Source organism: Cryobacterium sp. BB307 (assembly GCF_012274275.1).
Classification (GTDB): Bacteria; Actinomycetota; Actinomycetes; order Actinomycetales; family Microbacteriaceae; genus Terrimesophilobacter.
Genome location: NZ_JAANZA010000002.1, coordinates 743092 through 855057 on the forward strand (window position 1 = coordinate 743092; position 111966 = coordinate 855057).

At 67.0% G+C, this 111966-nt stretch carries 110 protein-coding genes, 1 tRNA gene, 3 rRNA genes and 1 pseudogene (1 of these 115 only partly in view); 25 read left to right on the forward strand and 90 right to left on the reverse strand.

Annotated features, from left to right (window positions below):
• The first annotated feature begins 66 nt into the window (after nt 1-66).
• Nucleotides 67-648, forward strand: coding sequence for a DUF4386 family protein (locus HGK58_RS10875; RefSeq protein WP_168627586.1), 582 nt, complete (start codon nt 67-69; stop codon nt 646-648).
• A 6-nt stretch (nt 649-654) separates the two neighbouring features.
• Here the strand turns inward: HGK58_RS10875 and HGK58_RS10880 are convergent, their stop codons facing one another.
• The 3 genes from HGK58_RS10880 to HGK58_RS10890 all read right to left on the reverse strand — a co-directional run bounded on the left by HGK58_RS10880 (nt 655) and on the right by HGK58_RS10890 (nt 3510).
• The gene (locus HGK58_RS10880; protein ID WP_168627587.1) at nt 655-1038 is read right to left on the reverse strand and encodes a hypothetical protein; all 384 of its coding nucleotides are present in this window, start codon (nt 1036-1038) and stop codon (nt 655-657) included.
• A gap of 229 nt (nt 1039-1267) precedes the next feature.
• Nucleotides 1268-1924 (reverse strand): response regulator transcription factor, encoded by a 657-nt coding sequence (locus tag HGK58_RS10885; RefSeq protein WP_168627588.1) that lies wholly within the window; start codon nt 1922-1924, stop codon nt 1268-1270.
• The gene (locus HGK58_RS10890) at nt 1921-3510 is read right to left on the reverse strand and encodes a histidine kinase (protein WP_168627589.1); all 1590 of its coding nucleotides are present in this window, start codon (nt 3508-3510) and stop codon (nt 1921-1923) included. The genes HGK58_RS10885 and HGK58_RS10890 overlap by 4 nt, the downstream gene beginning before the upstream one ends.
• Before the next feature lie 168 nt (nt 3511-3678).
• On the opposite strand from HGK58_RS10890, the gene HGK58_RS10895 reads away from it, so the two are divergent.
• Both HGK58_RS10895 and HGK58_RS10900 read left to right on the forward strand, forming a co-directional pair.
• On the forward strand, nt 3679-4329 hold the full coding sequence (locus HGK58_RS10895; protein ID WP_168627590.1) for a hypothetical protein: 651 nt from the start codon (nt 3679-3681) through the stop codon (nt 4327-4329).
• Between the two features lie 144 nt (nt 4330-4473).
• The gene (locus HGK58_RS10900) at nt 4474-4674 is read left to right on the forward strand and encodes a DUF1801 domain-containing protein (protein WP_168627591.1); all 201 of its coding nucleotides are present in this window, start codon (nt 4474-4476) and stop codon (nt 4672-4674) included.
• 354 nt (nt 4675-5028) lie between these two features.
• Here HGK58_RS10900 and HGK58_RS13830 read toward each other — a convergent pair whose 3' ends face one another.
• The 13 genes from HGK58_RS13830 to HGK58_RS10965 form a co-directional block, all read right to left on the reverse strand.
• Complete coding sequence (locus HGK58_RS13830; protein WP_246865500.1) at nt 5029-5472, reverse strand: hypothetical protein; 444 nt, start codon at nt 5470-5472, stop codon at nt 5029-5031.
• A 707-nt stretch (nt 5473-6179) separates the two neighbouring features.
• Nucleotides 6180-6253 (reverse strand) — tRNA-Pro (locus HGK58_RS10910).
• A 215-nt stretch (nt 6254-6468) separates the two neighbouring features.
• Nucleotides 6469-7980: a ribosome biogenesis GTPase Der gene (gene der, locus HGK58_RS10915; RefSeq protein ID WP_168627593.1), complete on the reverse strand. Its 1512-nt coding sequence runs from the start codon at nt 7978-7980 to the stop codon at nt 6469-6471.
• Nucleotides 7981-8172: 192 nt separating this feature from the next.
• Complete coding sequence (gene cmk, locus HGK58_RS10920; RefSeq protein ID WP_246865501.1) at nt 8173-8847, reverse strand: (d)CMP kinase; 675 nt, start codon at nt 8845-8847, stop codon at nt 8173-8175.
• Entirely contained in the window at nt 8838-9929 is a 1092-nt protein-coding gene (locus HGK58_RS10925; RefSeq protein ID WP_168627594.1) for a prephenate dehydrogenase, read from the reverse strand. Before HGK58_RS10925 ends, cmk begins: the two co-directional genes overlap by 10 nt.
• Nucleotides 9926-10693 carry a pseudouridine synthase gene (locus HGK58_RS10930; RefSeq protein ID WP_168627595.1) on the reverse strand — a complete coding sequence of 256 codons (768 nt, stop codon included), beginning with the start codon at nt 10691-10693 and terminating at the stop codon, nt 9926-9928. Before HGK58_RS10930 ends, HGK58_RS10925 begins: the two co-directional genes overlap by 4 nt.
• Entirely contained in the window at nt 10680-11330 is a 651-nt protein-coding gene (gene scpB, locus HGK58_RS10935; protein WP_168627596.1) for an SMC-Scp complex subunit ScpB, read from the reverse strand. The genes HGK58_RS10930 and scpB overlap by 14 nt, the downstream gene beginning before the upstream one ends.
• Complete coding sequence (locus tag HGK58_RS10940) at nt 11320-12144, reverse strand: ScpA family protein (protein WP_349236202.1); 825 nt, start codon at nt 12142-12144, stop codon at nt 11320-11322. Before HGK58_RS10940 ends, scpB begins: the two co-directional genes overlap by 11 nt.
• Nucleotides 12128-13006, reverse strand: coding sequence for a ParA family protein (locus HGK58_RS10945; protein ID WP_168627598.1), 879 nt, complete (start codon nt 13004-13006; stop codon nt 12128-12130). Before HGK58_RS10945 ends, HGK58_RS10940 begins: the two co-directional genes overlap by 17 nt.
• Before the next feature lie 178 nt (nt 13007-13184).
• Nucleotides 13185-14135: a site-specific tyrosine recombinase XerD gene (xerD, locus tag HGK58_RS10950; RefSeq protein WP_168627599.1), complete on the reverse strand. Its 951-nt coding sequence runs from the start codon at nt 14133-14135 to the stop codon at nt 13185-13187.
• A complete protein-coding gene (locus tag HGK58_RS10955) occupies nt 14122-14694 on the reverse strand; it encodes an NUDIX hydrolase (protein ID WP_168627600.1) in 573 nt (190 codons plus the stop codon). Before HGK58_RS10955 ends, xerD begins: the two co-directional genes overlap by 14 nt.
• Nucleotides 14684-16378 carry a CTP synthase gene (locus HGK58_RS10960; protein ID WP_349236203.1) on the reverse strand — a complete coding sequence of 565 codons (1695 nt, stop codon included), beginning with the start codon at nt 16376-16378 and terminating at the stop codon, nt 14684-14686. The genes HGK58_RS10955 and HGK58_RS10960 overlap by 11 nt, the downstream gene beginning before the upstream one ends.
• A gap of 138 nt (nt 16379-16516) precedes the next feature.
• Nucleotides 16517-17485, reverse strand: coding sequence for a MetQ/NlpA family ABC transporter substrate-binding protein (locus HGK58_RS10965; protein ID WP_168627602.1), 969 nt, complete (start codon nt 17483-17485; stop codon nt 16517-16519).
• A gap of 179 nt (nt 17486-17664) precedes the next feature.
• Between HGK58_RS10965 and HGK58_RS10970 the strand changes: the two genes are divergently transcribed.
• The 3 genes from HGK58_RS10970 to HGK58_RS10980 all read left to right on the forward strand — a co-directional run bounded on the left by HGK58_RS10970 (nt 17665) and on the right by HGK58_RS10980 (nt 20561).
• Nucleotides 17665-18750 carry an FUSC family protein gene (locus HGK58_RS10970; RefSeq protein ID WP_168627603.1) on the forward strand — a complete coding sequence of 362 codons (1086 nt, stop codon included), beginning with the start codon at nt 17665-17667 and terminating at the stop codon, nt 18748-18750.
• A 129-nt stretch (nt 18751-18879) separates the two neighbouring features.
• A complete protein-coding gene (locus tag HGK58_RS10975; protein WP_168627604.1) occupies nt 18880-19902 on the forward strand; it encodes an ATP-binding cassette domain-containing protein in 1023 nt (340 codons plus the stop codon).
• A gap of 59 nt (nt 19903-19961) precedes the next feature.
• The gene (locus HGK58_RS10980) at nt 19962-20561 is read left to right on the forward strand and encodes a methionine ABC transporter permease (RefSeq protein ID WP_210422915.1); all 600 of its coding nucleotides are present in this window, start codon (nt 19962-19964) and stop codon (nt 20559-20561) included.
• Nucleotides 20562-20739: 178 nt separating this feature from the next.
• On the opposite strand, the gene recN is transcribed toward HGK58_RS10980, so the two are convergent.
• From recN to tyrS, 11 genes are all read right to left on the reverse strand, one after another.
• Nucleotides 20740-22446, reverse strand: a complete 1707-nt coding sequence (recN, locus tag HGK58_RS10985) for a DNA repair protein RecN (protein ID WP_168627606.1) — start codon at nt 22444-22446, stop codon at nt 20740-20742.
• Nucleotides 22443-23369 (reverse strand): NAD kinase, encoded by a 927-nt coding sequence (locus tag HGK58_RS10990; protein ID WP_168627607.1) that lies wholly within the window; start codon nt 23367-23369, stop codon nt 22443-22445. Before HGK58_RS10990 ends, recN begins: the two co-directional genes overlap by 4 nt.
• Nucleotides 23370-23379: 10 nt before the next feature.
• A complete protein-coding gene (locus HGK58_RS10995; RefSeq protein ID WP_168627608.1) occupies nt 23380-24171 on the reverse strand; it encodes a TlyA family RNA methyltransferase in 792 nt (263 codons plus the stop codon).
• Between the two features lie 39 nt (nt 24172-24210).
• Nucleotides 24211-25389, reverse strand: coding sequence for a hypothetical protein (locus tag HGK58_RS11000; RefSeq protein ID WP_168627609.1), 1179 nt, complete (start codon nt 25387-25389; stop codon nt 24211-24213).
• A 150-nt stretch (nt 25390-25539) separates the two neighbouring features.
• Nucleotides 25540-25695 (reverse strand): hypothetical protein, encoded by a 156-nt coding sequence (locus HGK58_RS11005; protein ID WP_168627610.1) that lies wholly within the window; start codon nt 25693-25695, stop codon nt 25540-25542.
• Nucleotides 25696-25715: 20 nt separating this feature from the next.
• On the reverse strand, nt 25716-26765 hold the full coding sequence (locus HGK58_RS11010) for an HAD-IIA family hydrolase (protein ID WP_168627611.1): 1050 nt from the start codon (nt 26763-26765) through the stop codon (nt 25716-25718).
• On the reverse strand, nt 26716-27927 hold the full coding sequence (locus tag HGK58_RS13615; RefSeq protein ID WP_210422828.1) for a primosomal protein: 1212 nt from the start codon (nt 27925-27927) through the stop codon (nt 26716-26718). The genes HGK58_RS11010 and HGK58_RS13615 overlap by 50 nt, the downstream gene beginning before the upstream one ends.
• A gap of 111 nt (nt 27928-28038) precedes the next feature.
• Nucleotides 28039-28155, reverse strand: a 5S ribosomal RNA gene (gene rrf, locus HGK58_RS11020).
• Nucleotides 28156-28281: 126 nt separating this feature from the next.
• Nucleotides 28282-31406, reverse strand: a 23S ribosomal RNA gene (locus HGK58_RS11025).
• Between the two features lie 427 nt (nt 31407-31833).
• Nucleotides 31834-33356 (reverse strand): 16S ribosomal RNA (locus HGK58_RS11030).
• The 16S, 23S and 5S rRNA genes sit together here, the layout of an rRNA operon.
• An 874-nt stretch (nt 33357-34230) precedes the next feature.
• A complete protein-coding gene (tyrS, locus tag HGK58_RS11035; RefSeq protein ID WP_168627766.1) occupies nt 34231-35544 on the reverse strand; it encodes a tyrosine--tRNA ligase in 1314 nt (437 codons plus the stop codon).
• Nucleotides 35545-35651: 107 nt separating this feature from the next.
• Between tyrS and HGK58_RS11040 the strand changes: the two genes are divergently transcribed.
• Both HGK58_RS11040 and HGK58_RS11045 read left to right on the forward strand, forming a co-directional pair.
• Nucleotides 35652-36254, forward strand: a complete 603-nt coding sequence (locus tag HGK58_RS11040; protein ID WP_168627612.1) for a DNA-binding protein — start codon at nt 35652-35654, stop codon at nt 36252-36254.
• A gap of 46 nt (nt 36255-36300) precedes the next feature.
• Entirely contained in the window at nt 36301-36885 is a 585-nt protein-coding gene (locus HGK58_RS11045; RefSeq protein WP_246865502.1) for a hypothetical protein, read from the forward strand.
• A 12-nt stretch (nt 36886-36897) separates the two neighbouring features.
• Here the strand turns inward: HGK58_RS11045 and HGK58_RS11050 are convergent, their stop codons facing one another.
• The 20 genes and pseudogenes from HGK58_RS11050 to infC form a co-directional block, all read right to left on the reverse strand.
• The gene (locus HGK58_RS11050) at nt 36898-37242 is read right to left on the reverse strand and encodes a VOC family protein (protein WP_168627613.1); all 345 of its coding nucleotides are present in this window, start codon (nt 37240-37242) and stop codon (nt 36898-36900) included.
• Between the two features lie 62 nt (nt 37243-37304).
• The gene (locus tag HGK58_RS11055) at nt 37305-37898 is read right to left on the reverse strand and encodes a DNA-3-methyladenine glycosylase (RefSeq protein ID WP_168627614.1); all 594 of its coding nucleotides are present in this window, start codon (nt 37896-37898) and stop codon (nt 37305-37307) included.
• A gap of 916 nt (nt 37899-38814) precedes the next feature.
• A pseudogene (locus HGK58_RS11060) lies at nt 38815-39045 on the reverse strand (DNA-3-methyladenine glycosylase); the annotation flags it as partial.
• Between the two features lie 4 nt (nt 39046-39049).
• Complete coding sequence (gene argH / locus HGK58_RS11065) at nt 39050-40459, reverse strand: argininosuccinate lyase (protein WP_168627616.1); 1410 nt, start codon at nt 40457-40459, stop codon at nt 39050-39052.
• A gap of 2 nt (nt 40460-40461) precedes the next feature.
• On the reverse strand, nt 40462-41664 hold the full coding sequence (locus tag HGK58_RS11070) for an argininosuccinate synthase (RefSeq protein WP_168627617.1): 1203 nt from the start codon (nt 41662-41664) through the stop codon (nt 40462-40464).
• 157 nt (nt 41665-41821) lie between these two features.
• Nucleotides 41822-42745, reverse strand: coding sequence for an ornithine carbamoyltransferase (gene argF, locus HGK58_RS11075; RefSeq protein ID WP_168627618.1), 924 nt, complete (start codon nt 42743-42745; stop codon nt 41822-41824).
• Nucleotides 42742-43923, reverse strand: a complete 1182-nt coding sequence (locus tag HGK58_RS11080; RefSeq protein ID WP_168627619.1) for an acetylornithine transaminase — start codon at nt 43921-43923, stop codon at nt 42742-42744. The genes argF and HGK58_RS11080 overlap by 4 nt, the downstream gene beginning before the upstream one ends.
• Nucleotides 43920-44762 (reverse strand): acetylglutamate kinase, encoded by an 843-nt coding sequence (gene argB, locus HGK58_RS11085; protein ID WP_168627620.1) that lies wholly within the window; start codon nt 44760-44762, stop codon nt 43920-43922. The genes HGK58_RS11080 and argB overlap by 4 nt, the downstream gene beginning before the upstream one ends.
• Entirely contained in the window at nt 44762-45913 is a 1152-nt protein-coding gene (gene argJ, locus HGK58_RS11090; protein WP_168627621.1) for a bifunctional glutamate N-acetyltransferase/amino-acid acetyltransferase ArgJ, read from the reverse strand. Before argJ ends, argB begins: the two co-directional genes overlap by 1 nt.
• Nucleotides 45910-46956, reverse strand: coding sequence for an N-acetyl-gamma-glutamyl-phosphate reductase (gene argC, locus HGK58_RS11095; protein WP_168627622.1), 1047 nt, complete (start codon nt 46954-46956; stop codon nt 45910-45912). The genes argJ and argC overlap by 4 nt, the downstream gene beginning before the upstream one ends.
• Before the next feature lie 30 nt (nt 46957-46986).
• Nucleotides 46987-49497: a phenylalanine--tRNA ligase subunit beta gene (gene pheT, locus HGK58_RS11100; protein ID WP_168627623.1), complete on the reverse strand. Its 2511-nt coding sequence runs from the start codon at nt 49495-49497 to the stop codon at nt 46987-46989.
• Entirely contained in the window at nt 49497-50534 is a 1038-nt protein-coding gene (gene pheS / locus HGK58_RS11105; RefSeq protein WP_168627624.1) for a phenylalanine--tRNA ligase subunit alpha, read from the reverse strand. Before pheS ends, pheT begins: the two co-directional genes overlap by 1 nt.
• Before the next feature lie 11 nt (nt 50535-50545).
• A complete protein-coding gene (locus HGK58_RS11110; RefSeq protein ID WP_168627625.1) occupies nt 50546-51472 on the reverse strand; it encodes an amino acid ABC transporter permease in 927 nt (308 codons plus the stop codon).
• Nucleotides 51469-52116 carry an amino acid ABC transporter permease gene (locus HGK58_RS11115; protein WP_168627626.1) on the reverse strand — a complete coding sequence of 216 codons (648 nt, stop codon included), beginning with the start codon at nt 52114-52116 and terminating at the stop codon, nt 51469-51471. Before HGK58_RS11115 ends, HGK58_RS11110 begins: the two co-directional genes overlap by 4 nt.
• Nucleotides 52117-52188: 72 nt before the next feature.
• Nucleotides 52189-53025, reverse strand: a complete 837-nt coding sequence (locus HGK58_RS11120) for a glutamate ABC transporter substrate-binding protein (protein ID WP_227412057.1) — start codon at nt 53023-53025, stop codon at nt 52189-52191.
• A gap of 69 nt (nt 53026-53094) precedes the next feature.
• Complete coding sequence (locus HGK58_RS11125; RefSeq protein WP_168627628.1) at nt 53095-53847, reverse strand: amino acid ABC transporter ATP-binding protein; 753 nt, start codon at nt 53845-53847, stop codon at nt 53095-53097.
• Between the two features lie 70 nt (nt 53848-53917).
• On the reverse strand, nt 53918-54724 hold the full coding sequence (locus HGK58_RS11130; protein WP_168627768.1) for an RNA methyltransferase: 807 nt from the start codon (nt 54722-54724) through the stop codon (nt 53918-53920).
• Between the two features lie 16 nt (nt 54725-54740).
• Nucleotides 54741-55133, reverse strand: a complete 393-nt coding sequence (rplT, locus tag HGK58_RS11135; protein ID WP_168627629.1) for a 50S ribosomal protein L20 — start codon at nt 55131-55133, stop codon at nt 54741-54743.
• A gap of 34 nt (nt 55134-55167) precedes the next feature.
• Nucleotides 55168-55362, reverse strand: coding sequence for a 50S ribosomal protein L35 (rpmI, locus tag HGK58_RS11140; RefSeq protein ID WP_168627630.1), 195 nt, complete (start codon nt 55360-55362; stop codon nt 55168-55170).
• A complete protein-coding gene (gene infC / locus HGK58_RS11145) occupies nt 55355-55978 on the reverse strand; it encodes a translation initiation factor IF-3 (RefSeq protein WP_168627769.1) in 624 nt (207 codons plus the stop codon). The genes rpmI and infC overlap by 8 nt, the downstream gene beginning before the upstream one ends.
• A gap of 269 nt (nt 55979-56247) precedes the next feature.
• On the opposite strand from infC, the gene HGK58_RS11150 reads away from it, so the two are divergent.
• Nucleotides 56248-56598: a DUF1844 domain-containing protein gene (locus tag HGK58_RS11150; RefSeq protein ID WP_168627631.1), complete on the forward strand. Its 351-nt coding sequence runs from the start codon at nt 56248-56250 to the stop codon at nt 56596-56598.
• On the opposite strand, the gene HGK58_RS11155 is transcribed toward HGK58_RS11150, so the two are convergent.
• The 6 genes from HGK58_RS11155 to HGK58_RS11180 form a co-directional block, all read right to left on the reverse strand.
• Nucleotides 56595-57350: an SseB family protein gene (locus HGK58_RS11155; RefSeq protein ID WP_168627632.1), complete on the reverse strand. Its 756-nt coding sequence runs from the start codon at nt 57348-57350 to the stop codon at nt 56595-56597. The two genes, HGK58_RS11150 and HGK58_RS11155, sit on opposite strands and share 4 nt — an antisense overlap.
• A complete protein-coding gene (gene priA / locus HGK58_RS11160) occupies nt 57347-58093 on the reverse strand; it encodes a bifunctional 1-(5-phosphoribosyl)-5-((5-phosphoribosylamino)methylideneamino)imidazole-4-carboxamide isomerase/phosphoribosylanthranilate isomerase PriA (protein ID WP_168627633.1) in 747 nt (248 codons plus the stop codon). Before priA ends, HGK58_RS11155 begins: the two co-directional genes overlap by 4 nt.
• Nucleotides 58094-58165: 72 nt before the next feature.
• Nucleotides 58166-58804, reverse strand: a complete 639-nt coding sequence (gene hisH, locus HGK58_RS11165) for an imidazole glycerol phosphate synthase subunit HisH (RefSeq protein ID WP_168627634.1) — start codon at nt 58802-58804, stop codon at nt 58166-58168.
• Between the two features lie 2 nt (nt 58805-58806).
• Nucleotides 58807-59412, reverse strand: coding sequence for an imidazoleglycerol-phosphate dehydratase HisB (gene hisB / locus HGK58_RS11170; protein ID WP_168627635.1), 606 nt, complete (start codon nt 59410-59412; stop codon nt 58807-58809).
• 16 nt (nt 59413-59428) lie between these two features.
• Nucleotides 59429-60505 carry a histidinol-phosphate transaminase gene (locus tag HGK58_RS11175; protein ID WP_168627636.1) on the reverse strand — a complete coding sequence of 359 codons (1077 nt, stop codon included), beginning with the start codon at nt 60503-60505 and terminating at the stop codon, nt 59429-59431.
• Nucleotides 60506-60756: 251 nt separating this feature from the next.
• Nucleotides 60757-61101: a LysM peptidoglycan-binding domain-containing protein gene (locus HGK58_RS11180; RefSeq protein WP_168627637.1), complete on the reverse strand. Its 345-nt coding sequence runs from the start codon at nt 61099-61101 to the stop codon at nt 60757-60759.
• A gap of 264 nt (nt 61102-61365) precedes the next feature.
• Between HGK58_RS11180 and lexA the strand changes: the two genes are divergently transcribed.
• The gene (gene lexA / locus HGK58_RS11185; RefSeq protein ID WP_168627638.1) at nt 61366-62049 is read left to right on the forward strand and encodes a transcriptional repressor LexA; all 684 of its coding nucleotides are present in this window, start codon (nt 61366-61368) and stop codon (nt 62047-62049) included.
• A gap of 153 nt (nt 62050-62202) precedes the next feature.
• Here the strand turns inward: lexA and hflX are convergent, their stop codons facing one another.
• Nucleotides 62203-63705, reverse strand: coding sequence for a GTPase HflX (gene hflX, locus HGK58_RS11190; RefSeq protein WP_168627639.1), 1503 nt, complete (start codon nt 63703-63705; stop codon nt 62203-62205).
• 42 nt (nt 63706-63747) lie between these two features.
• Here hflX and HGK58_RS11195 point away from each other — a divergent pair, with 42 nt between their 5' ends.
• Nucleotides 63748-64356 (forward strand): methyltransferase, encoded by a 609-nt coding sequence (locus HGK58_RS11195; RefSeq protein WP_168627640.1) that lies wholly within the window; start codon nt 63748-63750, stop codon nt 64354-64356.
• A 1-nt stretch (nt 64357) separates the two neighbouring features.
• Here the strand turns inward: HGK58_RS11195 and dapF are convergent, their stop codons facing one another.
• The 13 genes from dapF to HGK58_RS11260 form a co-directional block, all read right to left on the reverse strand.
• A complete protein-coding gene (gene dapF, locus HGK58_RS11200; protein ID WP_168627641.1) occupies nt 64358-65239 on the reverse strand; it encodes a diaminopimelate epimerase in 882 nt (293 codons plus the stop codon).
• Nucleotides 65232-66164, reverse strand: coding sequence for a tRNA (adenosine(37)-N6)-dimethylallyltransferase MiaA (gene miaA / locus HGK58_RS11205; RefSeq protein WP_168627642.1), 933 nt, complete (start codon nt 66162-66164; stop codon nt 65232-65234). Before miaA ends, dapF begins: the two co-directional genes overlap by 8 nt.
• Nucleotides 66151-67686 carry a tRNA (N6-isopentenyl adenosine(37)-C2)-methylthiotransferase MiaB gene (miaB, locus tag HGK58_RS11210; protein ID WP_168627643.1) on the reverse strand — a complete coding sequence of 512 codons (1536 nt, stop codon included), beginning with the start codon at nt 67684-67686 and terminating at the stop codon, nt 66151-66153. Before miaB ends, miaA begins: the two co-directional genes overlap by 14 nt.
• Nucleotides 67687-67841: 155 nt before the next feature.
• Nucleotides 67842-68447, reverse strand: coding sequence for a regulatory protein RecX (locus HGK58_RS11215; protein ID WP_168627644.1), 606 nt, complete (start codon nt 68445-68447; stop codon nt 67842-67844).
• Nucleotides 68448-68477: 30 nt separating this feature from the next.
• Nucleotides 68478-69566 carry a recombinase RecA gene (gene recA, locus HGK58_RS11220; protein WP_168627645.1) on the reverse strand — a complete coding sequence of 363 codons (1089 nt, stop codon included), beginning with the start codon at nt 69564-69566 and terminating at the stop codon, nt 68478-68480.
• Between the two features lie 290 nt (nt 69567-69856).
• Nucleotides 69857-70081 (reverse strand): DUF3046 domain-containing protein, encoded by a 225-nt coding sequence (locus HGK58_RS11225; RefSeq protein WP_168627646.1) that lies wholly within the window; start codon nt 70079-70081, stop codon nt 69857-69859.
• A gap of 67 nt (nt 70082-70148) precedes the next feature.
• The gene (locus HGK58_RS11230; protein ID WP_168627647.1) at nt 70149-70457 is read right to left on the reverse strand and encodes a helix-turn-helix transcriptional regulator; all 309 of its coding nucleotides are present in this window, start codon (nt 70455-70457) and stop codon (nt 70149-70151) included.
• A gap of 140 nt (nt 70458-70597) precedes the next feature.
• Nucleotides 70598-71131: a nicotinamide-nucleotide amidohydrolase family protein gene (locus HGK58_RS11235; RefSeq protein ID WP_168627648.1), complete on the reverse strand. Its 534-nt coding sequence runs from the start codon at nt 71129-71131 to the stop codon at nt 70598-70600.
• Nucleotides 71115-71720 (reverse strand): CDP-diacylglycerol--glycerol-3-phosphate 3-phosphatidyltransferase, encoded by a 606-nt coding sequence (gene pgsA, locus HGK58_RS11240; RefSeq protein ID WP_168627770.1) that lies wholly within the window; start codon nt 71718-71720, stop codon nt 71115-71117. Before pgsA ends, HGK58_RS11235 begins: the two co-directional genes overlap by 17 nt.
• A gap of 55 nt (nt 71721-71775) precedes the next feature.
• Nucleotides 71776-74445, reverse strand: coding sequence for a DNA translocase FtsK (locus HGK58_RS11245; RefSeq protein WP_168627649.1), 2670 nt, complete (start codon nt 74443-74445; stop codon nt 71776-71778).
• A 49-nt stretch (nt 74446-74494) separates the two neighbouring features.
• Nucleotides 74495-75721, reverse strand: a complete 1227-nt coding sequence (locus HGK58_RS11250) for an ABC transporter permease (protein ID WP_168627650.1) — start codon at nt 75719-75721, stop codon at nt 74495-74497.
• Nucleotides 75718-76443: an ABC transporter ATP-binding protein gene (locus HGK58_RS11255; protein WP_168627651.1), complete on the reverse strand. Its 726-nt coding sequence runs from the start codon at nt 76441-76443 to the stop codon at nt 75718-75720. The genes HGK58_RS11250 and HGK58_RS11255 overlap by 4 nt, the downstream gene beginning before the upstream one ends.
• On the reverse strand, nt 76440-77447 hold the full coding sequence (locus tag HGK58_RS11260) for an HlyD family efflux transporter periplasmic adaptor subunit (protein WP_193510222.1): 1008 nt from the start codon (nt 77445-77447) through the stop codon (nt 76440-76442). Before HGK58_RS11260 ends, HGK58_RS11255 begins: the two co-directional genes overlap by 4 nt.
• A gap of 166 nt (nt 77448-77613) precedes the next feature.
• Here HGK58_RS11260 and HGK58_RS11265 point away from each other — a divergent pair, with 166 nt between their 5' ends.
• Together HGK58_RS11265 and HGK58_RS11270 are read left to right on the forward strand one after the other, a co-directional pair.
• The gene (locus HGK58_RS11265; RefSeq protein ID WP_168627652.1) at nt 77614-78201 is read left to right on the forward strand and encodes a TetR/AcrR family transcriptional regulator; all 588 of its coding nucleotides are present in this window, start codon (nt 77614-77616) and stop codon (nt 78199-78201) included.
• Nucleotides 78198-79034, forward strand: a complete 837-nt coding sequence (locus tag HGK58_RS11270) for an SDR family oxidoreductase (RefSeq protein WP_168627653.1) — start codon at nt 78198-78200, stop codon at nt 79032-79034. The genes HGK58_RS11265 and HGK58_RS11270 overlap by 4 nt, the downstream gene beginning before the upstream one ends.
• 54 nt (nt 79035-79088) lie before the next feature.
• Here HGK58_RS11270 and HGK58_RS11275 read toward each other — a convergent pair whose 3' ends face one another.
• The 3 genes from HGK58_RS11275 to HGK58_RS13935 form a co-directional block, all read right to left on the reverse strand.
• Entirely contained in the window at nt 79089-80765 is a 1677-nt protein-coding gene (locus HGK58_RS11275; RefSeq protein WP_168627654.1) for a ribonuclease J, read from the reverse strand.
• Nucleotides 80762-81739 carry a 4-hydroxy-tetrahydrodipicolinate synthase gene (gene dapA / locus HGK58_RS11280; RefSeq protein ID WP_168627655.1) on the reverse strand — a complete coding sequence of 326 codons (978 nt, stop codon included), beginning with the start codon at nt 81737-81739 and terminating at the stop codon, nt 80762-80764. Before dapA ends, HGK58_RS11275 begins: the two co-directional genes overlap by 4 nt.
• Before the next feature lie 220 nt (nt 81740-81959).
• Nucleotides 81960-82202, reverse strand: coding sequence for a DUF559 domain-containing protein (locus HGK58_RS13935; protein ID WP_227412128.1), 243 nt, complete (start codon nt 82200-82202; stop codon nt 81960-81962).
• Between HGK58_RS13935 and HGK58_RS11290 the strand changes: the two genes are divergently transcribed.
• Complete coding sequence (locus HGK58_RS11290) at nt 82189-82446, forward strand: hypothetical protein (RefSeq protein ID WP_168627657.1); 258 nt, start codon at nt 82189-82191, stop codon at nt 82444-82446. The genes HGK58_RS13935 and HGK58_RS11290 overlap by 14 nt on opposite strands.
• Nucleotides 82447-82986: 540 nt before the next feature.
• The gene (locus HGK58_RS11295) at nt 82987-83538 is read left to right on the forward strand and encodes a GNAT family protein (protein WP_168627658.1); all 552 of its coding nucleotides are present in this window, start codon (nt 82987-82989) and stop codon (nt 83536-83538) included.
• Here the strand turns inward: HGK58_RS11295 and thyX are convergent.
• Nucleotides 83535-84284 carry an FAD-dependent thymidylate synthase gene (thyX, locus tag HGK58_RS11300; RefSeq protein ID WP_168627659.1) on the reverse strand — a complete coding sequence of 250 codons (750 nt, stop codon included), beginning with the start codon at nt 84282-84284 and terminating at the stop codon, nt 83535-83537. The genes HGK58_RS11295 and thyX overlap by 4 nt on opposite strands.
• 153 nt (nt 84285-84437) lie before the next feature.
• Here thyX and HGK58_RS11305 point away from each other — a divergent pair, with 153 nt between their 5' ends.
• Entirely contained in the window at nt 84438-84869 is a 432-nt protein-coding gene (locus HGK58_RS11305) for an OsmC family peroxiredoxin (RefSeq protein ID WP_168627660.1), read from the forward strand.
• On the forward strand, nt 84869-85828 hold the full coding sequence (locus HGK58_RS11310) for a TIGR01777 family oxidoreductase (RefSeq protein WP_168627661.1): 960 nt from the start codon (nt 84869-84871) through the stop codon (nt 85826-85828). Before HGK58_RS11305 ends, HGK58_RS11310 begins: the two co-directional genes overlap by 1 nt.
• On the opposite strand, the gene HGK58_RS11315 is transcribed toward HGK58_RS11310, so the two are convergent.
• Nucleotides 85788-86237 carry a hypothetical protein gene (locus tag HGK58_RS11315; protein WP_168627662.1) on the reverse strand — a complete coding sequence of 150 codons (450 nt, stop codon included), beginning with the start codon at nt 86235-86237 and terminating at the stop codon, nt 85788-85790. The genes HGK58_RS11310 and HGK58_RS11315 overlap by 41 nt on opposite strands.
• Nucleotides 86234-86974, reverse strand: coding sequence for a 4-hydroxy-tetrahydrodipicolinate reductase (gene dapB / locus HGK58_RS11320; protein ID WP_168627663.1), 741 nt, complete (start codon nt 86972-86974; stop codon nt 86234-86236). The genes HGK58_RS11315 and dapB overlap by 4 nt, the downstream gene beginning before the upstream one ends.
• Nucleotides 86975-87012: 38 nt before the next feature.
• Between dapB and HGK58_RS11325 the strand changes: the two genes are divergently transcribed.
• Nucleotides 87013-87486 (forward strand): GNAT family N-acetyltransferase, encoded by a 474-nt coding sequence (locus HGK58_RS11325; RefSeq protein WP_168627664.1) that lies wholly within the window; start codon nt 87013-87015, stop codon nt 87484-87486.
• Between the two features lie 241 nt (nt 87487-87727).
• A complete protein-coding gene (locus tag HGK58_RS11330; RefSeq protein ID WP_168627665.1) occupies nt 87728-88075 on the forward strand; it encodes a hypothetical protein in 348 nt (115 codons plus the stop codon).
• Between the two features lie 27 nt (nt 88076-88102).
• Here the strand turns inward: HGK58_RS11330 and HGK58_RS11335 are convergent, their stop codons facing one another.
• Both HGK58_RS11335 and HGK58_RS11340 read right to left on the reverse strand, forming a co-directional pair.
• Nucleotides 88103-88705: a histidine phosphatase family protein gene (locus HGK58_RS11335; protein ID WP_168627666.1), complete on the reverse strand. Its 603-nt coding sequence runs from the start codon at nt 88703-88705 to the stop codon at nt 88103-88105.
• 30 nt (nt 88706-88735) lie between these two features.
• Nucleotides 88736-90094, reverse strand: a complete 1359-nt coding sequence (locus tag HGK58_RS11340) for a pitrilysin family protein (RefSeq protein WP_168627667.1) — start codon at nt 90092-90094, stop codon at nt 88736-88738.
• A gap of 334 nt (nt 90095-90428) precedes the next feature.
• Between HGK58_RS11340 and HGK58_RS13835 the strand changes: the two genes are divergently transcribed.
• A complete protein-coding gene (locus HGK58_RS13835; RefSeq protein WP_349236204.1) occupies nt 90429-91019 on the forward strand; it encodes a helix-turn-helix domain-containing protein in 591 nt (196 codons plus the stop codon).
• A 13-nt stretch (nt 91020-91032) separates the two neighbouring features.
• Here the strand turns inward: HGK58_RS13835 and HGK58_RS11350 are convergent, their stop codons facing one another.
• Nucleotides 91033-91998, reverse strand: coding sequence for an aldo/keto reductase (locus tag HGK58_RS11350; RefSeq protein ID WP_168627669.1), 966 nt, complete (start codon nt 91996-91998; stop codon nt 91033-91035).
• A 162-nt stretch (nt 91999-92160) separates the two neighbouring features.
• Between HGK58_RS11350 and HGK58_RS11355 the strand changes: the two genes are divergently transcribed.
• Nucleotides 92161-92688 (forward strand): YbhB/YbcL family Raf kinase inhibitor-like protein, encoded by a 528-nt coding sequence (locus tag HGK58_RS11355; RefSeq protein ID WP_168627670.1) that lies wholly within the window; start codon nt 92161-92163, stop codon nt 92686-92688.
• Here the strand turns inward: HGK58_RS11355 and HGK58_RS11360 are convergent.
• From HGK58_RS11360 to HGK58_RS11395, 8 genes are all read right to left on the reverse strand, one after another.
• Nucleotides 92663-94330, reverse strand: coding sequence for a SulP family inorganic anion transporter (locus tag HGK58_RS11360; protein ID WP_246865503.1), 1668 nt, complete (start codon nt 94328-94330; stop codon nt 92663-92665). The genes HGK58_RS11355 and HGK58_RS11360 overlap by 26 nt on opposite strands.
• An 8-nt stretch (nt 94331-94338) precedes the next feature.
• Nucleotides 94339-94707, reverse strand: coding sequence for a metalloregulator ArsR/SmtB family transcription factor (locus HGK58_RS11365; RefSeq protein WP_168627672.1), 369 nt, complete (start codon nt 94705-94707; stop codon nt 94339-94341).
• Between the two features lie 144 nt (nt 94708-94851).
• The gene (locus HGK58_RS11370) at nt 94852-95073 is read right to left on the reverse strand and encodes a hypothetical protein (protein WP_168627673.1); all 222 of its coding nucleotides are present in this window, start codon (nt 95071-95073) and stop codon (nt 94852-94854) included.
• A gap of 52 nt (nt 95074-95125) precedes the next feature.
• A complete protein-coding gene (locus HGK58_RS11375; RefSeq protein WP_168627674.1) occupies nt 95126-95932 on the reverse strand; it encodes a CoA ester lyase in 807 nt (268 codons plus the stop codon).
• On the reverse strand, nt 95929-96414 hold the full coding sequence (locus HGK58_RS11380) for a MaoC family dehydratase (protein ID WP_168627675.1): 486 nt from the start codon (nt 96412-96414) through the stop codon (nt 95929-95931). The genes HGK58_RS11375 and HGK58_RS11380 overlap by 4 nt, the downstream gene beginning before the upstream one ends.
• A 9-nt stretch (nt 96415-96423) precedes the next feature.
• Nucleotides 96424-97590, reverse strand: a complete 1167-nt coding sequence (locus tag HGK58_RS11385) for an acyl-CoA dehydrogenase family protein (protein ID WP_168627676.1) — start codon at nt 97588-97590, stop codon at nt 96424-96426.
• A complete protein-coding gene (locus HGK58_RS11390; protein WP_349236205.1) occupies nt 97587-99656 on the reverse strand; it encodes an acetyl/propionyl/methylcrotonyl-CoA carboxylase subunit alpha in 2070 nt (689 codons plus the stop codon). Before HGK58_RS11390 ends, HGK58_RS11385 begins: the two co-directional genes overlap by 4 nt.
• 3 nt (nt 99657-99659) lie before the next feature.
• The gene (locus HGK58_RS11395) at nt 99660-101267 is read right to left on the reverse strand and encodes a carboxyl transferase domain-containing protein (protein WP_168627677.1); all 1608 of its coding nucleotides are present in this window, start codon (nt 101265-101267) and stop codon (nt 99660-99662) included.
• A 90-nt stretch (nt 101268-101357) separates the two neighbouring features.
• On the opposite strand from HGK58_RS11395, the gene HGK58_RS11400 reads away from it, so the two are divergent.
• On the forward strand, nt 101358-101942 hold the full coding sequence (locus tag HGK58_RS11400) for a TetR/AcrR family transcriptional regulator (RefSeq protein WP_168627772.1): 585 nt from the start codon (nt 101358-101360) through the stop codon (nt 101940-101942).
• 12 nt (nt 101943-101954) lie between these two features.
• Here the strand turns inward: HGK58_RS11400 and HGK58_RS11405 are convergent, their stop codons facing one another.
• From HGK58_RS11405 to HGK58_RS11430, 6 genes are all read right to left on the reverse strand, one after another.
• Nucleotides 101955-102347: a nuclear transport factor 2 family protein gene (locus HGK58_RS11405; protein ID WP_168627678.1), complete on the reverse strand. Its 393-nt coding sequence runs from the start codon at nt 102345-102347 to the stop codon at nt 101955-101957.
• A 182-nt stretch (nt 102348-102529) separates the two neighbouring features.
• Entirely contained in the window at nt 102530-103180 is a 651-nt protein-coding gene (locus HGK58_RS11410; protein ID WP_193510238.1) for a VOC family protein, read from the reverse strand.
• 8 nt (nt 103181-103188) lie between these two features.
• Nucleotides 103189-104520, reverse strand: coding sequence for a dihydrolipoamide acetyltransferase family protein (locus HGK58_RS11415; protein WP_168627679.1), 1332 nt, complete (start codon nt 104518-104520; stop codon nt 103189-103191).
• Nucleotides 104520-105539, reverse strand: a complete 1020-nt coding sequence (locus tag HGK58_RS11420; protein ID WP_168627680.1) for an alpha-ketoacid dehydrogenase subunit beta — start codon at nt 105537-105539, stop codon at nt 104520-104522. Before HGK58_RS11420 ends, HGK58_RS11415 begins: the two co-directional genes overlap by 1 nt.
• Nucleotides 105536-106654 (reverse strand): pyruvate dehydrogenase (acetyl-transferring) E1 component subunit alpha, encoded by a 1119-nt coding sequence (pdhA, locus tag HGK58_RS11425; RefSeq protein WP_168627681.1) that lies wholly within the window; start codon nt 106652-106654, stop codon nt 105536-105538. The genes HGK58_RS11420 and pdhA overlap by 4 nt, the downstream gene beginning before the upstream one ends.
• A 306-nt stretch (nt 106655-106960) precedes the next feature.
• On the reverse strand, nt 106961-109225 hold the full coding sequence (locus HGK58_RS11430) for a polyribonucleotide nucleotidyltransferase (RefSeq protein WP_168627682.1): 2265 nt from the start codon (nt 109223-109225) through the stop codon (nt 106961-106963).
• Nucleotides 109226-109619: 394 nt separating this feature from the next.
• Between HGK58_RS11430 and HGK58_RS11435 the strand changes: the two genes are divergently transcribed.
• The 3 genes in view from HGK58_RS11435 to HGK58_RS11445 are tightly spaced (each overlapping or abutting the next) and all read left to right on the forward strand, a layout consistent with a single transcriptional unit that may run on beyond the window.
• Nucleotides 109620-110768: a Re/Si-specific NAD(P)(+) transhydrogenase subunit alpha gene (locus HGK58_RS11435; RefSeq protein WP_168627683.1), complete on the forward strand. Its 1149-nt coding sequence runs from the start codon at nt 109620-109622 to the stop codon at nt 110766-110768.
• Nucleotides 110768-111070, forward strand: coding sequence for an NAD(P) transhydrogenase subunit alpha (locus HGK58_RS11440; protein WP_168627684.1), 303 nt, complete (start codon nt 110768-110770; stop codon nt 111068-111070). The genes HGK58_RS11435 and HGK58_RS11440 overlap by 1 nt, the downstream gene beginning before the upstream one ends.
• On the forward strand, nt 111067-111966 hold the 5' portion of the coding sequence (locus HGK58_RS11445; protein ID WP_168627685.1) for an NAD(P)(+) transhydrogenase (Re/Si-specific) subunit beta. It continues 474 nt past the right edge of the window; the window shows 900 of its 1374 coding nt (coding positions 1-900); the start codon lies at nt 111067-111069; its stop codon lies beyond the right edge, outside the window. Before HGK58_RS11440 ends, HGK58_RS11445 begins: the two co-directional genes overlap by 4 nt.

Here is a 111966-nt window from a genome sequence, read left to right on the forward strand (position 1 = left end):
TTCTTGACATGGAGTACAGTTTTCATGACACCCGACCGCGCCACACACCGGATGAAGGAGAAGTGAATGACCACCACTCGCACCCCCGCTAGCAAGGGCGTGTCATCGATGCGTTCCTCGGCGATTGTCGCCGGGACGAGCCTTGCGGTGATGGCCGTGATCGCCCCCATCGCCGTGTTCGCGGCACTTCCTGCTGGACAGACCGCTCTGGCAGGGATGATTCTCCTCGTCGTCGCCATGCTCGACGTGATCGTGGCGTACACCGTGGTCGCGGCGCTCGACCCAACTGACAGCGTCCTGGCGCGGATCACCGCGGGCCTGCGCCTTGCGTATGCCGCAGCATTCGCCGTGGCGGCATCCAGGCTTCTCACCGCCGATGACGTCAGCGGTTTCCAGCAGATTTGGGATGCAAGCCTGCTCCTGTTTGCCGCCCACCTCATCGCCCTCGCGCTGCTCGGGTGGCGTACGGGCTTACTGCCCCGCTGGATTGGCGTTCTCGTGATGCTTGCTGGGGCCGGCTATCTCATCGATGCTGTGGGCCCGGCGTTCGGTGTCGACCTCGCCGTCTCCACCATCTCCTTCGTGGGCGAGGTGGTGCTTCTCATCTGGTTGCTCATCCGTGGATTGCGCAAGGAAAGCCGGGCCTAGAGCCAGCTACTCTTCCTGCTGCGGACTCCAGCGCACGCCGTGGTCAGTACAGAAAGTTGTTGTGACCGCTCTCCCCTGCAAGCACGCGGCATCGACGAGCTCTCTTTGCCCAACTGGTTCTGAAAGCTCGACCGTGAGTGGCACCGTGTCATTGCCCAGGCAGGTGTATGCGCCCTCCTGCAGGGGTTCCACGTCGGTCCGGATCACGATGCGGTCCTTCTCATTGGTCACCTCGGGATCGAGGACGGTGCCGGTCTTGCCGCCAGAACACTCCAGTCGTACGACGCCGAGGTGCAGGGTCGTGGACTCCGCGCTGATCTCATCGACATTTGACAACTCCCACACACCGACCGCCGGCGGCTGAGGTGACGAAGCGCACCCGGTCAGCATTGCCGCACCAATCAACACACAGCCCCACCAAGACGCTGAGCGTCTCGAAGCAGAGTGGACTGTAGTCACTGCTGTCGACCGCGTTCGTCACTCATCGGCACCCCCAGGACCCTCAACGCAAGGATAGGCAGCCCGAGGCTTGTGCCGCTAGGAATCGGCACTTCCCCACCCAGAACGCCTTTTCCTCCCTCCTGGACGCGCGGTTGTACAGGAGATGTTGCCGTCACTGTCACCCCATGGGGCCGACAAGACCCGCGCGATGAGCGAGCACCGCGGCCTGCACACGATCGCGCACTCCGAGCTTGAGGAGCACCTGAGCGACGTGGGTCTTCACGGTCGTCTCTGCGAGGTGAAGGTGCGCAGCGATCTCGGCATTCGAGCGACCGTCTGCCAGCGAGCGGAAAACGTCGCGCTCACGCTCGGTTAGCGCGTCGTACCCGCGGGGTGGAGCGGGCGCTTCGGGTCGTGCGACGAAGCTGTCGATCAGCTGCTCGAGCACGCGAGGGCTGAGAGTCGTCTCGCCGAGAGCACAGTCCTTCACCGCACGCAGGAGAGCGTGCGGCTCAGTGGTCTTCAGCAGGAACCCCGCCGCGCCCGCACGCAACGCCTCGGCCACATAATCGTCGACGTCGAACATCGTGAGGATCAGCACACGGATGCCGGGATGGCGCGCCCGCAGCTCTCGCGTCGCGCTGATTCCCCCGCCGGCGGGCATCTCGACATCCATCAGCACGATGTCGGGCTGGAGTTCATCGCAGCGGTGAACACCCTCGGGGCCACTGGCCGCTTCGCCTACGACTTGGATGCCCGGGTCGCTGGCGAGCACAGTCCTCAGGCCGGCACGCAGGAGGGCGTTGTCGTCCACTATGAGCACGCGAACGCTCACGCCGGCATCCTCTCCAGCGGGAGGGCCGCTTCAACCCGGAATCCGCCGGTGACGCCCGGCTGGGCGGAGAAGCTTCCGCCTGCGAGCTCGACGCGTTCTCGCAACCCAACAAGTCCGTATCCGGGTACGTGAGCGGCCGCGAGTGGGCGTCCGGAATCGGCGATGATGACACGCAGCGACTCACCTGCCCTGATGATCTCAACGGATGCCGAACTCGCCTCCGAGTGACGCAGAACGTTGGTGAGCCCCTCCTGCACGACACGCACGACAAGCGGTTGAAGGGGTGTCGGCACCTCGTCCGCATCGAAAGACACCGCAAGTCCGGCCAGTCTGAATCGCTCTATCAGGGCCGTGGCGGACGGTTCCGGCGACGGCCCCGCAGCGGCATCCGATCCGGTGGCGACCTGTGTCGTCGCTTCGTTGCGGCCGAGCTCGACCAGGGCATCGACGGCCGTATGGTGCGCGATGGCGAGTGCTGAGCGTGCACGTTCGGGGTAGGTGGGCCAAGATACTTCAGCGGCGGCGGCCTGCACGGCGATCACCCCGACAGCGTGCGACACGGTGTCATGCAGCTCACGGGCGAAGTCGCCACGTTCCGCTGCGAGCGCTGCATCGATTGCGGGACGCACGGCCTCGATGCGTTCTGCCTCGGCGCGCCGCGCCGACGCCATCCCCATGCGCGCGAGACGGACAACGAGGCCGGTCAGAGCCGCCACCGCGACGGTCAGCAGGTTGGCCCACACGTTGAGGGGTTCGACGATCATGGTCGCCACACCGACCAAAGCGCCGAGCGCCGCTATGGTCGCGATCGCGGTCAGTGCGCCGGCCCGCGTCGCCACTCCGTACGCGAGGAGTCCGAAGCCTGCGAACACCCAAATGCCTCCGAATACCGGCATCCCGACGAGCGCTGACGCCAGCCACACGGCGCCCACGGTGAGTGCCCCGGCAACCGGAGCGAGACGCCACCACACGACGGTCGATGCCGCCAGCGCGGTGGTGAGCGCCGAAGCCCACCCCGCGTAAGGCTCAAGGTGTCCGATGTAAGCGAGACCTTCGCCCACCGCGAGGGCGATCGTGGCCGCCGCGATCACGAGGTCGGACCCTGCCATACCTCCACGGCGAGCGCGCGAACCGTCCGCCGTGTCAGATGGGTGCACCACGTCGCGGAGCAGACCCAGCTGACGGCGCAGTTCCGCCGTCGCCTCGCGGCTTGCCCGGTGCACCGCACGTGCCGCAGCACCGAGGTCGGCGTGCGGGTCGTTCTCAGAACCCGCGGCCAGACTCTCGATCTGGGCGAGCGATACCCGCAACTGCCGGTCGATGTCGCTCGACAGGCGCGTGCGCTCTTCGGCGACCGCGCGGGCGATGATCTCGTCGTCGTCCAGTTGGAGCGAAGTCTGCGCTGACCGTCGGGCCACGCGCGCCTGCGACATCGAGCGCGCGATGACCACACCCACGAGCCACAGCAGCGCGGCAACGATGCCCAGGAAGACGGCATCCAGAACACCACCGTGCCAGCCCACCGCGACACCGGTCGCCACGAGCGCAATGAGCACGGCAACGGCGACGATGCGGCGGACGAGCATGCGCTCAGCATGCCATGACGCGCTACCGGGCGTCCTCGTTCGAAAGGATGACCCGCGCTCCTTCTGTGGGCGGGATAGATCGGTGCCGTGTGGGCGAGGCGGCGCACCGTCGACCGTTCATACCGTGGCCTCACTCAGCCCCGCAGGGGCACCTAATCGGAGGTCATCATGCGTCTTTCCTGGTATCACGTCGTAGCTCTCATCTCGAATCTCGCGCTCGGGGCGATCGCCATGGCCGACACCGTGGTCAAGGGGACCACAGGCGGGTCGATTATCCCGCTGGAGGATCCAGCTACAGGGAGTGCCGTCCTCATGCTGCTGGTGATCAACCTGGTCCACGGCGTCGCCTATGCGGCGCTGGTCTTCGTGCTGCTGAAGGAGCGCGCACGGTTCGCCGCAGCGAATCGTTTCGCGCGGGTGATGCGTGTTGGGCTCATCGTCGTATGCGCGGCACTCGCCTTACCATTCCTCGTGCTGCAGCCGATCGCCCTGCTTGGGGGCATTCCCGTCGGGTCCGGGTTCATGCTCGAGGTCTCGACGTGGGTCGGCAGCCCGGCGTTCATCGGCACATTCCTCTTCTCGGCCGCTCTGGGCCTCTCCCTCATTCGCAGAAACCCGCTCGGCATCGGCGGCCGCGTGCTGTTGGGTGTCCTGCCAGCGTTCCTGCTTGTGATCGCGCTCGCGTTCATCAGCCCCGACTGGGCACACCCCGGCATCGCCGAGGTCGTCGCCGGTGTCGGCCTCGCGCTGCTCGGAGCGGGTTCCGCTCGCGCCCGAGTGGTCGCTCCCTCGCTAGTCGAGTCGAAGGCCACAGCCTGACATCGACCGAGGGAGGGATGCTCCGGCATCCCTCCCTCGACCTCCGCAGCGCTGCCGGTCAAACGCGTCGGCAATCGCCGGGCGGAGCACTACCCGGCGTCGTACCGAGCGAAGCGGGACGGTGGCCAGCATTAAACTCGTGTGATGGGCGAGAAAGCGAAGAGCGTCGAAGAGTATCTCAACGCGCTCGAGCCCGCGTACCGAGCAGAACTCGAACGGATCCGCGCGCTCGTAACACAACTCATGCCGGAGACCGAAGAGACCATGGGTTACGGGATGCCGACCCTCAAGTACAAGAACCGGGCGCTGGTACCTCCCCCGGAGTTTGAAGGCGGTCAGCCCTAGAGGTCGTCCAGAACAGTCGCTTCAGGGGACGCGGAGGATCCGCACCAGATCGAGCCGAGCCGAGCGTATCGACGGCGGCACCGAGCTAGTCCCAGCCGGACCGTTATCCCGAACAACCGCGGTGATCGAATAAACGGTAACGCCCCTAACTAGGGGCTATCGAGCCATGCCCTCACCCAATAAGGTGCTGCCATAATCCGAAATTCACTTTTGGCTCAAAAGTGCGTTGTTTGCTCACGCACAGCCCGAAAGAGTGACCGAACGAGAGCACAAGCATCGGGGTAGCCGTCTGCTTCAGCCATCACACATTTTTTTACTGCGTTGAGCGCACCACCATTTCACATCGAAGTCTCACTATCCCAAGGAATTACTGATGCGCTGCTTTCCTGCCATATCTGCCGCCATTGCGGCCACATTGCTATTCGCAGGATGTTCCGGTGAGGCTCCTGTCGTCACGATGCCCGATGTGGTCGGAAAGCAGCTCGACGTTGCAATCAGCGATGTGAAGCGTGCCGGTTTCGGCGACGACGTCGAGGTCCTCGGCGGCGGCATTTTTGGCGTCATTGACGAATCAAACTGGATGGTTTGCACCCAGGAGCCTGAGCCAGGTGCGGTGGTCTCTTCCACTCCTCGCTTCACTGTTGACCGGTCTTGCGATGAGTCCGACGCGCCCTCGATCCGGTAGAGCCAGCGCCAGCTGTTCCGGGTGAGATCACCCCGTTCACCGATGCTGAGGTCATTGCCTACTTCCAGGCCTTCTTCGATGAGCGCGCCGCGGCTGGGGTGCTCTTCGCCCAAGCCATCACTGATGTCTCAATTAGTAACCGCATCCTTCACGTCACATTCGACCCAGCATCAATCGGATATGACCAGGAGTCCTTCGACTACCTCACTCCATTTGCGGAGAACTACGCGGAATTCGTGATCAACCCTATGGCCTTCAATCTTGAACCTGCCATCCGAGCTCGGGCAACTATAGATTCCGTCGAGACGACGCTGGCCGATGGCACACCGCGGGGAACTCTGACGACCGAATGGGTTGTCGAAATGAATGATCTCGGCTAGGGAAGCGAATCGGCCACGTTAGCTGGCGTTTCACCGGTCAATGACCTCACTCTTCATTCCCTGGCCAACAAGGATCAATCATGGCTCGCAAGCGCTACCGTTTAGTCAACTTTGTACTTGACGTCCTCCTTTGCCTTGTCACGGGAGGGTTTTGGTTGATCTGGATCTTCGTACGAGAGATGCGTAATCGCTAAGTCGCACCATTTCGGACGGCCCGCGGCGCTCTACACCCACAGCGAAATGGACGCGCGGCTCATGGGGACAGGTCAACTTCCTACATCCGTTGAACCACGAACCTTCAGGTCACGAGAGCCGCGTTGCAGATTGCATCGACTGGGTGGGCGCCTACGGACGTGCGCTCTTCGCTGCGTCACGGGCACTTCGCACCGCCGTAATGAATTGTTTTGTGTTGTTTGTGTTTGTTGTGTTGTTGTTTTTTGTCGGGCTGACAGGATTTGAACCTGCGACCCCTTGACCCCCAGTCAAGTGCGCTACCAAGCTGCGCCACAGCCCGTGGCATGCCGCCGGCTCTTGCGATCCAGCAACCGGAATAGCTTATCGCGTTGCGGGTGGGTTGGTTGGCCACCGCCAGCGGGTCTCGACAGGCTCGACCACCGAAGCGGCCCGAGCACCGCAGCGGTTTCGAGACGATCGCCCTAGAGGGCGATCCCTCAACCAGCGGTCATGAAAGGGCAGGGTCTCGACGAGCTCGACCACCGAAGCCGGCTGCTAGCGCTGGCGCTTCTCTCGCACGCGCATGTTCACGATCACCGGGCTGCCCTCGAAGCCGTACAGCTCGCGCAGGCGGCGCTGGATGAACCGGCGGTACTGCGGGTCCAGGAATCCGGTCGTGAACAACACGAACGTCGGCGGACGCGTCGACGCCTGCGTCCCGAACAGGATCCGCGGCTGCTTCCCCCCACGCACCGGATGTGGGTGCTCCGCCGTGATCTCCGCCAGCAGCGCATTGAACTTCCCGGTCGGAATGCGCGTGTCCCACGACTGCAGCGCCAGCTCGAGCGCCGGCACCAGCTTCTCCAGGTGCCGCCCGGTCTTCGCCGAGATGTTCACCCGCGGCGCCCACGACACGTGCGCGAGATCCTTCTCGATCTCCCGCTCCAGGTAGCGGCGGCGGTCATCGTCCAGCAGGTCCCACTTGTTGAACGCGAGCACCAGCGCGCGGCCCGACTCGAGCACCAACTCGACGATCCGCACATCCTGTTCGCTGATCGGCTCCGACACATCGAGCACGACGACCGCGACCTCGGCCTTCTCCAGCGCCGCGCTCGTACGCAGCGACGCGTAGAAGTCGGCGCCCTGCGCCAGGTTCATCCGGCGACGGATGCCCGCGGTGTCCACGAACCGCCACACCTTGCCAGCCAATTCGACCTGCTCGTCCACCGGGTCGCGCGTGGTGCCGGCCTGGTCGTCCACGACGACCCGCTCCTCACCAGCGGTCTTGTTCAGCAGCGACGACTTGCCGACGTTCGGCCGGCCGAGGATCGCCACCCGGCGTGGGCCGCTGACCTCATCCTTTGCCACCGCGGAAATCTCCGGCAGCACCGTGAGCACCTTGTCGAGCAGGTCGGCCACTCCCCTGCCGTGCAACGCCGAGACCGGCCACGGCTCGCCGAGGCCCAGGCTCCACAGGGTCGCAGCCTCCGGCTCCTGCCGCGCGTCGTCGACCTTGTTGGCGACCAGGATCACCGGCTTCTTCGACGAGCGCAGCATCCGCACGACGTGCTCGTCGGTCGCCGTCGGCCCGACGTTCGAGTCGACCACGAACAGCACCGCGTCGGCCAAGTCGACCGCGATCTCCGCCTGGGCGGCGACGGATGCGTGGATGCCCTTCGCATCCGGCTCCCATCCGCCCGTGTCGACGATCGTGAAGCGGCGGTCGTTCCACTCCGCCTTGTAGCTGACCCGGTCGCGAGTGACGCCGGGAGTGTCCTGCACGACCGCCTCGCGGCGACCGAGGATGCGGTTCACCAGCGCCGACTTGCCGACGTTCGGGCGGCCGACGATGGCCAGCACCGGCAGTGCGGGCAGGTAGGTGATCTGGTCGACGTCGTCGGTCGCGGCGTCGAGGAGGGCGCGGTCCTCCTCGTCGAGCTCGTACTCCTCAAGGCCGCCGCGGAGCGCGTTGGCGCGCTGGGCCGCGGATTCTTCATCGAGGGTTGCGAGTCGGTCGGCGACGTCAGGGCGCAGCTCAGGGAAATCGTCCTGGTCGTCGATAGGCATGGGGTTAATCCTAGGTGGCGGCGGCTGGGCAGTTTGTCGAGTCCGTCGGTGGTCGAGCTTGTCGAGGCCACCCCTGGCATGGGGCGGGTTTCGAGACGATCGCTTCGCGATCCCTCAACCAGCGGAAAGAGGGGTCTCGACAAGCTCGACCACCGTGAGCTCGACCACCGGTGGCTCGACCACAGAGGAGGGTCAGTCGCCTTGGGTGGCGCGGATCAGGGCGATCAGGGCGTCGACGGTCTCGTCGAAGGTCAGGTCGGTCGAGTCCAGCGTGTGCACGCCGTCGGCGGCGGTCATGAAGTCGACCACCTTGCGGTCCTGTGCATCCCGCGCGCTCAGCTGGGCACCGACCGACTCCAGCGTCGGGCCGTCCAGCTCCGCCGCGCGCCGCGCCATCCGCGCCTCCTCCGACGCCGTCAGCAGCACCCGCACATCAGCATCCGGCGCCACCACCGTCGTGATGTCGCGGCCCTCCGTGATGATGCCCGGCCGGCTCTCGTTCGCGATCGTGTCGCGGAAGATCGCCGTGACATGCTCGCGCACTTCCGGCACGCGAGCCACGCTGCTGACGATCGCCGACACCTGCGGGTCCCGGATGGCGCCGGTCACGTCGGCCTCGCCGACGCGCACGAAATAGTGCTCCGGGTTGATACCGATCGCGTACTCGAACCGGTCGAGCGCGCCGATCACCGCCGCGGAATCATCCGGGTCGATGCCCTCGCGCTGCACCAGCCAGGCCAGCGCCCGGTAGGCGGCGCCGGTGTCCTGATAGTCGAACCCGAGCTTGCGAGCCGCGGTGCGCGAAACGCTCGACTTGCCGCTGCCGGCCGGGCCGTCGACGGCGACCACGATGTGCTTCATGTCCATGCTTCCGCGATCCTCCATCCGCGGCGCTCCAACTCCTCGAGCAGCCGCTGCTCTGCCTCCGGCACGACCGACACCTCGGCGAGGCCGATCTGCGCGCCCGGCGAGTGCTCGAGCCGCAGGTCCTCCATGTTCACGCCCGCGTCGCCGATGTCGGTCAGCAGCCGGGCGAGTTCGCCCGGCCTGTCGTCAACCATGATGACCAGCTGACTGAACCGGGCATCCTGCCCGTGCTTGCCCGGCAGCCTGGCAACGCCGGTGTTGCCGGCGGCGATCGCCTCGGCGATACGGCGACGGGAACCGGATGCGTCGGGCTCGTCGAGCGCGTCGATCACCGTGTCGAGATCGTCGCGCAGCGCCTTCAGGATACGGGCGACCGGCCCGGCGTTCGCGCCGAGGATCTGCACCCACAGGCTCGGCTCGCTCGCCGCGATCCGCGTAACATCGCGCACTCCCCCGCCGGCGAGCCCGAGCGCGGCGTGCGAGCCGTCGGTGAGCCGCGCCGCGAGCAGTGACGACACCACCTGCGGTACGTGCGACACCAGCGCGACACTGCGATCGTGGTCCTCGACACCCATCTCGATCGGCACCGCGCCGAGGTCGAGGATCATGTCCTCGATCGCCGCCGCGCGCCGGTAGCTGATCGCGTCGTGCCCTGCGAGTACCCACGGGCGGCCGATGAACAGGTCGGCGCGCGCCGCGATCGGGCCGCCGCGCTCCCGCCCGGCCATCGGATGCGTGCCGAGGTAGCGGCTGAGGTCCGCGCCGACGTCGCGCAGCTGCCGCAGCGGACCCAGCTTGACGCTCGCGACATCCGTCACCAGCGCATCCGGGAACGCAGCCAACTCGCGGGCCACAACTGAAGCCGTCACATCCGGCGGCACCGCGACGACGATCAGGCCTGGGTTGTCGCCCGCGGCCGGCGCCCGTCCGGCGCCGTAGTCGATTGCCAGCTGCTTGGACGACGGCGACACGTCGTCGAGGATCACATCGACACCCTTGGCGCTCAGCCCGAGCCCGATGCTGGTGCCGAGTAGTCCGCTGCCGACGATGCGCACCTGCTCCGCCAGACGGCGATCGGTCACTTCGGTTCCTTGTCCTGCTTCTCTGCTCTGGCGAGGGTGAGCAGTTGGCCGAGTTCAACTTTAGTCAGATCGCGCACCCGGCCCGGCGGCAGGCTGCCCAGGTGCAGCGGGCCGAATTGGCGGCGCACCAGCTCGAGCACAGGATGCCCGACCGCGTCCAACATCCGGCGCACGATCCGGTTGCGGCCGGAGTGCAGGGTCAGCTCGACGATGCTCGTGTTCCCGGAGGTCCCGGTGAGCTTGGCGGAGTCGGCCGCGATCGGGCCGTCCTCCAGTTCGATGCCGGAGCGCAGCTTGGCGATCGTCGCCGGGGTCACCCGACCGTCGACCTTGGCGACGTAGGTCTTGGTCACCCCGAACGACGGATGCGCCAGCACGTGCGCGAGTTCGCCGTCGTTGGTGAGGATCAGCAGGCCGCTGGTCTGGGCATCCAGCCGGCCGACGTTGAACAGCCGCTCCTCGTAGCCGTCGACGAACTGGCGCAGGTCGGGGCGGCCGCGCTCGTCGAGCAGCGAGGAGACAACGCCGACCGGCTTGTTCAGCATCAGGTAGCGGCGGGTGGTGTCAGTCTGCACCGCGGTGTCGTCGACCTCGATGCGGTCGGTGGGCAGCACCCGGCGGCCGAGCTCGGTGACGACCTCGCCGTTGACCTTGACCCGCCCTGCGGAGATCAGGTTCTCCGAGACGCGGCGGCTGGCAACGCCGGAGGCGGCCATCACCTTCTGCAGCCGCTCCCCCTCGGACGAGACGTCAGCGGAGGTCATCGAACCCCTCGGAGCCATCGTCGAGCAGCGGGGAGATGTGCGGCAGCTCATCGAGCGAGTTGATGCCGAGCTGCTGCAGCAGCAGGTCGGTGGTCTCGTAGTGGATGGCGCCGGTCTCCGGGTCGGTGAACGCCTCGGTGATCAGCCCGCGGCCGAGCAGGGTGCGCACCACCGAGTCGACGTTGACCGCGCGGATCGAGGCGACCTGGCCGCGACTGATCGGCTGCTTGTAGGCGATCACCGCAAGGGTCTCCAGCGCGGCCTGCGACAGGCGGCTCGGGTTCTGGGTGGAGACGAAGTCACGCACCACGGAGTCGTGCTCTGGACGCACGTAGATGCGCCAGCCGCCACCGACCTCACGCAGTTCGAAGCCGCGCCGGATGCCGCCGTCCTCGCCGTCGTAGTCCGCCACCAGCTGCTCGATCGTGTGGCGCACCGCGGCAACCGGGGCGCCAAGCCCGGTGGCGAGGCCGACGATGCTCTGCGGCTCGTCGGCGACCATGAGGATGGCCTCGAGGGCGCGGGCAAGGTCGGCGGGCGCGGTGGGTGTCTCGACAGGCTCGACCACCGAGGCAGGCTCGACCACCGCATCCGGGGTCTCGACGGGCCCGACCACCGGGTTCGGCTCAGCTGTCATAGTCGGCTCCCAGGTTGGCAAGGCTCTCCTCCGACCAGTGGTCCGCGGTCCAGCGGATGGTCAACTCACCGAGCGGCTCAAGCTGCTCGAACGACACGTTCGCGCCACGGTACAGCTCCAGGATGGCAATGAACCGGGCCACGATGACCCCGCGCTGCGCGACGCCGGCGATCAGCTGCCGGAACGACAGCGGTTCTCCCCCGCGCAGCATCGCGACCACGTGCGCGGCCTGCTCCCGGATACTCACCAGCGGCGCGTGCAGGTGGTCCAGGCCGACCGTGGGCAGCTCCTTCGGAGCGAACGCCAACGCGGCGAGCGCGGCGAAGTCGTCGACGCTGAGGGTCCAGACCAGCTCCGGTTCCTGCTTGCGGTACTTCTCCTCCAGCCGCACCTGACGCCAGTGCCGAGTCGCCTCGGTCTCCAGCTTGTCGGCGAACCAGGCGGAGGCCTCCTTGAACGCGCGGTACTGCAGCAGCCGCGCGAACAGCAGGTCGCGTGCCTCGAGCAGCGCGACGTCCTCGGCATCCACCAGCTCGCCCTGCGGCAGCAGCCCGGCGACCTTCAGGTCCAGCAGGGTGGCCGCCACGACCAGGAACTCGCTGGCCTGATCGAGCTCCTCCTCGGTGTCGAGGCCGCGCAGGTAGGAGATGAACTCGTCGGTGACCCTGCTCAGCGACACCTCGGTGATGTCGAGTTCGTGCTTGGCGATCAGGCTTAGGAGCAGATCGAACGGCCCGCTGAAGTTGCTGAGGCTGACCGAAAACCCGGGTGTCTGCGTCTCGTCCAGCGTCGTCGCGCTATGCGGCTGCGCCACGGTAGACCAACTCTCTCGCGAGCTGTCGGTACGATTCGGCGGCCTGGTGCTCGGGCGCGAAGGCGGTGATCGGAGCGGCGGCGACCGACGCATCCGGGAACTTCACGGTACGACCGATCACGGTCTCGAAGACCCGGTCGGTGAACGTCTCGACGACCCGCTCGAGCACCTCGCGCGAGTGCAGCGTGCGGGAGTCGAACATGGTGGCGAGGATGCCGTCGAGCTCGAGCGCCGGGTTGAGGCGGTCGCGCACCTTGTCGATGGTCTCCACCAGCAGGGCGACGCCGCGGAGGGCGAAGAACTCGCACTCGAGCGGAATCAGCACGCCGTGGCTGGCTGTGAGCGCGTTGACCGTGAGGATGCCCAGCGAGGGCTGGCAGTCGATCAGGATGACGTCGTAGTCGTTGGCGACACGGCGCAACACGCGGGCGAGGATCTGCTCGCGGGCGACCTCGTTGACCAGGTGCACCTCGGCTGCGGACAGGTCGATGTTCGCCGGGATGACGTCGAGGTTCGGCACACCGGTTTTCTGGATGGCCTCGTGCGGGTCCTGGTTGCTCAGCAGCAGGTCGTAGACCGTCGGCACGTCGTGCGTCTGCACGGCGAGACCGGCGGACAGGGCGCCCTGAGGATCAAAATCGACAGCGAGGACCTTGCGGCCATACTCTGCGAGCGACGCACCGAGGTTGATGGTGGTCGTGGTCTTGCCGACCCCGCCCTTCTGGTTGCACAGCGCGATGATGCGCGCCGGGCCGTGACCGTTCAGGATTTTCGGGGTCGGGAACTCCCGCAGCGGGCGACCGGTGGGCCCAAGCACGGGAACCTGGGTTCCCTCCAGCTCGACCACGTCATTCCGCTTCATGCTCGAAAGTCTAAAGGCGGGTCTTCGCGGGCCCCGACCGGCACGCCCGGCCGCGCGAGGCTCGCCTCTACCACTGGTTGAAGGTTGGCGCCAGCATTGAACCGCGTTGAGTCGGGAGTAGTTGCCCAATTGGAGGCGGATATTTGGGCAACTACCCCCGACTCGATGCGGTTGGGGGTCAACGGGCGCGCGGGTGCGCGGTCGTGTACATGTCGCGGAGGGTGTCCGCGGTCACGAGCGTATAGAGCTGGGTTGTGGCGACGGATGCGTGGCCGAGCAGCTCCTGCACGACCCGGACGTCCGCGCCGCCCTCCAGCAGGTGCGTCGCGAACGAGTGCCGAAACGTGTGCGGCGACACCTCGTGTGCGAGCTTCGCCTGCTCGGCGCGCTGCTGCACGATCAGCCACACGTTCTGCCGGCTCAACCGCGCGCCTCGCTGCCCGAGGAACAGCGCCGGGGTGCCGGTCCCCCGCGCCACCAGCAGCGGCCGCACCCGCACCAGGTAGGCGTCGATCGCGGCGCGCGCGAAACTGCCCAGCGGCACGATCCGCTGCTTGCCGCCCTTGCCGAACAATCGCACGACATCCCCGGTGCCGAACTCCGCGCCCGCACCGTCCTCGGTGGTCAGCACGTCGTCGACGTTCAGGTCGACCGCCTCCGACACCCGCGCGCCGGTTGCATACAGGAACTCCAGCAGCGCCTTATCGCGGAGGTCGCGCTCGTCATCGCCATCCGTCGTCGCGAGCAGCGCCCCCATCTCCTGCACCGTGATCGCCTTCGGCAGCCGGCTCGGCAGCTTGGGTGGGCGGGCATCGGCCGCGACATCCGCCTCGACGACCCCCTCCTCAAGGAGGAACCGGTGGAAGCCGCGCACAGACGACAGCATGCGCGCGGTCGAGGTCGCCGCCAGCGCACCGTCGCCCTCGCGCAGCGACCGGGCGAACCCGACCACCTCGGCGGCCGTCACCTCCCCCGGGCGGGTCAGCCCGGCAGCGCCCAGGAATTCCAGGTACGCGCCGAGGTCGCGCCGGTACGCAGCCACGGTGTTGGTGGACAGGCCGCGTTCGATCGCGACATGCCGCAGGTAGCGCTCAAGCGCCTTGTCGAGCGTGAGGTCAGCGCCGCCCACGCAGCACCGCTTCGGTGAGCACGGCGTGCGCGAGGATCGAGTTGCGCAGCCGCCCGTCGAGCACCGCCTCGAGCACCTCGTCGAGCGGCGCCCAGCGCAGTTCGAGCTCGGCCTCCTCGCCGGTGCGCTCGAACGCATCCGCGGTCGCCGTCAGCCCGGTCGCCCGGTAGACGATGATCTCCTCGGAGCTGCCGCCGGGTGAGCTGAAGAACCGGCACAGCGGCGCCCAGTCGGCCGCCACGAGATCGGCCTCCTCCGCCAGCTCGCGCACCGCGGCATCCTGCGCTCCCTCGCCGTCGACATCGAGCAGGCCGGCCGGCAGCTCCCAGTCGCGGTGGCCGATCGGATGCCGGTACTGCTTGATCAGCAGCACCCGGTCCGCCTCGTCCACCGCGAGCACCGCGACGGCACCCGGATGCTCCTGGTACTCCCGGGTCAGCTCGCCGTCGCCGAAGGTGAAGGTGTCGGCGCGAACGTCCCAGACCCTGCCGTCGAAGACGCGCTCGCTGAAGAGCACCGGCGCCCGGTACTCCTCGTCGCGCAGCGGCTCAGGCGTCAACCGGCTCAGCGACCTCGAACAGGCGGCTCGCGCGCTGCCGCTCGAGCGCGGCGGTCACCAGCCCGCGGAACAGCGGATGCGCGCGGTTCGGCCGGGACCGGAGCTCCGGATGCGCCTGCGTCCCGACGTAGTACGGGTGCACCTCGCGCGGGAGCTCGACGTACTCGACCAGGTTCCGGTCCGGCGACATGCCGGAGAACTGCAGGCCAGCATCCGAGATCTGCTCGCGGTACTGGTTGTTGACCTCGTAGCGGTGGCGGTGACGCTCCGACACGCGCGGCTCGCCGTACACTTCACGCACGATCGACCCCTCGGTGAGGTCGGCCGGGTAGAGGCCGAGCCGCATGGTGCCGCCGAGGTCGCCCGCAGCGATGATGTCGACCTGCTCGGCCATGGTCGCGATGACCGGGAAGTCGGTGTCGGGGTCGAACTCGGTGGAGGATGCGCCGGGCAGCCCGGCGACGTCGCGCGCGTACTCGATGACCATGCACTGCAATCCGAGGCATAGGCCGAGGGTCGGGATGCCGTTCTCCCGCGCGAACTTCAGCGCGCCGAGCTTGCCCTCGATGCCGCGGACCCCGAACCCGCCGGGCACGCAGATGCCGTCCAGGTCGGCCAGGTGCTTGGCGGCGCCCTCCGGTGTCTCGCACTCGTCGGACGGGATCCAGCGGATGTGGACCTTGGTCTGTTGGGCGAACCCGCCGGCGCGCAGCGCCTCGGTGACTGAGAGGTAGGCATCCGGCAGGTCGATGTACTTGCCGACCAGTCCGATGGTGACGTCGTCCTTGGGGTCGCGCACCGCATCGAGCAGCGGCTCCCAGCGGCTGCCGTCGACGTCGTCCGCCTCGATGTCGAAGTGCTCGATGATGTAGGCGTCCAGACCCTGCTCGTGCAGGATCGTCGGGATGTCGTAGATGCTGGGGGCGTCGGGGCAGTTGACGACCGCCTCGGGGTCGACGTCGCACATGAGGGCGATCTTGCGGTTCATCGAGTCGGGCACCGGACGGTCGCTGCGGAGCACGATCGCATCCGGCTGGATACCGATCGAGCGCAGCGCCGCGACCGAGTGCTGGGTCGGCTTGGTCTTCTGCTCGCCTGCTGCGTTCAGGTACGGGACGAGCGAGACGTGCACGAAGAAGCAGTTGGCGCGGCCGATCTCGTGGCGCACCTGACGGGCGGCCTCCAGGAAGGGCTGCGACTCGATGTCACCGACGGTGCCGCCGATCTCGGTGATGATGACATCCGGCGCCTGCTCCCCGTCCGGCGCCGTGGCCTGCAGGCGCATCCGGCGCTTGATCTCGTCGGTGATGTGCGGGATGACCTGCACGGTGTCGCCGAGGTACTCGCCGCGGCGCTCCTTGGCGATGACGTGGGAGTAGATCTGGCCGGTGGTGACGTTCGCCGCCTGGCTCAGGTTGATGTCGAGGAAGCGCTCGTAGTGGCCGATGTCCAGGTCCGTCTCGGCGCCGTCGTCGGTGACGAAGACCTCGCCGTGCTGGAACGGGTTCATCGTGCCGGGATCCACGTTCAGATAGGGATCCAGCTTCTGCATCACGACGCGTAAGCCGCGCGCGGTGAGGAGATTGCCAAGGCTGGCAGCCGTCAGGCCCTTGCCAAGGCTGGAGACGACACCCCCCGTGACGAAGATGTGCTTTGTTGTCTCGGGGAAATGTTTGACCACCACGGAGTTACAGCCTATCAGCGGGTCGGACCGGTTCTCTGAGAGCGATGCCGTGTTTCGCACCCCAAAACGCATCGAGTCGGGAGCTTTCCCGTTATCTGGAGCGGATAAGGGGAAAAGCTCCCGACTCAATAGCGATGGTTAGCGGAACAGCTCGGTCTGCTTCTCCAGTTCGTCCGCGAGCTGCTCGGGCGTCACGTCGTCCTTGAAGATGCCGTCGAAGCCGTCCTCAGCCTGGATCGCGTCGCGCACCGCGTCCGAGTGGTACAGCTCGACGATCGTCTTGTACGCCTCGTTGTCGGCGTCATCCGCCCGCACCGCGAAGATGTTGACGTACTGGCGCAGGTCGTCGCGGTTGGCGTCCTCGACGTAGATCTGCAGGTCCTCGGTGACGCCTGCGGCGACTGCGAAGGCCGGGTCGACGAAGGCGATGTCGACGCTGTCGAGGGATGCGGCGGTCAGGCTCGGGTCGATCGGGGTGATCTTGCCGATGGTGGAGTTGGCGTAGTCGACGTCATCGAGCGTCGCGCTCCAGCCCGGGTTGCCGAAGAACTCGATGAGGCCGGCGGCCTCGAGCGCGAGCAGCGGTCGAACCTGGTTGGCGGGGTTGTTGCTCAGCGTGACCTCTGCACCCTGCGGCACGTCCTCGACTGACTCCCACTTCTTCGAGTAGAACCCGATCGGGTAGATCTCGCTCGCGCCGATAGCAACGAGAGCGTCACCCTCCGGCTGCGACGCGTTGTACTGCGCGAGGTGCCGGATGTGCTGGAACTTGTTGATGTCGATGTCGCCGCTGGCGAGGGCCGGGTTGGGCGTGTTGTAGTCGGTGAACGAGACGATCTCGAGGTCGATGCCCTTCGCTTCGGCCTCCTCGACGAGGACGTTCCAGAACGACTTGCCCGCGTCGGCGACACCGAGGCGGACGGACACCGGCTCGGCTGCGTCTCCGGATGCGGCGTCGGCGTTCTCGGATGAGCCGCCAAGCCATCCGGGCACCAACAGCACGGCACCGACGATGAGCGCGACGACGACTACGGCGATGCCGGCGAAGAGCCCGGTGCGGTTGTTCTTGGGCTTCTCGGGGAGGGACGGTTTGGTGCGCTCTGACATGGTTCGCTCTCTCTTGGTAAGTTTCGCGACGGCCCCTGACGCCTTCGCAGCCTCCATCGTTCGCTCGACGAGCACGGTTCGCCAATCGTGTGACGAACCGTTTCATTTCGCACCCGGTACCCGAGCAAGTCTTCGGCGAGCGCCGCCGCTGTCCAGAGCGTTGGGGTAGCTTGTCCGGCATGCAGGACGCCCCCGATCCGGCACAGACGTCGCGCATGCCGCGGAACCTCGGCGCCCGCATCCGTGCCTGGTTCCGGCTCTCCAGCACGCAGACTCGGCTGTTGCTCGCCGCGAAGGCCGCCATCGCCGCAGGCGTGGCGTGGGCGGTAGCGGGGTTGGTGCCGGGCGTCGCCGCCGAGTACCCGTATTACGCCCCGCTCGGTGCCGTGGTTGCGATGACCCCCACGATCGCGCAGTCGTTCCGCAACGGCCTTCAAACGCTTGCAGGGCTGGCACTCGGTGCGGTCATCGCCGGGGCGGTGATCGCGCTTGGACGCCCGACACCGCTCACCGTCGCCCTGGCAGTGGGACTCGCCATGCTGCTGTCCAGTGCCCGACTCTTCGGCGCGCAGCGCAGCTGGGTGGTCACCGGGGCGCTGTTCGTGTTGCTGCTCGGCTACTCGCAGGCGGACGAGTACTCGTTTGCATACATCATCCAAATGCTCATCGGTGTGGCCATCGGGCTCATCGTGCACTTCCTGTTTCCGCCGCTCTACTACTCCGAGGGCAGGCAGGCGCTGGACGCCGCGCGCGTCGCCGCCCGGGACCGCCTGCGCACGCTGGCCGACGGCCTGGATGCCGGCGCCGACCCCGGCGTGGACCATGGCCGGCTGCCCCGCGTGGTGGATGAGGCGCGCGAAGCGGTCGAGCAGGCTGGCGAGAGTCGACGAGGCAATCCGCGCGCGCGGCGGCACCGCGGAACGTTCGAAGAGGAGCAGCAACAACTCGCCGCGATCCAACGGGTCAGTCGCTGTGTCGACGAGATTGCCGCAGTCGTCGACGACCCGGGCAACCTGCCCGCCGAGGTGACCGCGTCACTTGCTTCCAGCATCCGGGATGCGGCCGACGCTGTGGACGCGTGGAACCGTGGGGAGCTCACCGCAGCACAGTTGGATGCGGCGGAGGAGGTTCTCGACCAGTTGGACGAGCGCATCGACGCCCTCCCCGAGCGCGGGGCTGCGCTGCGGATGGGTATGACCGCCTCCGCGATGATCCACCGCATCGTGGCGCTGCTGCAGCCATTCACAGCAGAGCGCACCGACTGACGGCAACGGCTGGACTGTTCAGAACTGTTACGCCTCGATGTGATTCGGCGCCACTTCTTGCCTAACGTTGCAGGTCGGTCGGTTCCCTTCTCGCACCGCACGCAGTCCAGAAAGCAGCAAGCGCCACACATGTCAGCGATCATCGAGTTCAGCCAGGTGACCAAATCCTTCCAATCGAAGGGCGCCCCGATCACCGCACTGGACGGGATCGACTTGAGCATCGAGGCCGGCGAGATCTTCGGCATCATCGGCTACTCGGGGGCGGGCAAGAGCACCCTCGTGCGGTTGATCAACGGGCTCGAGACTGCAACCAGCGGACGCATTGTCGTCGACGGGGTCGAGATCACCGCTCTGAAGGAACGCGACCTGCCGCCGGTGCGCAGCCGCATCGGGATGATCTTCCAGCAGTTCAATCTGCTCCGCTCGCGCACCATCGCGGGCAACGTCGAGTTCCCGCTCAAGGTCGCCGGATGGCCGAAGGCCAAGCGCCGGGAGCGCGTCGCCGAGCTGCTCGATTTCGTCGGCCTGCTCAGTCGTGCGTACGACCATCCGGAGCAGCTATCCGGCGGCCAGAAGCAGCGTGTCGGCATCGCCCGCGCCCTCGCCGTGTCACCGTCGGTGCTCCTCGCCGATGAGGCGACCAGCGCGCTCGACCCCGAGACCACGCAGGATGTGCTTGAGCTTCTCAAGCGCACCAACCGCGAGTTCGGCGTGACGATCGTGGTGATCACGCACGAGATGGACGTCATCCGCTCGATCGCTGACCGCGTCGCGGTGCTCGACCACGGTCGGCTGGTCGAGACCGGCACCACCTTCGACGTGTTCGCCGAGCCGAAGGCGGATGCGACCAAGAAGTTCCTGAAGACGGTCATGCGCAACCGCCCGGACGCCGCCACGCTTGCCCAGCTTCAGCGGGAGCATCCGGGTCGACTCGTCACCGCCCAGGTGCGCGACGTCGCGGCGTTCGGTGACGCGCTCGAGGCGGCCAATGAGCGCGGGGCACGGGGACGCATCGTCTTCGGTGGCTTCGAGCGGTTGCAGGGGCAGGAACTCGGCAGTGTGACGCTGTCGTTCTCCGGGGAGGACGCCGCGGTGCAGGATGCGATCGACCGCCTGGGCGCCGCAGCGCGCCTTGAGGAGGTGCACGCGTGAACACGACGTGGGAGGTGCTCTTCCCGAAGCTGGTCGAGAACCTGTGGATCACCCTCTACATGGTCTCGCTCACCCTGCTGATCGCGGGTGTGCTCGGGCTGCTGCTCGGGCTGGCGCTGTACACCACCCGCCCGAACGGGATCCTGCAGAACCGGGCGGTGTTCGCGATCCTCAACGTGGTCGTCAACATCGTGCGGCCGATCCCGTTCATCATCCTGATCTCGGCGCTGCTGCCGGTGACGCGGGCCGTTGTCGGAACGCACATCGGCACCAATGCGGCGATCTTCGTGATGATCGTCGCGGCGACCTTCTACATCGGACGCATCGTCGAGCAGAACCTGGTGGCGATCGACCCGGGCGTGATCGAGGCGGTGCGGGCGGCAGGCGCCCGGCCGGGGCGGATCATCCTGTCGGTGCTGATCCCCGAGGCGCTCGGCCCGCTGATCCTTGGCTACACGTTCGTGGTCATCGGCATCGTGGACATGTCGGCTCTCGCGGGCATCATCGGTGGACGCGGCATCGGCGACTTCGCCCTGGTCAACGGCTACAACGTGTTCCGCTGGGATGTGACCCTCGTGGCCACCGCGGTGATCATCATCCTGGTGCAGGGCGTGCAGTTCCTCGGGAACTGGCTGGCCCGCAAGGCGCTGCGCTACTAGCCCTCCCCTTTTGGTGGTCGGGCCCTCCGGTCATCGAGCCCTCCGGTGGTCGAGCTTGTCGAGACCCGCACGCGCGGGTGTTTCTTTCACGCGCGGGTCAAACAACACCCGCGCGAGAAAGTTCGACCCGCGCAAGGGTCGCGCGCGCGGCCGGTGGTCGCCGCCCTCGAGAAAGAAATCAGCCCGCGAGAGCGCGCGCGGTGTCCAGCAGCTCGCGCGCGTGCGCCAGCCCGCTCTCCGAGTCCGCCAGCCCCGACAGCATGCGGGCCAGCTCGGCCGCGCGCTCGTCGCCATCGAGCTGACGCACGCTGCTTGCGGTCACCTCGCCGTCGGTGCCCTTCACCACGCTCAGATGATTCGTAGCGAACGCCGCCACCTGTGGCAGGTGCGTGACCACGATCACCTGTGCCGACTGCGCCAGCCTCGCGAGCCGCTTGCCGATCTCGATTGCGCTCGCACCGCCGACGCCGGCGTCGACCTCGTCGAAGATGAACGTGGGGACCGGGTCGCTGCCGGCGATGACCACCTCGATGGCGAGCATGACGCGCGACAGCTCACCGCCGGATGCGCCACGGCCGAGCGGCCTCGGCTCTGCACCCGGATGCGGCTGCAACAGAATGGAAACCTGGTCCCGCCCGCTCAACCCGTGCTCGTCGCCGCTCGAGACGGTGACGCTCACGCGCGCATCCGCCATTGCCAGCGCGGTCAGCTCTGCCGTGACCTGCTCAGACAGCTGCGTCGCGTACGCGCTCCGGATGCCGGTCAACCGGTCCGCGAGCTCGACCACCAGAGCATGATCCGCCGCGACCTCGTCGCCCAGTTGCTCGATGCGGTCGGCGTCGTTGTCGAGCTCCAGCAGGCGCGAGCTGCCGACGTCGAGGAAGTCGATGGTCTCATCCAGCGACCCGTGCTTGCGCGCGAGCGCCGCGAGCACGGCACGTCGCTCCTGAATGACCTCGAGTTCGCCCGCGCCGTCGGCGTCCAGCGACGCCAGATATCCGGAGAGCTCGGCAGAAGCCTCCGACACCGCGAACGTGGCGCCGGCGATCGACTCCGCGATCGGGCCGAGCGTCGCGTCGTGCCCAACGACGCGCTCGAGCGCGCGGCGCGCAGTATCGAGCAGTCCGAGCACGTCCCGACCGTCGCCCTCCTCGGATGACAGCAGTTCGTGCGCCTGCGCGGCCGCCAGCCTCAGCTCCTCGAGGTTGCCGAGCCGCTCGGCGCGCTCCGCCAGCTGGGCATCCTCACCGCGTCGCGGCGCTACCTGCTCGATCTCCTCGATCGCGGTGCGCAGGTCCTCGGCCTCTCGGGCGCGACGGTCACGCTCGGCGACGAGCACTTCGAGTTCGCTCTGCTTCGCCTGCCAGCTCCGATACACCCGCTGGTACTCGTCCATGACGGCTGCCAGTTCTGCACCGGCGAACCGGTCGAGCGCCTGTCGTTGCGCTGTGGCCGACCGCAGCCGCACCTGGTCGGACTGGCCGTGCACGACAACCAGCTCGCGGCCGAGCTCACCGAGCACGCCGACCGGCGTCGAACGCCCGCCGACGACGGCGCGACTGCGCCCTTCCGCGCTGATCGAGCGGCTCAGGATGAGCGCCGAGCGCCCGTCGCCGGCCGGGTCCAGCTCTCCCCCACCGTCCCTGACCCGCTCGGCGATGCCGTTGTCGTCTTCGATCAGCCAGGTGCCCTCGACCACCGCCGACGCGCTGCCGGCGCGAAGCACTCCGCTGTCGGCGCGTTCCCCGAGCAGCAGCCCGAGTGCGGTCACGACCATGGTCTTGCCCGCGCCGGTCTCGCCGGTGAGGGCCGTGAATCCTGGGCCGAGCGGCAGAGTCGCCTCGCCGATGACACCGAGGTTCCGGATGCTGAGTTCCTCGATCACGCTGCGCCGCCGTCGTCGGCGGGCCCGCGCCATCCGGTGACCGGCAGCGCGAACTTGCGCACCAGGCGGTCCGTGAACGGAGCGGGTTCCAGGCGAGCCAGGCGCACCGGGATCGGCGAGCGGTGCACCACGACGCGCGCGCCGGGCGGCAGGTCCCGCGTGCGGCGGCCGTCGCACCACAACACGCCGAGGCCTTGCGTACGCTCGTGCACCTCCACGGCGAGCTGCGAATCTGGCCCGACAACGATCGGCCGGGCAAACAGTGCGTGCGCGCTGAGCGGCACGAGCAGCATGGCGTCGACACCGGGCCAGACGATCGGCCCGCCCGCGGAGAACGAGTACGCGGTCGAACCGGTCGGCGTGGACATGACGACCCCGTCGCATCCGAAGCTGGACAGCGGCCGCTCATCGACTTCGATGACGACCTCGAGCATCCGCTCCCGGCTTGCCTTCTCGACTGTCGCCTCGTTCAGCGCCCAGCTCTCGTAGACAACTTCGGCGTCGACCATGACCTGCACGTCGAGCGTCATCCGTTCCTCCACCACGTAATCGCGGTCGAGTGCGCGCTGCACGCAGTCGTTGATCCCCTCGCGCTCGATTTCGGCGAGGAAGCCGACGTGCCCGAGGTTGATGCCGAGCAGCGGGGTGCTCGAGCCGCGAAGCAGTTCGGCGGTGCGCAGGATGGTGCCGTCGCCGCCGAGGACGATCGCGAGCTCGAAGTCGTCGACCGGGTCGCCGCTGTGCAGGGCCTGCACCCGATGCAGCGTGCTGTCGCGTTCGATCAGGAACTCGAGTTCGTCGTCCGGCATCGCGGGTGCAATGTCCGCGGCGAGCAGCTGGCGGCAGACGGTGGCTGCGGCTTCGATCGATTCGGCGCGACCGGTGTGCGCGATCACCAGCATGCGCCGTTCAGCCAATGCCACTCCTCCCGCTTCAACCGATCTCAGAGATCGTCTTCGTCCATTCTGTCGGATTGCGTCCTGCGCGTGCGCTCAGCCAGGCGAGAAACTCGTGGTTGCCAGCCGTTCCTGCAATCGGCGACGGTATGAGACCGGCGGTTCCGAGGCCCAGATCCCACGCCGCCCAGAGCACCCCCGACACCGAGTCGGCCCACAGCGCCGGGTCCCGGACGACGCCCTCACGGATGCCGCCCCGACCCACCTCGAACTGCGGCTTGATCAGCACGACGTAGTCGGCATCCGCTCCCACCGACTCCACCAGCGCCGGCAGCACGGTGGTCATCGAAATGAAGGAGAGGTCGGCGACGACGAGGTCCGGATGTGCGGCGTCGGCGAAGCCGTCGAGTTCCTCGCGCGTCATGTAGCGGGCGTTGACCCCCTCGACGACGGTGACCCGCTCGTCGGCGCGCAGAATCGGCGCCAGCTGGGCGTGGCCGACGTCGAGCGCAATGACCCGCGCGGCACCGCGTTCGAGCAACACTTGCGTGAAGCCGCCTGTGGATGCGCCGACATCGAGCGCGGTGCGCCCGGCCGGGTCGATGCCGAACGCGTCGAGCGCGGCGATGAGCTTGTGCGCCGCGCGGCTGACCCAGTGGTCGGTGGCCGCGACGACAATCTCCTGGTCGTCGCGCACCTTGGCGGAGGACTTCACAACGGGCTGCCCGTCGACCGTGACGAGCCCGTCGGCGATCAGCCGGGCCGCTTGGTTGCGTGATGGGGCAAGCCCCCGCGCGGTGAGTGCCGCATCCAGCCGTTGCCCGGTCACTCGGGCATCCGATAAATCATGATGCCCGAGCGTACCGGGTCAGGCGGGGACGGACCCCCGCCTGCGAGTTGCTGCCAGGCCGAGGCCAAGCGCGAGCGCACCGAGCACGACCAGCGGCAGCGGCGACGTGCCGGTCGCCGCGAGCTGTGGCGCTGCCGGAGCCGTCGGCGGGGTGGCCGCTGGCATCGTGGTCGTTGCGAGGCCGTCCAGCACGCGGAAGATGTAACGGCCCGGAACGGTCGAATTCAGGCTGTTCGTGATGAGCGACTGTGCGCCACCGTCGACGAGGTTGTCGCGCGGTGTTGAGTCATCGCCCCCCATGCACTCTGCGCCAAAGGGATCGAACATGGTGGTGCTCCCATCGGTGCCGTTGATGCCGCCCATACCGATGCCGAGGTACTCCGCCGTGTCGCCTGCCGCATACGCATCCTCACACGCGTTTGCGTATCCGATCCACCAGTCGAGGGTGAAACCGTCGCTGGTCACTGCATCGTAGTTGTAGACCACTGTGACATTCCCAGCCCCGTCGTCGACGAGAATGATCTGGTACGTGTTGAATTCGGTGTCGTCGTCCCAGGAGTACGTGGGGTTGTGGTACCAGGTGGCAGCGAATGCAGCCCTGCCGTCATAAGTGGTGTGCCCCCACGAGATCGAACTGCAATATTCGCCGCCCTGGTCAGCGAAGTAGAACGCTCCGAACTCACACGCGTCATTGATCGAGTCGGCGTCTGTGTCGATCGGCTCGTCCGAGTCCCGCGGGTCTTGGTCGTTGTTAAGCACCGCGAACGCGGCATACGACGTGCCCGTGCCGACCCAATCTGGGTCGGTGAACAGTATCGGCATCACGTCGTAGTCATCGCACCAGGCGCCTACTGTGGCATCCGTCGACGAGTAGAGGCAGAGACTCCCGTTTGAGCCGACGAACACCTCGTCGTAGTTGACTCCGGCAACGTTCACGACAAAGCCGAGCGGGATGCCGCTGCTCATCACACCGAAATCTCCGTCGATGTTTGCCGGGTTTCCGGCGCTGTCGAGGCCCCAGTAGTCGTCGTCACCGGTCACGGATGTGTACACATACAGCGGGTCTGCTGTGGGGGTGTATTCCGAACCGATCGGCGTGCCGTCAGGGTTGAACAGCACCGCTCCGTCGCCGTCCGCGGCGGACGCCGGAACTGCCGCTCCGAGCACGAGTAGCGCGCCCAATCCAACAGTCGTCACGATCTTTACGGCAGGGTGAGCAGACATCATCGTCCTCGGGTAATTTCGGGTAGTCGGCCCGCAGGGCGAGGGCCGACTAAAAGCTATCAGTGACGAAAGCCCGCGTTATACAACAGACGCCCCCAGTTCGGGGGTCGCGAACAACTGCCCTCAGTCGAGCGCTTGCTGCAGTTCGTCGTGCAGTTGTGTGTAGGCGGCAGCTCGTTGCTCGAGCGGCTGATCCTCGATGAGGCGCAAGCGCGACAGCAGTGCGTCGGTCTCGTCCGGGCGTGATTGCTCCGCGTCAGGCACCTGTGGCTCATCCATCACGCTGCTCCTCTCTTCGCTCAAGCGTAAAGCTCCTCGGGGACTTCGAGGCCGTAAATCGCCAGGCCGCTCCCCCAGATCGCCGCGGCGCCCGCGCGCAGCAGGTCGGTCGGGTTGTCGCCGCGCTTCTCGATCGTGAGCACGTTGGCCGACATCCGAATCTGCGCGCCACGCACGGTCACCAGCCGGTCGCCGCGCCGATCGGTGGTCTCGACCGGGTGCGGGTACGGTTCGAACAGTTCGCGGAGGTCGTCGATCAGGTAGGTCGGGCGCGAGTTCTTGTCGGCGGCGAGCACCTGCTTCGCGCGGTCGATCCCGGTGAGCACGAGCGCAGAAGGGATGCCCGCCCGGTTCGCGCCCAGGATGTCGGTGTCGAGCCGGTCGCCCAGGAAGAGCGGCGATGCGCCACCGAAGCGCGCTACGGCTTCCTCGAAGATCGCCACCTCGGGTTTGCCCGCGACCACCGGGAGCCGGGCGATGGCGGTGTGCACCGCGGAGACGAGCGTGCCGTTGCCGGGAGCCGTGCCGCGAGCGGTCGGCAGCGTCCAGTCGGTGTTGGTGGCGACCCACGGGCGCTCGGCACCCTCGCCCTGCAGCGCGTACGCGGCCTCGGCGAGTTCGACCCAGCCGACCTCCGGGGCGTAGCCCTGGATGACGGCGGCCGGGGTGTCCTCCGCCGAGGTTGTGACGCGGAACCCGGCGCGATCGAGTTCGCTGTGCAGGCCATCGCCGCCGACGGCGAGCACTGTCGAACCCGCAGGCACCAGCTCGGCCAGCAGGCGCACCGCCGCTTGCGGCGAGGTGACCACGTCATCCGGTGCGACGGTGAGACCGAGCGCAGTCAGCTGGTCGGCGACGGATGCCGGGGTGCGCGACGCGTTGTTCGTCACGTAGCCGACCGCGATCGACTCGTGCGCGCGGTTTATGCTCTCGACGGCATATGGGATCGCCTGGTGCTCCTTGTAGACGACCCCGTCGAGGTCGGCGAGCAGGAGGTCAACCCCGTCGAGCGGGGTCACCTCACTCGTCTTCGGGGAGTTCCTCTTCAACAATCTCAATGGGTTCCTCATCGTCTTCATCGGCCGCCTGGGCCATGAGCGCCGCGGTGGCGCGGGTGGAGCGGGCGTACCACTGCTCCGCCTCGGTGGTGTGCCCGAGGTCCTCGAGCACAGTTGCGTAGGCGTCGAACAGGGCCGGGCTCCACGGGAACGCGCGCTCCGGGTCGAGTTGCGGGATCTGCAGTTCGACCAGGGCGGCATCGGTCTGTCCGAGGTCGAGGCGGGCACCGGACATCGCGATGGCGAGCTCGACCTGCACCTCCGTCGACAGCGTGGCGCGTGGCACCGTTCTGCCCAGCTCGAGCGCGCGCTCCGGGCGGCCGAGACCGCGTTCGCTGTCGACCATCATCGGCAGCTGGTCGTCGCGACCGGAGATGCGTCGGTAGGTGCGCAGCTCGCGCAGCGCGAGGGCGTAGTCGCCGGTCGCGTACGCGGTGATCGCGAGCGTCTCCCGCACGACCGCGATGCGGCCGGCACGGCGCGCGGCGGAGACCGCATGCTCGTGGGCGAGCTTCGGGTCGGTGTCGATGAGGCGGGCTGTCATTACCAGGTGACGGGCGACCCAGTCGGCGTTGTCTGCGCTCAGCGTCTTCAGCTGGGCGCGGGCGACCCGGTCGAGGTCCTTGGCCTGCACGTCATCCGGGATCTCCGGGGCGTCGTGGCGCGTGCGCACCGAGCGGAGGCCGAGCGGATCCTTGTCCTCCCGGATCTCGTCGCGCGCGTCACGGTCGCCGCGGGCCGGCTTGCCGTCGCGGGTCCACAGCCGCTTCTCGCCGTCGCGCTTCGGGCCGGCGTCACGCCGCGGTCGACCGGACCCCGCGCCTTCTGGCTTTCCGCGATAGGGACGGTCGCCATCGCGCTTCGGACGGTCGGACCCTGCTCCATCCGGTTTCCCGCGGTACGGACGGTCACCATCGCGCTTCGGACGGTCGGACCCTGCGCCATCCGGTTTCCCGCGGTACGGACGGTCGCCATCGCGCTTCGGACGGCCGGCGCCCGCCTCGTCGCTGCGAGGCCGTCGGTCGTTGTCCCGAGCGGGCCGACCCTGGGCATCCGCGTCCCGGCGAGGACGCCCCGAACCCTGTGGCTTGCCTTTCGCCGGTCGCGCCGATCCGGGACGGCCGTTCTTCGGCGGTCCACCTGGACGCTTCGGGCGATCGGGGGTCTCAGCCACGGGTGGTGCTCCTTCGAGTTCATTCGGTGCTTCGACGCGCGATTCTTACGCCACGACGAAAGACCTTAACGCAAAATGGCCACCCTTATCGGGTGGCCATTTCACAAAGAAGTCCGGCGGTGTCCTACTCTCCCACAAGGTCCCCCTTGCAGTACCATCGGCGCAGAGAGTCTTAGCTTCCGGGTTCGGAATGTGACCGGGCGTTTCCCTCTCGCTATGGCCGCCGAAACACTATTGATTTATGTATCAGTTCATAGCCAAAGCCTTTCGGCTTCGGGTTGGTTCCCGACCGTAAATCGAGAACCACAAAGTGGACGCAAGCAACTACTCATTACTTCTCAAAAGGAAGTGAGTGTTATCAAGTTGTCGGCTTATTAGTACAGGTCAGCTGCACGAGTCGTTAGTCCTCGCTTCCACGTCCTGCCTATCAACCCAGTAGTCTACTGGGAGCCTCTCCCCCTAAGGGATGGAAATCTCATCTTGAAGCTGGCTTCCCGCTTAGATGCTTTCAGCGGTTATCCGTTCCGAACGTAGCTAATCAGCGGTGCTCTTGGCAGAACAACTGACACACCAGAGGTTCGTCCATCCCGGTCCTCTCGTACTAGGGATAGATCTTCTCAAATTTCCTACGCGCGCAGCGGATAGGGACCGAACTGTCTCACGACGTTCTAAACCCAGCTCGCGTACCGCTTTAATGGGCGAACAGCCCAACCCTTGGGACCTACTCCAGCCCCAGGATGCGACGAGCCGACATCGAGGTGCCAAACCATGCCGTCGATATGGACTCTTGGGCAAGATCAGCCTGTTATCCCCGAGGTACCTTTTATCCGTTGAGCGACAGCGCTTCCACAAGCCACTGCCGGATCACTAGTCCCGACTTTCGTCCCTGCTCGACCTGTCAGTCTCACAGTCAAGCTCCCTTGTGCACTTACACTCGACACCTGATTGCCAACCAGGTTGAGGGAACCTTTGGGCGCCTCCGTTACTTTTTAGGAGGCAACCGCCCCAGTTAAACTACCCACCAGGCACTGTCCCTGAACCGGATCACGGTTCGAAGTTAGATATCCAGAGTGACCAGAGTGGTATTTCAACAATGACTCCACGAACACTGGCGTGCCCGCTTCAAAGTCTCCCACCTATCCTACACAAGCCACACCGAACACCAATACCAAGCTGTAGTAAAGGTCACGGGGTCTTTCCGTCCTGCTGCGCGTAACGAGCATCTTTACTCGTAGTGCAATTTCGCCGAGTTCGCGGTTGAGACAGCTGGGAAGTCGTTACGCCATTCGTGCAGGTCGGAACTTACCCGACAAGGAATTTCGCTACCTTAGGATGGTTATAGTTACCACCGCCGTTTACTGGGGCTTAAATTCACAGCTTCGCCTTACGGCTAACCGTTCCTCTTAACCTTCCAGCACCGGGCAGGCGTCAGTCCGTATACATCGTCTTGCGACTTCGCACGGACCTGTGTTTTTAGTAAACAGTCGCTTCCCACTGGTCTCTGCGGCCATACAGCGCTTCCGGGAGTAAATCCCTTCACGCCTCAGGCCCCCCTTCTCCCGAAGTTACGGGGGCATTTTGCCGAGTTCCTTAACCACGATTCTCTCGATCTCCTTAGTATTCTCTACCTGACCACCTGTGTCGGTTTAGGGTACGGGCAGCTAGAACCTCGCGTCGATGCTTTTCTCGGCAGCATAGGATCATCGGATCTTGTCCTTGCGGACTCCCCTTCAGCTCTCAGCCTATGAGGGGGACGGATTTGCCTATCCCCCGGCCTACAGCCTTGGCCAGAGACAACCATCGCTCTGGACCGACTACCTTCCTGCGTCACACCTGTTAATACGCTAACCGCACCAGCACGGGGTCGAGCGTTAGGCCGGCCGCTTCACCCCGAAGGGATCCGTCAGCCGGATTAGGACTCTTAGCACTACTGGGTTGGTTTGGGCGGTTCTTCGCCGGTACGGGAATATCAACCCGTTGTCCATCGACTACGCCTGTCGGCCTCGCCTTAGGTCCCGACTTACCCAGGGCGGATTAACCTGGCCCTGGAACCCTTGGTCTTTCGGAGGACGGGTTTCTCACCCGTCTTTCGCTACTCATGCCTGCATTCTCACTCGTGTGGCGTCCACGGCTGGTTTCCACCGCCGCTTCACTCGCCACACGACGCTCTCCTACCACTCCGTGTGCCTGGACATCCTTGCGGATGCCTAGCTAATACACGAAATCTACAACTTCGGTGGTGTGCTTGAGCCCCGTTACATTGTCGGCGCGGAATCACTTGACCAGTGAGCTATTACGCACTCTTTCAAGGGTGGCTGCTTCTAAGCCAACCTCCTGGTTGTCTCTGCAACTCCACATCCTTTTCCACTTAGCACACGCTTTGGGACCTTAGTTGGTAGTCTGGGTTGTTTCCCTCTCGACGATGAAGCTTATCCCCCACCGTCTCACTGCTGCGCTCTCACTTACCGGCATTCGGAGTTTGGCTGACGTCAGTAACCTTGTAGGGCCCATCGGCCATCCAGTAGCTCTACCTCCGGCAAGAAACACGCAACGCTGCACCTAAATGCATTTCGGAGAGAACCAGCTATCACGAAGTTTGATTGGCCTTTCACCCCTATCCACAGCTCATCCCCTCGGTTTTCAACCCAAGTGGGTTCGGTCCTCCACGCGCTCTTACACGCGCTTCAACCTGGCCATGGATAGATCACTTCGCTTCGGGTCTAGGACATGCGACTGAATCGCCCTATTCAGACTCGCTTTCGCTACGGCTTCCCCACACGGGTTAACCTCGCCACATATCACTAACTCGCAGGCTCATTCTTCAAAAGGCACGCTGTCACCCCTGCTATGGAGGCTCCAACGGTTTGTATGCAAACGGTTTCAGGTACTATTTCACTCCCCTCCCGGGGTACTTTTCACCTTTCCCTCACGGTACTTGTCCGCTATCGGTCATCTGGGAGTATTTAGGCTTACCAGGTGGTCCTGGCTGATTCACACGGGATTTCTCGGGCCCCGTGCTACTTGGGATACTTCTCGAGTGCTAACTGCATTTCGACTACGGGGTTGGCACCCTCTATGACTGACCTTTCAAAGCCATTCGTCTATACAGCTCGCTGACTCTTGCAGTGCGGCAGCAACTGCTGAGAAGTCCCGCTACCCCGAACGTGCAACGCCTGCCGGCTATCACACACGTTCGGTTTGGCCTGTTCCGGTTTCGCTCGCCACTACTAACGGAATCGCGGTTGCTTTCTCTTCCTGTGGGTACTGAGATGTTTCACTTCCCCACGTTCCCTCTACCCGCCCTATATATTCAGGCGGGAGTCACCAGGTCGTCTTGCGACGCCTGGCGGGGTTTCCCCATTCGGAAATCCTCGGATCAAAGCTCTATTATCAGCTCCCCGAGGCTTATCGCAGATTTATACGTCCTTCTTCGGCTCCAGATGCCAAGGCATCCACCGTTTGCACTTAGAAACTTGATTTCACATGAGTATTTTGAATCGATCGCCGGCCCTAGAGCCGGAGATTGACCAATGATGGGACACCGTTAGGTGTCCCTATCTGTGATATCGAGATCTCAAAGAGATCCCTATATCTAAGATGCTCGCGTCCACTGTGTAGTTCTCAAATTACGGGCGGTACCCTTACGCGCCTGGATTAGACCAGGTCGACGAAAGGGTCCAGAGGATTCGTTTCCCACCTTTCGGTGAGGCCCGGTCCCTCAGGACCCAACAGCGTGCTTGTCGGTGTCGAGCTCGAGGCACTGTTCCAGTCCCGCAAGCGGGACGTACTGGGTGCCGGCGATCTCAGCGCCGACCATGTCAAAGTTCCACCCATGAGCTAACCACCTCGAAACATTCGCTCGAGTAGTGGCTCTGGACCAGGCAAGCCTGGTCAGATGCTCCTTAGAAAGGAGGTGATCCAGCCGCACCTTCCGGTACGGCTACCTTGTTACGACTTAGTCCTAATTACCGATCCCACCTTCGACAGCTCCCTCCTTGCGGTTGGGCCACTGGCTTCGGGTGTTACCGACTTTCATGACTTGACGGGCGGTGTGTACAAGGCCCGGGAACGTATTCACCGTGGCGTTGCTGATCCACGATTACTAGCGACTCCGACTTCATGAGGTCGAGTTGCAGACCTCAATCCGAACTGAGACCGGCTTTTTGGGATTCGCTCCACCTTACGGTATTGCAGCCCTTTGTACCGGCCATTGTAGCATGCGTGAAGCCCAAGACATAAGGGGCATGATGATTTGACGTCATCCCCACCTTCCTCCGAGTTGACCCCGGCAGTCTCCTTTGAGTTCCCACCATTACGTGCTGGCAACAAAGAACGAGGGTTGCGCTCGTTGCGGGACTTAACCCAACATCTCACGACACGAGCTGACGACAACCATGCACCACCTGTATACCGACCTTGCGGGGCGACTGTTTCCAGCCGTTTCCGGTATATGTCAAGCCTTGGTAAGGTTCTTCGCGTTGCATCGAATTAATCCGCATGCTCCGCCGCTTGTGCGGGCCCCCGTCAATTCCTTTGAGTTTTAGCCTTGCGGCCGTACTCCCCAGGCGGGGAACTTAATGCGTTAGCTGCGACACAGAATCCGTGGAATGGACCCTACATCTAGTTCCCAACGTTTACGGCATGGACTACCAGGGTATCTAATCCTGTTCGCTACCCATGCTTTCGCTCCTCAGCGTCAGTTACGGCCCAGAGATCTGCCTTCGCCATCGGTGTTCCTCCTGATATCTGCGCATTCCACCGCTACACCAGGAATTCCAATCTCCCCTACCGCACTCTAGTCTGCCCGTACCCACTGCAGGCCCGAGGTTGAGCCTCGGGTTTTCACAGCAGACGCGACAAACCGCCTACGAGCTCTTTACGCCCAATAATTCCGGACAACGCTTGCACCCTACGTATTACCGCGGCTGCTGGCACGTAGTTAGCCGGTGCTTTTTCTGCAGGTACCGTCACTTTCGCTTCTTCCCTACTAAAAGAGGTTTACAACCCGAAGGCCGTCGTCCCTCACGCGGCGTTGCTGCATCAGGCTTTCGCCCATTGTGCAATATTCCCCACTGCTGCCTCCCGTAGGAGTCTGGGCCGTGTCTCAGTCCCAGTGTGGCCGGTCACCCTCTCAGGCCGGCTACCCGTCGTCGCCTTGGTGAGCCGTTACCTCACCAACTAGCTGATAGGCCGCGAGTCCATCCTTGACCGAAATTCTTTCCAGCTCCTAGTCATGCGACTGAAGCTCGTATCCGGTATTAGCCACCGTTTCCGGCGGTTATCCCAGAGTCAAGGGCAGGTTACTCACGTGTTACTCACCCGTTCGCCACTAATCCAGCCGGAGCAAGCTCCAGCTTTCATCGTTCGACTTGCATGTGTTAAGCACGCCGCCAGCGTTCGTCCTGAGCCAGGATCAAACTCTCCGTAAATGTTTGATTGCACGGCAGCAAGCTGCCGGCACATCTAGTGCAACCTGTCCACCGGAAAGGGCGAACGGGCTGCAAGTTTGATACTGACAAGAACAAACATCATTGCTGACATTTGTTTGTTGTCTTAATTTTTTCCAAAGGAATCTCTTTGACTGACCGAAGTCAGCCAACGAGGTTTTTGGCATTTGACATGTGCACGCTGTTGAGTTCTCAAGGATCGGGCGCGCCTAGAATCTGACCTTCCGGTCTCGTTTTAGGGCAACTGCTCTAGCCTACCACCCACAGGGGTTCTCGCCTAATCGAGCGGCTTGCGGATCTTGGTGATCCGTTCCGCTGCGGGAGGCTGTTTCTCCTGGAGTGGGTTTTCCATCGTAGCTTGCCGACCACATCGCATCAAGTGCTTTTGTGTGCCGTTAGGCTGATGGTTTCGGTCCCGCTTGAGGCCGGAGAGCGCTTCGGCTCTTCCGCACCTTTGGGGTGACAAGTAAGAACATTACGGGGCTTTTGGCGCTTCGTGCAAATCACCGCGGCATCCCGGGCGTGTCGGCCCGGCTCAGGTTTTCGACCCCGTTTGGAAAGTGGCTGGTGGGGCGGCGTTTACCTTCGCGGGGGGCGGATTTCGGCCCGACTCGCGGCAGATCGGGTCGCGCGGGTGTTGTGTTCCTGCGCGGGTGAAGCAGCACCCGCGCGAACACAGAACACCCGCGCTAGCGCTGGCGGAGCCGGCGCCCGGTGGCCCACCCTCGCGAGGCTCATCATCCAGCAGCGCATGGCTCGCGCGGGTCGAACACTCACGCGCGGGTCGAATCAGACCCGCACGTGGAAGGAACACCCGCGCGAGCGGGGATGCGCGCGGCGGCGCCGGGCACAGCAGTCAGCTGACGCGCACGCCCGCGAGGGTCTTCTTGCCGCGACGCAGCACCGCGATCCCGCCGGCGAGCACGCGGTCGCCGATCGGCGCGTCCTCGGTGACCTTCTGGTTGTTCACGTAGACGCCGCCCTGCTCGATCGCACGGCGCGACTCCCCCAGGCTCGCGGTGAGTCCGGTGTCGACGAGCAGCTGTGCGACGGAGGCATCCGGTCCGCCCTGCGCCGACGGCAGCTCCTCGATCGCAGCGGCGAGAGTGGCCGCGTCCAGGGAGTCAAGCTCTCCCCGGCCGAACAGCGCCTCGGATGCCGCGATGGCAGCATCCGTCGCATCCGCCCCGTGCACCATGGTCGTCACCTCGACGGCCAACCGCTTCTGCGCCGCGCGCTTGAATGGCTCGTCGGCTACCGCCCGCTCGAGCTCCTCGATCTCGTCCCGGCTGAGGAAGGTGAACACCTTGAGCCGCGAGATGACGTCGGCGTCATCGGTGTTGAGCCAGAACTGGTAGAAGCGGTATGGGCTGCACATCTCGGCGTCGAGCCAGATGGCGTTGCCCTCGCTCTTGCCGAATTTGCTGCCGTCGCTGTTGGTGATCAGCGGAGTGCCGATCGCGTGCGCGGAGACGCCCTCGGCCTTCCGGATGAGGTCGGTGCCGCTGGTCAGGTTGCCCCACTGGTCGCTGCCGCCGGTCTGCAGGACGCAGCCGTAGTTGCGGTACAGCTCGAGGAAGTCCATGCCCTGCAGCACCTGGTAGCTGAACTCGGTGTAGCTGATCCCCTCGCTCGAGTTCAGCCGGGCGCTCACGGCGTCCTTCTTCAGCATGGTGCCGACCCGGAAGTGTTTGCCCACCTCTCGCAGGAAGTCGATCGCCGACATCGGCGCCGTCCAGTCGAGGTTGTTCACGATGCGCGCGGCGTTCTCGCCGTCGAAGCTGAGGTACCGCGAGATCTGTCCGCGCAGGTTCTGCACCCACTCGGCGACGGTGTCCTTGGTGTTGAGGGTGCGCTCGGCCGTGGGCCTGGGGTCGCCGATGAGTCCGGTGGATCCGCCGACCAGGCCGAGCGGCTTGTGCCCGGCCAGCTGCAGCCGGCGCAGCAACAGGATCTGCACGAGGTTGCCGAGGTGCAGGCTCGGCGCCGTCGGGTCGAAGCCGCAGTAGTAGGTGATCGGCTCCCCCGCGAGCAGGGTCTTCAGTTCGCCGACGTCAGTCGAGACGTGCACGAGTCCGCGCCAGAGCAGCTCCTCCCAGATGTCGGGGAAGCTGTCATCGTTGCGCTGTGAATCGAGGACTTCGGATGCTGCGATGTCGGACACGGCAATAACGCTAGCAGCGAATCGATAATCAATACTGAATGGTTGATCTACTCAAATCATGCTTGTAGGGTTGAGTTTGTCGAATCAAGTCGCCGAGTTTGATGGAGGAGCGGATGTTTGTCATCACCGCGGATCAGGTCGACAGCCGCAGCACCCGCGACCTCGTGGGTGAGGTCGTCGCGGACCTCAACAAGCGCCTGAAGAAACAGCTCACGCTGGCCGCCGATCGAACCGCCGGTGATGAGCTGCAGCTGCTGGTCGACAGGGCCGAGACCGCGCTCGATGTCGTGCTGCAGCTGACCCGGAGCGGCCGTTGGAGCGTCGGCTGCGGAGTCGGTGCCGTCGCCGAGCCGCTCCCCCGCAGCATCCGAGAAACCACCGGCGACGCTTTCGTCGCTGCGCGCGCCGCGGTCGATCGCGCCAAGCGGCGGCAGACCCGGTTCGCGCTCGAGGGCACACATGGGAGCGCACCGGATACCGAGGCTCTCATCGACCTGCTGCTCGTGCTCCGCTCCCGCCGCAGCGACGAGGGGTGGGAAATCGTGGACCTCGTCTCGGCCGGGATGACCCAGGCTGCTGCCGCGAAGCGGCTCGGCATCACCCCGCAGGCCGCCAGCAAGCGCGCGCTGGCGGCGGAACTGCGGGCCGAGCAGGCGGCCATCCCCGCCCTAACGCGCCTGCTCGACAATCTCGGCCGTGCCGCAAGCAATCCCTGACCGCGTGATCGCCCGGGTTAGGCTCTGACACCGGGAGGGACCACGCATGGAAGTGCTGAACTACCTGCTCTGGATCACCGTCACGCTGCTGCTGATCGCGGCAATCGTGCTCGCGGTGTTCGCGAGCCGGTCCGGCAAGGACTGGCTGGCGGTGCCGTGCGTCGGATTCGTCGCGGTGTGGATCCTCTGGGCGCTCGTCGGCGGGATGCGCACCGCCCCGAGTTTCGGATTCATCGTCTCGAGCGCGATCGGCCTGCTGGCGCTCGCCGTCATCGCGGGCTCGCCGATCGTCTCCCTCGTGCTGCGGCTGGCAACCCGCGGCAGCGAGCACCTCGGCGATCACGGCGGAATCCTCGTCGGTCCCAAGGATGACGAGGACGAGGACGATCAGCCGCGCGAACGGGAGATCCTGCGCGGCGGCATGACGATCGGCTTCCTCGAGCGGTTCGCGATCGTCGGCTCGGCGTTCGCCGGGCAGTTCGCCGCGGTCGCGGTCGTAGTGGCGATCAAGGGCCTCGGCCGATTCTCCGAGCTCGAGAACGCGGAAGCCCGCGAGCGGTTCATCATCGGCACCCTCGCGAGCTTCATCTGGGCGGGCGTTTGCGCGGTGCCGATCGTGCTCGCGTTCTAGGTTGAATTCCGGTTACGCGCGGCTGTCGTAGATGCCGACGATGTTGCCCTCGGAGTCCCTGAAGTAGGCGTAGCGAGCTGTCTCCCCCAGCGGCATGACCTGCCCGACCTGCTCGCCGCCGTTGGCGATAACGGCCGCCATGGTCTCGTCCAGATCGTCGACGGTGATCACGACAGTCGGATGCGGAATAGCGCTGCGCTTGTGGATGTCACCACCGATGCTGTCCTCGCCGCCGGGCTTGATCATGACGGTGTCCTCGTCCCAGTCGTCGAACTGGAAGTCGAATACGCCACCGTAGAACGCCTTCGCGCGCTCGACGTCATCCGCGGGGATCTCGAAATGCTCAACCTTTGCCATGGCATGAGCATCGCCGCTGACCGTTGCCAGCGTCAAGGAATCTGCGCGGTTTCGAAGCTGGGTCAGCGTTTCTTCGGAACGTGCCGCTTGTACGGTGACACCGTCGGGTCGCCGGGGACCCAGAACCGCCACGGGAAGACATCCGTGCCCCCATGCCCGGACACGCCCGTGCGTGGCCCGGTCGCGAACTCGGTCGCCGGCTTGCCGGTGAGGTGCAACCGGACGGCTCCGTCTTCGAGGTCGGTGCCGCCGTCGTCGAGAGTGATGCCGAGGGCGACGGTGAGACGCGCGGGGCCGCGGGCCAGATCGGCGTCGCCCTTGGTGGTGTGGCGGCGCTCACGGGCCAACTCGATGCCCTCGATGACTTCGCCGGCTCGCAGCAGGCATCCGGATGCTTCCCCTTCCGGCGAGCAGACCACGTTGGCGCACGTGTGCATGCCGTACGTGAAGTACGTATACAGGTGCCCGGGTTCGCCGAACATGACCTGGTTGCGGTTGCTCTTGCCGCGGAACGCGTGCGAGCCGGGGTCGACCGCGCCGAGGTAGGCCTCGACCTCGGTGATGCGCAGGCTGACGCCGCCCTTGCTGATCACCGAGCCGAGCAGGTACGGCGCGACTTCGAGGGCGGGTCTGGTGAGGAGCTCGCGGTCGAACATGTCACGACAGTATCGGGTGCGGCTCGGCGAGCAGGTCAGGCCAGGGCGCGGACGCGAGCCGTCAGTTCGGCCAGCTGGTCGGCGACGCGCGCGGGGGCGGTGCCGCCTGTCAGTAGTTGTCAGTCTCGTCGCCGCACTGGCTCCAGCCCTAGCAGCGGCACACCGCGACCCACTGTGAGAACTTCGTGTGCCATAGCGGTAACTCACATCCCACGGGCCAACTTGGCCTTGAGGCAGGTCTCGCTCAGTAGTCGTCCGGTGAGATATTCGGCTGCGGGCAGATCTGCTGAATCTGTATCCAGTCATCTTCAGGCATGGCTGGCAGCTCACCGTACGGAACCCAACTACCCCTCGAGTCGATATACGACTGCAGCGTGGGAGGATCGCGGAAACCTCCATAACCCTCCCCTTTCAGACACTCGAGAGTGGCCATCTGAAGCGCATACCCATCGGTGAGCATCTCGTCTGTAACTACGAGATCCCCAGCGGAGGGAACGCCTGCGCCACATTCCGCCTGAGCAGCGTCGTACTGATCGGCTTGCTCGGAAGGGAACTCGGTAGTGACACCTCCGCCACGTCCAATTTCGACATCCCACCCCTTCTCGCGTAAACAAGTCAACAATTCCCGTTCCGCCGAAGAGCCTTCCTTCAACGATTCGGGCGAGCGTTCTATAGCAATCGCAGAACACCCGCTCACTAGCGCCAAGCAAGTACCGAGCGTGAAAAAGAGGAGCCCACGAGGCGCAACGGGCGTCTCCCTCAATTTTCCTCCCAGCAATTGCTCTGACAGCCTGCTCGATCCGCCTCGTCGTACTTTCTGACGATCGGATCGTGACAGACTGTCAAACGCACTCGTACAGTGTCAAACATTGGGGAGTACGGCCTCCAAGTCGACCGGACCCAACGTATGCGTTTGGCAATTACGCATGCCGTAGGTGAAGTACGTGTACAGGTGGCCGGGTACACCGAACATCACCTGGTTGCGGTTGCTCTTGCCGCGGAACGCGTGCGAGCCGGGGTCGACCGCTCCGAGGTACGCCTCGACCTCGGTGATGCGCACGCTGACGCCGTCCTTGCTGATCACCGAGCCGAGCAGGTACGGCGCCACCTCGAGGGCCGGCCGGGTCAGAAGCTCGCGGTCGAACATCGCGTCAGGCGAGGGCCCGGACGCGCGCGGTGAGTGCGGCCAGCTGGTCGGCGACGCGGGCGGGAGCAGTCCCGCCTACGCCGTCCCGGCTGGCGATCGAGCCGCCAACCGACAGCACGCTGCGGACCTCCGGCGCCAGGTGAGTGGAGATCGACGCGAGCTGCTCGTCGCTGGGCTCGTGCAGCTCGACCCCGTGCTGCTCGCAGAACCTGACGAGCGCGCCGCTGATCTCGTGCGCATCCCGGAACGGGACGCCGCGCTTCACCAGCCACTCCGCGACATCCGTCGCCAATGAGAAGCCTTGCGGCGCGAGCTCGGCCATCCGCTCGGTGTTGAATCGCATGGTCGCGACCATGCCGGTGAAGGCGGGCAGCAGCACCTCGAGGGTCTGCACCGAGTCGAAGACCGGCTCCTTGTCCTCCTGCAGGTCGCGGTTGTACGCGAGCGGCAGCCCCTTCAGGGTCGCGAGCAGCCCGGTCAGGTTGCCGATCAGCCGGCCTGCCTTGCCGCGCGCGAGCTCGGCGATGTCCGGGTTCTTCTTCTGCGGCATGATCGACGAGCCGGTCGAGTAGCCGTCATCGAGGGTGACGAAACCGAACTCGCGCGTGTTCCACAGGATGATCTCCTCGGCGAAGCGCGACAGGTCGACGCCAAGCTGCGCGCACACGAACGCGAACTCGGCCACCAAATCACGGGCCGCGGTGGCGTCGATGGAGTTCTCGCTCGGCCCGCTGAGCCCAAGCTCGCCGGCCACCAGCGCCGGGTCGAGCCCCAGCGAACTGCCGGCGAGCGCGCCGGATCCATACGGCGACACGGATGCCCGCGCCGCCCAGTCACGCAGGCGCTCGAGGTCGCGCACGAGCGGCCACGCGTGGGCGAGCAGGTGATGCGCGAGCAGCACCGGCTGCGCGTGCTGCAGGTGCGTGCGCCCCGGCATGACGGCATCCGGATGCGCATCGGCCTGCGCGGCGAGCGCGTCGACCAGCTGGATCACCTGGTGACGGATCACGCTCGCGTGATCTAGCAGGTAGAGGCGCACGAGGGTGGCGATCTGGTCGTTACGGCTCCGACCGGCGCGCAGCTTGCCGCCGAGCTCGGGGCCGGCGAGCGCGATCAGCTCGCGCTCGAGCGCCCCGTGCACGTCCTCGTCGGATGGCTGCGGGAGCACCGTGCCATTCTCGACTCCGGTCTGCAGCTTCTGGAGCGCGTCGAGCATCCGCTCCAGCTCGTCAGCGCTCAAGTAGCCCGCGGCGGCCAGCGCCTTGGCGTGCGCGCGCGAACCGGCGATGTCATACTCTGCGAGCTGCCAGTCGAAGTGAGTGGACCGGCTCAGCGCCGCGAGCTCGGGCGACGGCCCTGACTCGAACCGACCGCCCCAGAGGGCGCCCTCGTTGGTGCCGCCGGTCTCCGTCATCGCTACTGCTGGTCCGCCTGGTCGCGGCGCGCCGAGATGCGGCTCGGCAGCGACCACAGCTCGATGAAGCCCTTCGACAGCGACTGGTCGAACGTGTCGCCGGTGTCGTAGGTGGCCAGGTCGAAGTCGTACAGGCTCTGCGCGCTCTTCTGCCCGGTCACCACGGCGCGGCCGCCCTGCAGCTTGATCCGGATGTCGCCGCTCACGTACCTCTGCGTGTCGTCGATGAAGACGTCAAGGGAGCGCTTCAGGCTGGAGAACCAGAGGCCGTCGTAGACGAGCTCGGCCCACTCGGCCTCAACGCGCCGCTTGTAGCGGGCCAGGTCGCGCTCGAGGGTGAGGTTCTCGAGGGCTTCGTGAGCCTCGATGAGCGCGACGGCGCCCGGTGCCTCGTACACCTCGCGGCTCTTGATGCCCACCAGCCGGTCCTCGACGATGTCGATGCGGCCGACACCGTGCTTGCCCGCGAGCTCGTTCATCCGCTCGACCACCTGCAGCGCGCTGAGTCGCGTGCCGTCGATGGCGACCGGGATGCCTGCCTCGAAGGTGATGATGACCTCGTCGGCGTCCTTGATGACGGCCGGGTCCTGCGTGTACTCGTAGATGTCCTCGATCGGCGGGTTCCACGGGTCCTCGAGGAAGCCGGTCTCCACCGCGCGACCCCACACGTTCTTGTCGATCGAGTAGGGGCTCTTCTTCGACTGCTCGATGGGCAGGTTGTTCTCTTCGGCGTAGACGATCGCCTTGTCACGGGTGAGCGCGAGGTCGCGCACCGGCGCGATGCTCGTCAGCTCGGGCGCGACGGCCGCGACAGCGGCCTCGAAGCGCACCTGGTCATTGCCCTTGCCGGTGCAGCCGTGCGCGACGCTGTTGGCGCCGAGGTCGCGCGCGGTCGCCGCCAGGTACTTGGCGATGAGCGGGCGCGAGAGCGCGGAGACCAGCGGGTACTGCTTCTGGTACATCGCGTTGGCCTTGAGCGCCGGCATCAGGTAGTCGTTTGCGAACTCGTCCTTCGCGTCGACGACGACCGAATCGACCGCGCCGCAGTCGAGCGCGCGCTGACGGATGACATCCATGTCCTCGCCGCCCTGGCCGACGTCAACCGCGAGGGCGACGACCTCCTTGCCGGTCGCATCCTTCAGCCAGCCGATGCCGACCGAGGTGTCAAGACCCCCAGAGTAAGCGAGCACAACACGTTCTGACATGGTTCTCCTTCAAGATTTCGCGTTCAAGTCTACGGTCCGCCACCTTGGCGCTCCGGCGCGGTCCTCGCGCACCCAGTTGCCCACTTCCGCCCCTAAATCCCGCGGAAAGTGGGGCCGAAGTGGGCAACTCGGCGAAGAGTTCCGCGCGAATTCGTGGTTACGCCTGTCGCAGCAGCCACACCAGCAACGCCTTCTGGGCGTGCAGCCGGTTCTCCGCCTCATCCCAGATCAGGCTTCGCGGCCCGTCCAGGACGTCTGCACTGACCTCGAACCCGCGGTCGGCGGGGAGGCAGTGCAGGAAGTTCGCGTCGGGCTTTGCGAGCTCCATCAGCTCGGCGTTCACCTGGTAGCGGCTGAGCTGCTCCAGGCGTGCGGCCGTCTCGGCCTCGCGCCCCATCGACACCCAGGTGTCGGTCACGACGACATCGGCGCCCGCGACCGCCTGCTGCGGGTCGGTGAACACCGCGACCGAACCGCCAGTGCGCTCGGCTGCCCGCTCCGCATCGGCGATCACGGATGGCGTCGGCGCGTAGTCGGCCGGGGCCGCGATGCGCACGTGCATCCCGGCGGTGGCACCGGCGAGCAGGTACGACTGCGCCATGTTGCACGAGCCGTCGCCGACGAAGGTCACGGTCTGCCCGGCGAGCTCGCCCCGGTGCTCCCGGATGGTGAGCAGGTCGGCGAGGAGCTGGCACGGGTGGAAGTCATCGGACAGCCCGTTCACGACGGGCACGCGCGTGCCGTTGGCCATCTCCTCTAGCCCGGCCTGCGCGAAGGTGCGCCAGACGATCGCGGCGACCTGCCGCTCCAGCACGCGCGCGGTGTCGGCCGGGGTTTCCTTGCCGCCGAGCTGGCTGTTCGCGGTCGTGATGATGAGCGGGTTGCCGCCGAGCTCGGCGATGCCGACGGCGAAGCTGACACGCGTGCGCGTCGATGACTTGTCGAACACCACCGCGACGGTGCGCGGCCCCTCCAGCGGGCGCTCGGCGAAGCGATCCCGCTTCAGCCGGCTAGCCAGCTCGAGAATCTCCAACTGCTCCGCTTGGCTGAGGTCGTCGTCGCGCAGGAAGTGCCGGGTCACTGTGTCACCTCCAGCGAGCGCGCGAACAGGTCACGGAACTCGGCGATGTCGTCGTCGCCGATGATCAGCGGCGGCGCGATCCGGATGCTGCTCTCGTTCGCCGCGTTGATGATCAAGCCGTTCGCGAGCGCAGCGGCGGAGAGTTCCTTGGCGACCGGCCTGGTGAGGCCGACGCCGATCAGCAGTCCCCTGCCCCGCACCTCGGCGACCAGGTCCGAGTCGAGTGCGCGGATGACATCACGCAGCTCATCACCGCGCCGGATGGCGTTCTCCATCAGCCCGGAAGCCTCGATCTCGTCGAGCACCGCCAAGCCTGCCGTCGCCGCGAGCGGGTTCCCGCCGAACGTGCTGCCGTGCTGGCCCGCCCGGAACAGGTCGGATGCCTCACCGAAGGTCACGAGCGCGCCGATCGGCACACCGCCGGCGAGGCCCTTGGCGATGGTGATCGCATCCGGGATGATCCCGGCGTGCTGGAACGCGAACCAGGCACCGGTGCGACCGATGCCGGTCTGGATCTCGTCGATGATCAGCAGCACGCCGTGCTCGCTCGTGAGCTCGCGCGCGCGCTGCAGGAACCCGTCCGGCAGGTCGACGACGCCCGCCTCACCCTTGACCGGCTCGAGGAACAGCGCCGCGACATCCGGTCCGATCGCCGTCTCGAGAGCCTCGATGCTCGTGTGGATGTGCTCGATACCCGGCACCAGCGGTGCGAAGTCCTTCTGCAGCGCCGGCTGGCCGGTGAGCGACAGCGCGCCCATGGTGCGGCCGTGGAACGACCCGCCCAAGGTCAGGATGCGCGGGCGCGACCCGCCCCGCGTGTTCAGCCTGGCCAGCTTGAGTGCCGCCTCGATCGCCTCGGTGCCGGAGTTGCCGAAGAACACCCGCCCCTGCTCACCCGCGCCGCTGATCTCGCGCAGGCGCTCAGCGAGCCGGATCTGCGACGGCGTCGCGAAGTAGTTGGACACGTGCGCGAGCGTCGCGATCTGGCGGCTAACGGCGTCCACGAGCGCCGGATGCGCGTGCCCAAGCGAGTTGACGGCGATGCCGGCCAGGAAGTCGAGGTAGCGCTTGCCGTCGACATCCCAGACGTGGGTGCCCACTCCTCGCTCCAGCACCGCCAGCGGTGGGGCGAAGGTGCCCATCATCGCGGTGGAGTGCCGTTGAAGCCACGTGCTCATGTTGCCTGCCCTGACCTTTCGACAATCGTCGTGCCGCTGACGCCGAAGGGCTCTCGCGTGAGCGGATGACTGGTGGTGCCGTCGATGATGGCGGCCCGGGCAACGCCGCCCCTGACCGCGTGGAGGCACGCGGTCATCTTTGGAATCATGCCAGATTCGAGGCTGGGAAGCAGACGCTCGAGCGCCGCGGCGTCCAATTCGCGGATCAGGCTGTCGCGGTTCGGCCAGTCGCCGTAGAGGCCGGGCACGTCAGTGAGGATGATCAGCCGGTCAGCGCCAAGGGCTATGGCGACGGATGCCGCGGCCGAGTCGGCATTGACGTTGAGCAGGCTGCCGCGCGCATCCCGATCCAGGGCGATCGCGGAGATGACGGGTATGCGGCCGGCTCCGATCGTCTCCGCGATGGTCACCGGGTCGACCTCGACGACATCGCCGACCTGACCGAGATCGACCGGCTCGCCGTCAACCATGGTGCCGCGCTTCGCGCCGAGGAACAGCGACCGCTCGTCACCGACAATGGCTTCCGCCTGCTCGCCCGCCTCTGCGATCCGGTCGGCGAGCTCGCGGCCGATGCTGGCGAGCACATCGCGCACGACGAGCACGGCATCCGGTGTCGTGTAGCGCAGCCCACCCCGGAACTCGCTCTGGATGCCGCGCGCCTCGAGCGCCGCGGAGATCTGCGGGCCGCCGCCGTGGGTCACCACCGGCGTCAGGCCGGCGCGCTTGAGCGCGACGATGTCCTCGGCGAACGCGCGTCCGAGCTCGGCATCGACCATGGCATTGCCGCCGAACTTCACAACCACCGTCTCGCCGTGGTGATCGCTGAGCCAGTCGGTCATCAGCTGGAGTAGGCGCTGTTCTCGTGCACGTAGTCGTGCGTGAGGTCATTGGTGAGCACGGTGGCTGTCGCCTCGCCTGCGAACAGGTCGATCACGAGGTGCAGGTCGCGCGGCGTGAGGTCGACACGGTCGCGCGGCTCGTCGGGAGCACCGGCGTGGCAGACCCGCACGCCGTTCATCGTGACGTCGACCGCGTACGGGTCGAAGTCGGCGCTCGTCGTGCCGATGGCCGCGAGTACCCGGCCCCAGTTCGGGTCGTTGCCGAACACGGCGGTCTTGAACAGGTTATTGCGGGCGACAGAGCGGCCCACCTCGACCGCGTCGTCCTCGGTCGCGGCGCCGCGCACCTCGATCGTGATGTCGTGGCTGGCGCCCTCGGCGTCCTGCATGAGTTGGGTGGCGAGGTCGAGGCACACCGCGGTCAGCGCGTCGGTGAACTCGCGCACCGTCGGGCGGATGCCGGATGCTCCGGATGCCAGCAACGTCACCTGATCGTTGGTGGAGGTGCAGCCATCGGAGTCCAACCGGTTGAAGCTCACGCGCACCGCGCCCAGCAGCGCCTCGTCCAGCTCTTCTGCTTCCAGGTCGGCGTCGGTGGTCAGCACGACGAGCATCGTCGCGAGGGCCGGGGCAAGCATGCCCGCGCCCTTCGCCATCCCGCCGATCGACCAGCCTTGCCCCTCGTGCAGCGCCTGCTTCGGGCGCGAGTCGGTTGTCATGATCGCGTGCGCGGCGTCCTGGCCACCGTCGCGGCTGAGCCCGCCCGCGGCCGCCTCGACCCCGGACTCGAGCTTCTGTAGATCGAGCTGCTCGCCGATCAGCCCGGTGGAGCACACCAGCACGTCGTCGGGCGACACCGCGAGCGCACGCCCCACCGCCTGCGCGGTGGCCTCTGTCGTGCGGTAGCCCTGTTCCCCGGTGAAGCAATTCGCCCCGCCCGAGTTGAGCACGATGGCCGAGACCGTGCCGTTGGCTGCCACCCGCTCCGACCAGAGGATCGGGTTGGCCTTCGCCCGGTTGCTCGTGAAGACGACCGCGGCTGATTGACGCGGGCCGCGGTTCACGACAAGCGCGAGGTCGGGCGCCTCGGACGCCTTCAGCCCGGCAGCGACGCCAGCAGCCTCGAAGCCGAGCGGCGTGGTGACACTCACGGCGCCACCGCGTTGAGCGGGAGCCCGGTGCCCTCCGGCAGCCCGAGCGCGACGTTTGCTGCCTGGATCGCCGCGCCCGCGGTGCCCTTCGTGAGGTTGTCGATGGAGGTGACGGTCACGACCCGGCCAGCTGCCTCGTCGACCGCGAAGCCGACCAGTGCGGTGTTGGCGCCAACGGTGTCAGAGCTCTTCGGGAACTGCCCTGCCGGCAGCAGCTGCACGAACGTCTCGTCCTCGTATGCGCGCTCCCATGCGGCGCGCGCCTCGGCGGCGCTGATGCCCGGTGCGAGGCGTGCAGTCGACGTTGCGAGGATGCCGCGCGACATCGGCACGAGCACCGGTGTGAAGGAGACGGTCACGTTCCGCCCGCCCGCGGCGGTCAGGTTCTGGCGGATCTCGGGCGTGTGTCGGTGCACGCCGCCGACCGCGTAGGCGCTAGCCGAGCCCATGATCTCGCTTGCCAGCAGGTGCGGCTGCAGGCTCTTACCCGCGCCGGAGGTGCCGACCGCGAGCACGGCCACCACATCGTCGGCCATGATGACGCGATCCCGGATGCCGGGAGCCAGTCCCAGCGTGATCGCGGTGACGTTGCATCCGGGTACCGCGATGCGGTGGGCGCCGGCGAGACGGTCGCGCTGCTTGCTGCCGTCGCCGAGCACCAGCTCTGGAAGTCCGTAGGTCCATGCCCCGTGGTACTCGCCGCCGTAGAACTTCGCCCAGTCCTCTTCGCTCGTCAGCCGGTGGTCGGCGCCGCAGTCGATCACGAGCGTGGACGCGGGAAGGCTCTCGGTCAGCGCCCCGGACTTGCCGTGCGGCATCGCCATGAAGACGACGTCGTGGCCAGCGAGCAGGTCGGGCTTGGTCTCCTGCAGCACGAGCTTCTCGTAGGAGCGCAGGTGCGGGTGCACCGCGAGCAGCGGCTGGCCGGCGTTCTGGTTCGCGGTGACCGTTCGCACGTCGAGTTCAGGGTGTGCCGCGAGCAGGCGCAGCAGTTCGCCGCCTGCGTAGCCGCTTGCGCCGGCTATTGCTACCGAAAAAGCCATCCTCTAAATCTACCGTCCGACCTGGGAGCCTCAGTCGCGAAGGCTCGCGCCGTGCCGCTCGGCCGCGACGGCAACGCCCGCGAGCTTGGTCTCGGTCGCCTCCGCCGCGGTGAGCGTGCGGTCGGGCGCACGGAACCGCAGGGCGAACGTGAGCGACTTCGCGCCATCCGGAAGGCCGGTCCCGCGGTAGTCGTCGACGAGGTGAGCCTGCTCGAGCAGTTCGCCCGCGCCGTCGATCAGTGCAGTGAGCACGTCATCCGCCGGCACCGCCTGGTCGACGACCAGTGACACATCCTGTGTGGCCGCCGGGTAGCCGGAGATCGGGGTCGGCACAACTTCTCGCGGTGCCAGGTCGATCAGCGCACCCAGGTCGAGCTCGACAACGGCGACGACGCGTGGGAGGTCGTGCTCCTCGGCAAGCGCGGGCAGCAGCTCGCCGGCGAATCCGACGCGAGTTTCGTCGACGAGGAGCTCCGCTGTGCGGCCCGGGTGCAGCGCGGCGTGGCTGCCCTGACGGATGCGCAGCTCGGCGCCGACCGCGAACGCCACCTGATGGGCGGCGTCAAGCGCGTCGCTGAGTCCCGCGGGAACGGCACCCTGACCGGGCTGACGTTCAATGGTGTTGCCGACGAACAGCGCGCCGATCCGCAGCGGCTGCTGCGGGATCTGCTCGGCCAAAGCGGCGAGCTCGTCATCGCTCGGCTTGGCCGTTCCGCTCGGGATCGTCGCCAGTCCGTAGCGACGCTCCGGGTCCCGCAGGTACACCACGCCCGCCTCGAAGATCCGCAAGTCGACGAAGCCGCGGGACAGGTTGCGCCTGGCGATGTCGATGAGCCCGGGGACGAGGCTCGTGCGCAGCTCGGGTGACGTCGGGTCGAGCGGGTTCACGAGGGTGAACGCGTGCGCAGGCGAGCCGTCAGGGGTTCCGAACGTCGCGTTGGCTGCGGTCGTGACGAACGGGTAGGCGAGCACCTCGGTGAGCCCGGCCGCCGCGAGCGTATTCGCGGCGGCGCGACGCAGCCGCTGCTCCCGCGTGAGACCGCGGCCGGGCGGCGCGACCGGAAGCACGGATGGGATGCGGTCGTAGCCGACGATTCGCGCAGCCTCTTCCGCCAGGTCTGCTTGGTCGAGCAGGTCGGGGCGCCATGTTGGCGGCGTTACCGTGAGTCCGCCGTCAACCGGCTGGACAGCCGCGCCGATCTGGGTCAGGGCGTTCAGGATCTCGCCGTCAGCGAAGTCGGCACCGATGATGCCGTTGACGTAGCCCTGCGGCAGGAAGATCGACTCGCGCTCCGGAACCTCGCCGACGCGGTACACCGCGCCGGTGTCGGTGCCGCCGGCGAGTTCGACGAGCAGCTGGGCGACTCGCGCTGCAGCCGGCTCGGCCACAGCGGGGTCCACGCCCCGCTCGAAGCGGCGGCTCGCCTCGCTGGGCAGCTTGTGCCTGCGTGCGGTACGGGCGATCGACACTGAGTCGAAGCTGGCGGCCTCGATCAGCACATTGGTGGTGCTGTCGCTGATCTCGGTGGTTGCCCCACCCATGACGCCTGCGAGCCCGATCGGCCCGGAGTCGTCGGTGATCAGCAGGTCCTCGGGGCTGAGTGTGCGCTCCTTGTCGTCGAGCGTCGTGAGCTTCTCGCCCGGCGTCGCACGGCGCACCGTGATGCCACCGGTGAGCTTGTCGAGGTCGTACCCGTGGATCGGCTGCCCGAGCTCGACCATCACGTAGTTGGTGATGTCGACGAGCAGCGAGATCGACCGGATGCCCGCAAGCGCCAACCGCGCGACCATCCAGGCCGGGGTCGGCCGGCTCGGGTCGACGTCGCGAACCACGCGGGTCACGAAGATGGAGCAGCCGACGCGGCCGCGGATCGGAGAGCGGTCGTCGACGGACACCGGAACCGGCGTCTCCTCGACTGCGGTGCGGGCATCGTCAGCCGGCAGGTGTTTCGCCGGGTCGCGGAATGCCGCGCCGGTCGCGTGCGAGTACTCACGGGCGATGCCGCGGATCGACAGCGCGTACCCGCGGTCGGTGGTCACGTTGACCTCGACCGCCCAATCGTCCAGGCCGAGCAGGCGGATCGCATCCGTGCCCGGCTCCGGGTCGAGGCCCAACTCGGCGAGGCGCAGGATGCCGTCGTGGTCCTCCCCGATGCCGAGTTCGCGGACCGAGGCGATCATGCCGTCGGAGACGTGGCCGTAGGTCTTGCGCGCGGAGATCGGGAACGGGCCGGGCAGCACGGCACCGGGCAGCGACACAACGACCTTGTCGCCGGCGTGGAAGTTGTGCGCGCCGCACACGATCCCCCGGGGCTCACCATCGCCCACGTCGACCTGGCACCAGCGGATCGTCTTGCCGTTGCTCTGCGGTTCGTCGACGTACTCGAGCACCTGCCCGACGACGACCGGTCCGGTCACGTCGAAGCCGTAGGCGCTCTCCTCCTCCAGGCCGACCTTGACCAGGGCGGCCTGCAGCCCCTCAGCGGTGATGTCCTCGGGGACATCAACGTACTCACGCAGCCAGCTGATCGGGACGCGCATCACACCACCATCCCGAACTGCTGCGAGAAGCGGATATCGCCCTCGACCATGTCCCTCATGTCGTTCAGTTCGTTGCGGAACTGGAGGGTGCGCTCGACGCCCATGCCGAACGCGAAGCCCTGGTACTCGTCCGGGTCGACTCCGGCCGCGCGCAGCACGTTCCGGTTGACCATGCCGCATCCGCCCCACTCCACCCAGCGGGCTCCGCCCTTGGCACCGGGGTGCCAGACGTCCATCTCTGCGCTCGGCTCGGTGAACGGGAAGAAGTTGGGGCGCAGCCGGATCTTCGCCTCGGCGCCGAACATGTTGCGCGCGAAGTGCTCGAGCGTGCCGCGCAGGTTCGCCATGGTCAGGCCACGGTCGATCGCGATGCCCTCGATCTGGTGGAACACCGGCGTGTGGGTGGCGTCGAGCTCGTCCTTGCGGAACACCTTGCCGGGCGCGATCACGTAAACCGGCAGTTCACGCTCCAACAGGCTGCGGATCTGCACCGTCGAGGTCTGGCTGCGCAGCACAAGCTGCGAATCGGCGGGGTCTACGAAGAAGGTGTCCTGCAGGCTGCGGGCCGGGTGGTCGGCGTCGGTGTTGAGGGCGTCGAAGTTGAACCACTCGTGTTCGAGCTCCGGGCCTTCTGCGATCTCCCAGCCCATGCCGACGAACACGTCCCCGATGTGCTCCATGAGCAGGCTGAGCGGATGCCGCGCACCTGCCGTCCAGCGCGACGGGACGGCCGTTACATCAACCGCTTCTGCGGCGAGTCTCGCGGTCTCCTCGGCCTCGAACAGTTCGGCCTCACGCGCGGCGATCGCCTGGTTGACTCGGGCGCGCGCCTGACCGACGAGCTTGCCGGATGCTGCCTTCTGGTCGTTCGGCACGTCGCGCAACCGCGAGTTCAGCTGCGCGAGCGGCGAATTCTCCCCTGCGTGGGCGGAGCGCGCCGACTTCAGCTCGCTCAGCGTCTCGCACTCGCGGATGGCCGCGAGGGCGTTCTCGACTGCTTCGGCTACTGCGTGTTCAGGAATAACGGGTTCAGGCACGAGACCCAAGTTTAGTGGCCCGGGTCGGGCGGCCGATCCCGCTCCAGCACCGGCAGCGTGATCGCTCGCGTTCCCTCAGCACCCAACGCCATCGGAACGTTCAGATCCGCCTTACCGAGCCGCGGACCGCTGCGGCGCGCGACAAACCGGGCGATCCACGAGACCGTCAGGTTCAACGCCAGGTAGATGACCAACCCGACGACAAACAGCGTGAACATGTAGCGGCTGCCGTAGAAGTTGCGGTTGTTGCTGATCGTGCGCGCAAGCTCCGGGTAGCTCACGATGTACGCGAGCGATGTGTCCTTCAGCAGCACGACGAGCTGGGCCAGGATGATCGGCAGCATCTGCCGGAAAGCCTGCGGGAACTCGATCAGGATCCATGACTTCATCGGGGTCAGGCCGACGGAGAGGCCCGCCTCGCGTTGTCCGCGAGGAAGCGACCGGATGCCGGCGCGCAATGCCTCGCCGATGATCGCACCGTTGTACAGCGCCAGGCCGAAGACACCGGACCAGTACGAGCCTGCGGTGAAGACGAGGAACACGAAGAAGATCATGAGCAGCACAGGGATGCCGCGGACGAACTCCAGGATCACACCGGTTACCACTCGCACCCAGGTGATCCGCGCGGCTCGACCGAACGAGAACAGGATGCCGATCATGAGGGCGAGAACAGCGGCGACCGCCGCCATGCGAAGCGTGTTGACAGTGGCTTCGCCGAATGACTGCCAGACGACCGGGTCGGCCATGATGTCCCAGCGCGACGGATCGAACATGCCGGGGGTGGTGACGCCGCTGGTCTCGTTCACACGCGGTGCAGCAAGCGTCACGTACATCCAGAAGAAGAACGCGATGATCACAATGACACCGACGATGGACGCGATCATCGAGCGGCGACGGGTTTTCGGTCCCGGCGCGTCATAGAGAACGGTCAGGCTCATCTCATCACCACCACTCTCTTCTCGATGGCGCCCGCGATGAGTCCGAGGGGAACCGTAATGCACAGATACAGCAGCGCCGCGTACAGCAGGATCAGGATGACCGCGTCTGGGTTGTCACGCGCGCCAGCGTTGGTCTGCTTGAAGAGCTCGTCGACGAAGAAGATCCCGGCGACCGAGGTGTTCTTGGTGAGTGCGATGAAGACGTTGATGAGTGGTGGCACAACCATGCGTCCCGCCTGCGGAAGAACGACGAGACCGACCGTCTGGGTGAAACCCATGCCGATGCTTCGCGCGGCCTCCGCCTGCCCGACCGGCACGCCGTTGAAGCCGGAACGGATCGCCTCGGCCACAAACGGTGACGTATAGGCGGTAAGCCCGATGAGGGCTAGCGGGAAGTAGTCGAGGTCGGAGCCGAGAATCGGCAGCACGAGCGCACAGAACATGAGCACGAGCAACAGGGGCACGTTCCTGAGGACCTCGGTGTACACGGTCGCGAAAGCGCGAAGCGACGGCACCGGGGAGATCCGCATGACCGCAATGATCGCTCCGACGATGAAGGCTCCGATTCCGGAGATCACCAGCAGCTGCAGGGTGGTCCAGAATCCCGCAAGGTATGCCGGCGTCACGTCAATGATCGCGTCCATGCATCCCCTCTCCCAACTGTGTGGTCACGGTGGGCCCACCCGCTGGCGCGGATGGGCCCACTGTGGTGTGACTTAGTAGCGGTTGACTGCCGGGGGCTCCGGTGTCTTCAGCACCTTGCCCGCGGTGGACTCCCACGCGGCCACCCAACTGCCATCCTCGTACGCTGCTTCGAGCACGTCGTTGATGAAGTTGCGGAACTCGTCGTCATCGAGCGCGAGGCCGATGCCGTAGGGCTCCTCGGTGAACGGGTTGCCGACAACCTCGAACTCGCCCTCATTCTGGTCGGCGAGGCCGGCCAGGATGACGTTGTCGGTGGTGACGGCAATCACGCGGTCCTGGCGCAGCGGCTCAAGGCAGTTCGAGTACGTGTCGCTCGTGATGAGGTTCACCCCGTACTCGGCGATGTTCTTCTCTGACGTCGAACCCGCGACGCTGCAGACGTTCTTGCCCTCGAGGTCCGCGGGGCCGGTGATGCCCTCGGGGTTGCCCGCGAGAACGAGGATGTCCTGACCAGCGTTGTAGTACGGCCCGGCGAACGAGACAACTTCCTTGCGGGCGTCGTTGATCGTGTACGTCGCGATGACGATGTCGACGGTGCCGTTCTCGATGAACGCCTCACGGTTCGCCGAAACGGTCTCAACCCACTCGATGCCGTCCTCGGGGATGCCGAGCGCTGCTGCAACGAGCTTGCCGATTTCGACATCGAATCCGACGGGCTTGCCGTCAGGGCCAACCAGGCCGAACAGCGGCTGGTCGAACTTGGTGCCGATCTTGATCGTTCCGGCCTCGTTGAGCGCGGCCATCGTTGTGCCGGCCTCGAACTCGACCTCGGTGTTGGGCTCGGGCGCGGTGCCCGGGGTGCCAGTGTCGGCGCAGCCTGCGAGCGCGAGTGCGCCCGTCAAAGCCATTGCTGAAATCATCAGACCCTTTTTGAGTCTCATGGTTCCTCCTAGATGCTGTGTTTCTTAGCTCACCGGTCAGTGAGTAAGGATCTTCGAGAGGAAATCCTTCGCTCTCGGCGTCTGCGGGTTCGAGAAGAACTGCTCGGGGGTGGCTTCTTCGACGATCTCACCCTCGGCCATGAACAGCACGCGATTGGCAGCCTTGCGCGCGAAGCCCATCTCGTGGGTGACGACGACCATGGTCATGCCGTCCTTTGCCAGCCCGATCATCACCTCGAGCACCTCGTTGATCATCTCCGGGTCGAGCGCACTCGTCGGCTCGTCGAGCAGGATCAGCTTCGGGTCCATGGCAAGTGACCGCGCGATGGCGACACGCTGCTGCTGCCCGCCGGACAGCTGGGAGGGAAGCTTGTTCGCCTGGTTGGCGACACCGACGCGCTCGAGGAGCTGCATCGCCTGCTTGTCGGCATCCGCTTTGCTCATTCCGCGCACCTGGCGGGGGCCGAGCGTGACGTTCTCGAGCACGGTCTTGTGCGCGAACAGGTTGAACGACTGGAAGACCATGCCGACATCGGCGCGCAACTGGGCGAGTCCCTTGCCCTCTTCGGGCAGCTTCTTGCCGTCGATCGTGATCGTGCCCGAGTCGATCGTCTCGAGGCGGTTGATCGCTCGACAGAGCGTCGACTTGCCGGAACCGCTCGGGCCGATCACCACGACGACCTCGCCGCGACGGACGGTCGTGTTGATGTCCTTCAGCACATGAAGATCGCCATAGTGCTTATTGACCTCGTCGATCACAACGAGAGGATCGGTTGCGCTTCCTTGCATTTGATCAGTTGACCACAGCGCGCACTATGCGGTCAAACCAAAACGCCGGTTGTGATCGACGTGAGATGCGTCAGGCCGAGCGGTGCGCGAATGCCGACTCGTACAGGCAGACGGATGCCGCGGTCGCGAGGTTCATCGATTCGGCGTTGCCGTAGATCGGCACGGTGAGAACGCGGTCGACCAGCGACAGGTGCTCGTCCTCGAGTCCGTGGGCCTCGTTGCCGAACAGCCACGCGGTCGGCCCGGCAAGCACACCCGAGATCCGCGACTGAAGCAGGTCGTCACCCTTGACATCGGCGGCGATCACCTGGAGACCGGCGGCGCGAGCGCGCTCGATGACCGTCTCGAGATCGGCGCCGACCGCGATCGGCACATGGAAGATCGAACCGGTCGAGGCCCGCACCACCTTCGGGTTGTAGAGGTCGACCGTGCGCCCGGTGAGGATCACGCCGTCAGCACCCGCCGCATCCGCTGCCCGGATGATGGTGCCGGCGTTACCAGGGTCGCGCACCTCTTCGAGAATGGCCACGAGCTTCGCGTGCCCCGGGCGGAGGATGTCCTTCACCGCGGTCGGGAACTGGGCGCACACCGCGACGATGCCCTGCGGCGTCACGGTGTCGGCCATCGAGTCCAGCACCTGCTCGCTGACGAACTCGACATCGACCCCCGCGTCGACCGCGGTCTGGGCGATGTCGGTGTAACGGTCGAGCGCCGTCGGCGTCGAGTACAGCTCAACGACCAGTTCTGGTCGGTACGCGAGGGCCTCGGCTACCGCTTGCGGTCCCTCCAAAAGGAACAGCCCGGTCTCAGACCGGGCTGCCTTGTTGGAGAGCTTGGCAACCGCTCGAACCCTCGGTGACCGTGGATTGTCGATGATCGCCATGTAAGAAATACTACTTCGCTGCGGTCTCCCGGGGCGCCGAGGTGTCGGCCGGAAGAGCGGCCTTGGCGGCCTCGACGATCGACGCGAAGGTCGCAGGCTCGTTGACCGCGAGCTCGGCGAGGATGCGACGGTCGACCTCGATGCCGGCCAGGTTCAGGCCCTGGATGAAGCGGTTATAGGTCATGCCGTTCGCGCGTGCGGCGGCGTTGATGCGCTGGATCCACAGGCGGCGGAAGTCGCCCTTGCGTGAACGGCGGTCACGGTACGCGTAGACGAGCGAGTGGGTGACCTGCTCCTTCGCCTTGCGGTAGAGACGCGAACGCTGGCCGCGGTAGCCGGATGCGCGCTCGAGGATGACGCGACGCTTCTTGTGGGCGTTGACGGCCCTCTTCACTCTTGCCATTTGTGTAAGTTCCTTATCGTGTCTTCGGCCGCAGTTACTTGCCGAGAAGCTTCTTGATGTTCTTGACGTCGGCAGGCGCGATGACCTGGTCCTGGTTCAGGCGACGCTTGCGCTGGCCCGACTTGACCTCAAGGTTGTGGCGCATGCCCGCCTGCTGCTTCATGACCTTTCCGCTGCCGGTGACCTTGAACCGCTTCTTGGTCCCCGAGTGGGTCTTCTGCTTAGGCATCCTTTTCCTCTTTCGTTTCTGTGGTCTCTTCGTGCGACTCGGGCGCGGCATCCCGGTGGGGCTTGGACGCATCCCGTCGGGCGTTCGCCTCGGCCTTCGCCGTTGACTTGTTCTTGTGAGGGCCGATGACCATCACCATGTTCCGACCGTCGATGGTCGGGGTGGACTCGACCGAACCGAATTCGGCGACATCCTCGGCGAAGCGCTGCAGCAGCTTGACGCCCAGTTCCGGACGCGACTGCTCGCGACCGCGGAACAGGATCATCGCCTTGACCTTGTCACCCGCCAGCAGGAAGCCCTCGGCGCGCTTGCGCTTGGTCTCGTAGTCGTGCTTGTCGATCTTGAGGCGGAAGCGCACTTCCTTCAGCACGGTGTTCGCCTGGTTGCGCCGGGCCTCCTTGGCCTTCTGCGCCTCTTCGTACTTGAACTTGCCGTAGTCCATGATCTTCGCCACGGGCGGCTTGGAGTTCGGCGCGACCTCTACAAGGTCCAGGTCCGCCTCCTGGGCAAGACGAAGCGCGACGTCGATCTTGACGACGCCGACCTGCTCACCGCTGGGTCCGACGAGTCGGACCTCGGGCACCCGGATCCGGTCGTTAGTACGGGGTTCGCTGATAGGGAGCTCCTCATTCGTGAAAATCTGCTGCCAAACCGAAAAGCGGATGCTTATCCGGAGCGCGAGAGAGGAAACCCACCTGCCGCGCTTGAGAATTCTCACGCGGCAACGGCACCCAAACCTACCCCCGGATTGCGCCGGCGGCGGAGTGCCATTCGACCCGGTAACCTTGATGAGGCGGTCAACGCGGGTGGGAGAATCTCCACTTTCGCACCGAGAACACGTAATCGTTTCTCAGGGCCCGGACGATTCTAACAGAGGATGCACTGATGAGCGACACCTTCACCGACGACCTGGGCAACGACGCTGCCCGCGATATCGCGGATGTCCCCGCGGTCGAGGTCATCAACACCGTCGCGATCCACCTGCTGAGCGCTGCCGCAGTCAAATGCGGCCTCGCCGACGACCCCGAGTCGCAGACCGACCTCGATGAGGCGCGCAAGCTCATCAACTCCCTGGCCGGTCTGGTCACCGCGGCCGCGCCGGAGCTCGGCGACCACCACGCTCGTCCACTGCGCGACGGGTTGCGAAGCGTGCAGCTCGCGTTCCGAGAGGCGTCGGTGATCCCGGATGCTCCAGGCAAGGGTCCCGGGGAGAAGTACACCGGCCCGGTCAACTAGGCGCGGGCGAGCCTGACCTCGACCGAGTCGACCCGTTCGGCGATCAGCTCGCTGGCGGACCAGCGCTCGTTCAGGCGCGCGAACAGTGACTTGAGCTGCTCTGCGTCGAGTCCGTCAATGAGGGTGAGCACGACCAGGAGTTCCGGACCGGCCAGGCGCGCATCCGGGTCCCCCGGGGCGAGCTGAAGCGCGACGACCGCCGGCTCGTCGGCGACCGACCGGTCGAACTCGGCGGCGACCGCGACGTCGGAGAAGGCCGGTGTCCACGGCTGCTGCTTCGCCATCGACCACAGCGCTGGGCGGCGCACGCCGAATTCGGTCGGTGATGTCGGGTCGAGCACGACGAGGTCGGTGTGTTCGCTCGCGGCCGCGAGCGCGACGCGCACACCGGTCGCGGGAACGGGCCGCGCGGTGGGGTTCCACGCCGACATCGCGCCGACCGAGCTGAACACCGGGATCACGGAGCGGCCATCCGGGCCCTTCACAGTGACGATCGCGAGCTCCTGCGTCTTGTCGATGAGCTTGCCATCGTCGCTCAGCCCCAACTCTCCTGCCTTCGCGAGGAGCGGGATCAGCACGCGCGCATCGCGGAGGACGTCGACGACGGCCGCCTGATCCGCCTGACCTGCGTGGAACCGGTCGATCGCGTCGATCAGCTCGGGCGGCGCGCTGCCGTCATCGTCGGCGTTGGGGTTGGGCTCGAAGTGCCTGCCAGCCCACGGCTGGCCTGCGGAGTCGGTGGGTCCGGTCATCCGGATGCGACGTCGAGCGCCTCAGCCAGGGTGAACGCGCCGGCGTAGAGTGCCTTGCCGACGATGGCGCCCTCCAGGCCGTGCGGCACCAGCTCGCGCAGGGCGGCGATGTCGTCAAGGCTGGAGACGCCGCCGGAGGCGATGATCGGCTTGTCGGTGCGCTCGGCGACCATGCGCAGCAGCTCCAGGTTGGGGCCCTGGAGCGTGCCGTCCTTGGTGACGTCGGTGACGACGTAGCGCGCGCATCCGGCTTCCTCGAGCCGGTCCATGACCTCGAACAGGTCGCCGCCGTCCCGGGTCCAGCCGCGCGCGGCGAGCGTTGTGCCGCGCACATCGAGGCCGACAGCGATCGCGTCACCGTACTCGGCGATGACGTGGGCGGCCCAGACCGGGTTCTCGAGTGCCGCGGTGCCGAGGTTGATGCGCTTAGCGCCGCTCGCGAGAGCCGTCTCGAGGGTCTGGTCATCCCGGATGCCGCCGGAGAGTTCGATGTTGACGCCACGCGCGGCGCGTATGACGCGGCGGATGGCCGAGTGGTTGGTACCGCGGCCGAACGCGGCGTCGAGGTCGACGAGGTGGATCCACTCGGCTCCCTGAGCCACCCAGTCCGCCGCGGCATCTGCCGGGTCGCCGTAGTTGGTCTCGGTTCCCGCTTCGCCTCGGGTGAGGCGGACGGCCTTGCCGTCTGCGATGTCGACCGCCGGAAGCAGGGTGAGGCCCGGGATCGTATTGAACTCGCTCATGGTCGCTTTCTTGAAGGGTGTTGGTGCTGTGTGAGGTCGCGCGGCGCCGTACGCGCAAGCTTTAGATACTAGTCACTTCCGCAGTGACCCGACCCAGTTCGACAGCAGCCGCAGCCCGGCCTCGCCGGACTTCTCCGGGTGGAACTGGGTCGCGGCCAGTGGGCCGTTCTCCACCGCCGCGACGAAGCGCACGCCATCGTGCTCCGCCCAGGTGACAGCCGGGTGGGAGAACGGGGTGTCGGTGAGGGTCCACTGCCGGGCCGCGAACGAGTGGACGAAGTAGAAGCGCTCATCGCTGACGCCTGCGAAGAGCCGTGAGTTCTCCGGCGCCTCGACCGTGTTCCAGCCCATGTGCGGGAGCACCGGGGTGCCCAGGCTCTCCACGGCGCCGGGCCATTCGCCGAGGCCCTCGGTGTTCTGCCCGCGTTCGAGGCCGGATTCGAACATGACCTGCATGCCCACGCAGATGCCGAGCACCGGGCGTCCGCCGGCCAGCCTCCGGTCGATCACCTCTGGGCCGCGGACCGTTGCCAACTGCTGCATGACCGCGGCGAAGGCGCCGACGCCGGGCACGACGAGCCCGTCGGCTTCCATCGCGGCTGCCTTGTCGCCGGTCACCGTGACATCCGCCCCGGCGGCCTCGAGAGCCTTGGCTGCGGAGTGGATGTTCCCGCTCCCGTAGTCGTAGACGACGACGGATGGCCTGGTCACGACTACAGCGCGCCCTTAGTCGACGGGATGCCGCTTACTCGGGCATCCGGAGCCACCGCCTGGCGCATGGCACGCGCGAACGCCTTGAACTCGGCCTCGGCGATGTGGTGCGGGTCGCGTCCGCCGAGCACCGTGATGTGCACCGTGAGTGCCGCGTGGTGAGTGATCGCCTCGAAGACGTGGCGGACCATCGAGCCGGTGAAGTGGCCGCCGATCAGGTGGAACTCGAAACCCGCCGGCTCGCCGCTGTGAACGAGGTAGGGGCGGCCGGAGACGTCGACGACGGCGCGGACGAGCGCCTCATCGAGCGGCACGTGGGCGTCGCCGTAGCGGGCGATGCCGGCCTTGTCGCCGAGCGCCTGCCCGATGGCCTTGCCGAGCACGATGCCGATGTCCTCGACCGTGTGGTGCACGTCGATGTGGGTGTCGCCGGTGGCGTGCACCTCGAGGTCGATGAGCGAGTGCTTCGAGAACGCGGTGAGCATGTGGTCGAAGAACGGGACGCTGGTCCGGATGTCGGAGGTGCCGGTGCCGTCGAGGTTGACCGACAGACGGATGCTCGACTCACTGGTCTCCCGCTGGAGCTGGGCGACGCGCTGATTAGCCATTGATCAATCCTATTCGTCAGTCGAGTTCGGCCAAGGCCGCGAGGAACTGGGTGGTCTCCTGCTCGGTGCCGGCGGTGACACGCATGTGGTGCGGGATGCCAATGTCGCGGATCAGGATGCCTCGCTGCAGCAGCGCCTCGAAGGTGGCGCTCGGGTCGGCGACGCCGCCGAACAGCACGAAGTTGGTCCAGCTGCGCAGCACCGGGTGGCCGAGGCGCGGCAGCTCTTCCAGGAGCCGGTCGCGTTGGCCGCGGATGTCGTCGACCATCGCGAGCATCTCGTCGGCGTGGGCGAGCGCCGCGAGGGAGGCCGCCTGGGTGAGCGCGGAGAGGTGGTAGGGCAGCCTGACGAGCCGCAGCGCGTCGGCAACTGACGGGTCGGCCGCCAGGTAGCCGAGCCGGGCGCCCGCGAAGGCGAAGGCCTTGCTCATGGTGCGGGACACCACGAGGCGTTCTCGGCCGGGCAGCAGGGTGAGGGCGCTCGGCTCCCCCGCCGGCATGAACTCGGCGTAGGCCTCGTCGACGATCAGGATGCCGCGGGTAGCCGCGTACGCGACCTCAATGGTCTCGAGAGATACCGGTGTGCCGGTCGGGTTGTTCGGCGAGCAGAGGAACACGATGTCGGGATCGGTCTTCTTGATCCAGCGTTCGACCGTCTCAGGCGAGAGTTCATAGTCGGCGTCGCGCTCGCCCGTGACCCAGCGGGTTCCGGTGATGGAGGCGATGATCGAGTGCATCGAGTACGTGGGCGGGAAAGCCAGCGCGGTGCGGCCCGGCCCGCCGAATGCCTGCAGCAGTTGCTGCAGCACCTCGTTCGAGCCGTTGGCGGCCCAGATGTTCTCGCCCGTGAGGTCGTGGCCGAGGTAGCCGGCGAGGCTCTCCCGCAAGGCGGTGAACTCGCGATCCGGGTACCGGTTGATGCCGAGGACCGCCTCGGCGAGGCCCGCGACGATGTCGTGCGCGACCGCCTCCGGGATCGGGTGCGAGTTCTCGTTGACGTTCAGGGCAACCGGCACGTGGAGCTGAGGTGCGCCGTACGGTGTCAGGCCGCGAAGGTCGTCACGAATGGGCAGGTCTCGAAAGGAAAGAGGCACCGATCAATCGTACGGCGGCCTCTGTGTCCGCCGGGCCACCGCCGGGTCGCGCCCGTTCCGAACACCTGCGCCCACGCGCCACGCCGCGCCCGTTCCGGACATCCGCACCCTCCCGCCGCGACGCGCCTGCTCCGGACATCCGCGCCGCGTGTGCCGGGCGCGCCTGTCCGGAACGGGCGCGCTCCGCCGGACCGAGACACCGCCGTCCTCTCCCCTACAGGCGTCCGCCGGGCGATTCGCCGGAGGCAGCGTCAGTTGGAGTAGGCCGCCGGAATGGCCAGGCGCTGACCGCCTTGCACCTCGGAGCTGGTCAGCCGGTTGAGGCTGAGGATGTCGGCGACAACGTCACCCGGGTCGGCTTGCGGCGCGATGTCGGCCGCAAGTTGCCACAAGGACTGCCCGGCGAGCACCGTCGTGTACTCGAACTCATGCGCGGAACCTTCGCTGTCTGCGACCGCACCGCCCCCGTTGAGCGCGATCGCGCTGATGGCGATCACGACTGGGGCGGCAACCAGGGCGGTGATCACTGCGCGCCCACGACGAGTCAGCCGAAGTCGGGCCACGGGCTGCGCTGCGGTCATTGCTGTCTCCTTCATGGTGCTCCTCCTCTAGTGATCTCGCCGTACTGGGTTCTCGTATCCGACGCTCGGCCGGGAGCGCCGGATACGAAGCTTTGTTCCGAATGTATCTTCGATAGTGACCGAAATCAAGTCAATTTTCGAAGTGTGTCGCGGCGAGTTATCAACACGCTCGAAGAAATGTTTGTTTTGGTCACGAGAGGCGGATACAGTTTCGATTGTCTGGACTACAGACAATCAGCAGCCACTGACATTGATGTGGCGTGAGGGGTGGAGGACCCTATGAGCGCGATCGAGAACGGGCGCGGCGAGGCGGGCGCGAAGCCCGGTACCCGACGCCGCAAGAGCCTCAGCGAGAAGCAGCTCGCGATTCTCGAGGTGATCCAGCGCTCGGTCGCGACGCGCGGCTACCCGCCGAGCATGCGTGAGATCGGCGACGCCGTGGGTCTCTCCTCACTGTCGAGCGTCACTCACCAGCTGAACCAGCTGGAGCTCAGCGGCTACCTCCGCCGCGACCCGAACCGCACCCGCGCGCTCGAAGTGCTCATCGAACTGCCGAGCCAGCCGGAGGAGAGCACCATCCCGGTCGGAGACGCCGCGATGGTCCCCCTGGTCGGACGCATCGCCGCCGGCATCCCGATCACCGCGGACCAGCAGATCGACGAAGTGTTCCCGCTCCCCCGCCAGCTAGTCGGGAAGGGAGACCTCTTCATGCTCAAGGTTGTCGGCGATTCCATGATCGACGCGGCCATCTGCGACGGCGACTGGGTTGTCGTGCGCCAGCAGAAGAACGCCGAGAACGGCGAGATCGTCGCGGCGATGCTCGACGATGAGGCCACTGTCAAGGTCTTCCAGCAGCGCGACGGACACACCTGGCTGCTGCCACGGAACTCGGCCTTTGCGCCCATCTTGGGCGACCAGGCAGAGGTCCTCGGCAAGGTCGTGGCGGTGCTGCGGGCGGTCTGACCGCCGACCCCTTCACGAGACTGCAGAAACTGGCATTCTGAGCGCTCAAAATGCCGGTTTGCGCAGTCTCGGTGGGAATCTCGGCTGAAGGGGATCTCGACAGGCTCGGATCTCGACAGGCTCGATCGCCGAGGAGGAACGATCACCGATGGGTCAGGCCGACACGACCGCCCAGCGGCGAAGCTCGGGGGCGTAGTGCGCGGTCACGAGCGCGTGCACGCGCGTGCCGGACTCTTCGTAGTCGGTGGACAGCACCCGACCGTGGTCGTGCAGACCCGAGATCACGTCGCCACGGTCGTACGGCACCAGCAGTTCGACCTCGATGTCCGGGGCGGGCAGCAGCCGGGCAATCTCCCCGAGCAGCTCCTCGATGCCCTCACCGGTGCGGGCGGACACGAACACCGCGTTCGGTTCCAGTCCGCGCAACACCAGGCGAGTGCCGTCATCCACCAGGTCGGCCTTGTTGAACGCGACGATCTCCGGGATGTCCCGCGCGCCCACCTCGCCGATGACGTCGCGCACGGTCGCGAGCTGGCTGGCTGGGTCCGGATGCGATGCGTCGACGACGTGCACGATGACGTCGGCGCCCGCGACCTCCTCGAGGGTGGAGCGGAACGCCTCGACCAACTCGTGTGGGAGGTTCCGCACGAACCCGACGGTGTCGACGAGCGTGTACCGGCGGCCGTCCTCGGTCTCCGACTTGCGGACGGTGGTGTCGAGTGTTGCGAACAGGGCGTTCTGCACGAGCAGTCCGGCTCGCGTGATGCGGTTCAGCAGCGACGATTTGCCCGCGTTGGTGTAGCCGGCGATCGCGACGGTCGGCACCTCGTTGCGCTGACGGTTGGCGCGCTTCGCCTCGCGTGCGGGCGCGAACTCCTTGATCTGCTTGCGCAGCTTCGCCATCCGGGTGTGGATACGCCGACGGTCGAGTTCGATCTTCGTCTCACCTGGGCCGCGGGAACCCATGCCGACGCCGGCGCCGACCTGGCCACCGGCCTGCCGGCTCATCGACTCACCCCAGCCGCGAAGGCGGGGAAGCAGGTACTCGAGCTGCGCGAGCTCGACCTGGGCCTTGCCCTCGCGGCTCTTCGCGTGCTGGCTGAAGATGTCGAGGATCACGGCCGTACGGTCGATGACCTTGACCTTGACGACATCCTCGAGGGCGCGCCGCTGGCTGGGTGCCAGCTCGGTGTCGGCGACGACGGTGTCGGCGCCGAGTGCCGCGACCACGCCGGCGAGTTCCTGAGCCTTGCCCTTGCCGAGGTAGGTGCTGGGGTCCGGGTGCGGGCGTCGCTGCAGCAGGCCGTCGAGCACAACCGCGCCGGCGGTCTCTGCGAGGGCCGCGAGCTCGCGCATCGAATTCTCCGCGTCGGCGAGGGCGCCCTGGCTGTACACGCCGATCAACACGACATTCTCAAGCCGCAGCTGCCGGTACTCGACCTCGGTGACATCCTGCAGCTCGGTGGACAGCCCGGCGACGCGACGCAGCGCCTGCCGGTCCTCGCGGTCGAGTTGATCGCCGTCAGCATCGGTGTCGGCGGATGCCGACTGCAGCGCCTGCGCCCGAGATCCGAAGATCGCGTACTGCTCCGCACGCGAATCGGCTGCCGCCAGTACGCGGTCGACGGCGTCGTCGTTGCGCTCAAGTTCAGTCATTGGGTTAACCCTAACTCTTCGTCACCGGGTAAGTTTCTCTGCATGCCCGACGAGCACTACTTTTCTTCACGTCCGGCAAGTGCACCCCAGCTCCGGCCGCTGCATGTCACCTTGGCGGGGCGCCAGGCAGTCCTCACAACGGCTGGCGGCATCTTCTCCCCCGACCGGATCGACGTCGGAACACAGGTGCTCCTGGCGAACAGTCCGGTCGCGCCGCCTGGCGGCCACTTCCTCGACCTCGGCTGCGGGTGGGGTCCGATTGCCCTCACTCTCGCTCTCGAGTCTCCCCGCGCGACGGTGTGGGCCGTTGATGTGAACGAGCGGGCGCTGGATCTGGTCCGACGCAACGCCGAGACCCTCGGCCTCGACAATGTCAACACCGTACGGCCCGAGGATGTTCCCGCCGACGTGCGATTCATGACCATCCGCAGCAACCCCCCGATTCGGGTGGGCAAGAGCGAGCTGCACAACATGCTCGAGTTCTGGCTGCCCAGGCTGGAGGCGGATGCGGATGCCTGGCTGGTCGTGGCGCGGAACCTCGGGTCGGACTCGCTGCAGCGCTGGCTGGAGACTACGCTCCCGGACGGCTTCAGCGTCATCCGCTCGTCGACCAACAAGGGTTTCCGCGTGCTGCGGGTCCGCCACAAGTGAGCTAGGCGGAGTACTCGATCGAGCCGGTGTAGACCAGCTCGGCCGGGCCGCTCAGCGAGACGTGCTCGCCGTCCTCGGCCGGCCACATCCTGACCCCGAGCGAGCCGCCGGGGACCTCGACGCGCCACTGATGCGGTGCACTCTCGCCTGCCCAGTGGCGTGTCGCCAGCGCCGCCGCGACCGCACCGGTGCCGCAGGACAGCGTCTCGCCGCTGCCGCGCTCGTGCACACGCATCCGGATGTGTCCGATGCCGTCACGCACGAGCGGGTCGCCGGGCACGACGAACTCGACGTTCGCGCCCGCCACCGGCTCCGGGTCGATGATCGGGATGTACGCGAGGTCGGCCGACTCGAGCTCCTCCTCGCTGGAGAGGGCGACGACGACGTGCGGGTTGCCGACGTTGATGCCGAGCCCCGGCCGAGCCACCTTGAGGTTTTTCGCGCGGACCAGCGGCTCACCGCCGTCGAGCTTCCAGCGGCCCAGGTCGACCTGGAAACCGGTGAGGTTGCGTTGCAGGTCGCGCACGCCGGCGCGCGTGCCGATCGAGAGGGTCTCGCCGTGCTCGAGCGTGGTCAGGCCGTTCTCGAGCAGGAAGCGCGCGAACACCCGGATGCCGTTGCCGCACATCTCGGACACCGACCCGTCGGCGTTGTAGTAGTCCATGAACCACTCGGCGTCCTCGTCCTCGGCAAGCGCGGCGGCGCCATCCGGAATGTGGCGAGAGCGCACGGCCCGGATCAGCCCGTCGGCGCCGATGCCGAAGTGCCGGTCGCAGAGCTCGGCGATCTGGATCGTGCTGAGTTCGACCTCGCCATCCGGATCGGCGAACAACACGAAGTCGTTCCCCGTGCCGTGGCCTTTCGTGAAGAGCAGTTCAGGCATCCTGCAATAGTAGTTGCGTGCCGCCTAAGGCCTCATAGGGCTCGAACCAGTGGGCGCTCCGGTAGCGTCGGAACCAGCTGACCTGTCTGCGCGCGTACTTGCGGGTGAGGGCCGCGGTGGCCTCGATCGCCTCGGTTCGAGTTAGTTCGCCGTGCACTTCGGCGATCGCCTGCGCGTAGCCGATGGCCCGGCTCGCGGTGACTCCGCGCTCGATGCCGAGTGGGATCAGTCGGCGTACTTCGTCGAGCAGTCCGTCGTCCCACATCCGCTGCACCCGGTCGTTCAGCCTGGCGACGAGTTCGTCGCGGGGCGCCTGCACGCCGATGACGATGGTGGGTCGCCAGAACTCATCGGCCGGCAAACCGCTGCCGAACGGCTCCCCGGTGAGTTCGATCACCTCGAGCGCGCGCACGATGCGCCGCCCGTTGTGCGGGCCGATCGACGCGGCAGCGTCAGGGTCGACCGCACGCAGCCGCTGGTAGAGCATGCCCGGACCGCTCGCGTCGAGCTCGGCTTCCAGGCGCGCCCGGATCCCGGCATCCGTTCCGGGGAAGCGGAAGTCGTGCAGCACTGCGGAGACGTAGAGGCCGGAGCCGCCGACGAGAATCGGCACGGCCCCGCGCGCGATGATGTCGTCAATGTGCTCGCGCGCGACCGGCTGATAGCGCGCGACCGTGGCCTCCTCGGTGACGTCGAGGACGTCGAGCAGGTGGTGACGGATGCCGCGACGCTCGCCCTCCGGCAGCTTGGCCGTGCCGATGTCCATGCCCCGGTAGAGCTGCATCGCGTCGGCGTTGACGATCTCGGCCGGGCGGCCGGTGTCGCGCAGCCATTCTGCGACGTCGAGCGACAGGGTCGTCTTGCCCGTGCCGGTCGCGCCGACGATCGCGATGATCGGCGTGCCGCTGGGGTCAGCGCTGCCCATCTGCCGGGTCGTAGATCGGTGTGGTCGCGACGCGCAGCGTTGGCAAGCCCAAAGAGACCTTTGCGCCTGTGGACGCGGTTCCGCCGTGCGCGGGCACCGCGCAGGACTCGGCCTCGGCGCGGTCCCACGCGTCGCCGGCGCGGGTGCGTCGCACGCGCAGCGGGGAACCGTCGGAGTCGGCGATGAGGTAGAACGGCGCCGCCTGGGTGACGGCGACCGTCACCACGTCGCCCGGGCGGGGGACGTCGCTGCCGGCCGGGACGTCGAAGTGCACGAGTCGGCTGTCTTCTGCGCGTCCGCTCATCCGGTGCGTGTCGGCGTCCTTGCGACCCTCGCCGGTCGCGACGAGCACCTCGACGGTGCTGCTGACCAGCTTCTGGTTCTCCTCCCAGGAGATGTGCTCCTGCAGTGCGACCAGTCGTTCGTAGCGTTCCTGGACGACCTCCTTGGGCACCTGGTCGGGCATGGTTGCCGCCGGTGTCCCTTCTCGGATCGAGTACTGGAAGGTGAACGCGCTCGCGAAGCGCGCCTGCTCGACAACGCGCAGGGTGTCCTGGAAGTCCTCCTCGGTCTCGCCGGGGAACCCGACGATGATGTCGGTGCTGATCGCCGCGTTCGGGATGCGCGCGCGAACCCGGTCGAGGATGCCCAAGAACTTCTCCGACCGGTAGCTGCGGCGCATCGCGCGCAGGATCCGGTCCGACCCGGACTGCAGCGGCATGTGCAGTTGCGGCATGACGGTGGGCGTCTCGGCCATCGCGTCGATGACGTCGTCGGTGAAGGCGGCGGGGTGCGGGCTGGTGAAGCGGATGCGCTCAAGCCCGTCGATCTCTCCCGCGGCCCGCAGCAGCTTGCCGAACGCCTGCCGGTCGCCGAACTCGACACCGTAGGAATTGACGTTCTGGCCGAGCAGGGTGACCTCGATGGCGCCATCGTCGACGAGTGCCTGCAGTTCGGCGAGGATATCGCCGGGGCGACGATCCTTCTCCTTGCCGCGCAGCGATGGCACGATGCAGAAGGTGCAGGTGTTGTTGCATCCGACCGAGATGGAAACCCAACCGCTGTAGGTGGAGTCCCGTCGGGTGGGGAGGGTGGACGGGAACACCTCGAGCGATTCGAGGATCTCCAACTGCGCCTCACCGTTGTGGCGGGCACGTTCAAGCAGCGCCGGCAGCGACCCCATGTTGTGGGTGCCGAAGACGACATCAACCCACGGCGCCTTCTCGAGGATGACCGACTTGTCCTTCTGCGCCAGACATCCGCCGACGGCGATCTGCATGCCCTCGTGCTCGCGTTTGACGGATGCGAGGTGCCCGAGGTTGCCGTACAGCTTGTTGTCCGCGTTCTCGCGGACCGCGCACGTGTTGATCACCACGACGTCGGCCTGTCCGTCGTCGGCACGCACGTAACCGGCGGCCTCGAGCGAGCCGCTGAGTCGCTCGGAGTCGTGAACGTTCATCTGGCACCCGTAGGTGCGCACCTCGTAGGTGCGCGGGCGCTCGGTCGTGGTGGTGGCGCTCATGAGGCCTCAAGCCTAATCCGGTCACGGCGGGCGCGACCACCTGGGCGGTCAACACCTGCCCGGCACACCCGAGGGGTCAGAAAGCGGCTTCCTGCGGAGGGGAAGGACCTTTTGCGACCCCTCGGTGGTAGGCCCGGCCGGGTTAGCGTCGCCGGTCAGCGGAAGCGCGGACCCGACGCGGAGGGTGCGGCGAGGGCACTGTCCACCGCGTGGCGCACAACGTCGCCCGAGTAGCCTTTGCGCATCAGGAACCCGCTGAGACGGCGCACCGCCGTCTCCCGGTCGAGGCTGCCGAGCTGGCGGGCGCGCTTGGCCGCGAGTTCGTTGGCGCGCTCCTGCTCATCGTCGTCGTCGAGTTCCTCCAGCGCCTCCAGGATGAACTCGTCGTCGATGCCGCGCCGCCGCAACTCGGCGGTGAGCGCCTGCCTGCCGAGACCTTTGCGCTCGCGCAGCGTGCGGACGAGCGTCTCCGCCAGTGCCCTGTCGTCGATCAGGCCGACCGACTCCAGCCGGTCCAGCTCGATCTCGACGGCGCAGATGTCGATGCCGTGCTTGGCCAGCTGGTCGCCCAGCTCAACGCGCGAGAGGCCGCGGCGGGTGAGACCGCGCATGCTGATCTTCTCGGCCTCGCGTGCCTGCTCCTCGAGACTCTCGGCCGTGTGCGGCCTGGCGTCGGAGGTCGGATCCGGGTCGGCGACGTCCGACGAGGGCTCGGCTCCCGGCAGGTAGGTGACCGGTGCGAGCCGCTCGTCGGATGTCATGTCGTCAGCCCCTTAGCTCGGCTCTGGCGGCTATTCGCCAGCCGCCTTGCGGGTCGCGAGCTTGTCGGCGATCGAGTCGACGTTGCTCTCGGCTGCGGCCGCTGCTGCAGCGGCTTTCGCCTCGGCGCCGATGCCGAGCTTGACCATGATCTTGGTCTCGATCTCGGCGGCGATCTTGGGGTTCTCGATCAGGAACCGGCGTGAGTTCTCCTTGCCCTGACCGAGCTGGTCGCCTTCGTAGGTGTACCAGGCGCCGGACTTCTTGACGATGCCGTGTTCGACACCGAAGTCGATCAGGCTTCCCTCGCGAGAGATACCGGTGCCGTACAGGATGTCGAACTCGGCCTGCTTGAACGGCGGCGCCATCTTGTTCTTGACGACCTTGACGCGCGTGCGGTTGCCGACCGCGTCAGACCCTTCCTTCAGGGTCTCGATGCGCCGGATGTCGAGACGCACCGAGGCGTAGAACTTCAGCGCCTTACCGCCGGCGGTGGTCTCTGGGCTTCCGAAGAAGACACCGATCTTCTCGCGCAACTGGTTGATGAAGATCATCGTGGTGTTGGTCGAGTTGAGGCCACCGGTGAGCTTGCGCAGCGCCTGCGACATGAGCCGCGCCTGCAGGCCGACGTGTGAGTCGCCCATCTCGCCCTCGATCTCAGCGCGGGGCACGAGTGCTGCGACCGAGTCGATGACGATGAGGTCGATGGATCCGCTTCGCACGAGCATGTCGGCGATCTCGAGCGCCTGCTCACCCGTATCGGGCTGCGACACGAGCAGGGAGTCGATGTCGACGCCGAGCGACTTGGCGTACTCCGGGTCGAGCGCGTGCTCCGCGTCGATGAACGCCGCGATGCCGCCGGCGCGCTGCGCGTTGGCGATCGCATGCAGCGTGAGCGTCGTCTTACCCGAGGACTCAGGGCCGTAGATCTCGACGATCCGGCCGCGGGGCAACCCGCCGATGCCGAGTGCGACGTCAAGGGCGATCGACCCCGTCGGGATCACCGCGACAGGCGCGCGCTCATCGCTGCCCAGACGCATGACGGAGCCCTTGCCGAACTGGCGGTCGATCTGGGCGAGGGCGGTTTCCAGCGACTTTTCACGATCCGCTGCTGATGGCATTTGGAACTCCTTAGGACTCGTACTCGGTGCGCCTATAGGCTGCCGTTCCCCCCACGAGCCGATGATGCAAGGCTTCGTGAGTACCGCGACAAGGCAGTTGGCTGCATATCTCCAACGATCGCTACGCTACGCCCGACCGGTGACATTCGACTGTCGCCCGCCGCCCGTTGTGAGTGCCACGTTTTCGAGTGCTGCTGTGTAGGAGCCTAGTCAGATCCGAATCGATGTTCGAACCATTTTCGGCGTGTCGGAAGGCGAATCTCGAACTGGCCCCGAGCACGCGCCGACCATCAGGACTTGGCGGGCTGCCTGCCCGCGCCGTACCAGCGGTTCGGCGGCACGTCCGTCGCCTTGCACAGCGCGATCCAGACCTCGCGCGGCGGCTGGCCCGCGGCGAGTGCCTGCTCGGCAGTGTGGTCCCCGAACTCGACGAGCACCAGATCGCGCAGCAACGTGCTGCCGTAGCCCTCGCCGAATTCCTCGGCGACGGCTCGACGGAACTCGCTCAACCTCACCGCCGCGCCCTTCGCGTCAGAAAGCGAACGCCCCGGACGCAAGCCGGGGCGTTCAACGTGTGTGGAATCAGCGGACCGCGAGATCCGCGTCGAAGTTCGCGACGAGGTCGTCGGGAACCGTGTCCGGGATGACGTCGAGACCTTCGATCACCGCAAGGCGGTCTCCGACTTCGCGCATGATCACCGAGATGGGCGTGTCGAGCGCATCAGCCACTGATGCGAGAATCTCGGAGCTGGCCTCCTTCTGGCCACGCTCGACCTCGCTGAGATAGCCCAGCGCGACGGACGCCTTGCTCGCGACCTGACGAAGGGTGCGTCCCTTCTGCAGACGGAAGTCCCGCAGCACGTCACCGATTTCTTGACGAACCAGAACCATTGGACCCCTCCTCTTCCCTGTCTGCTGAGCTCTTACGTCGAGTGGATGTTGAACTCTACATCCAACCGTCTTCAAACTCTAAACGGTGGTCACTGAATGACGTTTGTGAATCACCAGTTGTAACGAGATCGACACCCGGGCTATTCCCTCGCCGCCACCGAGCGGATGGTGCCGCTCAGCCAGGCGACCGCCTCGCTGACCGTGCGTGCCCGGATCTCGTCGCGCGTGCCGGCGAGCTCGAGTCGCTTCGAGACGGTGTCGTCTCCGATTGAGAGGCCGAGGTAGACGGTGCCGACCGGATGCCCGGCCTGCGGGTCCGGACCGGCGACTCCGGTCGTCGCGATGCCGATCGAGGCGGGCGAGCCGTCGACCGCGAGGATGGCGCGCACGTTGCGCGCCATCTGCTCGGCGACCTCAGGATGCACCGGCCCCTCCCGCTCGAGCAGTTCAGCGTCGACCCCGAGCAGCGTGTGCTTCAGCTGGGTGGCGTAGGCCACCACAGAACCGTTGACCACGGCAGAGGCGCCGGCCGGGCGAACCAGTTCCGCCGTCACCAGCCCGCCGGTGAGCGATTCTGCGACGGCGACGGTCATGCCCCGTGCGCTGAGCTCCGCGACCAGGGCGGCGGTGATCGGCGCCGGAGCGTCCGGACCGGGCTCAGTCGACGGCGCCATGCGCTCTCTTCTGCCTGACCGCGCTGACGATGTATTCGATGCCCGACCACAGGGTGAGCACTACCGCGATCCCCATCAGCACGGCGTTGACCCAGTGGGTCCACTCGCCGAACCACTCCCAGGTGGGCACGAGGTAGAACGACACCGCCACCGCCTGCATCACGGTCTTGAGCTTGCCGGCCGGGGACGCCGCGATGACGACCTGGCGGACCACGGCCATCCGGAACGCGGTGATCCCGAGCTCCCGGGCGAGGATCACGATGGTGACCCACCACCACAGCTCGCCGAGGATCGACAGCGCGATGAGCGCGCCGCCGATGAGGATCTTGTCGGCGATGGGGTCGAGGATCTTGCCGAAGTCGGTGATCAGGTTCTGCCTGCGCGCGAGCAGCCCGTCGACGCTGTCGGTCACGATCGCGACGATGAACAGCGCCGCGGCGGCGTACCGCAACGGCCCGTTCTCGCCGCCGTCGACGAGCAGCATCCAGACGAACACGGGTGCCAGCAGGATGCGCACGACGGTGATGATGTTGGCGATGTTTCCGGTGCTCGCGGGGGTATCCCCGTTGCGGGCAACCCGTCCGCGCATCGGGAACGACCGCTCGCGGTCCCCGTTCACAGGGCTGGAGGGCAGGGACACTGCTTCACTCTCTGTCGGTCAGTTGCCAGGCGTCCTCGTCCGAGTCGCCTTCCACCTCATCGTAACCGCCGCCGCCGGATGCGTTCTGGTCATCGACCGGTTCGTCACCGCGCAAGCGCGCGAGCACCGAGGGGAGCTGTTCCGGCGTGACGAGCACGTCACGGGCCTTCGACCCTTCGGACGGGCCGACGATCTCGCGGGACTCCAGCAGGTCCATCAGGCGGCCGGCCTTGGCAAAGCCGACGCGAAGCTTGCGCTGCAGCATCGAGGTGGAACCGAACTGTGTGCTGACGACGAGTTCAGCGGCGGCGAGCAGCAGTTCAAGGTCGTCGCCGATGTCGCCGTCGACCTCCTTCTTCTGCGCGACGGCGGTGATGTCCTGCCGGTAGTCGGGGCGGGCCTGCGCGGTGACGTGCTTGACGACCTCCGCGACCTCGTTCTCGCTCACCCACGCACCCTGCACACGCATCGGCTTCGAGGCGCCCATCGGCAGGAAGAGGGCGTCGCCCTGGCCGATGAGCTTGTCGGCGCCCGGCTGGTCCAGGATGACCCGCGAGTCGGTCATGCTGCTGACCGCGAACGCGAGGCGACTGGGCACGTTGGCCTTGATCAGTCCGGTGACCACGTCGACGCTCGGCCGCTGGGTGGCGAGCACGAGGTGGATGCCGGATGCGCGTGCCAGCTGGGTGATGCGCACGACCGAGTCCTCGACATCTCGCGGCGCGACCATCATCAGGTCGGCGAGCTCGTCCACCACCACGAGCAGGTACGGGTACGGCTTGAGCTTCCGCTCGCTGCCCGCCGGCAGCTGGATCTCATCGTTCAGGATGGCGCGGTTGAAGTCGTCGATGTGGCGGAAGCCGAAGCTGGCCAGGTCGTCGTACCGCATGTCCATCTCCTTGACGACCCAGGACAGCGCCTCAGCGGCCTTCTTCGGGTTCGTGATGATGGGCGTGATGAGGTGAGGGACACCGGCGTAGTGCGAGAGCTCGACGCGCTTGGGATCGATCAGCACCATCCGCACCTCAGACGGCTTCGCGCGCATCAGCAGGCTGGTGATCATCGAGTTGATGAAGCTGGACTTGCCTGAGCCGGTGGACCCGGCGACCAGCAGGTGCGGCATCTTGGCGAGGTTCGCGACGACGAAGCCGCCCTCGACGTCCTTGCCGACGCCGATGGTCATCGGGTGCGAGCTCGAGGTGCTCGCCTTCGACCGCAGCACGTCGCCGAGGGACACGATCTCGCGGTCGGCGTTGGGGATCTCGACACCGATCGCGCTCTTGCCCGGGATGGGCGACAGGATGCGCACCTCATTGCTGGCGACGGCGTAGGAGAGGTTCTTGCTGAGCGCGGTGACACGCTCGACCTTGACGCCGGGGCCGAGCTCTATCTCGTAGCGCGTGACCGTCGGTCCGCGGCTGAACCCCGTCACCGTTGCATCCACCTGGAACTGGCGCAGTACCTCGGTGATGGCCTTGACGATATCGTCGTTGGCGCCGGTGCGCGCCTTCGCTGGCGTGCCCGCGGCCAGAGCGGTCGGCGACGGCAGCCGGTACGGCGCGGTCGGCGCATCCGGCGCATCCGGTGCGTCCTGGAACTCGCCCGCTGCGCCCTTCTGGGAGGCGGTGTCGGCGAAACCGGGCAGCAGCGCCTCGGCTTCGGCCGGTGAGTCGTCGCGGATGCCCGTCGCTGCCGGTTGGACCTCGCCGGTGAACTTCTTCACCGCGTCCTCTGCCTTCAGCAGGTCCTCGATGAGCTCGATGCCGAATTCTTCGCCGTCGTCCTTGGGCGTGTGGTCGATGACTTCGGTGCCGCCCACGAGCACCGGGCTGTCGAACGCCGGGTCCTCCTCGCGCCGCGTCTTGGTGCGACGCCACCACGGCAGCGAATCGGCGTCGGCCCCGTCCAGGCCAAGGTCTTCGAGCGAGCCGAACTCGACCGTCTTCTTCTCCGGCTTCGCGGCCGGCTCTGGCAGTTCCGCGCCGAACAGGTAGGCGTAGAGCTCACCCAGTCGCGGGCCGATCCGGTTCGGCGGTGTCTTCGTGATGATGAAGAGGGAGAGCACGAGCACGATCCCGATGACCGGCACTGCGCCGTACGGGGTGAGCACCAGCGACAGCGAGCCACCGACGAGCATGCCGATCAGGCCGCCGGCGCGGGCGATGACCTCCGCATCCGCTCCCCAGGCCGGCTGGCCGCCGAAGACGTGACACAGGCCGCTGACCGAGACGAGGAGCAGCGCGAGCCCGATGCCGATGCGGCCGTTGTCGTGCACCGATGCCGGATGCCGGAACAGCCAGACCGCAAGCAGCAGCAGGATCACCGGCAGGGCGAACGCGAGGCGCCCGAAGAGCCCGCCGAAGGTATAGGCGTCGATCGCGATGGCGACCGGATCGTTGGGCCGGATCCACTCGACCACCGCCCCGGCGATCGCGAGCAGGAAGATGAAGAACGGGGCGCCGTCGCGCAGCTCGTCCTTGGACAGGGTCTCCTTGCCGAAGAAGCGCGCAGCGCCGCCGACGAGATGCGCCAAGCCCATCCAGGCCTTCGACAACAGGCCGGGCTGGGTCGGTGGCGGCGTCTTCGCCGGGGTCTTGCGCGTCGAGGTGCTGCGGCCGCGCGCGGTCGACGACGTGCTGCGCGCACGCGAGGTCGACCTGGTGCTGTTAGCCATGCTTTCTACGGTACTTGCGAGCCCCGTCAATGGGCGGCAGCGACCCGGTTCAGTACCGGATGGCGTTGATCACCTTGACACGAACGGCCACGATCGCGGGCAGCAATCCGGCGAGCGCGCCGACCAGGGTCGCCGCACCGATGCCGATGATCGCCGCTTCCACGGGGAACGGCGGCAAATCCACCGGGAAGCCCGAAGTGATCCAGCTCTGTACCAGATCGCTTTGGATCACCAGCACCGCGATCATCACGCCGACGACTCCGGCAACGGCCGACGCGACGACGCTCTCCATCATGACCGCGAAGAACACCCGCCCGGCGGTGGCGCCGAAGCTGCGCCGGATGCCGATCTCCCGGATCCGCTGCTTGACCGTCACCATCGAGATGTTCACCAAGCCGAGGGCACCGAGCAGCAGCACCAGAATGGATACCCCGGTGACGATGAGCTTGAACGGGCCGAACGGGTCCATCGTTCCTCCCCACGCCTGATAGTCCTGACGACTCACATCCACGTTGACGCCCTCACCCAATGCTCCAGCTATGTCGCGCTTGATGCGGAAGGTGAGCTCGTCGGAAAGTTCGGTGGGAACCCACGCTTCCAGCATCGGAGGGGACCACGCGACGACGGATGGAGGCGTGATTCGCAGGTATGCCGAATTGAGCATGTGCATTACCGGCTCCTCACCCTCCCATTTCTCCGGGATCACTCCGACTACGACTGCAGCGGTTTTCGTGTCACCGAGCAGCGTGACCGTCGGGTGGCCACTGAGCTCCGGCCATCCCATCCGTGCGTAGAACGCCTCATTCACGACCAGCGCGGGCGCGAGCCGCTGCTCATCCGCCTCGACGAACCAACGCCCATTGGTCATGACCACGCGGTGCAGTGTTCCGTAGCCGACCTCGACCCCCATGGTCGTCACGGGCATGGCCCCGTCGACGAACTGGACGGTCTGGCTGCTGTGGGTGAACGCCCCCGCGTACTCGATCTGGTAGCGGTCGACGACGGTATCGAAGGCCGCGCTCACCGCCAGCGCGTCGGGCGGCACCTCCCCGGTGCCCCACACGTTGACGATGAGTGTCGCAGGCCGGCCCGATTGACGTTCATAGGTCTCGATCATCGCCTGTTCGGCGATCGAGCCGAGTCCAACCACGCTGGTCAGCGCGGCGACCGCCACGGCGACGCCGATGAGGCTCATCAGCACGCGGGTCTTGTGGATGCGCACCTCGGCCCACGCTTCGCTGAATGCGCCGACCAGCCCGGACGCGAACCCGCTCACAGCGCGACTTCCGGTTCCGCGAGGGCGATGACCCGCCGGACGTCGACGGGCGCGAGCACGCCGCGGTCCAGCCGGTAGTGACGGTCCGCGAGCGCGGCCACGTTGGCGTCGTGCGTGATGGTGATCAGCGCTGCACCGGTCTGCTGCGCAACCGAGTCGAGCAGCTGCATCACGCTCGCGCCGGTCTCGATGTCCAGTGCGCCTGTCGGCTCGTCGGCGAGGATCAGCCGCGGTCCGCGAACGAGCGCTCGGGCGATGGCCACCCGCTGCTGCTCGCCACCTGAGAGTTGCTCCGGCATCGAGTTGGCACGCTCGGCCAGACCGACGCGGTCCAGCATCTCGAGAGCGAGCTTTCGGCGCTGCCAGAACTTCCTGCCGGACGCGTAGAGCAGCGGCGTCATCACATTCTCGAGCGCAGTGCGCCCCGCGAGCAGGTTGAACTGCTGGAAGATGAAGCCGATGTCGCGGCCCCGCGCCCGATCGCGTGCTCCTGAGCGCAGCGCGGACAGTGGGCGGTCCTCGAAGAAGATCTCCCCCGATGTGGGGCTGTCGAGCAGGCCGAGCAGGTTGAGCAGCGTCGACTTGCCGGACCCGCTCCGCCCGACGATGGACACGTGATCGCCGACCGCGACGCCCAGGTCGATGCCCCGCAGGATGTGCAGCGGCGAGCCATCCGGAAGCGCCACCGTCCTCGTCACCGCCTCCAGACGGAGGATGGTCATCCGCCCATCCCGACGCTGAAGCACTCCATCGAGCCGTCCGGATGCACGATGCAGTCTTCCCCGAAGCCCGGCATTCCCGGCATGCCCGGGAATCCGGGGTCGGCTGGCGCCCCCGGCACGAACTGCAGGATCATGTCGCCCTCCGCGAGCCCCTCCTTGATCTCGACGCTCATTCCGTCGTTCAGCCCGAGGATGACGGTGCGGGTCTCTGTGGTGCCGTCCGCAAGGACGAAGTAGACGTTGCCAGTGTCGGCGATTCCTTCCACCGCGGTCGTCGGCACGGTGAGCACGTTCTCGGCGATGCCGCCCGCGATCGTCAGGGTGGCCGAGAGGCCTGGGAACACACGAACGTCAGCGGGGATCGCGCAGCGGAGCGTCGTGCCGCCGCCCTGCTCTCCCGAGCCCTCCAAGGGAGACGAGATGGTGAGCCCGGTGCACGTGAATGGCGCGGGCCCACCGACTATGGTGACTTCCGCCTCGGTGGGTTGGGCGAGCAGCTTGTACTGCTGTTCGGGCGCGAGAGTCGCGGTCACATGGAAGGTCGGTGGCGCCACCTTGGCGAGGTCTTCGCCGACGCTCACGAGCTGGCTTGGCATGACCGTGAGCGACGACAGCGCGCCGGCGACCGGTGCGGTGACCTTCGACTCCTTTTTCCACGTTGTGCCGTCCTCACGCGGGACGTCCTGCCAGATGATGGCGATGTCCGCTCCGGCGTCGACCCACTGACCGGCGGTGACGAGCACCTTGCGCACCTCACCTGCGAGGTTCGCCTTGGCCGGCACCGCGGCATCCGCGGCGACAGAACCCTGCAGCGTCACGTCGTTGCGGACCGTGCCTACGGCGACCGCGACCTGTGGTTCGACGATCTCGGCGGTTGGGAAGGTCGGATCGACGACCTGCTGCACGTCCGGGAAGAACGCAACCTTCACCAGTGCTGCCGCGATCGCCGCGAAAATCACCATCCGGATGATCGGAAATACCCAGCCGCGCCAAACACCCATCATGCCCCCACCCCAACAAGTGCGACGAACATTCGCGTTCGTCGCTTGGCACACCCTACCGGGCGGCGAGGGCAACGTCAGCCCAACGATCCGGTCGTGTCGTACGTCTGGGAACCGCTCCCCATTCCGCAAGAGTGGCAGTTTCTGCCATTCTTGCTAAACTTGAGTCATGGCAACTCAACGCAAGGTCGGGATCGCGCTCCGCGCATCCGAACGCTGTGCGCAGTTGTACATCGATCGCCAGAGCACCGAACTGACCGCCGCCGAGGTCGCCGAATGCATCGGCGTCGGCGAGCGCACCTTCTACCGACACTTCCCGCACAAGCGGGACACCATCCGCCCGTTGCTGGATGAGGCAAGCAGGGTGATGGCAGCGAGCATCCGGGAGACGACGGACCGACCGCTGCAGGAGTCCCTAGTGACGGCATTCCGGGATGCGTTCGGCGGCGAGAGGGACGAGCGGACCCGGCGCCTGTTCCCACTGCTGCTAAGAGACGACGGAATGCGCGCCGGGCTATTGCACGCGGTTCACGACGGGCGCGCGACGCTCCGACCGGCGATCGCCGATCGGCTTGGCATCCCCGAGGACAGCGTTCAAGCCCGCGCAGCGGCCTCGCTCTTCGTCGCGGCGATCTTCACAGCACTGGAAGCCATGGCGCAGGACGGGAGCGACACGCTGGGGGCATTCTCCGACGCTCTCGCGGCCGCCGTGGGCAACCCACTACAGACCAACAATGGAAAGGAAACAACACCATGAACAAGCTCACCGATAAGGTCGCCGTCATCACCGGCGGAACCAGCGGGATCGGCCTGGCGAGTGTCGAACTCTTCGTCGCGGAAGGCGCGAAGGTGGTGGTCGGTGACATCCAGGACGACCTCGGCGCTGCGCTCGAGAAGAAGCATGACGGCAACGTCGTGTACGTCCACACCGACGTGACCGACGATGCGGCGGTCGAGGCGCTTGTCGCAACTGCCGTCGACAAGTTCGGCAAGCTCGACGTCATGTTCAACAACGCCGGCGCTGCGGGTGACCCGTCTGCGATGGTCGACCTGAGCGCTGACGGCTTCGACAAGACCCTCGCACTGTTGACGCGGTCGGTCGCATCCGGTCACAAGCACGCCGCTCGCCAGTTCCAGAAGCAGGGCACCGGCGGATCGATCATCTCGACCGCCAGCGCCGCCGGCATCCAGGGCGGCTGGTCGTCCGCCGGCTACACCATCGCCAAGCACGCGGTGGTCGGGCTTGTGCGTCAGGCGACGGCAGAGCTCGCCCCGCTCGGCATCCGCTCCAACGCGATCGCTCCTGGGATCATCATGACCCCGATCATGGCCCGCTCCTTCGGGATCGCTCCGGAGAAGGCAGACGAGTTCGAGGCGCTGCTGAGTGAGCGTCTCGCGACCGCCCAGCCGATCGGTCGTGTCGGCCGCCCAGAGGACATCGCGGAAGCAGCGGTGTTCCTGGCAAGCGACTCGTCGTCGTTCGTCACCGGCGTGACTCTGTCCGTGGACGGTGGCGCGACGGTCGTGACGCAGAGCGGATTCGCGGCGACCGCGGCACAGGCCGCAGCCGACTTCCAGGCAGAGCGCTGACACCAGCGAAACGAAAGGGGCACCGACGAAGTTCGTCGGTGCCCCTTGGCGTTTCTAGGCCTCGATCACCACGGGGACGATCATCGGCCGGCGCCGGTGCTGCGTGTTCACCCAGCGCCCGACGGTGCGGCGAACCACCTGCTGGTAGGAGTGCTGGTCGCGGGTGCCGTTCTCGGCCGCATCCGCGATCGCCTTCACGATCTTCGGCTTGACGTCGTCGAACACCGACTCGTCCTCGGCGAAGCCGCGGGCCTGGATCTCCGGCCCGACGATGACGCCGCCGGTCTGCGGGTCGATCGCGACGAAGATCGAGATGAAGCCCTCCTCGGCGAGGATGCGGCGGTCCTTCAGGTCGGCCTCGGTGATCTCGCCGACCGTTGAGCCGTCGACGTAGACGTAGCCGAGGTCGAGCTGGCCGACCACTTCGACGTGCCCGTCCTTGAGGTCCAGCACCATGCCGTCGCCGCCGACGAAGGTGTTCGCCTCCGGCACCCCGGTGGAGACCGCGAGGCTCTTGTTGGCGACCAGGTGGCGGTACTCCCCGTGCACCGGCAGCACGTTCTTCGGCTTGAGGATGTTGTAGGTGTACAGCAGCTCCCCCGCGCTCGCGTGCCCGGAGACGTGCACCTTGGCGTTGCCCTTATGCACGACATCCGCACCGAGCCGGATGAGCCCGTCGATGACGCGGTAGACCGCGTTCTCGTTGCCGGGGATAAGGCTCGACGCGAGGATGACCAGGTCGCCCTTGCCGATCTCGATCTGGTGCTCGAGGTTCGCCATGCGCGCGAGCACGGCCATCGGCTCGCCCTGCGACCCGGTGCTCATGTAGACGATGCGGTTGTCGGGAAGGTCGGCCGCCTTCTTTGCGTCGATGAGCACGCCCTCCGGCACCTTGAGGTAGCCGAGGTCGGCGGCGATGGTCATGTTCCGCACCATCGAGCGACCCATGAAGGCGACCCGGCGACCGTTGCGGTGCGCTGCGTCGAGCACCTGCTGCACGCGGTGCACGTGGCTGGCGAAGCTCGCGACGATCACGCGACGGGATGCGCGCGCCATGACCGACTCGAGCACGTCACCGATGGCGCGCTCGGGCGCGGTGAAGCCGGGGACGTCCGCGTTGGTGGAGTCAGGCAGGTACAGGTCGACGCCGGTCTCGCCGAGGCGGGCGAAGGCGCGCAGGTCGGTGATGCGGCCGTCGAGCGGCAGCTGGTCCATCTTGAAGTCGCCGGTGTGCAGCACGACCCCGGCGCGGGTCGTGATCGCGACTGCCAGCGCATCCGGGATCGAGTGGTTGACGGCGATGAACTCGAGGTCGAACGGCCCGAGCTTCTCGTGCTGGCCCTCGGTGACGGTGAGGGTGTACGGGTTGATCCGGTGTTCCTTGAGCTTCGCCTCGACGAGCGCGAGGGTCAGCGTTGAGCCGATCAGCGGGATGTCGCCGCGCAGTCGGAGCAGGTAGGGCACCGCGCCGATGTGATCCTCGTGGCCGTGGGTGAGCACGATGCCGAGGACGTCGTCGAGTCGGTCCCGCACCGGGGAGAAGTCGGGGAGGATCAGGTCCACACCGGGCTGCTCCTCTTCAGGGAACAGCACGCCGCAGTCGACGATGAGCAGCTTGCCGTCGATCTCGAAGACGGTCATGTTGCGGCCGATCTCCCCCAGTCCGCCGACGGGGATGACCCGCAGGGTGCCGGGTTCGAGTGTGCGCGGTTCGTAGATCGCTGAGTTCATCGTGTGGTTCCTGCAATCTTCGGTAAGGCGCCACCCGCGGCGGCGTTTCGGTCCGGTCGGAAGTTGTCGAAGCCTGCACCGTCGAGCTGGCCGACGAGTGCGATGTCGTCTTCGATGAGGGCTGCCTCGAAGTCCTCGGGGCCGACCAGCGGCAGCCGCACCCGCGGCGAGCCGATCCGCCCCAAGCCATGCAGGACGTACTTTGCCGCCACCGTGCCCGGGACATGGGTCATGACCGCCCGCACCAGCGGCTCGAGCCGCTTGTGCGCATCCGTCGCCGTCGCCAGGTCGCCCGCGTTCACCGCGTCGACGATCGCGCGGTAGGGGGCAGGAGCGACGTTCGCGGTGACGCCGATGAGCCCGGTGGCGCCGATCGCCAGGTGCGGCAGCACGTTCGCGTCGTCCCCTGAGAAGTACATCAGGTCGGTCTGGTTGAGCACCCGGCTGACCTCGGCGAAGTCACCCTTTGCGTCCTTGACGGCGAGGATGTTCGGGTGCACCGCCGCGCGCAGGATGGTCTCGTACTTGATCGGCACGCCGGTGCGGCCCGGGATGTCGTACAGGATGACCGGCAGGTCGGTGGCGTCGGCGATCAGCCGGAAGTGGGTGAGGATGCCTGCCTGGGTCGGCTTGTTGTAGTACGGCGTGACGATCATCACGCCGTCGGCGCCGGCCTTCTCGCTCTTCTTGTAGAGCTCGATCGCGTGGGCGGTCTCGTTGGATCCGCCGCCGGTGATGATCTTGGCGCGGCCGGAGGCGACCGACTTGCCGACCTCGACCAGGCGGAGCTTCTCCGGGTCGGTGAGGGTGCTTGTCTCACCGGTGGTGCCGGTCACGACGATGCCGTCGGCGCCACCCGAGATGACGTCGTCGATGTGCTTCTCGACACCCGGCCAGTCGACCTCTCCGTCGGCGGTGAACGGTGTCACCAGCGCGACAAGAACTTGACCGAACGGATTATTGAGATGAGCCACGGGTACAAGGGTATCGCCACGCGTGGATGGGCTTTCCCGCGAGCATGTGCCGCTTCCCCCTCCCTGTTGTGCAGGAGATTCCTTGTTGTGCAGGAGATTCGGGTGATTCGGCCGCTCGGCACGGGCATCCGGGGCGGTTTCGGGTGGGAAGTCCTGTACAACATGGAGGTGATCGGCGGCGGCGGGAGTGAATTATCGGACGCGGAAGGCCCGCCGCGAGTCACGCCGCCAGGTGGTCACCGCGCGACATCGCAGCGAGGATCGCGGCCTCGACGGAGCGCCACTCGTAGAGAACCTGCGAGTACATGAACCGCAGGACTCGGTAGCCCAGCGCGCTCAACACGGCATCCCGGCGCCGGTCTGCGTACGGATCGGAGTGATATTCTGCGACATCGTGGAAGCCTGCTCCGCCAGCGGCCGCGCCGGCTTTGGAAGCATGGCGAGAAGCGATGCTGCTCCGCAGCGTTGAGTCGGTGCTGGTTCAGCGCCGACTCGAAGAAGACGAATCCTGCCACCGCTCCCTGGCACCTGTAGACCTGGTCGATGCAGTCAGGGATCGCGACGGCCAGACGGTCACCGGGGCGCTCGGAATCCTTGCGCCAGTGGATGGCTATCGAATCGTCCGGATGCGACGCCAGCCGCTGCCGGTGATCCGTCTGCGCGCGAAGGCGGGAACCGGTGCCGGGAATATCGACGTGCAGCTTTAAAATCCGAGGAAGGCACCCACAACCCATGGCGACGCGCGGCGCTGACGCACGCGAGTCGGCCTCCAACCTGAACCGCGCGGAAGACCGACTCTCCCACATCCGGAACGGTGTACCAGCCCTTGCGCGCTCGGCGGATGTCACCGCGTTTCACCGCGGCCAGAACGTGGTCTGCGGTGAAACCAAGCCGGAGCAACTCCGCCTTCTTCGCCACACCGCCGAGCATCCGAATGTCCTTGTCAATCCGTCCCATCCGACGAGAGTGCCGTTTCGGTTTCTCCCGCTCCAATGGAGTCGGGCACTTCGGGAAAGGTTGGCGGCGGTGCTGGTCTGGAGGAGGGGCCCACCGAGGCATCCGCGAGCCGGGATGCCCCCGTTGTGCAGGACACAATTCTGGTTTCGGTGCCAGTCATCGGCATCCGGAGGTGTACCGGGTCGAAAGTCCTGCATAACAAGGGATGTCCTGCACAACAGGGTAGGAGGGCGAGGGCGGGCTTGACGGGCGGGCGGGTGCGGGAGCAGTCTGAGCCTTCGGAGGCCGCCATGCTGCACGGCAACTCGATCACCCTCCGCCCGGTGCGGGCATCAGACCTCGACGCGCTCTACGCCGCTCACGTCGACATCCGGAACCGGGGCGCTTTCTTCCCGCTTGGCGTCCTGTCCGAGCCGAAGTTCCGGGAGAAGTTCTCCCAAACCGGGTTCTGGGACAAAGACGAGGGCATGCTCCTCATCATCACTGGTGATGGGGAGGTGGCTGGACACATCGAGTTCTTCCTCCCGGCCGGCTACTGGGATGCCTTCGAGCTCTCCTACCAGCTCTACGACGACCGGTTCGCGGGACGCGGCCTCGTCACCGAGGCCGTTCAGCTCACAGTCGACCACCTGTTCGCGACCACCAAGACGTACCGGATCCAACTCGTCATCGTGCCCGAGAACGGAGCCTCACGCCGCATCGCCGAGAAGTGCGGCTTCGCTCTAGAAGGCACCGCCCGCGGTGCCTTCTACAACGACGGTCGCAATCAAGACGTGCTGATCTACTCGCTGCTGGCAACGGATGTGCGCCCGTGGCGGGCGGGTACAGCAGGGCAGGGCTAGGGCGCGACGCGACCGTTCGTGTTGAAGGCCTCGTAGGTCAGCGGCATCAGCTGGGCGAAGTGCTCCTCCATCTGCTCCGCGCACATCTCGATCTCGCGCTGCGGGAAGGATGGGAAGTGGGTGCCCTCGCGCTTGGTCCGAAGGCTGAGGAAGTTCATCAGCGACCGCGCGTTCATGGTCACGTACATCGACGAGTAGGTCGTGACCGGCAGCACGATGCGTGCGACCTCGCGCGCGACCCCGGCCTCGAGCATCCGCTGGTACGCCTCGTAGGCGTGCCGCGAGACATCCATCGTCTGCTGCTGTACGAGCGCGGTCTGCTCGGCGGTACCAGGGTGGAACTCGTACGCGCCGGGCTTGCCGGTCTGCACCAGGTTGCGCTCGGCTGCGGGAACGTAGAACACCGGGCGCAGCTCCCGGTAGCGGCCGGACTCCTCGTTGTAGGAGGCGATGCGGTGCCGCATGAACTCGCGGAACACGAAGATCGGCGCCTGCACGTAGAAGGTCATCGAGTTGTGCTCGAACGGAGAGCCGTGGCGGTCACGCATCAGGTAGTTGATCAGCCCGCGGTTGCGCTTCTCGTCCTGCTCCGTCTCCACCCCATCGAGCCTGCTCGACTCGAGGGTCTGCTCCCCCTGTGTCGACACGCGCGCCGCGAACAGCACGTCGGAGTCGTGAGCACTCGCGCGGACGAGTTCAACGGTCATGTCGGAACGGAATTCGAGAGTCTCAGGCACGGCCTTCACGATAGCGAACGCCTCCCGACGCTCCGCCCGGCCACGCCGCAACCGACGCCGCGAAGCATCCGGATGCGCATGGCTGGGGATTGCCCGCAACCCTCTGCCGCTGTGTGACGGCGTGACCTATGGTGGGAGGCACCTGAGAGAGAGGTGGCCAGAATGGCTCTGACCAGCGAAGCAACGACGATGTGGCACGGCGACCTGATGTCGGGCAAGGGCACCACAAGCCTCGACTCATCGGAGGCCGCCGAGTTCGAAGTGAACTGGAAGGCGCGCACCGACGGCGAGGGTGGACACACCAACCCCGAAGAGCTGCTCGCCGCCGCCCACTCCGCGTGCTTCTCGATGGCCTTCTCCAACCTGCTCGCTCAGAACGGCACACCCCCGGACTCGCTGCAGGTCACCGCGGCGATCACGTTCGACACCACCGGCGGGGCCCACATCACCGGCAGCCACCTCCTGGTCAGCGCCAAGGTGCCGGGCATCAGCGAAGAGGACTTCGAGCGCATCGCAGACGACGCCAAGGACGGCTGCCCGGTCTCCAAGGCGCTCACCGGCATCGACATCACGATCGAGGCGAGCCTGGCCTGATGACCGACGCCGCATCCGCTAACGAGCAGCCGGCCGACCGGCCGCTGCGGGTGGCGGTGAGCGGCGCATCCGGCTTCCTCGGCACCGAACTGGTGCGAGGGCTGCGCGCCGATGGCCATGACGTCGTGCGGCTCGTCCGCCGCAGCGCGACCAGCGACGACGAGGTCCGCTGGGACCCGGCGCAGGGCATCCTCGACGAGCGGCTGCTCGACACCGTCGACGCGGTCGTGAACCTGAGCGGGGCGTCGCTGTATCGGCTGCCGTGGACCCCCTCCTACAAGCGAGAGCTGGTCGACTCGCGGGTCGGACCGGCGCGGACCATCGCCGAGGCGATCAGCCGCTCCAGCGACCCACCGGCGGTGTTCCTTTCCGCCTCCACCGTCGGCTACTACGGTGACCGCCCGGGCGAGCGGCTCACCGAGGACTCCCAGCGGGGGAAGGGCTTCGTCACTGAACTGGTCGAGCAGTGGGAGGAGGCGGCGAATCCAGCACGCGAGGTCACCCGGGTCGTGCACACCCGCAGCGGCATCGTGCTCGGGCGCGGCGGCGCGCTGAAGAATCTTGCCCGCGTCACCAGAATCGGCGCCGGCATCCGTCTCGGCACGGGCGGCGACCTCTGGCCGTGGATCAGCCTGAGCGACGAGGTGCGCGGCATCCGCCACCTGCTCACCTCACGACTACGCGGGCCGGTCAACCTGGTCGGCCCGACAACGGCGACCTCCGGCCGGATCAGCGATCATCTGGCGAAGCGGATGGGCAAGCGGATGCGGGTCACGGTGCCGGAGTGGGTGATTCGGACCCCGTTACCGGATGCCGCCGCACTGGCGTTCGCGAGTCAGGACGTGGTGCCGCGGAAGCTCACTGCGGACGGCTTCACCTGGGAACACGAGACGGCGGAGCAGGCGATCGACGCCGCGTTCACGTTCCGCTCTCGCGCTCGAGCGCAATCGCACGCCTGATCGCGTGCCGCGCGCGGCGCCGGTCCCCCGCACTGTCGTAGGCGAGGCCGAGGCGGAACCAAGCCCGCCAACTGTCCGGTGCGGCGTCGGCCTCTGCCCGGTACCGCTCGAAGACGACATCCGCAGCCGCGCGATCGATGACCCGCCCGCTCGGATAGCGTTCCAGGTTGTCGTCGGGAAGGCCGCCCTCCGCCGCCAGCTCCCGCTCCAGCCGCCCACTGCGCCAGCCGAAGAGCAGCTCGGCACCCAGCGCCCAGAACCCGATGAGCGGCAGCACGAGGAGCGCGACGCCCATCACCTTCGCGACGGGTTCGTCGACCGCGATCAGCCTGAACGACGACTGCACGACCAGCAGGAGGTACAGCGCGAGCAGCGCGGCCATCACGATCGCGCCGATGCGTGCGGTCATGGTGCGGTCGGCGCCGGCTCGATCAGCGAGTCGAGGCCGACGGCCACCCCACGGAGTGTGCGCATGGCGCGCAGCGCGAGGAGGATTCCTGCTTCGTAGGAGTCCTGGCTCAGGGTCTCGTGGCTGATCGTGAGCAGTTCGCCCTCTCCGGCGAAGATCACGTCCTGCCGCGCCGTGATGCCGCGCACGCGAAGACTATGCACCGGGATACCGGCGACGAGCTGCCCCCGAGCGCGCTGGTCGGCGTGCGGTGCGACCGTGGGAAGGAACCGCCGCGCCTCGGCGATCAACTCGGCGGTGCGAACCGCGGTGCCGGAGGGCGAGTCGATCTTGTTGGCGTGGTGTGCCTCGACGATCTCGATGGATTCGAAGAACCGGGCTGCGGTTGCCGCGAATTGCGACGCCAGCACCGATCCGAGCGAGAAGTTCGGGACCATCAGCACACCGGCATCCGGCGCCTCAGCCACCCGGGTCTCGAGTGCGGTGATCCGCTCCCCGGACCACCCGGACGTGCCGACGATCGCACGGATGCCGTTCTCGACGGCGAACTCGACCACCTTGGGGCTGACAGTCGGCAGCGTCACGTCCACGACGATGTCCGCGCCGAGCATCTCGTTGAGCGGTGTCTTCGAATTGAGGCGGGCAAACAACTCGAAGTCGGATGCGGCGGCGATCACGTCCGAGATGTAGCGGCCCATCCGGCCGGACGCACCGGCCACAGCCACCTTGGTTCGCATTAGGCAAATCTACCGCAGCGCGTCATTAGGCTTTCGTCGTGCTGACGTTCGAACCGACACCCGTTGCCGACACAGAGGCACACGCGCTGCTCAGCGAGTACTTCGCGGATCGCGCGCGCGACTTCCCGGGGCCGCAGGGGTATCGAACGACGTTCCCGACTCAGGAGCACTTCACTCCCCCGGCTGGCGTCTTCCTGGTCGCCAGGCGGGACGGAGCAGCCGTCGGATGCGGCGGCATCCGTCGCATCGACGCAGGCGAGGCCGGCGGCATGCGCTACGAGCTCAAGCACCTATACGTGCGCCCCGCTGCCCGCGGCGGCGGGGTGGGCCGAGCGATGATGACGGAGCTGGAACGCCGGGCGGCCGAGTTCGGTGCCGCCGAGGTGGTGCTCGACACCAACGCGAGTCTGGAGGCGGCCGCTCAGCTGTACCGCTCGAGCGGGTACCGGGACATCCCGGCCTACAACGACAACCCAAACGCCACCGTGTGGATGGGGAAGGTTCTGGACTGAGTGTCGCCGAAACAAGTACGGTTTCGGCATGCGACGACTGACGCAGGGATTCGGATCGGCGGCGGTTTTGCTGCTGGTTATCGTTCTTGCCGCGTGCTCACCCGGCCATGCGGAGACTGCGCCCTCTCCGACCCCCAGCGAGCAACGCCCGGTCCCGACTAGCGCCCCGGCGCCAATGGGTGAGCCGTCACCTTCGCCTACACCGGCAAGCGCGCCCGACCCGTGCGCTGGACTCGCTCCCGTGCGCTCCCTGACCATCGAGGAGCCAGACCAACTGGGGGGCTACAGCATCCTCGAACTGCGGGATACGGGACCGCGCCCCTATGCAACAGGTGATGTCAAGACCGACGAGGCCGGGAAGCCAGCGAGTTACACCGTCGCGGCGGGCGACACGATGATCTCCGTCGCGGAGCGGTTCTGCATTTACCATCACTACCTGTACATGATGAACGCTGTGCGGCGAGGGAGCCACGAGTTGTTCGTTGGCGACACTCTGAACTTGAACCCCTACACCGTCGAAACCGTTGGCGACATAAACGGCGTTGTCCAGAACAACGAACCCGTCGGGCCGCTGCCACCTCAGCGCTAACGCCACCAACTGGTACGCGAAGACGCTCTAGTAGGGCTGTTCCTCCGGCAGTCCGGTTCGCAGCGCGGCCGGGAGGTGGCCGAGGTCGTTGTGGGTGACGAGCACGGGCGGCTTCGCCGTGCGCACCCGGATGATCGTCAGGCCGCAGTTGGCCTGGTTCAGCCCCATCCAGCGCCAAGCCGGCGCGCCGAACACCTCCCGCACGAACCAGGCGATGACGAAGTTGTGCGTGATGAGCAGCTCGTGGCGCTCGTCGCGGGACGGGGTCAGCCACTCGGCGACGGCGTCGGCCATCTGCGCCTTGCCCGCCTCCAGCTCTTCCGGTGTCACGCCGCCGAAGAATGGTTCGAATGCGTGCGGCATGTCCGGCGTCGGGCCGGACGGGATGCAGTCATACAGCAGTGCGCTGGGCTCGGGCGTCACACCTGGAAGCGTCTGGGCGATGACCTTCGCCGTCTCCTCGGCGCGCTGCAGCGGCGAGTGCCACACAGCGCCGAGCGGTACCCCGGCAAGGCGCGCACCGATGGCCTTGGCCTGCTTCTGTCCGCGGGTCGACAGCGGTCCATCCGGCATGCCGTGCTCGGCATCCTTCTGCTCGCCGTGGCGAACCAGATACAGGTAGTGGGACATCGTTGTCCTTGCCTTTCGGGTTTGTTTTTCTCAGCCGACCGCTGCGGGCTCCGCGGTGAAGCCGGCGAAATCGCCCTCAGAGACGGCGCCGACGACGCTGAGGCTGAGTGGCCGGGACACCAGGTCCTGCGCGAGGGCGGCGACGTCGTCCCTCGTCACCAGGTCGAGGCGCCGCAGCGCCTCATCCAAGTCGACGAACTCGCCGAGGGTCAGTTCGGCGCGCCCGAGCCGCGACATCCGTGTGTCGGAGTCCTCGAGCGCGAGGGCGGATGCGCCGGAGAGCTGGCCGATCGCGCGTTCGCGCTCCGCGACAGTGATGCCGTGCTCCGCCATCCGCCGGAATTCGCCGAGCAGCAACTCGGCGACCTGTGGCGCCTTGGACGGGGAGCAGCCCGCATAGAGGCCGAAGATGCCGGCGTCCGAGTAGGCGGGCGAGTACGAGTAGACCGAGTAGGCGAGTCCGCGCTTCTCGCGGATCTCCTGGAACAGTCGCGATGACATCCCGCTGCCGAGGACCGAGTTCAGCACCGCCATCACACTGCGGCGGTCGTCGGCTGCGGCGATGCTCGGGACACCGAGCAGCATGTTCGCCTGCTCCAACGGGCGCTCGACGACGGTGAGCGCCGCGCCGCGGTCGATCACGGTGTGGGAGGCGTCGCGGCGCTCAACCGGCTTGGCCGGGACATCAAGCTCCCACCCAGCCGACCGGAGCGACTTCTCGACGTGTTCGACGAGCTGATCGTGGTCCACCGCGCCGGCCACGGTGATGACCAGGTCGTTCGGGCGGTAGTTGGCGCGGTAGTGCTTCCAGACCGCGTCCCGGGTCACCGCCTTGATGGTCTCGGGGCTGCCGCCGATCGGGCGACCGAGCGGGTGCGACCCGAAGACGGCCTCGAAGAACCGCTCGCTCGCGACATCCGACGGATCATCGTCCGCCATCGCGAGCTCCTCGAGGATCACGCCCCGCTCGTTCTCGAACTCCTGCGTGTCCAGCAGCGAGCTGGTGAACATGTCGGAGAGCACCTCGACCGCCATCGGCAGGTCACGGTCACGCACCTTCGCGTAGTAGCAGGTGTGCTCCTTGGCGGTCAGCGCGTTGTTCTCGCCGCCGACCGAGTCGAAGCTGACGGCGATGTCCAGCGCGGTGCGACTGGTCGTCCCCTTGAACAGCAGGTGCTCGAGGAAGTGGGTGGAGCCGTACCCCTCTGCGGCCTCATCGCGCGAACCCACTGCGACCCAGTAGCCGATGGTCGCGCTGCGCGCACCGGGCACCTGCTCGGAGAGGATGCGCACGCCGGATGGGAGGACGCTGCGCCGCACGAGACAGTCACCGGTAGCGCGAAACGAGAGTTCTGAAAGATCCAGAGGAAGCTGCACTGCACGGTTCATATCACCCATGAGCCTATGCCACCGGTTCACCCCTCACGCGCCCCAGAAAGGGCACCCTCGAATTGGGGTACAAACACAGTCCACACAACTGCGGACAAACAGACTTGTCTGTCCTCAATTCTGTGCTAGCCTGACAACCGTCGAACGGTCCGCTCATCCCCCATCTGAGCGGAACGTTCTGGGGCAAGCGAGCCGACCCGAAGGTCCGCTTGCCCCTGCCTTCGGGCGGACACAGCACGCCCGCGAACTTCGCGGTACCAGCACCGGATCCTTCCCCCAAGATCCGGTTGGCTGCCGAAGCGGAGTGGGGATAAACGCCCGAGGGAGCCACGCTGTGACGATTGTCGAGTCTGATCCAACGTCACAGCGTGCCCCTTGGGCCAAGCAGCGCATTCTGGACACGGCGACACGCCTCTTCTACGACGAGGGCATCCGCCAGGTCGGCATCGATCGGCTGATCGCCGAGGCCGAGACCACAAAGGCCACGTTCTACAAGTACTACCGAGCCAAGGCGGTGCTCGTGGCCGCCTACATCCGTGGCGCACACGAACGCGACAAGGCGGCCCTCGAGGCGCTCATCGTCGAGTCGGACGGTGCGGCGCAGGCGCTCGAGCTGCTCGTGCAGCGGATCATCGACGAACTGCAGCGGCCCGGCTTCCGCGGCTGCCTCTACCTCAACGCGGCTGCCGAATATCCCGAACCCCACCATGAGGTGCGCGTGATCATCATGGAGCACCGCGACTGGTACACCGCCGCGATCGCCGACCTGCTTCGGCAGGTCGGGCATCCCCTCCCCGGTGAGGGGGCTGACGACTTCCTGCTCGCCCGCGACGGCGCGATGGTCGGTGGCTATGCAGGCGACGTCACCGCAGCGGCCGGAGCGCTCCAGCGCAGCGTCGATCGCATCCGCGCCGCCCGGGCCTGAAGCTCGGGCCCACTCAGGCGGTTGCCGCGTCGAGCGCTGCGACCTGGTTGCGGGTCAGCTGGACCAGCGTGCCCGCGATGAGGTCCTCGACCTGATCCGCGCTGCTCGCACTGGCCACCGGCGCGACGACGTTCGACTTGGTGAGCAGCCACGCGATCGCGATGCTCGCCGGCGCAACCTCGTGCTCGGCGGAGACTCGATCCAGCGCGGCGAGCACCCTCAGCCCTCTCCGGTTGAGGTGGCTCTGCGCGTCGACGACGCGCGAGTCGAACCGGCCATGCACGCTCGCCAGGTTCGCGCGCGATCGGTACCTGCCCGTGAGGAACCCGCCATCCAACGCGAAGCGCGGCATTACAGCCAAGCCCTGCGACGCGGCGACCGACGCCATCGAACCCTCGAACACCGCACGGTGCATCAGGTTGTACCGGCTTTGCACCGCGACGAGCGGCCCAAGGCCGAGCTGCGCGGCAATGATCCGTGCCTCGATCAGCCGATTGCCCGAGTGGTCCGAGGCACCCAAATAACGCACCTTCCCCGCCCGCACGACTTCGTCGAGCGCGACCAGGGTCTCCTCGAACGGCACGTCCGGGTCGTCGATGTGGAGGTAGAGCACGTCGAGGTAGTCGGTGCCCAGGCGGGTCAGGCTGGCATCGATCGCCGCGGTCAGCGCACCCGGCGTCAGGCCAGGGAAGTCGGCACTCTTGCCGATCTTGGTGGCCAGCACGACATCCGCCCGGTTCCGCCGGTCGCGCATCCAGTTCCCGATCAGGATCTCGCTTCGTCCGCCCGCGTAACTGTCCGCGGTATCGATGAAGGTGCCGCCGAGCTCGACGTAACGGTCGAGGATGTCGACGGTCGCCTCGTCGCCCGCCGTCCACCCGAAGACGTTCCCGCCGATCGCCAGCGAACTCACCTGGAGCTGAGTGGACCCGAGTCGGCGCTGGTGCGCGCGCGTGCCCAGTTGGCTTGTCGGGTTCATGGGATCTCTCGGCCGGTGGAGGTGTGTTGCACAGAGGGTAGAGCACGCCGAGGCCACTTCCGTGGCACGAATGGCGCGATTCGTGCGCGAGAAGGACTCGCACCGGTACGGCTATCATCGGCACAACCGAACCGAATGCAATGGAGCAGGGGGTGATTCACCGTGGTCAATGACCCGAACTGGCGTTTGCCGGAGGTGCCGGCGTTCTCGCTGACCAGCCCGGAGGTGCGCGACGGCGACATTCTGCCCAGGTGGGCACGGGCATCCGGGATGGGCGGCGAGGACCGCTCCCCGACCCTGCACTGGTCCGGGCAGCCACGCGGCACCAAGAGCTTCGCGCTCACCGTGTACGACCCGGATGCGCCGACCGGCAGCGGCTACTGGCACTGGGCGGTCTACAACATCCCGGGCGACGCGAGCGCGCTGCCTCAGGATGCCGGGAACCCGGCCGCCGGGCTGCTGCCCGCCGGCGCGATCACGCTGCCCAACGAGTCACGCGAGGAGCGGTTCGAAGGCGCCGCACCGCCGGCCGGCCATGGCGAACACCGCTACGTCTTCACGCTGTCCGCGCTGGGCGTCGAACGGCTCGACCTGCCGGCGCGCTGCACCCCGGCGGTCCTCGGCTTCAGCCTGCGGACGGTGATCCTGGCTCGCGCGCAGTTGACTACGTTGTCGGAGACCCCGGCGTAGCGCCCACCAGTTCGCGCGCGGAGGCGATCGCATTCGGGGTCGCCTCGAAGACGCGACCGGCGTCCCTCAGCCGTCGCGCGGAGGTCAGCGCGGCGAGCACCTTCTTGTGACCGGGTCGGATGCCCGAAAGCAGCACGACGATGCCGCGGCGCTCGAGCTTGGCTATCGCGTCGTCGAGCATCAGCGCTCCGGTCGCATCGATGGTGGTCAGCCGGCTCATGCGGAGGATGACCACGGCGACATCCGCGACCTCGCTGAGTTCGAGCAGGAAGCGGTGGGCTGCGCCGAAGAACAGGGCGCCGTCGAGGCGGAAGGCGACGATGCGGTCGTCGAGCAGGCTGCGCTCCTCGGCGGAATGGTCGGCATGGTCGAGAGGCACCCGCTCGACCCTGGACGCCTTCGCGACCGCACGCAACGCGACGAAGCCGGCCAGCGCGAGGCCCACGACGACGGCCGTGACCAAATCGATCGCCACGGTGACCACGAACGTGAGCACCAGCACGAGGGCATCCCCACGCGACGAGCGCATGATGGCCTTGATCGAGCCGACCTGGATCATCTGCACGGTAGTCGCGAGCAGCACGCCGCCGAGGGCGGCCAGCGGGATCACCCCGACCAGCGGCGCGGCGACGAGCGTGAACAGCAGCAGGATGACCGCGTGCGAGAACGACGCGAGGCGCGACTGCGCTCCCGCGCGCACGTTGACGGCGGTGCGGGCGATCGCCGCGGTCGCCGGAACGCCACCGAACAGCGGGGCAGCCAGGTTCGCCAGTCCCTGGCCGAACAGCTCACGGTCGGGGTTGTGCTTCTGCCCGACGCTCATGGCGTCCGCAACGGTCGCGCAGAGCAGGCTCTCCAGCGCGGCCAGGGCTGCGACGGCGAGCGCCGATGGCAGCAGCGCGGTCAGCGTGCTCGGGTCGAAGAAGCCGACGGATGGCGCGGGCAGGCCGGCGGGCAGGGTACCGACGGTGTCGATGCCGAAGCCTGCGAAGAAGGCGACGGCCGTGGCGATGACAACGGCGACGAGCGAGAACGGTACAGCCGGCTTGAAGCGGGCGCCGATCAGGATGACCGCGGCCACGGCCAGCGCGATGACCACCGGCACGAGATCCGGAGCCGCCGCCCAGCGCACGATCGCGTCGAAAGCGATGGCCCACACCTGCTCCTGGTCGCCGGCCTCAACACCGAGGATGTTCGGCAGCTGCTGCAGCGCGATGACCACGGCGATGCCCGCCGTGAAGCCCTCGACGAGGGACGCAGGGAGGTACCGCACGTAGCGGCCGACCCCGGACACCGCGAGGCCGAGCAGGATGACGCCGGCCATCACGCCGACCTGCAGCACGCCGCTCGCGCCGAACTGGTGCACCACCGGGATCAGCACGACCGTCATCGCCCCTGTGGGTCCTGACACCTGCAGGTTGCTGCCACCGAACACCGCGGCGATCGCACCCGCGACAATCGCGGTGATCAGCCCGGCTTCCGCGCCGAGCCCGGATGCGACGCCGAAGGCGAGTGCGAGCGGCAGCGCAACGATGGCGACGGTCAGTCCGGCCAGGAGGTCCCGCCCCGGCGACCGGCGCATCGCCGCGACGTCGCCCTTACCGGGGAGCAGTCCGAGCAGGAAGCGGCCGCTTGCCGACATCCGTCGTCTCATCGCACCTCCGTGCCCGTTGCAGCTTCGCTGGCGGCGTGCTCACGCTCGAGCGTTGCGAGGAGTTCTGTCGTGTCCTGCAGATTGCTGAGGAGCAGCTGCCTGGCGACGGCCAGCAGCTCTGCGATGCGCGGGTCGCGCACCGAGTAGTAGATGGTGTTGCCGTCGCGGCGGGTGACGACCACACCTGCCCTGCGCAGCACCGCCAGCTGTTGGGAGAGCTGCGTCAACTCGGCGTCGATGCTGTCGGCGAGGTCGCCCACGGAGCGCTCCCCCTGCACGAGCTGCTCGAGGGCCCGTACGCGGACCGGATGCGCGAGCGCCTTGAACAGCTCGGCCTTCAGCGCTGCAACGGGAAGATCTGCCATCCAAGCATTATAACTAGCTATCTAGCAAAATAGCCAACTACTGAACCATCGAGTCGGGAGCAGTAGCCGTTATGAGCGTGCCAAAACGGCAACACCTCCCGACTCAATGGAGGTTCGGGAAGCTGTGGGGTGCGGCGGCCGGCCTCAGGGGCGGCGGCGCACCGGGATGGGGACGCTCTCGACTGGCGGCTCGGAGTGACGCTGGTACTGCGGGCCGCTCCAGCGACGCGCGAACCGGATGCTCAGCACGACGCGAACGGCGACAGCTGCAGCGACGATGACCGCGACCGCGAGCCAGAAGATGGGGTCGACGATCCAGGTGAACCAAGACAGCACGCTGCTGACCGCCTCGGCGCCATTTCCCATCAGACCAGAGTACGAACCCGGCCCGCGCCTGTCCTACCCCCAACCGGGGGTGTTAGTCGCCCGCGCGCCGCACCAGTTCGGCAGCGTGCCGGAGCACCGGCTCGTCCACCATGCGACCGCGGAAGGCGAACACGCCTGACTCGTCGGTCGCCGCCGCGAGCACCGCGCGCGCGAATTCCAGGTCCTCATCCGAGGGCCGGTAGGCGTCGCGGATGGTGGCGACCTGACCGGGGTGGATGCACGCGGTCGCCGCGAAGCCGCTTGCCGCGGCATCCGAGGCCTCGGCCCGCAGTCCGTCGAAGTCGTCGATGTCGACATGGATGGCGTCGATCGCGGCCTTGCCGTAGGCGCCCGCCGCGAGCAGCACCGCGGAGCGCGCGTGCCGGGCCACCTGCCGGTAGCGGCCATCCGGCAACCGGCTCGAGGTCCCGCCAAGGGAGGCCATCAGGTCCTCCGCACCCCACATGAGCGCGACCACCGACGGGTGCGCCGCGATCGCGGGCGCGCCAACGACTCCACCGGCGGTCTCGCACAGCGCCACCAGCTCGAACCCGTCCAGCCCCTCGAAGTCACGGGGCGCGGTCGCCTTGGCGACCATCACCGTGCGGTACTCGGTCTGCCGCAGCGCCTCCAGGTCGGCAGCGCGCTCCGGTGAGTCGTGGGCGTTCACCCGCACGATCGTGCGCGCCGGATCGAGCGGATGCTCGATGAGCGCGGCCCGCGCGGCGTCCTTGTGCGCGGCGTCGACGGCGTCCTCGAGGTCGAGGATGACCGCATCCGCCCGCTCGGCGGCCTTGTCGAACCGGTCGGTGCGGTCGGCGGGGCAGAACAACAGTGCCGGGCCCATCCGGAAGCTCATTGCCGCGCCTCCTTGCACCACACCAACGTCGACCGCACGGCCGTCGCGACGACGACGCCGTCCTGGTTGCGGGCGGTGTGCTCGAGCGTGACGATCCCCTGCCCCGGCCGGGACTCGGAGAGCCGCTTGCCGGTGACGATCGTCTCGCTGTACAGGGTGTCGCCGTGGAAGACCGGATGAGGAAAAGCGACCTTCTCGAAGCCGAGGTTTGCGACGATGGTGCCCTCGGTCAGCTGCGCCACCGAACTGCCGACCAGGGTGGCCAGTGTGAACATCGAGTTGACCAGGCGCTGCCCGAACGGCTGGGACGCGGAGAACGCGGCGTCCAGGTGCAGCGACTGGGTGTTCATAGTGAGGGTCGTGAACAGCACATTGTCGGCCTCGGTGACCGTACGGCCCGGCCGGTGCAGGTAGAGAACGGACTCGTCGAACTCCTCGAAATAGAGTCCGCGCTGCTGCACGACCTCGCGTTCCTCGGGCATCCGCGCCTCCTACTGATTGAAACCGAGCGACCTGGCGATCACCATGAGCTGCACCTCGTTGGTGCCCTCGCCGATCTCGAGGATCTTCGAGTCACGGTAGTGCCGTGCAACAAGGCTCTCATTCATGAAGCCCGCACCGCCGAAGATCTGGGTCGCGTCGCGCGCATTGCTCATCGCCGCGTCGCTTGAGACCAGCTTCGCGATCGCCGCCTCACGCTTGTAGTCGAGGCCCGCAGCGCTGCGGCGCGCGGCGTCGTGCCAGGCGAGCCGGGCGGTGTGCACGCGCGCCTGCATCTGCGCGATCATGAACGAGATCGACTGGAATGAGCCGATCGGCTTGCCGAACGCGTTGCGATTCTTGGCGTAGGCGACCGCCTCGTCGAGACAGCCCTGTGCCGCACCGGTGGCGAGCGCGGCGATCGCGACTCGTCCGTCGTCGAGGGTGTGCAGGAAGTTGGCGTAGCCGCGTCCGCGCTCGCCGAGCAGGTTGGCCTCTGGGACCCTGGCGTCGTCGAAGGTCAGCGGATGCGTGTCCGACGAGTTCCAGCCGACCTTGTCGTAGGCGGGCTCCACCGTGAAGCCGGGTGTCCCGTTCGGGACGATGATTGTCGACAGTTCCTTGCGCATCCGGCCGTCCGGGTCCTCGCGCTCGCCTGTCACCGCCGTCACGGTCACGAACCTGGTGATCGGCGTGCCGGAGTTGGTGATGAACTGCTTGCTGCCGTTGATCACCCATTCGCCGTCGTCCAGCCGGGCGGTGGTGCGCGTCGCGCCGGCGTCGCTGCCCGCCTCGGCCTCGGTCAGGCCGAACCCGGCGAGTGCGGTGCCCGCCGTGAGGTCGGGCAGCAGTTCCCGCTTCTGCTCCTCGGTGCCGAAGCGGAAGATCGGGAAGGACCCAAGCCCGACGGCAGCCTCGAGTGTGATGGCCAGCGACTGGTTGACGCGCGCGATGGCCTCGATAGCGAGTCCGAGCGACATCACGTCGCCGCCCTGTCCGCCGTACTCCTCCGGGAACGGCAGCCCGAACAGCCCGAGTTGCCCCATCTGCGCGACCACGTCCATCGGCAGCCGATGCTCGCGGTCGGCCTCGTAGGAGATGGGTGCGATCACCTCGTCGGCGAACTCGCACACCGTGTCGTAGAGCGATTGCTCCTCTTCCGTCAGGCTCCAGCTCATGGCGTGACCTCTCGTTCGGGATGCGGCTGGGCCGCTTCCATCGCTTCCTCGTCGCTTCTGACGCGCGCAACCACCTGATCCAGCCGGACCAAGTCGCCGACGCTCACGGTGATCTCCACCTCGCCCGCGGCCGGGGCGGCGAGCTTGTGCTCCATTTTCATCGCCTCGACGGTGACCAGGGTCTGGCCCTCCGTCACCCGGTCACCGGTTCCGGCCGCCACCGCGACGACCGTGCCCGGCATCGGCGAGCGCACTTCTGGGCTGACCGGATGCGCGACCCTCTCGATCGCGGCCAGCATTTCCGCGGTCTGCGCCGACCGGTCCAGGTGCCGCAGCGGCAGGCTCACGCCGTCGCATCCGATCCACACCTGGTCACCGGAGCGCGCGATCGCCAGCGGGCGGGTGACGCCGTCGAGAGTCAGCCGGTGATCGCCACCGTCGCCCACCAATCGCGCCGCGTGCTCGCGCCCGTCGATCGTGACGGCTGCCGCCTCGGCGGTCCCGGCGACCAGCACGTCGACCCGGTCGCTTTGTGAGGTCGAGAACCGGTACCGGCTCGGCCGCGCTGCCTCCGCCATCCGCCAGCCAGGTCTGGAGGTCCACGGGTCAAGCGCATCGGCATTCGTGCGCTCGGCGTGCAGAAAGAGCGCGGCGGCAGTGAGCAGCTCGGCGTCGGCGCCCCGGAACACCAGCTCCGGCAGTCGCCGCTCGATCAGGGTGGTGTCCATGGTCCCGGCGATGACATCCGGGTCCGCGAGCAGCTCGCGCAGGTACTCGATGTTGGTGCGAACGCCCAGCACCGTCGTGGCGGCGAGCGCGGCATCGAGGCGCGCGATCGCCTCCGAGCGGTCGACGCCGTGTGCGATGACCTTGGCCAGCATCGGGTCGTAGTCGGCGCCGATGGTCAGTCCCTCACGCAACGAGCCGTCGACGCGGATGCCCGTGCCGTCCGGCTCGCGCAGGGACAGGATGTGCCCGGTGCTGGGCAGGAAGCCGCGCTGCGGATCCTCCGCGTAGAGGCGAGCCTCGATGGCGTGCCCGGTGAGGTGAATGTCGGACTGTGCGAGAGTCAGCCGCTCCCCCGCCGCGACCCGCAGCTGCCACGCGACCAGGTCGACCCCGGTGACCAGCTCGGTTACCGGATGCTCGACCTGGAGGCGCGTGTTCATCTCCATGAAGAAGAACTGGTCCGGCGCCTCTGCGGACACCAGGAACTCGACAGTGCCCGCGCCGCGATAGTCGACGCTGCGCGCCACGGTCTTCGCCGCCTCGCCGATGCGCTCGCGTGTCGCGGCATCCAGCAGCGGCGACGGCGCCTCCTCGATGACCTTCTGATGGCGCCGCTGCAGCGAGCACTCGCGCTCGCCCAAATGGATCACGTTGCCGTGGCTGTCCGCGAGCAGCTGCACTTCGATGTGCCGGGGGCTGGTGATGAGCCGTTCGAGCAGCATGGTGTCGTCGCCGAAGGCTGCGGACGCAACGCGGCGGGCCGTCGCCAGCGCATCCGGCAGCGCCTCGGCGGAGTAGACCGGCTGCATCCCCTTGCCGCCGCCGCCGGCCGACGGCTTGATGAGCAGCGGGTAGCCGACCCGGTCGGCCTCCGCTGCCAGCTGCTCGTCGCTGAGGCCACGGGACGACACACCCTCGAGCACCGGCACGCCTGCGGCCGAGACGTGGTCCTTGGAGCGGATCTTGTCGCCCATCAGCTCGAGCGAGCGCTCGGTCGGGCCGATGAAGACGATGTCAGCTGCCTCGCACGCGCGCGCGAATTCGGCGTTCTCGGACAGGAACCCGTAGCCGGGGTGGATCGCCTGCGCGCCCGACTGGATCGCTGCCGCGATGATCGCGCCGACGTTCAGGTAGCTGGCAGCCGGGGCGGCCTCGCCGATGCGGACCGCGACGTCGGCGTCCGCGACGTGCTTGGCGTCGGAATCGGCGTCGCTGTAGACGGCGACCGATCGGATGCCGAGTTCGCGCAGGGTGCGGATGACACGGCAGGCGATCTCACCGCGATTGGCGACCAACACGGTGTCGAAGATGCTGTTACTGAGCTTGTCGAAGTGCACCGGTCACATCCTGAACAGGCCGAAGGCGGAATCGGGCAGCGGGGTGCGCGAGGCGACGTCGAGGGCGAGCCCGAGCTGGGTGCGGGTCTCGGCCGGGTCGATGATGCCGTCATCCCACAGCCGGGCGGTCGAGTAGTACGGGTTGCCCTGGTGCTCGTACTGCTCAGTGATCGGCGTTTTGAACGCGGCCTCGTCCGCCTCGGGCCACTCCTCGCCGCGCGCCTCGAGCTGTTCCCGGCGGATGGTGGAGAGCACGGAGGACGCCTGGGCGCCGCCCATGACCGAGATGCGGCTCGCCGGCCACATCCAGAGGAAACGCGGGCCGTACGCCCTGCCGCACATCGAGTAGTTGCCGGCGCCGAACGATCCGCCGATGACGACAGTGAACTTGGGGACGCGGGTGGTGGCGACCGCGGTGACCATCTTCGCGCCGTGCTTCGCGATGCCGCCGGCCTCGTAGTCACGGCCCACCATGAAGCCGGAGATGTTCTGCAGGAACACCAGCGGGATGCCGCGCTGGTCGCACAGCTCGATGAAGTGGGCGCCCTTCTGCGCCGATTCGCTGAACAGCACGCCGTTGTTGGCGATGATGCCGACCGGATGCCCGTGCAACCGGGCGAACCCGGTCACCAGGGTCTTGCCGTATTCACGTTTGAACTCGTGGAACTCGGAGGCGTCGACGAGCCGTGCGATGACCTCGTGCACGTCATAGCTGCCCTGCACGTCTACCGGCACGGCACCGTACAGTTCCCCGGGGTCGACGGCCGGTTCGCGGCTCTCGATTACGTCCCATGCCGGCGCGGCGGGCCGGGGCAGGGTCGCGACGATGTCCCGGATGATCTGCAGCGCGTGCTCGTCGTTCTCCGCCAGGTGGTCGGTCACGCCGGACGTGCCGGAGTGCAGCTCGCCGCCGCCGAGCTCCTCGGCGGTGACGATCTCCCCGATCGCGGCCTTCACGAGCGGTGGGCCGCCGAGGAAGATGGTGCCCTGGTTGCGCACGATGACCGTCTCGTCGCTCATCGCCGGCACGTAGGCACCACCGGCGGTGCTAGAGCCCAGCACGGCCGCGAGCTGGGGGATCTTCGCCGCCGACAGCCTGGCCTGGTTGTAGAAGATGCGGCCGAAGTGGTCGCGGTCAGGGAACACCTCATCCTGCATCGGCAGGAACGCGCCCCCGGAGTCGACCAAGTAGACGCACGGCAGACGGTTCTCGAGCGCGATCTCCTGCGCGCGGAGGTGCTTCTTGACCGTCATCGGGTAGTAGGTGCCGCCCTTCACGGTCGCGTCGTTGGCGACGACCATGACGTGGCGGCCGTGCACGAGGCCGATGCCGGCGATCAGGCCGGCGCTCGGGCTATCGCCGTCGTACATCCCCTCGGCGGCGAGTGGCGCGATCTCGAGGAACGGGCTGCCATCATCCAGCAGAGCGTCGACGCGGTCGCGCGGGAGCAGCTTGCCGCGCGCGACGTGGCGCTCGCGGGAGCGCTCCGGGCCGCCGAGGGCGGTGACGCGCAGGCGCTCGCGGAGCTCGTCGACGAGTTCCCGCTGTCCGGCCTCGTTGGAGCGGAACGCGTCGCCTGCGGTGTCGAGCGAGCTGGTCAGGACTTCCATGCGTCTCCGTCGACTCATTCGGTTAATGATCGCTAACTGGGTCTAAGGTTAGTGAACACCCCCACCGATGTCTACAGCGGGAAGCATCCGATGTCCGATGGCCTGACCACCGAGCGCAGTCGCGCGAAGGCGAGCCGTCGCGCGGCCCTGCTCGACGCGGCGGCGCGGCTGTTCGCCGAGCGCGGCTTCAACGGGGTCTCCATCGAGGACCTCGGTGCCGCCGTGGGTGTGAGCGGTCCGGCGGTGTACAAGCACTTCGCGGGCAAGCAGGCCGTGCTCGCCGCGGTGCTCGTGGACGTGAGCCGCGGACTGCACGACGGAGGCGCGAGGGTCGTGGCCGCGGCATCCGGGGCATCCGACGCGCTGACCGATCTCGTGCGCTTCCACGCCGACTTCGCCCTGGGGAATCCGGAGGTCATCCGCGTGCAGGATCGCGATCTGGACAGTCTTGGCGACGAAGACCGGCACCTGGTGCGAACACTGCAGCGCCGCTACGTCGAACTGTGGGTGGGTGTGCTCGAGCGGCTCCACCCCGATGTCGACACTGCGGTGCTGAGGGCGCGAGCCCACGCAGTGTTCGGGCTACTCAACTCGACGCCGCACAGCGGGCAATCGCTGGAACCCGGTGCGGTGCGGGCGGAGCTGGAGCGGATGGCGCTTGCGGCCCTCCGCTGACCGCGCCGACGGCTAGCTGAGTTGCTGGTCCAGCTGCTCGACCCAGTCGGCGCGCCAGTCTGGCGCGACGAACGACTCGCTCCAGTAGGCGGTCTCCCGCTCGATCTTCCCGCCCCGGAACTCGAAGATGAAGACGGTCTCGTAGGTGGGGCCGTCGTAGTCGAGGTGCGCCTCAGCGACGACCAGGTCTCCCGAGCTGACGATGCGCCGCGGGGTGATCGTCGGCAACTGCGGGAAGGCGCTGTATATGGCGCGCCGATTGTCGGCGCCCCGCACCCGCTCTCCGGACTGCGGCCATTCCATGACGGCGTCGTCGTGGAACAGTTCATCCATGACCGCCGTGTCGCGTGCGTTGATGCAGTCGATGAGGCGACCGACGACCGCCTCGTTCTCGCTCGAGCCCATGGGACTCACCTCGCTTCCGTAGCAGGTGTTGGTTCCAATGGTGCGCCCGAGGGCGCGTGAATGTAACCCCTGCTTCAAGCACCACGCGGGGTCAGAAAGAGGCCCTAACTCTCCCGGGAAGGGCGCTTTGCGACACCTCGAAGCAGTAAGGGACGAGAATCGTCGATTCGGGGAATCAACCCCTAGAGGTCGGAGGTGCAGACGCAGGCCTCGTTGCCCTCGGCGTCTGCGAGCACCCACCATCCGGGCGCGTACTCGTCGGTCAGCAGCGTGCCGCCCGCGTCGAGGGCCGCCTGCACCCGGTCGGGCGCATCCGAGGTCGGCACGTACACGTCGACGTGGATGCGATTCCGCTGGGTGCGGGGCGGCTCCATGTGTTGGAACCAGAACCGCGGGCCCTTGCCGCGCGGGTCGACGAGCTCGATCTCTCCGTCGTCGTCGACCTCGTCGTAGTCGAGAACCGCCTTCCAGAAACCGCGGATGCCGTCGGCATCCACCGTGTCGATGGCGATGTCGTAGCGGGCGGGCACCTGCGTGTCTCCGGTGGCGCCGGCTTCGTCGGCGAGCTCCTGAATACGTCCCGCCAGCTCGAGGTCGCGCCGCGTGACGCCGTCGGCGTCGTGCGAGGTCAACTCGAATGAGATCGAACCCCAGCCGAGGCGAAGCTCGGGATGATGGTTCAGCTCCTCCGCCACCTCCCCCACCCTTGCGGCGAGGGATGCTGCGGATGCGAAGTCCGGCGTGGAGAACGACGCGTAGAGGATCCCGTCGAGGTGGACGAACGCGGTGCCGGCGAGTTCCGGACTCGTCTGCTCGGGGATCAGCCGCTCCATGTCGTCCCTCACACCATCGCGATGAGCGACGCCGGGTTTGCCAGGATCCGGCCGACATCCGCGAGGAAGCGACTCGCTTGCTCCCCGTCGACCAGGCGGTGGTCGAATGAGATGCTCAAGGTGAGCACCTGGCGGAGGGCGATCTCCCCCTTGTGCTCCCACGGCATCCGCTTCACCGCGCCGAGCGCGAGGATCATGGCCTCCCCCGGCGGCAGGATCGGTGTGCCCGCATCGATGCCGAAGACGCCGATGTTGGTGATCGAGATCGTGCCGCCGCCGAGCTCCGCCTGGCCGGTGCGCCCGGCCTTCGCCGTCTCGACCAGTTCAGCGAGCGCCCCGGCCAGCTGGATCAGGTCGAGGGTGTCGGCGTCCTTGATGTTCGGGACCATCAGGCCGCGCGGTGTCGCCGCCGCGATGCCCAGGTTGACGTAGTTGAACTGCACGATCTGCTGCGCCTCATCGTCCCAGCGTGAGTTCACCGACGGGTTGCGTCCGACGGCGAAGCACACCGCCTTCGCGACCACCGCGAGCAGGTTCAGGCGCACCTGGCTGAATTGCGACGACGCCTTAAGCGTGTCGATCAGCTCCATTGTCGGGGTCACGTCGATGGTGAGGAACTCGCTCGCGTGCGGCGCGGTGAAGGCGCTCGCGACCATCGCCGCGGCGGTGTGCTTGCGCACGCCCTGGATCGGGGTGCGCGTCTCGCGGTCGCCGGAGCGCTGGGATGTTGTGCGCGTTTCGGGCGCGGCGGATGCGCCGGTGGACGCACGCTCGACATCCTCGCGGGTGACGACCCCGTTGTCGCCGGTGCCGGTGAGGGTCGTGAGGTCGACGCCCAAGTCGCGAGCGAGCTTGCGGACGGGCGGGGTGGAGAGGGCGCGCGGCGCTGGGCTGGTTTCGAGACGGTCGCTGCCCGATGCCGGGGCAAGCGCCTGCGGCCCGGCGGCCTTCCGCGCTCTCCGCTTCGGGCGGTCGCCGGTCTCTACGCGCGGCCCGTAGCCGACGAGCACGGATTCGCGCCCGCTGTCGACCGGCTGCGGCGAGCCATCGGTCGGTGCGTCCTCATCGGGCATGGGCACGTCGGCCGGCTCACCGGAGTCCGCGAGTTCGAACGCTGCGATGGGAGCGCCGACCAGCACGGTCGTGCCGGGCTCCGCGTACAGCTTCGCGATGACACCGGCGAACGGGGAGGGCAGCTCGACGAGTGCTTTCGCGGTCTCGACTTCGGCGATGACCTGGTTCAGCTCGACGGTGTCGCCCTCGGCAACCCGCCAGCTGACCAGCTCCGACTCGGTGAGGCCCTCGCCGAGGTCCGGCAGCGCGAATTCCTTGACTGCCATCAGGCCTCCCAGTTGCTGAGCGAGTTGGGCCGTCCAAGCACGCGGTCGACGGTGTCGAGCATCCGGTCGAGGTCCGGTAGGAAGTGCTCCTCGAGCGATGCGGGCGGGTACGGGGTGTCGAAGCCCGTGACCCGCGCCGGCGCGGCCTCGAGCCAGTTGAAGCAGCGTTCGGTGATGCTCGCAGCGATCTCGGCTCCGATGCCGCCGTGCTGCTGCGCCTCGTGCGAGATCACCAGCCGCCCGGTCTTGCGGACGGATGCCTCGACGGTGTCGAAGTCGATCGGCGAGAGCGACCGCAGGTCGATGAGCTCGATGGAGACGCCATCGTCCTCCGCTGCCGCCGCGGCGTCGATTGCCGTCGCCACCAGCGGCCCGTAGGTGACGAGCGTCACCTGCGTTCCCTCACGCACGACGCGCGCCTTGCCGAGGGGAAGGGCGTCGGCGATATCCTCGTCCACCTCGCCCTTGGCCCAGTACCGCCGCTTGGGTTCGAAGAACAGCACCGGATCGTCACTGGCGATCGCCTGCCTGAGCATGGTGTGCGCATCCTGCGGCGTCGAGCAGGTCACGACTCGCAGACCTGCCGTGTGCGCGAAGTAGGACTCCGGCGACTCCGAGTGGTGCTCGACCGCGCCGATGCCTCCGCCGTACGGCACCCGGATCGTGATCGGCATGCTGACGTGGCCGCGGGTGCGGTAGTGCAGCTTGGCCACCTGCGCGACGATCTGGTCGAAGCCCGGGTAGATGAAACCGTCGAACTGGATCTCGCACACCGGACGGAACCCGCGCATGGCGAGCCCGACCGCGGTGCCGATGATGCCCGATTCGGCCAGCGGCGAGTCGATGACTCGCGTTTCGCCGAACTCGGCCTGCAGCCCATCGGTCACCCTGAACACACCGCCGAGCGCTCCGATGTCCTCGCCGATCAGCACCACCCGGTCGTCGTCGGCAAGCGCGCGGCGAAGGCCGGAGTTGAGCGCTTTTCCAAGGGTGAGCTGTGTCGTTGTTGTCGTTGTCATCGCTCGTCCCCCTCGAAGGTTTCGAGGTAGGCGGCGTACTGGCTCTTCTGCCGCTCGAGCCAGCTGTGCGGCTCGGCGTAGACATTGTCGAAGACGCTGAGCGGGTGCGGGTCCTCCATCGAAATCACGCCCTGGCGGAGCTCCCCCGCCACAGCATCCGCCTTCGCCTTCACGCGAGCCCTAACCTCGTCGCTCAGCGCCCCCGTCGACTCGAGCAGCGCCTCCAGGCGAGTGATCGGGTCCTTGCCCTTCCACTCCTCGAGTTCGTCCTTGGTGCGGTAGCGGCTGGGGTCGTCGGAGGTGGTGTGCGGCCCCATCCGGTAGGTGACCGCCTCGATGAAGGTGGGTCCGCCGCCGCCGCGGGCGCGGTCCAGCGCGATGCGGGTCGCCGCCATCACCGCGAGGACATCGTTGCCGTCGACACGCATGCTCGGGATGCCGAACCCGGGGGCGCGTTCGGAGATGTGCCGCTTGGCCTGCACCCCGACCGGCTCTGAGATGGCCCACTGGTTGTTCTGGCAGAAGAACACCACCGGCGCGTCGAAGCTCGCGGCGAAGACCAGCGCTTCGTTCACGTCGCCCTGGCTGGTCGCGCCGTCCCCGAAGTAGGTGATCGCGACGCTATCGGCCGCTTCCGCCTTGATGCCCATCGCGTACCCGGTCGCGTGCAGCGCCTGGGCGCCGATGATGATGGCCGGCACCGCCATGTTGACGGTGTACGGGTCCCAGCCTCCGTGTGAGTGGCCGCGCCACATGCTGAGCAGGTCGGTGAGCGCAACGCCGCGGCAGTAGGCGACGGCGTTCTCGCGGTAGCTGGAGAAGATGAAGTCGTCGTCGCGCAGCGCGCGAGCCGAGCCGATCTGCGCGGCCTCCTGGCCGAGCAGCGGGGCCCACAGGCCGAGTTCGCCCTGACGCTGCAACGCGGTCGCCTCGGCGTCGATGCGACGGACGACCACCATGTCTTCGTAGAGCGACACCAGCTGTTCGTCGGTCACATCCGCCACCCACGTGTCGAACGTCGGGTTAGCCACCCTCGACCCGTCAGGCTTCAGCAGTTGGACGAAGTCCTCGAGAAGATCAGCTGTGCCATGCTCCGTGACGCTTTCGCGCAACATCGGTGCCCCTTCCGTCGCGACCCTCCCGCCTGATGAGCGACGAGGATCCACTGGAGAGGAAGCGGCCATCCGGGTAGGGGGTCGCCTCCGTCCCGGCGTCCTTGCCGGGCTACTGCCGAGCGTACGCAAGTTGGCTGAAAATGGGCAAATTGACTCGCGTTCTCGCCCTGCAATACTCGCCGAGTCGCCCACTTCGGCCCCTGAATCCGGTGCTGTGAGGGGCCAAAGTGGGCAACTCGATGCTGAGACGAGAAAGAACCCGCCCCCACCGAAGCGGGAGCGGGTTCTTTGCGTCTGGTGCGAGGGTCAGGCCTCGGTGGTCTCCACCGACTCGACGGAGGCGTCGGACGAGCCGTCCGACTCCTCGAGGACCGGGGCCAGCGAGAGCTTGCCGCGGTCGTCGATCTTGGTGATCTCCACCTGGATCTTCTGGCCGACGCCGAGGACGTCCTCGACATTCTCGACACGCTTTCCGCCGGCGAGCTTGCGCACCTCGGAGATGTGCAGCAGGCCATCCTTGCCCGGCGTGAGCGAGACGAACGCGCCGAACGTCGCGATCTTGACGACGGTTCCGAGGAACCGCTCGCCGACCTCGGGGTTCAGCGGGTTGGCGATCGCGTTGACCGCCAGGCGGGCAGCCTCGGCCGACGGGCCGTCGACGGCGCCGATGTACACGGTGCCGTCGTCCTCGATCGAGATGTCCGCGCCGGTGTCGTCCTGGATCTGGTTGATCGTCTTGCCCTTGGGGCCGATGAGCTCACCGATCTTGTCGATCGGGATCTGCACGCTGATGACGCGAGGCGCCGTCGGCGCCATCTCGTCCGGAGCGTCGATCGCCGCGTTGATGACGGCGAGGATCGCGTTGCGCGCTTCCTTCGCCTGCTTCAGCGCACCGTCGAGCACCGACGACGGAAGCCCGGAGAGCTTGGTGTCGAGCTGGATGGCGGTGACGAACTCGCTCGTTCCGGCGACCTTGAAGTCCATGTCGCCGAGGGCGTCCTCAGCACCGAGGATGTCGGTGAGTGCCGCGTAGCGCGTCTCACCGTCCACCTCGTCGCTGACTAGGCCCATCGCGATGCCGGCGACCGGCGCGCGCAGCGGCACACCAGCGTTCAGCAGCGAGAGGGTCGACGCGCAGACGGAGCCCATCGAGGTCGAGCCGTTGGAGCTGAGCGCCTCCGACACCTGACGGATCGCGTACGGGAACTCCTCGCGGCTCGGCAGCACCGGCACGAGTGCGCGCTCGGCGAGGAAGCCGTGTCCGATCTCGCGACGCTTCGGGCTGCCGACGCGGCCGGTCTCACCGGTCGAGTAGGGCGGGAAGTTGTAGTGGTGCAGGTAGCGCTTCTTCGTGACCGGGGCCAGCGAGTCGATCTGCTGCTCCATCTTCAGCATGTTCAGCGTCGTGACGCCCAGGATCTGGGTCTCGCCGCGCTGGAAGATCGCGCTTCCGTGCACGCGCGGGATGACCTGCACCTCGGCGTCCAGCGGGCGGATGTCCGCCAGGCCACGACCGTCGATGCGGACACCGTCGGTGAGGATGCGGCCGCGGACGACCTTCTTGGTGACCGACTTGTACGCGGCGCTGAACTGCCCGAGCACGGAATCCGGCAGCTCACCGGACTCGACGTTCTCGGCGACGGCGGCCTTGACGCGCTCCTTGAGTGCGTCATCCGCGTTCTGGCGCTCCATCTTGTCGGCGATCTGGTAGATGCCCGCGAGCTCGGCCTCTGCCAACTGCGCGACGGCGTCGTAGGTGCCCTGGTCGTAGGGCAGGAAGACCGGGTAGTCCTGCACCTCCTTGGCGCTCTGCGCTGCGAGCTGCTCCTGCGCCTTGACCAGCTGGGCGAGGAACGGCTTGGCCGCCTCGAGTCCCTGCGCGACGATGGTCTCGTCCGGCTTGATGGCACCGCCCTGGATCAGGTTCCAGGATGCCTCAGTGGCCTCAGCCTCGACCATCATGATCGCGACATCCTCGTTGCCGTTCGCGTCGGTGACGATGCGGCCGGCCACGGTCAGGTCGAAGACGGCCTGCTCGAGCTGCGAGTGCTTCGGGAAGGCGACCCACTGTCCGTCGATGAGCGCGAGGCGCACACCGGCGATCGGTCCGCTGAACGGCAGACCGGAGATCTGGGTGGATGCGGATGCGGCGTTGATCGCGAGCGCGTCGTAGAACTCGTCGGGTGCGATCGAGAGCACCGTGATGACGATCTGGACCTCGTTGCGCAGACCCTCGACGAACGACGGGCGAAGCGGCCGGTCGATCAGGCGGCAGACCAGGATGGCCTCGGTCGACGGACGACCCTCCCGGCGGAAGAAGCTTCCGGGAATCTTTCCCGCGGCGTACGAACGCTCTTCGACGTCGACGGTCAGCGGGAAGAAGTCGAAGTTCTCCTTCGGCTGCTTGCTCGCGCTCGTCGCGCTGAGCAGCATGGTGTCTTCGTCGAGGTAGGCGGCAACGGCACCCTGTGCCTGCTGCGCCAGTCGTCCGGTCTCGAACCGGACGGTGCGCGTGCCGAACTTGCCGTTATCGAGAACGGCCTCGGCGAACTTGATTTCTGGACCCTCCAAGGGATCTTTCTCCTTATGTAATGGCTCACGCGCATGGGGATGCGCGCGGCGTACGCCGGAGCAGGAGCGGGCAGGAAGGGACACGACACGTCTTGTGCCGGGCGTCTGTTCTGGCCAACAGTAGAAACACACCGTTCGAGACGGGATGCCACCACCGGTGACCAGCTTCGAGCCGGCCTGCTCCGTTGTAGTTGCTCGGTTGCGGTTGGGCAACCGCGTCAAGGCTACCAGCCGACGCGGACGGAGCCTAGTTGGACTCGCCTTCTACTCCGCCGGGCGGCGGCAAAAGTCTCGAACTCTAAAGAAACACGCTTATTTCTCGCCGCGCTGGGCTTAATCGGCGCTGAACACCGGATCCCCCGTCCATACTCTGAGGCGTTCAGAGAGGAGCGCAATGAGAGTCGCTATCGAGCGGGAACGCCGCGTCGGGGAACGGCGGGTCGCCGCCACACCCGAGACGGTGAAGCAACTGACCGGGCTAGGCATGACCGTGGTCGTCGAGGCTGGCGCCGGTGAGGAGTCCGGATACTCGGATGACGCGTACCGGGCCGCCGGGGCATCCGTCGAGCCGCGCATCGACCTGGGAACCGTCGACGTGTACGCCCACGTGAGGCCGCTCGAACCGGAGCGGGTAGCTGCGCTGCGGCGCGGCGCCATCACGGTCGGGCTGGCCTCCCCCGCCTCGGAACTCGACACTGTGCGCGCCCTGGCCGACGCCGGGGTCACCTCGTTCGCGCTCGAATTGGTGCCGCGCATCTCGCGCGCCCAGTCGATGGATGCGCTCAGCTCGCAGGCGTTGGTCGCCGGGTACCGGGCTGTGCTCGAGGCCGCCACCCGCTACCCGCGGTTCTTCCCGCTCTACATGACCGCCGCCGCCACCATCCCGCCGGCGAAGGTGCTCGTGCTCGGCGCCGGCGTCGCCGGACTGCAGGCCATCGGCACTGCCAAGCGTCTCGGCGCGCGAGTGTCAGCGAACGACATCCGCCCCGCATCCGCCGACGAGGTCGCCTCGATGGGTGGCACCTTCATCAACCTCGAACTCGAGGCGGAAGGCGCGGGCGGCTACGCGCGCGAGCTGAGCACGGACAGCGCGGAACGCCAGCGCCAGTTGCTCAGCCCGCACGTCGCCGAGGCCGACATCCTGATCACCACCGCAGCCATCCCCGGCCGGGCTGCTCCGCTGCTCGTCACAACCGAGATGGTCAAGGGCATGAAGCCGGGATCGGTGGTGGTGGACCTCGCCGCCGAGAGCGGTGGCAACGTCGAGGGCGTCGTCTCGGGCCAGGACACTCCTGTGGAGGTCGAGGGCGGGCACGTCACGCTCGTCGGTCTCGCCGACGCGCCGTCCACCATCCCTGCTGACGCGTCACGCCTGTACGCGAAGAACGTCGCCAACCTGCTCGCGCTGATGGCCGTTGACGGACGCGTCGAGCCGGACTTCGAGGACGAGGTCGTCGCCGGCGCGTGCCTCACCCACGACGGCGTTGTGCGGCATCCGCAGACCGCCTCTGCGCTTGGACTGACCACGGAAGGAACCAACTGATGGATGCCGTGACCCTGCTCACGATCACCGTGTTGGCGGTGTTCGTCGGCTTCGAGGTGGTCTCGAAGGTGACGAGCAAGCTGCACACCCCGCTCATGTCGGGCGCGAACGCGATCCACGGCATCATCCTCGTCGGCGCCATCATCGTCGCCGGGCAGACCCAGGATGTCGCGCTGCTGGTCGTCGCGCTCATCGCGGTCGTGCTCGCGACCGCGAACCTCGTCGGCGGCTTCGTGGTCACCGACCGGATGCTGGAGATGTTCGGCGGTCGCAAGAGCACCAAGGGAGGGGAAGCCAAGTGAACCTGCTATCCCCCGAAATCACTGCGATCCTCTACCTGATCGCGGCCGTCTGCTTCATCCTCGCCCTCAAGGGACTGAGCTCGCCGAAGTCGGCACGACGCGGCAACCTGATCGGTGCGGCCGGTGCGATCGTCGCGGTCGTCACGGTGTTCCTCTCAATGCAGCTCGACAACCTGCTGCTGATCGTCGCCGCGATCCTTGTCGGCTCGGCCATCGCGGTGCCGATCGCGCGGCGCGTGCAGATGACCCAGATGCCGCAGCTCGTCGCCGGCTTCAACGGTGTCGGCGGTGGCGCAGCGGCGCTCGTCGGCATCCTCGAGCTCGGACACGCGGACGACACCTGGGTGCGGGTCGCGATCGTGTTCACCATGCTGGTGGGCGCCGTGTCGTTCGCTGGCTCGGCGATCACCGTCGGCAAGCTGCAGGAACTGATCAGCACCAGGCCGATCGTGTTCCCCGGCCTGCCCCTCCTGATGGGTCTGGTGCTGCTCGCGGCGATCGCCGCGTGCGTCATGGTCGTGGTGACCGGCGACCTGGGCTGGGCGCTCGGGCTGCTCGGCGTGGGCCTGCTCGCGGGCTTCCTGCTCGTGCTGCCGGTCGGCGGCGCTGACGTCCCGATCGTCATCTCGCTGCTGAACGCGTTCACCGGTCTTGCGGTCGCGGCATCCGGCATCGTGCTCGGCAACGTGCTGCTGCTTGTCGCCGGGACGCTCGTCGGCGCATCCGGAACGATCCTGACCCTGGCGATGGCCTCTGCGATGGGCCGCAGCGTCGCCGGCATCATGTTCGGAGCGTTCCGCGGCACGTCGACCGCCGGGTCGACGACGCAGAGCGACCGGCCGGTGCGGTCGGGCAGCCCGGAGGATGTCGCGGTCGAGCTCGGCTACGCGCAGCGG

Excerpts from the sequence above, each read along its gene's own strand:
- HGK58_RS10875 (WP_168627586.1), top strand. The coding sequence starts at position 67 with ATGACCACCACTCGCACCCCCGCTAGCAAGGGCGTGTCATCGATGCGT.
- HGK58_RS10880 (WP_168627587.1), bottom strand. The coding sequence starts at position 1,038 with ATGCTGACCGGGTGCGCTTCGTCACCTCAGCCGCCGGCGGTCGGTGTG.
- HGK58_RS10890 (WP_168627589.1), bottom strand. The coding sequence starts at position 3,510 with ATGCTCGTCCGCCGCATCGTCGCCGTTGCCGTGCTCATTGCGCTCGTG.
- HGK58_RS10895 (WP_168627590.1), top strand. The coding sequence starts at position 3,679 with ATGCGTCTTTCCTGGTATCACGTCGTAGCTCTCATCTCGAATCTCGCG.
- HGK58_RS10900 (WP_168627591.1), top strand. The coding sequence starts at position 4,474 with ATGGGCGAGAAAGCGAAGAGCGTCGAAGAGTATCTCAACGCGCTCGAG.
- der (WP_168627593.1), bottom strand. The coding sequence starts at position 7,980 with ATGCCTATCGACGACCAGGACGATTTCCCTGAGCTGCGCCCTGACGTC.
- cmk (WP_246865501.1), bottom strand. The coding sequence starts at position 8,847 with ATGGACATGAAGCACATCGTGGTCGCCGTCGACGGCCCGGCCGGCAGC.
- HGK58_RS10930 (WP_168627595.1), bottom strand. The coding sequence starts at position 10,693 with ATGACCTCCGCTGACGTCTCGTCCGAGGGGGAGCGGCTGCAGAAGGTG.
- scpB (WP_168627596.1), bottom strand. The coding sequence starts at position 11,330 with ATGACAGCTGAGCCGAACCCGGTGGTCGGGCCCGTCGAGACCCCGGAT.
- HGK58_RS10945 (WP_168627598.1), bottom strand. The coding sequence starts at position 13,006 with ATGAAGCGGAATGACGTGGTCGAGCTGGAGGGAACCCAGGTTCCCGTG.
- HGK58_RS10965 (WP_168627602.1), bottom strand. The coding sequence starts at position 17,485 with ATGTCAGAGCGCACCAAACCGTCCCTCCCCGAGAAGCCCAAGAACAAC.
- HGK58_RS10970 (WP_168627603.1), top strand. The coding sequence starts at position 17,665 with ATGCAGGACGCCCCCGATCCGGCACAGACGTCGCGCATGCCGCGGAAC.
- HGK58_RS10975 (WP_168627604.1), top strand. The coding sequence starts at position 18,880 with ATGTCAGCGATCATCGAGTTCAGCCAGGTGACCAAATCCTTCCAATCG.
- HGK58_RS10980 (WP_210422915.1), top strand. The coding sequence starts at position 19,962 with ATGGTCTCGCTCACCCTGCTGATCGCGGGTGTGCTCGGGCTGCTGCTC.
- HGK58_RS11005 (WP_168627610.1), bottom strand. The coding sequence starts at position 25,695 with ATGGATGAGCCACAGGTGCCTGACGCGGAGCAATCACGCCCGGACGAG.
- HGK58_RS11010 (WP_168627611.1), bottom strand. The coding sequence starts at position 26,765 with ATGAGGAACCCATTGAGATTGTTGAAGAGGAACTCCCCGAAGACGAGT.
- HGK58_RS11040 (WP_168627612.1), top strand. The coding sequence starts at position 35,652 with ATGTTTGTCATCACCGCGGATCAGGTCGACAGCCGCAGCACCCGCGAC.
- HGK58_RS11045 (WP_246865502.1), top strand. The coding sequence starts at position 36,301 with ATGGAAGTGCTGAACTACCTGCTCTGGATCACCGTCACGCTGCTGCTG.
- HGK58_RS11050 (WP_168627613.1), bottom strand. The coding sequence starts at position 37,242 with ATGGCAAAGGTTGAGCATTTCGAGATCCCCGCGGATGACGTCGAGCGC.
- HGK58_RS11055 (WP_168627614.1), bottom strand. The coding sequence starts at position 37,898 with ATGTTCGACCGCGAGCTCCTCACCAGACCCGCCCTCGAAGTCGCGCCG.
- argH (WP_168627616.1), bottom strand. The coding sequence starts at position 40,459 with ATGACGGAGACCGGCGGCACCAACGAGGGCGCCCTCTGGGGCGGTCGG.
- HGK58_RS11070 (WP_168627617.1), bottom strand. The coding sequence starts at position 41,664 with ATGTCAGAACGTGTTGTGCTCGCTTACTCTGGGGGTCTTGACACCTCG.
- HGK58_RS11080 (WP_168627619.1), bottom strand. The coding sequence starts at position 43,923 with ATGAGCACGTGGCTTCAACGGCACTCCACCGCGATGATGGGCACCTTC.
- argB (WP_168627620.1), bottom strand. The coding sequence starts at position 44,762 with ATGACCGACTGGCTCAGCGATCACCACGGCGAGACGGTGGTTGTGAAG.
- argC (WP_168627622.1), bottom strand. The coding sequence starts at position 46,956 with ATGGCTTTTTCGGTAGCAATAGCCGGCGCAAGCGGCTACGCAGGCGGC.
- pheT (WP_168627623.1), bottom strand. The coding sequence starts at position 49,497 with ATGCGCGTCCCGATCAGCTGGCTGCGTGAGTACGTTGATGTCCCCGAG.
- HGK58_RS11110 (WP_168627625.1), bottom strand. The coding sequence starts at position 51,472 with ATGAGCCTGACCGTTCTCTATGACGCGCCGGGACCGAAAACCCGTCGC.
- HGK58_RS11115 (WP_168627626.1), bottom strand. The coding sequence starts at position 52,116 with ATGGACGCGATCATTGACGTGACGCCGGCATACCTTGCGGGATTCTGG.
- HGK58_RS11120 (WP_227412057.1), bottom strand. The coding sequence starts at position 53,025 with ATGGCTTTGACGGGCGCACTCGCGCTCGCAGGCTGCGCCGACACTGGC.
- HGK58_RS11125 (WP_168627628.1), bottom strand. The coding sequence starts at position 53,847 with ATGCAAGGAAGCGCAACCGATCCTCTCGTTGTGATCGACGAGGTCAAT.
- rplT (WP_168627629.1), bottom strand. The coding sequence starts at position 55,133 with ATGGCAAGAGTGAAGAGGGCCGTCAACGCCCACAAGAAGCGTCGCGTC.
- rpmI (WP_168627630.1), bottom strand. The coding sequence starts at position 55,362 with ATGCCTAAGCAGAAGACCCACTCGGGGACCAAGAAGCGGTTCAAGGTC.
- HGK58_RS11150 (WP_168627631.1), top strand. The coding sequence starts at position 56,248 with ATGAGCGACACCTTCACCGACGACCTGGGCAACGACGCTGCCCGCGAT.
- HGK58_RS11155 (WP_168627632.1), bottom strand. The coding sequence starts at position 57,350 with ATGACCGGACCCACCGACTCCGCAGGCCAGCCGTGGGCTGGCAGGCAC.
- priA (WP_168627633.1), bottom strand. The coding sequence starts at position 58,093 with ATGAGCGAGTTCAATACGATCCCGGGCCTCACCCTGCTTCCGGCGGTC.
- hisB (WP_168627635.1), bottom strand. The coding sequence starts at position 59,412 with ATGGCTAATCAGCGCGTCGCCCAGCTCCAGCGGGAGACCAGTGAGTCG.
- HGK58_RS11180 (WP_168627637.1), bottom strand. The coding sequence starts at position 61,101 with ATGAAGGAGACAGCAATGACCGCAGCGCAGCCCGTGGCCCGACTTCGG.
- lexA (WP_168627638.1), top strand. The coding sequence starts at position 61,366 with ATGAGCGCGATCGAGAACGGGCGCGGCGAGGCGGGCGCGAAGCCCGGT.
- hflX (WP_168627639.1), bottom strand. The coding sequence starts at position 63,705 with ATGACTGAACTTGAGCGCAACGACGACGCCGTCGACCGCGTACTGGCG.
- HGK58_RS11195 (WP_168627640.1), top strand. The coding sequence starts at position 63,748 with ATGCCCGACGAGCACTACTTTTCTTCACGTCCGGCAAGTGCACCCCAG.
- dapF (WP_168627641.1), bottom strand. The coding sequence starts at position 65,239 with ATGCCTGAACTGCTCTTCACGAAAGGCCACGGCACGGGGAACGACTTC.
- miaA (WP_168627642.1), bottom strand. The coding sequence starts at position 66,164 with ATGGGCAGCGCTGACCCCAGCGGCACGCCGATCATCGCGATCGTCGGC.
- miaB (WP_168627643.1), bottom strand. The coding sequence starts at position 67,686 with ATGAGCGCCACCACCACGACCGAGCGCCCGCGCACCTACGAGGTGCGC.
- HGK58_RS11215 (WP_168627644.1), bottom strand. The coding sequence starts at position 68,447 with ATGACATCCGACGAGCGGCTCGCACCGGTCACCTACCTGCCGGGAGCC.
- recA (WP_168627645.1), bottom strand. The coding sequence starts at position 69,566 with ATGCCATCAGCAGCGGATCGTGAAAAGTCGCTGGAAACCGCCCTCGCC.
- HGK58_RS11230 (WP_168627647.1), bottom strand. The coding sequence starts at position 70,457 with ATGGTTCTGGTTCGTCAAGAAATCGGTGACGTGCTGCGGGACTTCCGT.
- HGK58_RS11235 (WP_168627648.1), bottom strand. The coding sequence starts at position 71,131 with ATGGCGCCGTCGACTGAGCCCGGTCCGGACGCTCCGGCGCCGATCACC.
- pgsA (WP_168627770.1), bottom strand. The coding sequence starts at position 71,720 with ATGCGCGGACGGGTTGCCCGCAACGGGGATACCCCCGCGAGCACCGGA.
- HGK58_RS11245 (WP_168627649.1), bottom strand. The coding sequence starts at position 74,445 with ATGGCTAACAGCACCAGGTCGACCTCGCGTGCGCGCAGCACGTCGTCG.
- HGK58_RS11255 (WP_168627651.1), bottom strand. The coding sequence starts at position 76,443 with ATGACCATCCTCCGTCTGGAGGCGGTGACGAGGACGGTGGCGCTTCCG.
- HGK58_RS11260 (WP_193510222.1), bottom strand. The coding sequence starts at position 77,447 with ATGATGGGTGTTTGGCGCGGCTGGGTATTTCCGATCATCCGGATGGTG.
- HGK58_RS11265 (WP_168627652.1), top strand. The coding sequence starts at position 77,614 with ATGGCAACTCAACGCAAGGTCGGGATCGCGCTCCGCGCATCCGAACGC.
- HGK58_RS11270 (WP_168627653.1), top strand. The coding sequence starts at position 78,198 with ATGAACAAGCTCACCGATAAGGTCGCCGTCATCACCGGCGGAACCAGC.
- HGK58_RS11275 (WP_168627654.1), bottom strand. The coding sequence starts at position 80,765 with ATGAACTCAGCGATCTACGAACCGCGCACACTCGAACCCGGCACCCTG.
- HGK58_RS11290 (WP_168627657.1), top strand. The coding sequence starts at position 82,189 with ATGCTGCTCCGCAGCGTTGAGTCGGTGCTGGTTCAGCGCCGACTCGAA.
- HGK58_RS11295 (WP_168627658.1), top strand. The coding sequence starts at position 82,987 with ATGCTGCACGGCAACTCGATCACCCTCCGCCCGGTGCGGGCATCAGAC.
- HGK58_RS11305 (WP_168627660.1), top strand. The coding sequence starts at position 84,438 with ATGGCTCTGACCAGCGAAGCAACGACGATGTGGCACGGCGACCTGATG.
- HGK58_RS11310 (WP_168627661.1), top strand. The coding sequence starts at position 84,869 with ATGACCGACGCCGCATCCGCTAACGAGCAGCCGGCCGACCGGCCGCTG.
- HGK58_RS11315 (WP_168627662.1), bottom strand. The coding sequence starts at position 86,237 with ATGACCGCACGCATCGGCGCGATCGTGATGGCCGCGCTGCTCGCGCTG.
- dapB (WP_168627663.1), bottom strand. The coding sequence starts at position 86,974 with ATGCGAACCAAGGTGGCTGTGGCCGGTGCGTCCGGCCGGATGGGCCGC.
- HGK58_RS11335 (WP_168627666.1), bottom strand. The coding sequence starts at position 88,705 with ATGTCCCACTACCTGTATCTGGTTCGCCACGGCGAGCAGAAGGATGCC.
- HGK58_RS11340 (WP_168627667.1), bottom strand. The coding sequence starts at position 90,094 with ATGAACCGTGCAGTGCAGCTTCCTCTGGATCTTTCAGAACTCTCGTTT.
- HGK58_RS11350 (WP_168627669.1), bottom strand. The coding sequence starts at position 91,998 with ATGAACCCGACAAGCCAACTGGGCACGCGCGCGCACCAGCGCCGACTC.
- HGK58_RS11360 (WP_246865503.1), bottom strand. The coding sequence starts at position 94,330 with ATGTCGGCAAGCGGCCGCTTCCTGCTCGGACTGCTCCCCGGTAAGGGC.
- HGK58_RS11365 (WP_168627672.1), bottom strand. The coding sequence starts at position 94,707 with ATGGCAGATCTTCCCGTTGCAGCGCTGAAGGCCGAGCTGTTCAAGGCG.
- HGK58_RS11370 (WP_168627673.1), bottom strand. The coding sequence starts at position 95,073 with ATGGGAAATGGCGCCGAGGCGGTCAGCAGCGTGCTGTCTTGGTTCACC.
- HGK58_RS11375 (WP_168627674.1), bottom strand. The coding sequence starts at position 95,932 with ATGAGCTTCCGGATGGGCCCGGCACTGTTGTTCTGCCCCGCCGACCGC.
- HGK58_RS11380 (WP_168627675.1), bottom strand. The coding sequence starts at position 96,414 with ATGCCCGAGGAACGCGAGGTCGTGCAGCAGCGCGGACTCTATTTCGAG.
- HGK58_RS11385 (WP_168627676.1), bottom strand. The coding sequence starts at position 97,590 with ATGAGCTGGAGCCTGACGGAAGAGGAGCAATCGCTCTACGACACGGTG.
- HGK58_RS11395 (WP_168627677.1), bottom strand. The coding sequence starts at position 101,267 with ATGGAAGTCCTGACCAGCTCGCTCGACACCGCAGGCGACGCGTTCCGC.
- HGK58_RS11400 (WP_168627772.1), top strand. The coding sequence starts at position 101,358 with ATGTCCGATGGCCTGACCACCGAGCGCAGTCGCGCGAAGGCGAGCCGT.
- HGK58_RS11405 (WP_168627678.1), bottom strand. The coding sequence starts at position 102,347 with ATGGGCTCGAGCGAGAACGAGGCGGTCGTCGGTCGCCTCATCGACTGC.
- HGK58_RS11410 (WP_193510238.1), bottom strand. The coding sequence starts at position 103,180 with ATGGAGCGGCTGATCCCCGAGCAGACGAGTCCGGAACTCGCCGGCACC.
- HGK58_RS11415 (WP_168627679.1), bottom strand. The coding sequence starts at position 104,520 with ATGGCAGTCAAGGAATTCGCGCTGCCGGACCTCGGCGAGGGCCTCACC.
- HGK58_RS11420 (WP_168627680.1), bottom strand. The coding sequence starts at position 105,539 with ATGACAACGACAACAACGACACAGCTCACCCTTGGAAAAGCGCTCAAC.
- pdhA (WP_168627681.1), bottom strand. The coding sequence starts at position 106,654 with ATGTTGCGCGAAAGCGTCACGGAGCATGGCACAGCTGATCTTCTCGAG.
- HGK58_RS11435 (WP_168627683.1), top strand. The coding sequence starts at position 109,620 with ATGAGAGTCGCTATCGAGCGGGAACGCCGCGTCGGGGAACGGCGGGTC.
- HGK58_RS11440 (WP_168627684.1), top strand. The coding sequence starts at position 110,768 with ATGGATGCCGTGACCCTGCTCACGATCACCGTGTTGGCGGTGTTCGTC.